Origin of the sequence: Acinetobacter sp. YH01005, from assembly GCF_013420465.1 — a bacterium.
GTDB lineage: Bacteria > Pseudomonadota > Gammaproteobacteria > Pseudomonadales > Moraxellaceae > Acinetobacter > Acinetobacter amyesii.
Genome location: NZ_VOYA01000005.1, coordinates 1 through 115,343, shown reverse-complemented (window position 1 = coordinate 115,343; position 115,343 = coordinate 1). Strand labels below are relative to the sequence as shown.

Below are 115,343 nucleotides of genomic sequence, written 5' to 3'. Positions count from 1 at the left end.
CGATATATCGTCATTTGTCGCATAACACATCCATGTCCGTCATTAAACTGCCCGCCCAACTGCCAGATTCATACTTGCTTCAAAAATAGTTGAAACATTTAATTTACAAATACACATTAACCCCATGCCATCAAAATAATCTGGCACGTGCTGCATAAAAAATTGAACATGTTCATCAGATTTTTTCCGTAGCCGAACCAATTGCTCAGGCGTCACCTTCGGTAAATCACAACGATGAACAAAAATATCCTCAGCCCGATGCTGCACATCATGCTGACGGATTTTATAACTATTTAAAACATCCATATACTCTGTGGGCATCGGGACACCATGTCTTGGATAAAACTTAACAGAGCGCGAGGCAAATAATGTATATACCTTTGGTTGTGCCAATGTAGCCACAAACCACATTGGAATCGCTGGAAAACGAATCTGATACTGCATTGCCACTTTAATCGCCGAGTTTAAGGTCAGGTTTTTCCGACGATAATCAACCAATACCCCTGCCCGTGAATTAAAAATAAAAATCGGCCGATTGTTATGCATAATTTTTAATATACGCACAATGTTTTGCCCAATCAGTTTTTCCTGTTCAAAATACTGAATGATTGGTAAGGCAACAATATCGGGGTCATGCATGTATTGATAGAGTTGCTCAATCCTAGAAGTTGGAAAAATACATTGATCAAACTCCCAGAGCCGTTGAAACAACTCATGTTTTTCTTCAGTCGTGAGTTTACTAAAATCAATGATATTCTCAGTGATCGCCATACCAACACCCATTTTCTTAATGGATTAACTTTGATGTTTTTTCAAAGTCCCTAGTTATAAAGTTTTCCGAAGCGGTATTTAAATGAAATAAAATTATTCATAGATCATCAATGATGATTAAAACCCCAAGTTAAAAATGAATCGCTATTTACCCTCATGCTTTTTTAAAATCAACCCTATCAATATTTTTTACTTTTGAACCGCTTTAACCCTCTAAAAGCTCAAAAGTTGCAGCGTTTTTTGACTGTTACATCATGTAAATATAATACGTTTTAACATCGTGAATTACAGCCCCCTTGGATAGGATTTCTTATACTTTCTAGTCATACAAAAAAGACAGCTTCGAAAAGCTGTCTTTGAGTTATTTTAAAATTTAAGCATTAAGCTTGGTAATAGATATCAACCGTTTTAATGCGGTTTTCATCCATTGCCGTAACTTTAAATTGGATGCCTTTAAAATCAACCACAGTCCCGACTTCTACATTGCCGTGGGTCTGATCTAAAATAAGACCTGAAACACTGATATAACCATCATCTTCTTCGATCAAATCCAGCATTTCCAATTCAAGTTCTAACTGATACAGATCGAGCATGCCTGAAGCTTTCCAATGTTCATCATCGATTTTAATCAAATCAAGTTGTTCATCTGCATCAGGGAATTCACCAGCAATCGCTTCAAACACATCGAGTGGTGAAATCAAACCTTGTACCGCACCAAATTCATCCGTAACCAGTACCAAAGAGCCTTTAGAGGTACGCAAGGTATTAATCGCATCAATCACCTTCATCTTTTGGAAAATAAAGATTGGACGATGACGTTTAATCAATGCTTTTAGATCATCTTCACTGTCTAGAACATCAATAAGTTCTTTCGCGCGGACAATACTAATCACTTTATCCAAGCTACCACGACACACAGGGAATAAACTGTGCGGCACTGAAAGGACTTGCTCACGAATTTGTTCAGGTGTGTCATTTAAATCCACCCAAGAAATTTGATTACGGGGAGTCATGATCGACGCAACTGAACGCTCTGCAAGCGTCAACACCCCCCCAATCATGTAACGCTCTTCGTCTGCAAAGGTTTCTTGCGCCTGATTACCGACTTGATCAGCTTCTAAGCGCCCACCCATCAGTTTTAAAATACTGTCTGCAGTACGATGGCGTAATGGAATTTTCGCTTCGTGTTTTTGAGCATTGCGTTGACTAAACTGGTTAAAGGCTTCGATGACAATCGCAACACCAATACCTGAGTAGATATAGCCTTTCGGAATATGGAAACCAAAACCTTCTGCTATCAAACTAATACCGATCAGTAATAAGAAGCTTAAACATAGGATCACGACGGTCGGATGTCGGTTTACAAAAGCCGTTAGCGGTTTAGATGCAAGTAACATCACTGCCATTGCCACAATCATTGCTGCCATCATGACATAAATGTTGTCGACCATACCGATCGCTGTAATGACAGAGTCTAAAGAGAAAACCGCATCTAAGACAACAATTTGCGCAACAACTGCTGTAAAGCTGGCATATGCCACTTTTGTTGTCACTTGAACTTCTGGTTTTCCTTCTAATTTCTCATGTAGCTCTGTGACTGCCTTATAAACTAAGAACAATCCACCGAACAATAATATGAGATCTCGACCAGAGAATGTCCAATCAAAAACGGTAATCAGGGGCTTTGTTAATGTGACCAACCAAGAGATTGCAAATAACAATCCTAATCGCATAAATAATGCGAGTGAAAGACCAAGTACGCGGGCTTTATCACGTTGTTCTGGAGGGAGTTTTTCTGCCAAAATGGCAATAAAGACTAGGTTATCAATCCCTAGTACAATTTCTAAAATAATTAATGTAAGTAAACCAACCCAGATTCCGGGATCTAACAAAAATTCCATTAGCTCTCTTCCTCATTCTGGATTGTAAGAATATCTTCAATCAGACCAACGCACGGCGACGGATCCATAAATTTAACCTGTGTAACTAGAGACCATTCCATTATGCATAATCTTGCGCATTTGTAATGTATTCAAGCATATTTTTTCGCAGCAACAATATGACAAAATGTTAAAAACGCTTAATGCGTTGCCGATTGAATGGGCTACATCAAATATAAATCTAGATCGTAATACTGACTTTTATAGATACATGCCAACGCTGTTAAAAAGATTGATTTCATCTAACTTTTTAATTAAATATTATTAAATACGTTGTATGAGATTGTATGACAAATCTAATGAATTATTTATTTCTACCTTGTATCTTAGTTTGTATAGTGATTAGCTATCACTATATGAAAATTGTAGAGCTTGTGTTCTACCTAAAACTTCTAAGTTTGTCCGAAAGAGTAAGTCTACAATTTTCCCCTAATTACTCCTTTCAACTCTGAACGGTAACTAAGCACTTTGATGCTGTATTCACAAGGTTAGATCGTGATTAGTGAGTAATTAAAACACTATATGGATTGTAGAGGTACACATGATTACATTGGGTATTGATGTCAGTAAAGCCAAAATTGATTGTTGTATTTTTCCTTCTGGTCTAACTGGAAAGAGAAAAACCAAAAGGTTTGATAATGCACAATCTGGTTTTGTTAAACTCGTAAAGTGGTTAACCGAACTAGATGTTAATTTATCAGACACTCGGGCTGTAATGGAAGCTACATCGGTATATCATGAGAATCTAGCTCATTTTTTATATGATATGGAATTAACAATATGTATCGCTAATCCTGCAAGAGTTCGAGCGTTTGCAAAAGGATTATCAATGCTAAATAAAACAGATAAAGCAGATAGCGAAGCTCTCGTCTATTATGCAAATACTGTTAAGTTAGCAACATGGCAACCTGAGAAAGAAAATGTAAGAATATTAAAAGCTTTAATAAATAGATATGCAGTTCTTGAAGAAGACTTGCAACGTGAAAAGAATCGTTTAGAAAAGGCTCAATCTACTCAAACATTTCCACAAGTATTACTCTCAATTAATATTCGTATTCAACAACTTGAACAAGAGATTATTAGATTGGATGAAATGATCTCTAGTCATGTAAATGGTGATTCAGAGCTAAAAAATGATCTTGCTTTACTAACTACTATTCCAGCAGTAGGAAGGAAAACTGGATTGCTCATGCTAGGGTTATTACGCTCTCATCACTTTGAAAAAGCAAGTCAGGTCGCAGCTTATGTTGGTCTAGTTCCTATACATTTCCAATCTGGCAGTTCGGTCAATAAACGAAGTCGTTTATCAAAAGCAGGTGATAGTAAAATACGCTCTAGCCTATTTATGCCATCTATAGTTGCACTTCAATATAATCCCCATATTAAGGCACTGTATCAGCGACTACGTGAAAAAGGAAAGCCTAAAATGCTGATTGTTGGTGCTGCAATGCGTAAGTTAGTACACCTATGCTATGGTGTATTAAAACATCAAACTGCTTATCAAATATAAGGTAAATAATTACTAAATTAGGTTGACAGCCAAGACGGTATCTTTTGGTAAAAAAATATTAATATTCAATTAAAATTAAAAACTTATTTATTTTCACTACACTATCTCTATACCTGACCTTAGTTTTAATTTCTTTTAAGCATTTAGACAGAATATCAATATAATCTATTTAGATAATCTAAAAATGAGATATCTTCTACTTTCTATTTTTTTATTGTGAACTCTTGCTATTACCCTCTATTTTTCAATAGAATGTTAAAACATTAAATAAAATTAAAACAAATATTCAGGGGACTCCTTTATGACAAAAAAGTATTCAAAATTTTTACCATCCACCGATGACTTTAGTTTAGAAAATTTTCCTTTCTACTGGGTTACTCAGGTTCATGCTCAATACGTTTTAAACGTCGACCATGCATTGAAAAAGTATGGCGTTGATAATTCACGTCGTCGTATCCTGCTCGCACTCAAGTCTAAACCTCATGCGAGTGTTTCGGATTTATCTGAAATGGTCGTATCTAAAATGTCGACCACAACCAAGATCGTTTATCGCTTAAAAGATGAAGGCTTGGTAGATACTTATTCTTGTGAAGATGATGCACGTATTACCCGGGTTGTATTAACTGATAAAGGCACTGCAATGACGCAGAAGATTAACGATCTAACGAATGTCGTTCTCGAGCAATCTTTTGAAGGCTTAACACCGCTACAAATTGAAAAAACCATGGAAAGCTTAAAGCATATCTTTAAAAACTTAGCTCGATAAGCATTTGCATCACCGAAATATCAATCGAAAAAGTTCAGTTGGGGACTGATTTTTTCGATTTTTATTTTGGGTGCGTGCGCACATTCAAACTCATCAACAGGAAAACCTTGTACAAAACTTTGGATGTTGGGTGATTTCCAACTCAGCCACTCTTCTAACCTCGCATGCGGAATTACAATCACCGAACGTTTTACATTGCCCGGCTCATGAAAATGCTTCATCATCTCATGCTGAATAGCATCCATCGTAATCATGGTACTTGAACGTACAATCTCATCACCTTGTCTACAAATGTCATATAAGGCAGCAATATAAAACGCTTCTCCATCTTTGCGCTTAACACTCCAACGCTGCGGCTTATTATCGATATACATTGACTCATAAAATTCAGACACGGGTATCACGCCAAACTTACATTTTGAAATCGCATTAATAAACGTAGGCTTTTGATACAAAGTTTCATTTCGGGCATTATAGGTTTTAAGTGCAATTGATTTGTCTTCGGCCCATTTAGGCACCATGCCAAAATTCACTTTTCGCCACTCTAGCCCTTGTTCAGACTTAAAGAGTAGCGGCAAATCATAATTTGGATAGACTTCCTCAGGATATTCAAAGCTGATTTCAGGCAAGTTTTGAGACTTTAATTGCGATAAGGTAATCGGTTTGAAATTAGCACACATATTTACCATAATCCGCAAAAATTCAATCTTTATAATAAATGAAAAATCTAGACCGAAGTCGCTTTATCGTCTTAATTCTAAGTATGTACCTGTATCCAACCGCACATGCCGCAAAAGTCTCTGTACATACCGTTTCATTTCTACCTTTTAGTCTCGACGCGCTCTATCTCAATGAATATCCATTTAAACAAGGCCTGATCAATGAAAGTGACATCCCTGCTGGCAAGTACCGTATTCAATATAAGCATTTTCGCAATCAGCAAATGATCAGTACACATCATTGGGTTACGGTCAAAAATCATCCCAATACTCAAGAACAACAATTTTCATTCGTCATCTTGCCTGATGGTGAAGTGATTGATGTCACTGACTTTAAAATTACATCTCCAGAAATGTTTCCTGATATCCGTTTTGCAAAACGTGCTCAAAATAGTTATCGCTTGATGCAAAATCTGCAAAGACAAAGAGATCAGTTTGGCGTGATTCTTCCTGACGCAGATGAAGCCCACACGACAGAATTAGAAGATCAATTTGGCTGGTTTACAGTGAACGCAGATGAAGGCCGTGTCAGGACAGATTGTACAGGCACTTTTAAGATCAATCCTCTGGATGCGCTCCCCTATTTCACCACTGCAAATTCAGCTATTCAGTTTAATGATTAACAAGGAAAATAAAAACATAATGCATATTTAGCGTTTAGTGATAACAATCCGCTTATTCCAATCGAAGATCGAACAATTCATGAGGCAACGGATTACAAAAATGGCTTGAAGTTTGATGTGTATATTAACAATATCCAAAAAATGAAAACCGAGACTATTTCTTCTAATTATTCAATCTACAATTATAAAGTGCAGGTAAAGCTGTATATAACGACCTTGCAACGTAAGCCTATGCTGTTGATGAATCAGCAAATGTACTATCAGAATAATTGTTCAAGTCAGGATATTGGCGCTTTTCTGTATTACAAAACACGTTGGAGTCGTTTTTGGGACTATATACTTCCTGATATTTCATGGAAATAAACTAGAGAAGTCCTGCTCCTGCGCAACAGAACCTGTTGTGAAATCTATTGCACAAGATAAAATAGACTTCATTTTGTGTATTTTAAGCGGGGAAAGTCTGCCAATGGGTGCGGGTAAATTCCTCAAATATCCACTCACCATTAAAACGGCCAAGGCCTGAATTACGTTCACCACCAAAGGGTGCATTAGAATGATCCGCCACACTGATGCCATTGATATGCGTCATGCCTATATCGAGTTTGGCAGCAAACTCTCCGCCGCGCGCTAAGTTTGACGTACATACCGCACTCGATAAACCAAATCGGGTTGAATTCGCCAATTCAAGTGCATGCGCTTCATCTCGCGCTTTTAATATTGGCAAGATTGGCCCAAAGCTTTCTTCTAATGCAATATCAGCGTGCGCTTCCACGTGGGTGAAAATATGCGGTGCAACCAATTGACCTTCAATACCACCTGCATAGGCTAAAATAGCATCTTGCTGAATAGCATTTTGAATAATGATTTTTAATTTATCGACCTGAGACTGGTTAATAATGGGACCAATTAAAGTTTCAGCATCGTTGGGATCACCAACTACAATGCTTTTCACTCGTTCAATCAATTTTTCAACATAAGCATCGTGCAAGGATTCATCTACAATCACCCGATTGGTACTCATGCAGATTTGCCCTTGATGCAAAAAACGACCCATCACGGTCAGTTCAACGGCTAAATCTAAATCTGCATCATCTAAAATCACCAAAGGCGCATTGCCGCCAAGTTCCAGCGCTAAACGCTTAATCCGTGAACTTGCCAAAGCTTTCACCCCCACCTGTTGACCCACTTCAGTTGAACCTGTAAATGAAATCATTTTAGGCACAGGATGCTCTACAAAATAGTCGCCAATTTCACTGCCACTGCCTGCAACGACATTTAACACGCCATGCGGCAAGCCCGCTTCTTCAAATAATTTTCCGAGCAACGTTCCACCTGTCACTGGCGTGTCACTTGCAGGCTTCAACACCACACTATTACCGCAGGCAATCGCAGTCACCACAGAACGCATCGATAAATGAAATGGAAAATTCCACGGGCTAATCACCGCAATGACACCCAAAGGTTTGCGCAATACAAAACTCTTTCGACTCGGGTCTTTACTCTCTAGCTGCGTAGTTTGCATTTTTTCAGGAAAACGCAACGATTCTTGGATAATGCCGAGCGCTGCATCAACTTCAATATTGGCTTTTAAACGTGTACTACCAGATTCATCTATCAGCCATTGAATAATTTCTTCTCTGCGCTGCTGAATGGTTTGAGTTAATTTAGTGATGACTTGCTGACGTACTTCAATGGGCTTGGTCACTTCTGATTTAAAGGCAGCTTCTGCCGCACTATAAGCACTGTCTACATCGACACTGCTGGCTGCCTGCAATTCAAAAATCTCTGCTTGGCTAAAGGGATTGATATTCTTGATGTGACGTGTTGAAGTCCCTGCTCGCCACTGCCCACCAATATATTGCAAATCTAATGCGGTATAAGCTGACATCGTTTCCATCCCATTTTTATCATTCATTCCAATGTAAAGGCTTCAGCATCGAAAAGCTATGAGAAAAACAGGATGAAGCTTATTCCATAATTTATTGTACAGCGCTATAACCTAAACAGGATGATGAATCTGCCGCATCGCTTTATAGATTCGCCAATAAATATAACAGCTAATGATGACTTCAAAACTTAGATCTTTAACTGTGGTGAGTTGCTCAAGCGCAGCCTCCTCCATGTTAACGGTCAACATGGGTAACAGCCCTTCGATGACAATGCCGATGGCAATAAAGAGGACTAAACTCTGAATCGTCACCGGCAGATACAATGCAATAAAGCGCTTTAAAAAATCTCGGCCTTGCTCGCCGCCATTGGCTTTAAATATGGCATTCACCCAGCTAATCAGCAGACCAACTTGTAAAACAAACGAAGCCCAAGCTTCTGTAGGTTTGGATTCTGGGGTTAACGTCAGTGCTAAGTAGCTAAAGAAAATCAATATTGAGCTGGCAATATAGTAGTTTTTATAATGGGTTTCAGAGACTTTATTCAGTCTTATATCATCCACCAACCGATTTACATTCCATAAATACATGGAGTTTCCTTTTCATTTTTTATGTCGACATTCTAACTTTCTCAAGCAATAAAAAAAGCCTCCGAAGAGGCTTTTTTTGATTTACAGATTAGTCACCTGTATAACCTTTTAATTTTAAACGGTAAGCATGAAGAAGCGGCTCTGTATAACCAGAAGGCTGCTCGCCACCTTTGAATACTAAGTCATAAGCAGCTTTGTATGCATAACCATCAAAGCTTGGTGCCATTGGCGTGTAAAGTGGATCGTTGGCATTTTGCTCATCCACAACTTTCGCCATGCGCTTAAATACTTCTTCAACCTGCTCAGCAGTTACGATACCGTGACGTAACCAGTTCGCAACGTGTTGAGAAGAAATACGTAAAGTTGCACGGTCTTCCATCAAACCAACATTGTTGATGTCTAGAACTTTTGAACAACCTACACCCAAATCAACCCAACGAACCACATAACCCAAGATACCTTGAAGGTTATTTTCGAGTTCTTTGGTTTTCTCTTCTTCAGACCAGTTTGTATCTGTCGCTAAAGGCGGCGTTAACAAGTCATCTAAAGATAGCGGTTGAGTATTCAACAACTCTTTTTGACGCTCAGAAACATTGCACTGATGGTAGTGAATCGCGTGAATAACAGCGCCAGATGGAGACGGAACCCATGCACAGCTTGCGCCAGCTTCTGGATGCTCAATTTTCGTTTTATACATATCAAGCAACATATCTGGTTTTGGCCACATACCTTTACCGATTTGCGCTTTACCACGTAAGCCTGCTTGTAGACCGATCATCACGTTACGGTTTTCATACGCTGGGAACCAGATTTGAGATTTCACTTCGCCTTTACGAACGAATGGGCCTGCTTCCATGAAAGTATGAATTTCATCACCCGTACGGTCCATGAAACCTGTATTAATGAAGATCGTACGATCTTTCGCTTGCGCGATACAGTTTTTCAAGTTCACAGAGGTACGACGTTCTTCGTCCATGATACCGATTTTCAAAGTCTTCGCAGGCAAACCAAGCGCTTGTTCAGCACGTTCAAATAATTCAACTGCAAATGCAACTTCTTCTGGACCGTGCATTTTTGGCTTCACGATGTACATAGAACCTTTACGAGAGTTCTTGTTTTCGTTTTCGCCTTTGATGTCTGCAAACGTCAATAACGGTGTGATCAATGCATCCATGATGCCTTCGTAGATTTCAGCACCATCTACAAGGATCGCAGGGTTTGTCATCAAATGACCTACGTTACGAAGCAACATCAATGAACGACCGTGAAGTGTAGTTTCACCACCGATTAAGTTTTTGTGCGTACGGTCTTTATTTAATGTACGAGTAACAGTTTTACCATTTTTCTCGATAGACTCAGAAAGCGTACCTTTCATTAAGCCTAACCAGTTACGGTAGCCTTCAACTTTCTCTTCAGCATCAACTGCTGCAATTGAGTCTTCCAAGTCTTGAATTGTCGTTACCGCAGCTTCAAGAACTAAGTCTTTCACGCCAGCAGCATCTGTTGAACCAATCGGGCTCGTCGCATCAACTTCAATGATTACATGTAAACCATTGTTTAAAAGTACGATTTCAGTTGGTGCAGTTTCGTCACCATTAAAACCAACAAACTGAGCTTCTTTCGCTAAAGTTGCAGTTGAACCATCTTTTAGGCTTACAACTAACTTTTTGCCATCTACCGCATATTTAGTTGCATCTGCATGCGAACCATTTGCTAGCGGGAAAGTTTCATTTAAGAAGTTTTTAGCAAATTCGATAACTTTTGCGCCACGAGCTGGGTTATAGCCCTTACCTTTTTCCGCGCCGTCTTCTTCAGAGATCACGTCAAAACCGTAAAGAGCATCGTAGAGTGAACCCCAACGTGCGTTCGCAGCGTTTAAGCAGTAACGTGCATTACGTACAGGCACTACTAATTGCGCACCAGCCAATAATGCGATTTCTTCGTCTACATTTTCTGTGCTGATTTGGAAATCTTCTACTTCTGGTAATAAGTAGCCAATTTCAGTAAGGAAAGCTTTGTAAGCTTCGAGTTCAAATTTGTTGTTGCGGTGCCATTCATCAATTTTAGCTTGAATGTCGTCACGCTTAGCCAATAGTGCTTTGTTCTTTGGGCTAAGATCGACAACGACTTGTTCAAAGTTTTTCCAGTAAGTTTCACTGTCTAAACCTGAACCCGGTAGTGCTTCATTTTCGATGAAATCGTAAAGTTCTTTAGCAATCGCTAACTTGCCTTTTTGAATACGTGCAGTCATTGTCTTTCCTGATATTGCTATTTTTTATAACAAGAGATTCTAGTATACCCATTTATACTTTGCTGAATAGTACTATCACATTCCTAAATAATGATCATTTTCTATGTAATGAAATACCCTCATCATTCAACATAATAAAGATCAGAAATACGACGTCATCATCAGCCTGAATACCTTTTTACAGTGTATAAAGTTTTTGAAATGTCGAAATTAGACTTAAGTGCAGAATTTTGTTCTAAAACTGAACAAATAGACCCAAGCGTCAAACAAACTCACTCGATTAAGCCATGAAATGCTGCCAATGTCGATGCTACAACTTCAACCAATCAGTTTAAATTTAACGCTTTTATCGATGAATTATTAAACAACCCTTCTTCTTATTAAATGATGCTTTTATCTTGAGACTTTGCTTTAATTTCTATTGTTCGTTCCACAGCGTTTCTTAATTTATACATGTTATCTAAAACTAAATATCAAAAAAAGAACGCCATCAAGACGTTCATTTCTCATTCCAACAAAAACGCTTAATTTTCTGCGGTAGATTCTGGTGCATTGATTTGACGGTGAGAGGTATGTAGATAATCATCAGATTGCATTTCCAATAAGCGCGAACGTGTACGCTCAATTTCAAATGCCAATTTTTCACCTTGATATAATTCAATAATCGTATCTTCTGAAGTAAGCAACAACTTCACCCCACGGTCATAAAATTCATCAACCAAGTAGATAAAACGACGTGTCCCTTCAGACAAATAATCGGTCATGTGCGGCACATTACTCACCAAGACTGTATTATAAATATTGGCAATTTCAATAAAGTCCGCTGGGCTACGTGGTTTTAGACAAAGCTCAGAATATTCACACCACAGCACATCTTCCGTATGACCAATGGTTTCCACAATACGCTGATTAATAATAATTGGCTCTTGTGAAACCGTTTGGGTTTGCGTTAATACTGTAAAACGCTGTGCCATCCACAACTTATGTTCATGTGTTAAAGGCGACTTAAACAACTGCGCTTGTTTCAATACACGTAAACGATAATCTACGCCTGAGTCTACGTTTAAAATCACACAGTTCTTTTTCACCATTTCAATGGTTGGAATAAAACGGTCACGATGGATCCCGTTTTTATACAAGCCATCTGGTGCAATGTTAGATGTTGCAACAAGGGTGATGCCACGTGTAAATAATTTTTGGAATAGATCGCTCAAAATCATCGCATCCGTGACATTGGATACAAAGAATTCATCAAAGCAGATCACGACCGCTTCTTTATAAATTTGGTCGGCCACAAGGTCGAGTGGATTACGCTGACCTGAAAGCTTATTTAATTCACGGTGTACGTACTGCATAAAGTGATGGAAATGCATACGAGTTTTGCGTCGAAATGGCACAGAATCATAAAACTGATCCATCAGCCACGTTTTACCACGTCCTACACCGCCCCACATATACACCCCTTTCGGTGCAGTTTGACGACGGAAACGACGAAACGCTTTTTTAGAAGCCTTAAAACGTTGGATTAATTCTTGCCAAACTCGATCCAACTCATGCACCGCTTGCGCCTGTTCCTGATCTGGTAAAAACTGACCAGATGCTAAGGCTTGAGCATAACGCTCAGCCGGTGAAATCGGAGTAAATGCGGTGTTGTGTGGTGACTGAAAATCTGACATATCATTAAATACTTTTTTGGGCTAAATGAATTATAACGAAGAATAAACTCGAAGATATAACACTTTGGCAGTAAAGCGCATTGGCTATTTATTATATTGTCTCGGACTATGCCCAAACCAACGTTTAAACGCATGATTAAACGCCGCAGGTTCTGAATAGCCGAGCAATTCTGCAATCATTTCAATTGAATATTCATTATATTCAATCATACGGAGTGCTTTATCTTTAATAATTTCTTCACGAATTTGCTTATAACTGGTATTTAACTGTTGCAGTTGATGACGCAACGTTCTTTCTGGCAAGTTCAACGCTTGAGCAGTTGCTGCCATACTTGGCATCGCACCACTTTGTAATTCCAAATAATCTTGCACACGTTGAACCAATGATGGCGCATCTTCATCGGCGCTTAAACGTTCTAACTCCGCAATACATTTCGACTCATATAATCGAAAAGTAATAATATCTGCGGAAGGGATCCGAATATCTAAAACATCTTCATCGAACCAAAATGCCGCAAATGGCGCACCAAATCGAACTTGAGAGCCATAATAATCAGTAAACATTTTTAATTTTTCAGGATCTTTGGGTTCAGCAAACGGCAAATCAATTTGAACTTGTGGTGTAGATAGACCCATCATTTTGTACAGATCACGGATGAATTTATACGTTCCTGAAATCTCTGACTGCGCCAATAATGCACCCAGTGGCGCATACACATCTTGCGGTTGGTAGCATAAAGCCACTTTATGCTGACTGATTTGCAAACTCAAACGCCCAGTTAGATGTGTCAATTGTTGAAAGCGAATTCCCTGATTTAAAGCTTGGCGTAAAGTATCACTGGTGACCAATAACATCAGCAACGGACCATAACCCGCCAACGTATAATGCTGACCAATAAATAACCCTTGCTCAGGTTCTACATCTTTACCAATGACTTTCAGTACATCCCACTCCAAACTCGGATGAATCACCGAAGTAGGATCGAGTGCATCGACACGCAGCCCAATGGTTTCCAAACGTTGATCGACATCTACGCCTGCTTTACGCATTCCTTGTACTAAATACATCAGGCTTAGAATAGATCGTTTCATAAATCGTAAAATGACATTAAATTTCTTCTTTTTTACTACAAATTTGCAATTATGAACATTGCCGTTTCGATCAATTTTTCTGTCACCTCAATCATATTGTTCTGGTTATGAACTCAAGTATGCTTAGTTTGTAATCTCGCTTGGAATTAAAAAAATGATGCAGGAAGCGCAAACAAAAACAGTGCAAACCCCAAAAGCCAATTCTGAAATACATACACAAATCGCCATCATCGGCGGTGTTTTTGGTGGTATTGCTATGGCGATCCGACTTTTACAACAAGGCAATCAAGATTTTCTGATCCTCGAAAAAGCCAATGATTTTGGTGGAACCTGGCGTGAAAACCGCTACCCTGGCGCTGCCTGCGATGTGCAATCACATATGTATTCGCTTTCTTTTGCACCCAAAACAGATTGGTCAAAACGTTATGCCGAAGCACCTGAAATATTTGATTATATCCAACACGTCACCCGTGAATATAATTTAAAACAATTCTGTCGCTTTAATAGTGAAGTGCTTTCAAGTCGATACAATGAATCAACCTGCGACTGGCATTTAGAACTCAAAGATGGTGTTAAAATTACCGCTCAATACGTGATTTTTGCATCTGGCCCGCTACATGTCCCGCAAATTCCACACATTCCGGGCATTGAAAAATTTAAGGGTAAAGTGTTTCATTCTTCGCAATGGGATCATCAATATCCATTAGAAGGTAAAAAAGTCGCATCGATTGGTACAGGCGGCAGTGCCATCCAATACATTCCAGAAATCGCACCACAAACACAGCAACTGTATGTTTTTCAGCGTACCGCGGCTTGGGTCATTCCACGAGATGAGCGTAGTTATCATGGTTTAGAAAAATCACTATTTAAAAAATATGATTGGTTTCGAAAAATTCACCGCGCTCGCCTGTATTGGACCAACGAATCACGTGTCGTACCAATTGTTAAACCAACCACCATGAAATATGCGCAAAAACTGGCAGAACTGTATATTAAATACCAAGTCAAAGATGCTGAACTTGCCAAGAAACTAACGCCAAACTACATCATGGGTTGTAAACGCATTTTAATTTCTAATAAATACTTTCCAACGTTTAATCGACCTAATGTGGAATTGGTCAGTGATGCAATACAAGAAATCACTGAAAATGCCATTATTACCAAAGATGGAAAATCCCGTGAAATCGATTGTCTGATCTATGGCACAGGCTTTATTACCGATCCAAGAATTTATTTAAAATCATTTAAATGTATTGGTGAAAATGCTCAAGAACTCAAACAAGTTTGGCAAGCTGGCGCAGAAAGTTTTTATGGCATTTGCACCAAAGGCTTTCCAAATCTATTCCAATTATTAGGCCCCAATACCGTACTTGCGCATAATTCAGTGGTATTTATGATTGAGGCACAAGTCGATTACATCTTACAAATGATGCAATTGGTTTCAAAATCTAATGTTCAAGCCATCGCTGTCAAAGATCAGGTGCAAGACCAATTTAACACGCATGTACAAGACATGCTTGATGGCACGGTATGGCAATCAGGCTGCGTAAGCTGGTATCAACAAAATGGCGGTAAAAATTTTGCACTGTGGCCAACTTATACATGGAAATATTGGCTGGCTACTCGAAAAATAAATCCAGCTGATTTTCGACTCCTAAGTAAAACAAAATCTAGTCATGCAGCTTAAGCAATAACAGGTCATAATAGGCAGGTATTCATTATCTGCCTATTTTTTATGCAATCTTTCTGGCTGATTTTCCAGCTCTTGACCTGTTTAGGGCTTGGTTTTATTCTTGCACGTCGCCTACCCACTTGGCTTGAAAAAATCGCCTTTAAACTCCTGCCGTACTTTACTTATATTTTGTTATTTGCGATTGCGATCGAATTTTCTGAAACATTACACACTATTCCAGCACCTCTGCAAATCCTCTCTTCATCAGTACTTATTGCACTATTGACCTCAATGGGTGCTTTTATTTGCTGCTATATTTTGTTTAAGCTTTTAGGCTATAAACCCAGTCATGGCAAAGTGTCCATGCAGTTAGTGACAAGCTCACTCATCAATATTAGCTATGCTTTTATTGCATTAGGTTTAGGTTATGCTTTTGCCGAAATTGCAGCACATTTTAGTCTTCAGCCACATATGAGTACTTGGGATCTACTTTTAGTCTTCATGTTTCTGATTGGGCTTGATCTCGCCTACTCACCGCTCGATCGTTCTTGGTTAAATTGGAAAATTCTACTTGTTCCACTCGGCTGTATCGTCGGTTCACTTTTGGGCGCTTTTGCTGCTGCCTATCTATTGCCACAAATCAGTTTGAAAGATTTGATTATGTTGTCACAAGGCTACGGTTTCTATTCGATGACAGGCATCGTCGTGACTGAATTAAAGAATGCGCATCTAGGCAGTATCGCGCTGATGAATGATTTATTCAGAGAAATTTTTGCGATTGTATTTATGTATATTATTGGCTGGCGCTACCCACGCTCTGCAATTTCATCTGCGGGTGCAACAGCTATGGATGTCACCCTACCCATGGTCAAACAAGCCTGTGGGAATGATTTTATTCCACATGCCATGGTCAGCGGCTTTATCCTTTCTGTACTTGCACCTATATTGGTAAGTATATTGGCGGCTATCTAACCCCCTCACCTCAATCCTCTCCCATAGGGAGAGGACTTCCTCTCTCCTTTTGGGAGAGAGTTAGAGAGAGGGTAAATATTAAAGTGTCGCCAAAATATCTTTTAAAGTCTGACGCATATTCTCCGATTTAGTAATTGGACGGCCAATCACCAAATGTGTAGAACCATCAAGCATGGCTTGTTTAGGTGTCACAATTCGTTTTTGATCATCAGCAGCAGAACCCGCAGGACGGATACCCGGTGTCACTAAAGCAAACTCTGCACCCAAAGTTTCACGTAACATTTTCGCTTCTTGCGCCGAACACACTACACCATCTAAACCACTTTCTTTCGTTAAAGTCGCAAGACGTTTCACATGTTCAAAGGGTTCAACATCTAAACCTAAATCAGCAAGATCTTCACGACCCATCGAGGTCAAAACAGTAACAGCAATCAGCTGAGTATTGTAATTGCCTGCTTTTAGGCGCTCTACACAGGTTTCCATCATTTTACGACCACCTGATGCATGAACGTTGACCATCCACACACCCATATCCGCAGCTGCACAAACTGCTTGCGCTGTGGTGTTTGGAATATCATGGAATTTTAGATCTAGAAATACTTCAAAACCTTTATCATGCAAGGCCTTAACGACACTTGGACCCTCATGGGTAAATAACTCTTTACCAACCTTAACTCGACATAATGCAGGATCTAACTGCTCTGCAATTGTAAGTGCGTCATATTGGCTTTTAGCATCTAGTGCAACGATGATACTCAAGAGACTTACCCTTCATTTTGACAAAATTAGTGCATTATAGATGTATTCAACTTGATCAGAAAGTCATAAAACTCATGTTATTTGAAATGATTAATTTGAATTGAGCTATCTCATTATTTTATTTGAGATAAGCGTATTATTTTTTCAGCCCATAAAAAAACACTCCGATGATCCACCAGAGTGTTAAATATAAAATTTAAATCTACTCATAAAAGTAGTTCATTTACTTCAAAAACCCAATTATAACGGGTTAGAAGGACGCTCATTTGCATCAATATCTAAAACTGTCTTTTCATGACGCGTATGTGCAGCCGCTTCAGCAGCAGCCAGTTGAGCAGTTTGAATTTGCTCTTTACGTAGGCGGTCAATATCTTTACGTAGACGTTTAATTTCCCAGTTATTTTGAAATACTCGAAATACTTGCACTGCCAATAAAAGACCTAACACCAAACCTAATGACAAGGTTAATAGCAATAAAAGCCCTAAACGCATTGCAGGCACTTGTGTAAACAACAAATCGACTGAAAGTTCAGTTCCGTTTTGCAGAACCAAAGCCAATGAGTATCCAAATAGGACCAGTAGAATTACGACCAATACGTAACGCATAAACACCCCTAACAATGTTTTGAATTAGTTTGCAGATTCGTTTACCGCATCACGTAATGCTTTACCAGGTTTAAAGTGTGGTACAGCTTTTGCTGCCACTTCAACTGATTTACCTGTTTTTGGGTTACGACCCACACGTGGTTCACGGTGATGTAATGCAAAACTACCAAAACCACGGATTTCAATTCGGTTGTCTGTAGACAAAGCTTCGATCATTTGATCGATCATTATCTTAACGGCCTCTTCCACTAAGGGTTCAGCTAAGTGTGGGTTTTTAAGAGAAATACGCTCTATTAAGTCAGACTTATTAAGTGCTTCAGTAGTCATCTGCGACCTCTTTAATTATCAAGCTACCTAGGATCAGTTTCCTGATAATAACCTGTTTAAATACAAAACGGTAGCGTAATAATCACTTACTACGCTACCGTTACAGTAATTGTGTAAAATATATTAATTAATTTACATTAACAATACAATTCAAACACTTACTTAGTGGTTCATTTGAGCTTTGATCAAATCACCAATAGTCTTAGGACCATTGTCTGAAGTTGCTGTAGCTGTCTTGTTCAAGTTAGCTACTGCTTCTTTTTCTTCAGCTTCGTCTTTCGCTTTGATAGACAAGTTGATAGAACGTGATTTGCGGTCTACGTTGATGATTTTAGCTTCAACTTCTTGACCAACTTCAAGGAACTTAGTTGCATCTTCAACGCGGTCGCGGTTGATTTCAGATGCTTTAAGAGTCGCTTCAACTTCGTCAGCTAACTTAACAGTAGCGCCTTTAGCGTCAACTGCAGTTACAGTACCTTTAACAAGCGCACCGCGTTCGTTAGCAGCTAAGAAATCGTTGAACGGATCGCTGTTCATTTGTTTGATGCCAAGGCTGATACGGTTGCCTTCAGCGTCTACTGAAAGGATAACCGCTTCAACTGTGTCACCTTTCTTGTAACGACGGATAGCTTCTTCGCCTTGTTCGTTCCAAGAAATGTCAGACAAGTGAACTAGACCATCGATACCGCCTGGTAAACCGATGAAGATACCGAAGTCAGTGATTGACTTGATAGTACCTGAAACTTTTTCACCTTTGTCGTGTTCTTTAGCAAACTCTTCCCATGGGTTAGCACGAGTTTGTTTGATACCAAGAGAAATACGACGACGCTCTTCATCAACTTCAAGAACCATAACGTCAACTTCGTCACCGATCTGAACAACTTTAGATGGGTGGATGTTTTTGTTAGTGTGGTCCATTTCTGAAACGTGTACTAAGCCTTCAACGCCTTCAGCGATTTCAGCGAAGCAACCGTAGTCAGTTAAGTTAGTTACACGAGCTTTAACGATAGAACCTTTAGGGTAACGGTTCATGATCGCTAACCATGGATCTTCGCCTAATTGTTTAAGGCCTAAAGATACGCGGTTACGTTCGCGGTCGAATTTAAGTACTTTAACAGTAACTTCTTGACCAACTTCAACAACTTCTGAAGGGTGCTTGATACGTTTCCAAGCCATGTCAGTGATGTGAAGAAGACCATCAATACCGCCAAGGTCAACGAACGCGCCGTAGTCAGTAAGATTTTTGATAGTACCAGTAACTGTTTGACCTTCTTCAAGCTGAGCAAGAAGAGCTTCACGGTCAGCTGAAGATTCAGCTTCCATAACAGCACGACGAGATACAACAACGTTGTTACGTTTAGCATCAAGTTTGATTACTTTAAATTCTAACTCTTTACCTTCTAAGTGAGTAGTATCACGAATAGGACGAGTATCAACTAAAGAACCTGGAAGGAACGCACGAACTGGACCGATGTCAACAGTGAAACCGCCTTTAACCTTACCAGAGATAACACCAGTAACGATTTCGCCGTCTTCAAAAATTTTTTCAAGTTTAGTCCAAGTTTCAGCACGTTTAGCTTTTTCACGTGATAAAACTGTTTGACCCATACCGTTGTCAAGAGCTTCAACAACTACGTCAACAGTGTCGCCAACTTGAACTTCAAGTTCACGTTGTTCATTTAAGAATTCAGCGCGGTCAACAATACCTTCTGATTTAAGGCCAGTGTCAACTGTTACCCAGTCAGAGTCGATATTTACTACAACGCCTTGGATGACAGCACCCTTTTCAACGTTGAGGTTTAATTCGCTTTCTTCAAAGAGGGCTGCAAAAGATTCGGTCATGATATACCTGATAAAGTCAGCGGTCTTGGATCAGACAAGGCCGGTTTAATTAAGCGTCTACATAGTCCATATAAGACTGATCAAGCTATGCTTCTGCTGAAAATTCTTTAGTTTGCTAATTGCTGATCGATGTAATTCGTCATCAGCGTGAATACTTCATCAATACTCAAAGTTGAACTATCAATGAAATAAGCATCTGGCGCAGGCTTGAGTGGAGCGACTGTGCGTTCCATATCTCGCTTATCACGCGCTTCGATATTAGCTAAAATGTCGTTTATTTTAACATCCACGCCCATAGCCTGCAACTGATTTAGACGGCGCTCTGCACGGGACTGAGCAGAAGCCGTTAAATAAATCTTGGCTTGAGCATTGGGAAAAATCGTAGTTGCCATGTCACGGCCATCTGCAACCAAACCAGGTGCTTGGGCAAAGGCATGCTGACGTTCTAAAAGCGCAGTTCTAAGTGCAGGAATTGCAGCAACTTTTGAGGCAAACTCTCCGACTCTCTCAGTACGGATAACTTTTGAGACATCTTCACCATCTAAAAGCACCGAAACACCTGCTTCATTTGTCACAAATTGTATGTCTAAATTTGTTGCAATTTTTACGCATTCATCGAGCTTTGAGTCTAATGCATCAATTAAGTCTTGCTTATGCAATGACAATCCCAACAGACGATATAACGCACCTGAGTCGAGTAAGTGGAACTGATAATGTGCCGCAATTTTTGCTGCCAATGTTCCTTTACCTGAGCCACTTGGGCCATCAATTGTAATGATTTGAACTGTCATTGCTCTTCCACTTTTGTTTATACGGTTTTTGCAAGTTTTGAAAAACCAATTTTAATCGCTGACTTCAGTTGCGCAAGGATTAATTGACTAACGAATGGCGCACGCGCCTGTAATTCAATCGTATAAGTGACTAAAGTACGCGCAGCATCAATCGCTTCGAATTGAATCACACCCAAATGATGTTTAACCAATGGGTTTTTAATAATTTTATATTCAATGCGTTGGTTTGGCTCAAGCAAGGTTATTTGCTCTTGTAACGGCTTCACTGGCCCAAAGCCCATACGACGTACAGAACCTACACCATCAGGACGTTCAGGATCTGCTGAATCTTTGACACGTACCACTTGAATCGGTGCAAAAGCCACGTTATAGGTCGAATGTTTTGAAAGTAAGTCAAAAACTTGCTCGACCGGTGCATTAAATTCTTTTTTTACTTGAATGTATTTCATGGTGTACCCTATTTTATTTGACAATATTAATTGTCAGTAGAGTTTACTTGATTTTTTAAATTAAGTTCAGTCAAAGTGGCTATTTCCTGTAACTTCATCAGTCGTTTTTGTTCACGACGCATTTTAAAAAAATTACTTAATTGTTGGGAGCATTGCTCTTGTAGGCAACCATGCTCAAACTCAAAGATATGGTTATAGTAGCCTGAATTTAATAATTGACGCGAACTGACCAAAGAACCTGCTTTAGGCTCAGTCGTCGCAAATACCACTCGTTTTATTCTTGAATGTACCAAAGCGCCCACACACATCGTGCATGGTTCCAAAGTTACATATAAGGTTGCATCGTCGGGTAAACGGTAATTATCGATATTTAAACAAGCTTGACGCAAAGCTTGTACTTCCGCATGTGCGGTGGGATCTTTCAGAGAAATCGGCGCATTAAACCCTGCACCTATGACTTGATTTTGACTCACAATGACTGCGCCTACAGGAATTTCTTGCAATTCTGCAGCTTGTGCAGCCTGCTCGAAAGCCAGCTGCATCCAGTGTTCATCACTATATAAGTTTGGTTCAGACATCAATTAATTAAATTACACCATACTGTCTTAACAGCGCATTCCAACTGTCAATATTGGTTACAGGAGGCTCATCAGCCAGAATTCCTTTGAGGGAAAGATCTGTACCTTTTTTCCATTCTGGAGACAGGTCTTTATCGACTAGGCGGGCGCGCACACCTTCAACAAAGTCCGCATGACGAATTTTCCAATCCGAAATTTGGGTTTCCAGTTCAAACACTTCATTCCAAGAATGCACTTGCTTGCCCCACTGCCACAACAACCATGTTAATGCTGCTGTTGCAGGTGAACCTTTTTGTAGATTTTCACTGGCTTGGCGTAACCAATCACTGCGTGCATCGCTTAAACCAATAATTGATTCATAGTCATGTTCAAAATTATGCCCACGGCACACACTTTGAATCACATCCAATGAATTTTGTAATGGTCCCGGCCCCACAGGACGATGCATACTATTTAAAGTGTCATCAATGGCACGAAAATCGCCCGCTGGATAATGATCCCAATCAATATTAATGACAGTTTCAAGTACATTATCACGCTGCGCATCACAAATATGCGTTGCCCAACCGATACCATAAGCACCTGCTGCGGTCATAATCGAGCCGGTTAACCCAGTAAACAAACCAATGGCGCCACGGTCAGCAAGGAAACGCGTCGCACCAACATCTGGATACAAACCAATATTAATCTCAGGCATTGCTAAACGTGAATAAGGTGTTACCAAGCGGAAAGGTGCAGCCATAAACAGACCTAAACCACCACCCATGACATAACCTTCGCCCCAAACCAAAATCGGCTTTGCATAGTTATGCAGCAGCAAATCTAGGGCATACTCTTGTTCAAAGAATTTATTCGCCGTTTCAACTTCATCATTGACCACCAATTGTCGCAATTTGCGTACGTCGCCACCTGCACAAAATGCTTTTGGCGTAGTGGAATCTAACCAAATCGCTTTTACAGCATCATCGTGTTGAAAGTCCTGAAAGACTTCAAGCAACGCTGTACAGATAGATTCATCTAATGCATGAAGCGATTTTGGGCGATTCAGGCGAACAATGCGCCAGCCCTTTTTCGCTTCTTCCACAATCAGATCTGGGTGATAATTTTTTGAAACGGGAGAATAAGTCATGCGTCCAGCTGCCAGTCTATTGGCTCAATGCCATTTTGTTTAAGATAATTATTACTTTTTGAGAACACCTTACAACCAAAAAAACCACCGCGGTTTGCAGCCAAAGGTGATGGATGCGCGGCTTTTAGCACCAAGTGCTTATTTTGGTCAATGCGTTGTCCCTTACGCTGTGCATATGCCCCCCATAAAATAAAGACAATATGCTCACGTTGTTCATTTAAAACATCAATCACATGGTCTGTAAAATCTTCCCAGCCACGTTTTTGATGTGAAGTTGGTTGCCCAGCCTCAACAGTCAGTACCGCATTTAAAAGCAAAACACCTTGTTCTGCCCAGCGTGTTAAGTCCCCATGTTTTGACACAGGTACCCCAAGGTCGGTATTTAACTCATGGAAAATATTACGTAAAGAAGGTGGTAATGCAACCCCCTTTTGTACCGAAAAACTCAAGCCATGTGCCTGATTTGGCCCATGATACGGGTCTTGGCCTAAAATCACCACCTTTACATTTGCCATAGGCGTCGTGTTTAAGGCATTAAAAATCAGCGGATTCGGTGGATAAATCACTTTATCCTGTTTGATTTGTTGTAGCAGAAAGTCTTTTAACTCATCCATGCGGGGGCTAAGCAAAAACTCACTTAGGGCATATTTCCAGCTAGGCTCAAGCTGCACTTTAGCGAGTTTTGCTTGTTGCTCTTCTGTTAAAGACATCACTGTTAACCAATCCTAATAAAACCAAATATTTACTTAAATTCTAATTTGTAAATCAACTGCAGGGTTTAAAAATTTTTGACCCTGTTTTAATTTTTCATACATCTGAGTATCGTTCCATTCCGACTGAACCTGTTCGGAGAAAACGATTTGATCTAACTGCAACAACCCCATTTGTGCGTTGTTGATATCTTCTAAGAAGCTTTGCGCATAGCCTGTGTCTGTCTCATGCACAATCACAGAATACACCTCAACATCACCCTCACCATTTTGAGTTTCTGTTGATTTTAGAACTTGTTGTGCTAAGTAAAAGAAGATTCGTGAAAATTGTTCCGCTGAGGGCGATACGGGTAGTTCGACCCAACGTGCACTGAACTGTTTGCAGGCACGAATGTACTCAGCATCATCGTGTTGCCAAAAACAAATCGCGTGATCAAAACTGTCAAATAAGTCTTTAATTACCCCTTTGAGCAAACCGAAATCGTAAACCATTTGTCCATGGTCAAGTTTCGACGCTTTAAGTAATAGTTCGACTTTATAACTGTGTCCATGAATGGAACGTTTGCAACGGTCTGACGTGCAATTACGCACGATATGCGCGTTTTCAAACTTAAATAACTTACGAATTAACATGTGTCGTAATGCAATCAAATAATCTATGGGTTCTTAGAGATTATAATGCAAAAGTCTAACAAGAGGCATTAATTTTGCTGTTCAGCACAATTGGGAAAAGGCATCATGAAAATTTAGCGATATTTAAGACCTAAAATGGCGCCATACTGCGAAAAGCCACATATACATCTTTATCTTTTCGCACTAACTCACTGGTAAATTGACGCTTTCTTTCATTTAAAATAATTTCAATTTGCGCTTTAAAATAGTTCGACTGCACACCCAATTGTGAGTTTAAAACTTCTCGATTTTCTGTGCTCACCTGTGCAAATGGCTCCATTGCCCATAAATCATTGATATTTTCAAAATGTTCAAATTTGGCAGCTTTTTGTTGCAAAGCTTGTTCGACTGCATTGACATCTAAACGATCATCCATGGTTGCCAACAAAAATGCAGGAGCGGTATTAATGTTTACCGTTGTTTCATGCGAAGGTAAGCTACTCACATAAGGCGCAATTAGTTTATATTTAGCACCGTCAAAACCACGCACTGATTTCAGCTCTTCCACACTATGAAATTTTGCATTTGGTGGTAGCGCCGCATTATTTAAACTACGATAGTACGCCAGCTCTGCGCCCATCGGACCAGAGGTCTCATCATCTTCATCTTGCCAATCAATCACGGCTTGACTTAATTCTGCGGGTAAACCAACACGCTGCAATATTTTCTCAAACCATAATTTTGCTTTGTCATTTACCACACCCTCTTCTGAAACCAAACTATTAAGGTTAAATTTTCCAGATTCGTCTTGGAGCACACCTGCAACAGTTCCACCTTCCACAGGAAAGGCTGGCATAGGCTGAGCCCAATTTTCTTGGAGGTGATCCACCTGCCCTGCATTTTCGGCATCATTTACCAAAAGTTCAGCAAAAAATGCTTCAGCACTTTTCGCATATAACATCGATTGATTTTGGCGCATCACGTAGGCGGTATTTTCAGAAGTATGGGCTTGTTGTTTTGCGATGCCTGCTGCAACTATGGTTGCCAAAGCTACCATCATCAGGATAGTTAACAAAGCGATGCCGCGTTGCTGCTTCATACGCAACTCCGAACTTCAAATGACTCTACTACCTGACCGCTAACCATTCTTATTTTTATCCAATAAAAAATCAGTATTTAACAAACTGAATAACCATTCGTAGTTTGTCCCATCAACTGTGAGCTGCATCCTGATACCCCGCGGTAACAGTTGAATGGTTTTTTCATTATTCAAATCAGCGGCAGCATCTGGCCAATTCTCTAACTCATTTGGATTGAGTACCGTGATTTTATATTGTTCAACATTATCCAGTAAAACACTCGAATCTGGCTGATCATGCCCCGTTTGGTTGAGATTTTTAAATTTTAGCCGATACAATTTTTTTTCATCAGCTTTGTATTGATATTCCACTCGCTCGTCAGGTGCAATACCCTGATTTAATGGGTCAGTGACACCAGTCTTACTGAAATTAAATCGGCCATTTTGCAACACCAGCGCTGGTTGAATATCTCCATTAATATTGGCAGTTAAAGGCACAGCTTGTACCGTGTCTCTGAGTATCTGCTGATGGGCATCTTGCAACTGACTGAGCCGTGCCTCATGGGTTGCGTTTCGTTCTTTCACTTTCGAGACATAATCAAAAACCTTCCAGCCCAATGCAGATAGTACTGCAAAAATGGCAATCGCAACCAAAAGTTCAACTAAGGTAAATCCTGCTTGATTCTTCATTCCTTGCTGCACAAGCACAGGCATATCTTGAGATGTACGTTTTTTTCTAGTTATTATTTTCATCCAACGGAGCCTTATAGTTAAAGAACACTAAACTACTAATCCCTGCTTCTACATCCCCAGTTTCAGCATTCATCAACCTCACTTGGATATCAATCCGTTGTACATTTGGACTAATGGTGGCTTGGGCTTTTTTGTCAATTTGCCATTGTTCGCCTTGTTCAGTGACTTGTTTTGATGCAGTACCCGTCATCCATTCACGATTGATTTCCATCTTAGCGATTTCATTCAGCGCAACGAATTGTGCTTTATTTCTTAAAATTGCGTGTGCTGTCGACTGTGTATATTGCATCGCAACATTAGACAAAGCCATTGTCGCAGTCGCAAAAATCGCCAATGCCACCATGACTTCAAGTAGCGTAAACCCTTTAGCCCGCATTGACTTTCCCTAAATGATCAATTTCGATTTCATTACCAATGGCACGTTCTTCAAAATAAAACTGTATACGTACAGGCTTTACTTCACCGTTGCCCAACCATATCAACTTGGGTGCATTGGTATTTAACAAATCATCATTATTGGCATTTTCATACTGCTGATCTAAAGGCTGAATCGTAAAAGAGACATTTTCAGGCAATACTCGGGTTTCAAAGTCTTTATAGTTTTGCCATTTATTATTCTGATTTAAAATACTATTTTCTACACGTTTTTGTTCTGGTAAATATTCTTGTACCGCATAGCTTTGCGTGTTGACATCTGTTCCAGCTTTTTGCTGTAAGGCCAATATCAAAGCTTGATCATTTGCATCACGTAATATTCGTTTCAGATCCATTACAAACACTTCACGTGCCTGCATGGCTTTGCGTTGATCTGTTCCACCGATATTTAAAAGCACCAATGAGGCCATAATGCCCATAATCACAATCACCACCATCAATTCTACGAGGGTGAATCCACGAACCGATGATGGTGATGCTATTTTCATAAACAGCCTTTAAGCGAATTGAGCAACCGCATGCACTTGTTTTGGTAAGGCCAAGGCTTGATCAATATAAGCAACCCGCAAGGTGTCTCTTGAACCCAAATAACGCTGATAAAAACTAGAGTTCAAAATTGCTGCGGCGCCATGTGTAAGTGACCAAATTGAAGCAAGATAATCACGTACTGGCATGCTACTTTGAATCGACTCCAAATAACGCTCAGTCATACGAATGATCAATCGTAGGCGTTGTTTGCGCACTTGATATAGTTCACTAAACAAGTGCTGAATACCCACACCCGTTGTCGATAAACGCTCTTCAATTTGGTGAAACAACACTGTACGTTCTGGGTGATGTAAGTGATGCAACATAAAGAAAGCAAGGTGTTCAGGAAAAGCTTTGTCGGTGTCTTTAATCATTTCCAATAACATGCGTTCATTACGAATAATGAGCAACATATATAGTTCATCTTTACTTTGGAAGTGTTTATATAACGTCCCTTTTGCCAAGTCGAGTTCTGCCGCTAGCGCATCTAGTGTCATCCCTGCTTCGCCATTTTCCAATAGCAGTTGCTCTGCCACTTGGAAAATTAATGCTTCTCTTGCTCTAAACTGAGCTTGACGATCCATCTTCACCCTATACTCTCTTACTCTTATATCAATTCAAATTATTTACTTAAGATTGAGGAGATTTTCAAAGTTTTGCATTGTAATGAAAGCCATCTCTTCAATTGACTTATCATATACATCACTTAAGGCTTTGGCTACATAGGGAACGTATTTTGGTTCATTAGACTTTCCTCTATAGGGCATCGGTGCAAGGTATGGACTATCAGTTTCAATCAGCACTCGATCCAATGGTACTTGCTTGGCCACATCACGCAAATCTTGTGCATTTTTAAAAGAAACAATGCCTGAAAATGACACGTAATATCCACAATCTAAGACAGCTTTTGCCGTTTCCCAATCTTCAGTAAAACAATGCAAAATACCGTGAGTAGATTTCTCTGCACGGATAATATCCACCGTATCATGCTTTGCAGAACGGGTATGTACAACCACCGGTTTTTTTACGGCTTGCGATGCGTGAATATGACGGGCAAAGCATTCTTTTTGCTCTGCAATAAAGTCTGTACTATGAAAATAGTCCAGCCCTGTTTCACCAATCGCCCAAACCTTTTCAGCTTGTGCTAATTCAATGAGATATTCTTCTGTTGCCCGAGCCATCGTTGCAGGATCTTCACATGGGTGTACCCCAACGGAATAACCTACATCGGCATGACGTGCAGCAATTTTTGAAAGTTCGATATGGTCATCTAGATCAACCGAGATACTCATAAATTTTGAGACCCCGGCTTGACGAGCCTGATCCAATGCAAGATCTAAATTACCCTCATAAGGGCTTAGGTCGAGCATGGTTAAATGGCAATGGGTATCTACAAACACAATATGTACCTACAAGTCTTCACAGTTGTAACTACATAGTGTAACTTCTACGCCCCTCAGATTTAAGCCCTGCAAGTAAACGTTCTGCTTCTGTTTTAAAATAAACGCCTTTTTCGCCGCTTAATTGAATCCCAAAGCCTTGTGGTTTAATACCATTTTGCTTTTGCGAAATCCAAATTACTTTTCCTGTCAAAGGAATTTTTATACTTTGTTCAGGCAAAGTCGCCAATAAGAAAACCTCATCACCCATTTTCACAGCTTGCTTTGATGGTACAAATAAACCGCCACCAACGACATAAGGCATGTAGCTCGCAAAAAGTGTTTCCACATCTGGAATATTAGCGTGAACGATCCCGCCCATACGTGGTTGCATGATGTTTCCCCTTAATTAAACATTCATCAGTTTGATGCAAAGCTCATCTACGACCAGATTCCCCTGTACGTTCTGCTCGATGAACCGCTTAGACTGCTGTAATTCTGTATAAATCCCAAAGAGTGTTTCGAGCGAATATTGCTCTGCCAACACCCCAAAATCCAAATCTATATTTTTTATGGATTGATTTAGCTTGACACAAATTATATCGGACAACAAGTATTCAAACATTTGACTAAAATCACTAAAACTCAGTGCTTTATTCCACTTGCTCGCAATTGCCATCGGCATGTTTTTTTGTGTCACAAGTTTTTGCCAATCTTGTAGAAACTCTTGGCGCATATTTAGCCATTCACTACTTGCCAATGAAATCGCTTGTAATGGCATTTGACTGGCTAAGTTCATGAGAACTTTGCGCTGGGTTTCACCACTATCGGGCAAATGCTGCTGTAAATATTGCTGTGATTGTTCGGGTTCAATACGATCCAAGGCATAGTGCTGCATTCGACTACGAATAGTTGCCGGCAATTTCAAATAATGCTCTGCCAACAACATAATCACAATCCGCTCGCCCGGCTCTTCCAGTGTTTTCAGCAATGCATTTGATGATGCAATGTTTAATGCTTCAGCAGGCTCAATCAACACAACTCGCCAACCGTCTACGGTTTGCTGTACAAAAGGCAATAAATCACGAATTTTTTCGATTTTAATTTTGGCATTTTGCTTTTTATTGTCTTCATCTGTACTGATATGAACAAAATTTGGATGTGTATCTGACTTTAACCACTGGCAACTCCCGCACTCACCACACGGCTCAGTTCGCTCATCACGTTTTTGACACAGCACCCATGCAAGAAATTGTTTTGCAAATGCCTCTTTACCACAGCCTTTTTTGCCATACAAAAGCACGCCATGTCCCAATTGTGGAAAACGGCTGGTTAATGTATTCCATGTATTTTTCTGCCAAGGGTACACTTGCGCCACAATTTCATTTTGCATAAATCGTTTAACCTTATTCGAAGTTCGAAACATCCATTTGGTTCAAACGATCAAGGTCAGCTTGAGTATCTACGCCCGGTGGAAGGTTCGCTTCTGCCACAGCAATGGCAATACGGTGACCATTTTCCAAAACGCGTAATTGTTCAAGGCTTTCTAATTTTTCCAGCACACCCATATCCCAAGTGACATATTCTTGTAGGAGTTTTACGCGGTATGCATATAGGCCTAAATGACGATAAGCCTGATCATGCAAGGTTTGTTCAGCTTGCTTTGCACCATCACGGTCATAAGGAATAGTCGCACGGCTAAAATACAGCGCTTGATTGTGCTTTGACATCACCACTTTGACGATACTGTCACGTTGAAACTCATCTAGACTATGAATCGGCTCACAGAGCGTCGACATCGAACATGTCGGTTGATCAACAAGTAATTGTGCAACTTGTTTTACCAATTGAGCGGGAAGCAAAGGTTCATCACCTTGCACATTGACAATAATATCATCACTCGCCCAACCTTTGATGCGTGCAACTTCACTTAAACGATCTGTACCAGATGGATGTTCTGCAGAGGTCAATACCACATCAACCCCTTCCGCACGACATACTGCTGCAATACGCTCATCATCTGTAGCGACACAAAGGTCATCGAATCCTGCAACTTTTTTGGCTTGATCGACCACACGTAAAATCATCGGACGGCCATGAATTTCAAGTAAAGGCTTACCCGGTAAACGTGAACTTGAAAAACGTGCAGGAATAACAATATGTTTCATAAATTAAATGCCTTCGGGAAGTTTCAGACCCAGTTGTTTCAACTGCGCATGCAAAGTTTCATAACACGCAGGTGACAACACTGCATCTACAGGAACAACCCATATTTCTCTTTTAAAATCTGGATTATTTTTGAGGATCACTAAAATTTTAACTGCATCTTTTTCAGTGGTAATGATGGGATTGGCATCTTCAAACTGCAAATCACTCAGTTCATATTCATAATGATCTGGGAATTCATGACATTGAAATTGATGAATCCCCATATTTTCTAAGGTTTTATAAAAGCGTTGCGGAAAGCCGATACCCACCACAGCATAAAAATCTTTATTTGCATCAAATGTCGTCACAAGATCTTTATTGAGCAAATAAGGTTGCGCCGCTTCAAGGTGCATATTCAGTGGAGAACTTGGATCTGCTGAATGTTCAATGACCGTCCCACTAGCAAGGCGCTTTTTCGGTTCACGCAAATAACCTTCAGGTAATAATTTTTCATTGCCTAAACCACGGTTGTTATCCAGTACGATCCACTCCAACTGACGTTGAAGCGCCCAATGCTGTAAACCATCATCGCAGATAATCAAATCCAATTCATGCTTAGACAGCAGCAATTCAATACTCTGCTGGCGGTTTGGACCAACCGCCATCGGCACGCCTGTAGACTGAACGATTAAGCTCGGTTCATCACCCACGATTTCAGCCGTCGAGTCTAAATCCACATAGGCCGGAAATGGTCCTTGACCACCATAGCCACGACTGATCACACCAACACGCAGGTTTAAGCTATTTAAATAACTGACCAAGTGAATGAGCAATGGGGTTTTGCCACTCCCACCCACTGTGATATTTCCAATGACCATGACTGGAATAGGCGCTTTATAGCTTTGCTTAATACCTGATTGATAGAGCTTTTTATTGAGTAAAAAGCCACCACGATAAAGCCATGACAAAGGTCTAAACACAACGAGCCACTTTGCCTGTTCATTCCAAGCATCCTGAATCAATTGTGCAAAAGACATGACTTAATTTTCCTCAAAATTACGCTGATGAAGTTGGTAATATGCACCACGTTGTGCCATCAATTCCGTATGAGAACCTTGTTCAATAATACGCCCTTTATCCATCACTACAATACAGTCTGCATTTTCAATGGTCGATAAACGATGCGCAATCACGATCGTGGTACGATCTTGCATCGCAGCGTCAAATGCTTGCTGAATAAAAAATTCAGATTCGTTATCTAGTGCACTGGTCGCTTCATCTAAAATTAAAATCGGTGCATTTTTCAAAATCGCACGCGCAATTGCAATCCGTTGACGTTGACCACCAGACAGATTTAAACCTTGGGCACCCAATGGTGTGTCATAACCTTGCGGTAAATCCATAATAAAATCATGTGCAAATGCAGCTTTGGCAGCAGCAATGACTTGTTCATCTGTTGCATGCTCGAGCTGTCCATAAGCAATATTTTCACGCACAGTACGGTTAAACAAAACCACTTGCTGATTGACCATCGAAATCTGAGTACGCAAGCTATTGAGTTCTATGTCGTGAATATCATGCTGATCAAGCAACAACTGTCCTGACGACACCTCTTGGTAACGAACCAACAGATTGACCAGTGAGGTTTTACCTGCACCTGAACGCCCAACCAATGCAACGGTTTGCCCTGCATTGATTTTTAAATTGAAGTCATGAATCGCATGGTGACCATCAGCATAGATCAAATTAACATTTTTAAATTCGACATCACCTTTTAAAGCAGGCTTCAGCGTGCCGTTATTTACTTCTTCAGGCATATCAAGCAATTCAAAAACTGAATAAGCTGCTGCCATGCCTCGTTGTAGTTTTTCGTTGACATCCGTCAAGGTTTTAATTGGCTTACTCAGCATACCTGCGGCAGTGATATACGCTACAAACTCACCCGCTGTTGTATCTTGTAAAATCTCAGGGCGTAGCGCGATATACATCACGATACTGAGCGCGATCGACATAATCAGCTGAACAATTGGGCTATTGAGTTGCTGCACCACAACCATTTTTAAGCCGCGGCGTAAGTTCTCCATTGAGCTTTCATAAAAACGTTTTTGTTCATAATCTTGCCCTGCAAAGCCCTTCACTACCAAGTTGCCTTGTACTGTCTCTTGCACCACATGGTTAACATCACCCATGGTACTTTGTACTTGCATGGATAATTTACGCATGCGCTTGGATGCTTTACGGATAATCAGCCCAATAATTGGGCCAAAAATCAAAATACATAGAGTTAAACGCCAGTTGGTATAGAGCAAATAACCCAATAGTGCGATGGTAATCAGACCCTGTTGTACGATCGTTTTCAGTGACTCAGACGATGCCGCCGTCAACTGTTCAACGTTATACATAATTTTTGCAGTGATATGACCGCTCGAATTATCTAAATAATATTGCGAAGGCAAACGCATGAGTTTTGCGAACACTTGCTGACGAATATTAAAGATTAAGTTTCGAGAAATCACTGCGGTAAAATATCCCCCCATGAACAAACCGAGTCCACGGAAGAACATCAATAAAACCACCAAGAGTGGAAATAAGGTTGTAAAGCTTTGATCTTTGTTTTGAATGGCTTCAATAATGCGTTCCAATAATTTTGCGACAGAAACTTCTGTCGCAGCATTAATACCGAAACCAAGCAAAACCAGCAGGCCGATTCCCCAAAAAGGTTTTAAATAACTTAATAGGCGTAAATAGACCTTAAAATCGTGCTTCACTAATAACCTCGAGTTGGAACTTTAGTACTGATGTTGACATTCACAAATCCAAGTTGACCTGCAACATCCATCACCCGAATCACATCTTGATGTGTTGCTTTTGCATCTGCGGCAATCACAAACATTAAATCACGACGATCATTGGCTGTCTGTTTAATTGCAGTATTCAAATCAGAAACTTCTTTACTGGCCAATGACTGACCATTGACAGAATAATGTCCTGTTGAATCCACCACAACTTCAATTTTTTGATCATAGTTTTTAGGTGGAACACCTTGTGCATCTGGCAAAGTGAGGTTCATTCGACTCATCTGATTAAAGGTAGTCGAGAGCAACAAGAACACCAAAATAAACATCAAACAGTCAATCATCGGTGTAAGGTTGATATGAATATCTTCAACCTGACGACGTTTAAATTTCATGCGCAGTCTCCACTCAGCTGGCTTTCTGAATGTCCTGACTTTCTACTTCAGGTGTTTTTTTATAAAACAAAGCGGCATGAAACAATGTCGACTGCTGTTCTAACTCAGCCACATATTCCTGAACCAAACGTTGGAAATAGCGATGCGCAAATAATGCAGGCACAGCAATTAACATACCAGCCGCAGTGGTGATCAATGCTTTAGAAATACCCGGCATCATCAACACTGGATCACTATTGGTACCAATATCAATCATTAAGAATGCTTCAATGATACCGATCACCGTACCCAACAAACCTAGTAACGGTGCAACAGCGCTTAAGGTGCCCAAAAAGTTGATATTTTTTTCTAAATAACCAATTTCTTGTGACGCTGTGACTTCCATTTGCGCACGTGCATATTGCTCGTTTTGATCTTTACTAGCGTAACCTGCGCCCAATACACGACCCAATGTACTTTGCTGTAAAGTTGGACTTTGCTTTAGCTGCTGCACCACATCTTTCACTGATGTGTTCACATTCATCATCAAGTCTTTTGGCAACACCATTGATTTTTTTAAACGAATAAAACGCTCAATGGTAATGGCTACCGTAAAGATCGAACAAATGACGAGCGGGATCATTAACCACCCGCCCGCTTTGACTAATTCCCACATTTGATTTTCCCCAATAAATCGAATTTAAAAATTATTCAGCTAGACAAATATTTAAAATGCCATCTAGCTCTTCAAGAGTATGGTAGCTAATCACCAGCTTGCCTTTCCCTTGTTTATTATGATCAATTTTCACATCTGCACTGAAACGATCAGAGAGACGTTGTGTCAGTTGCTGAATGTCTGATGAAACACTTGGTTTCGCTTTTTGTTGTTTTGGTGCATTCAAATCACGAACAAATTGTTCGGTTTGACGTACAGACATACTTTTTTCAATCACTATTTCAGCAACTTTAAGCTGATCTTTGGCTTTTAACGTCAAGATCGCACGTGCATGCCCCATATCGAGCAAACCTTGCTGCATAAAGTCTTTGACTTGATCCGCTAAAGACAACAGGCGTAGCAAGTTACTAATCGTGGTACGTGCTTTACCGACCGTATCGGCAATCTCTTGATGACTTAAACCAAACTCGTCATGGAAGCGTTGTAAAGCCATAGCTTGATCGATTGGGTTCAGATCTTGACGTTGAATGTTTTCAATCAATGCCAAGGCAATTGCCACTTGGTCACTCAAGTCACGAACAATGGCTGGAACTTCGGTTAAACCTGCAAGCTGAGCCGCACGCCAACGACGCTCACCTGCAATAATTTCGTAGGGATGCTTTTCATCTTCGACAGGACGAATGACGATTGGCTGCATGACACCATGCTTTTCAATCGATGCAGCAAGTTCTTGTAAATCTTGTTCTTTAATGAAACGACGCGGTTGATACTCGCCGCGTTTCAATAAATGCACATCAATTTGTTTTAACTGTCCATGATCTAAAGCTTTTGCTTCGAGCTGTAGTTTTTCTTTTTGGATTGAGCCGAGTAAGGCATCCAGACCACGACCTTTAGCCAGTCCGCGTTTTTTTACGGTCATGCTTTAGTTCCTTTTTTTACTTTGGTTTTTTTTAACATCTCAGCTGCCAAGTTCAAATAAGCAACTGCACCCTTCGAGCTTTTTTCAAAATAAATCACTGGTAAACCGTGCGCAGGCGCTTCAGCCAAACGAATATTACGCGGAATGACCGTGTCATAAAGTTTCTGACCGAAGTATTGTTCAAGCTCAGCAGACACATCACGTGTTAAGGCATTACGCGCATCGTACATGGTACGAAGCACACCCACGATCTCTAGATCAGGGTTTAAAGCTTGCTGAATACGGTCAATGGTTTGGGTTAGGTCAGCCAAACCTTCTAGGGCATAATATTCACACTGCATTGGAATAAGCACAGCACGTACCGCTGCAAGTGCATTGACAGTGATCAAACTTAAACTTGGTGCACAATCGACAATAATATAGTCGAAGTCTTTTTCGACGCTTGCCAATGCTTCACGTAAAATAAACTCACGACCGTCTTGATCTGCAATTGCAAGCTCAACGCCAGCTAAGTCACGGTTTGCACCTAAAACTTTATAGCCCACTTCTGCTTTATAAATAGCGGTTTCAATTGGCACTTCACCAAGTAAGACATCCGTGACTGAATACAACAAATCATTTTTTTGAATGCCCGAACCCATCGTGGCATTGCCTTGTGAATCCATGTCCACAAGTAAAACTCGTTTTTTTAATATGGCTAAAGATGCAGCCAAGTTCACAGCAGTTGTGGTTTTACCTACGCCACCCTTTTGGTTTGCAATCGCAATAATTTGAGCCATGGTAACCCCAGTCCTTTGAAAATTTTAAATACGTTTAAGAAAAATTAAATGACGCTGCTCATCAAGTCGTGGAACTTTTAATGCAACGATATCAATTTTGAAATCACTTTTCAGTGTTTCAACTTCTTCTTCAGGAATTAAGCCTTTCATCGACGCGATAATACTTTGCGCATGCATATACGGTTTAGACGCGTCCACAAAATCCGTTAACGATGCAAAAGCACGACTGGTGATCACATCAAACTGCCCCAGTTCATTAATGCTGTCTTCATTTTCGACACGTGTTTGTACCGCAATGACATTTTTTAGTTTTAAGTCAGCAATAAATTGTTTTAAGAATCGAATTTTTTTACCGTTGGCATCTAAAAGCACACATTCACGTTCAGGCTGACACAGTGCAATGATCATGCCCGGCATGCCACCACCCGTACCGATATCCAATAAACGACCTGCAGGCAAATCATTTAGGATACTTAAGCTATCCAATAAATGCTTAACCAACATTTCTTTAGGATCACGAATAGCAGTCAAGTTATACGCTTTGTTCCACAGCACTAGGGCATCTTGGTATTTCAGCAATAGATTTAATGCTTCTTCACTCAAATCTAAGCCAAGCTTTTGACTACCTTGCTTTAAGTCTTGAAAAAAAGGATGCATAAAGAAGACATCTCAATAAAAATTAACTGAAGTATACCGATTTCTAAGCCGTGGAACAGTAGCTAACGCTTAGCGAATATGCACTTAATCGTACATGCCTTGGCGAATCTGTAGATCTAGATCACTTAAACGCTCAGGTGTGCCAACATCAACCCACGCAGTTTGCATTTTCTCTGCAGAAATTTTTCCATCCAACATAGCTTGTTTCAATAAAGGTGCGAGCGGACGCTTGCCAGCTTCCAATCCATTAAACATGTTTGGATGTATAACTGCGATTCCGCTATAGGTGAGTGCCTCGCCTGCATGTTCTTGCTCAAAGGTATAACTACGCCCAGCATCCAAGATAAAATCACCCTTTGGATGTTGCGTTGGGTTAGTCACATAGACCAAGTGTGCCAAGTCATCTTTTAGCTCAATATTGAGCAAAGCTGAAAAATCGTAGGTCGTCCAAACGTCACCATTCACCAAAATAAACGGTTCTGTCCCAAGCAAAGGTAAAGCATTAATAATGCCACCGGCTGTTTCCAGACCTTCCGCTTCACGTGTCCAACGAATATCTACACCAAACTGCGAACCATCACCCAAAGTACCAATCAGGATATCTGCAAGCCATGCAGAATTGATGATGATTTCAGTTACGCCAATTTTTTTTAACTTTTCTATATGCCAAACAATCAGTGGTTTTCCACCCACTTCAAGCAAAGGCTTTGGCTTATACAATGTTAAAGGGCGCATCCGATTTCCGAGACCCGCCGCTAAAATCATGGCTTTCATTATGCAACAACCTCATAAGTGCCGTATTTGGCTTCAAATTTCGGCAATACTTTAGCCTGAATAAATTGCATAAAAGGTTGTAATTCTGCATACGGTTTACTTTCTTCAAGTAAATACCACATCACACGCGGCAAATCTTTGAGATAACCCGATTTACCATCACGCTCAAATAAGCGCACAAAAATACCTAAAATTTTGATATGACGTTGAATCGCCATCAGGTCGGCGTCTTGTTTGAATTGCTCAAAGCTACGACCATCTTTAGCCGATGCAGGTAGCAAATCATAGAACGTTTTAAACCATGCATAAACGCGATCTACATTCCACTGCACATAAGCATCACGTGTGATTGAGATTAAGTCATAAGTATCTGCACCAATCACAGCATCTTGGAAGTCAATCACACCCTGATCTTGCTCATCATCAAGTACCATCAAATTACGGCTATGAAAATCACGATGCACAATCACTTGAGGCTGAGCCAATGCAGCATTGGCTAAGATAGCAAAGGTACGTTTAATCAGTGCCGATTCTTCTTCAGTAGGCTGCACTTGTAGAGATGGCAATAACCAATCGGTTAACAGCTCCATTTCAGAAATCAGCTTTTCATAGGTATATGCAGGAAAATGAGCAGTACCATCAATTGACTGTAATTGAATCAACTGTTTAAAACTTTGAGCATAATGTGCGTCTACTGTTTGATCATTCAACAACGTGGACAATAAAACATCACCAAAATCTTCTAACAATAAGAAGCCTTGATCGAGGTCTTTGGCCATGATATGTGGTACACGCACGCCATGTGCATCAAAAAATTCATCAATCGACACAAAAGGACCACAATCTTCTTTTTCTGGTGGTGCATCCATGAGCATAAATGTTTTATTATTCAATTTGATTCGTGCATAACGACGGAAGCTTGCATCGCCTGCTAAGAAGTTAATTTCAAATTGATCTGAACCGAGTACAGATGAAATCCATGTTTGTATCAATTGTTCACGTTGTGTATTCATTTGCGATAAATTCTAATACAGGCTGAGTTTTTAAAGTGCTAAGTGTAGCTACTTATCAACTTTTTCTCTATGATGCGACAATAATTAATTGCGATTAAGCATACCTGGTTAATGAGACAAATGAAGCATCAGTTTAAATTTAATCCTTTAGCGACTGCGATCTTAACCCTTCTATGTGGTAGCTCGTTACCAAGCTATGCAGCACCTGTTTCAAACCCGTCCACGGATGACGATACAGAACAACTCAAACAAAGCATTTCAGAAGCTTATCCTGGGCAGCAGTTCTTCGAACAATATTATGTCGATAAGTCTGCACCTGAAGCACAGATTCGCAACACCAATCAATTAAGTTCTGCATTTTGTACTGGCACGTGGATTACCCCTGTTGCGCCAACGACAAAAGCGGTCGCACCTGAAGATGCAACCTCTACCATTACCGCTGACTATGGTCATTTTGACCCGAATGGCGACTCCATTCTTGAAGGTAATGTTCTGATTGACCAAGAAGGTCGTCAAATTCGTGCCGATCAAATCAAAATTGATAAAACCCAAACCTACGCCAATGCTTCTGGCCGCGTGCAAATGGCGCAGTCTGGGCTAATTTCTCAAAGCGATTCAATTGATTACAATTTAAAAACCCAACAAGGTGATTTAAATAACAGTTTCTTTATTGCTGAACAGCAGCATGCGCATGGTCGTGCTGAAAAAATTTCGCGCACTTCAACAGAAACCCTAGAATTAGAAAATGCGGTTTATACCACTTGTCCACCCGATGAAAAACCAACGTGGAAAATTCAAGCAGACAAAATTAAGCTGAATCAAGAAACTGGCCGCGGTGAAACCAAAGGTACAACATTATATGTAAAAAACGTACCTGTGATGGCTGTGCCCTATTTCAACTTCCCGATTGATGACCGTCGTACCACTGGTATTTTGACCCCGAGCTTTGGTTTTACCAATGACGGTGGTATTGAGCTTGCAGTACCTGTATATTTAAACCTTGCGCCAAACTATGATGCTACGGTAACACCACGTTATATTGCAGACCGTGGCGCAATGATGGAAGGTGAATTCCGTTATTTGACCAAAAACTTTGGTTCAGGGATGGTGTGGGGTGGTTATTTACCATCCGACCAAAAGTATGACGATCAAGATCGTAAAGACTTACATTTCCTCCATAACTGGAAAATTAACGATCAATTCACGACAAATTTAGAATATAACTATGCATCTGATAAAGACTATTTCTCAGATCTCAATAATAATCCAAACTCAAAAACTGACCTGAACTTACGCCGTGCATGGGAACTCAATTATAAAAATGGTATCCCCGGCCTAAAAGCACAGCTTAAAGTTGAAGACTTCCAAACACTGGATAAAACTGTCAGTGATGAAGACCGTCCGTATGCGCGCTTGCCGCAATTCCTACTGAACTACAAGACTGGTAATCCGCTCGGCTTACAGTACGAATTTAACAACGATACAGCATATTTTAAAAAGAATCTGCGTGGCGATAATATTCCGCAAAACAATAGTGATGCGACAATGTATGAGCCAAGTGGTGCACGTATTTATAACGACTTTAGTGTGCGTTATAACTATCGTAACCCATGGTCTTTTGTAATTCCAGAAGTGTCTATTCGTAACGTAAACACGATTTACGATCAAGATACTGTTGATCGTGCCAATACAAATAACAATCACTCTAGTAGTGAAAGTAAATCGGTCATTGTACCGCAATTTACTTTAGATGCGGGTCTTGTGATGGAGCGCGAAGGTCGTTATCTACAAACTTTAACGCCACGTTTCTTCTACGCGTATTCTCCATACAAAAACCAAGACACTAACCCAAACTTTGACTCAACCACAGCATCAATTAACTATGACCAGTTGTTTAGCCCGCGTCGTTTCTACGGTAATGACCGTTTAGAAGACAACAACTTCGCATCTCTAGGTTTAAGCTATAGTTTATTTGATGATGTAGGTCTTGAGCGTTTAAAAGCTAGCGTTGGTCAAAGTTTCTATTTTGAAGACCGCCGCGTCACGCTAAACAACGTCTCTGATAAATTTGATACCGAACGCCATACTGGCCCTGTCGTGAGCATTTCTAGCCAGCTATCTGACAGCATCAGTGTCAATGCCAATTCTGCATGGATGGCGAATGGTGATAATGCTCAGCGCGATATTCAAATGTATTACACAGGAAATAAAGGCAATTTATACAATGTCGGTTATTTCTATCGTAAAGACATTCCGAACCGCCAAGACAGCTATGACCAAGCAGTAGCATCGTTTATTCAACCTATTCACAATAACTGGCGTATTATCGGTCATGCACAATATGACCTCGACAACAGTATTGCGCGTGAATATTTACTTGGTGTGAACTACGAGTCATGCTGCTGGGGTGTTTCAGTTTATGGTCGTTCGTACTATAACGATTTAGATGATGTAACATCTTCAGATGTTAAACCAAAACGTGCCATTATGGCGGAGTTCACCCTAAAAGGTTTAGGTGGCTTCAACAATAAATTAACCTCTTTGCTTGAAAACCGAGTGTTGGGTTTTAACAATATTAATCAATCTTGGACAGAACGTTAATGAAGACAAAACAGTTAAAACAAATTTTTAAAGCGTCAGCTTTGGCACTTTGCCTATCGACTTCTGTATCTGTATTTGCTGCTGCGCAACCTAAAGATGAAATTGTAGCTGTCGTTGACAATAGCGTGATTCTACGTAGTGATCTTGATCAAAGCATTGCCGAAATTACTCACCAACTTCAAGCAAAAAAACAAACCGTCCCACCGACCGAATACTTGCAGCAACAAGCTTTAGAACAGCTGATTACGCGCCAAGCACAGCTTGAACAAGTGAAACGCTATAACGTCAAAGCGGATGAAAAATCGCTCAATGAAGCCGTACTTAAAGTTGCAAAAGACGCAGGTTCTCCAAGCTTAGAAGCGTTTCAGCAAAAATTAGATGCTGTTGCACCAAATACCTATGCTGGTTTACGTGCACGTATCGCTGAAGACATCGCGTTACAACGCCTACGCCAACAGTTAGTCACTTCTCGCATTCAAATCAGTGACCAAGATGTGAAAAACTTCTTAAGCTCACCACAAGGTCAAGCAGCACTAGGTAATCAAGTTCATGTCTTACATGTACGCGTTGCTAGCAGTGATAATGCCGTTAAAATCGCGGAAGACATTCGTAAAGAACTGGCAGCAAGTAACGATGTTAAAGCAATTACCAGCAAATACAGCACTAAAGACATTAAAGTTGACGGTGCAGATATGGGCTTCCGCAACTTATCTGATATTCCAGATGAGCTTGCTGCACGTGTAGCACCTTTACAAGTCGGTCAAACCACTGAACTGATTTCAGTACGTGATGGCGTTCATGTTTTAAAATTAGTCGACCGTAAAGGTGGCGAACAAAAAGCCATTGTTCCTCAATACCAAACTCGCCATATCTTGATTCAACCATCTGAAGTGGTGAGTCCTGAAAACGCAAAACAAATGATCGACAGCTTGTATAACCGCCTGCAAAAAGGTGAAGATTTTGCAGTCTTGGCTTCAACATTCTCGAATGACACAGGTTCTGCTGCCAATGGTGGTAGTTTAGGTTGGGTTAGCCCAGGTGTTATGGTTCCAGAATTTGAAGCGATGATGAAATCAACTGCGAAAGGTGAAATCAGCAAACCCTTCCAATCTCAGTTTGGTTGGCATATCCTGCAAGTGACCGATACACGTCAACAAGACATGACACATGAAGTACAAGAACGTATGGCACGTCAGATTTTAGGTGAGCGTCAATTTGACACTGAACTGGACAGCTGGTTACGTGAAATTCGCAACAATGCCTATGTTGAAATTAAAGACCCTGCTCTAGATCGTAAAAAGAAATAAGTGAATAAACAAAAAACCAGCTTCGGCTGGTTTTTTATGTCGATTCTTATCATTATTCAGCGTTGTAGTAATTATTAGTTGTAGTAATTATTAAAAAACCAGTATTTAAACCATCTACTCTTTTTATAGGCAAAAAAAACCTCCCATTTGGGAGGTTTTTTTAACTCAATTAACGATTGTTGTTTTCGTCGTCTTGAGCATCTTCAAATTTAGTTTCGCCATCAAAACCAGCATTTTGACCGCCGAAGCCACTTTGACCGCCGAAGCCACCTTGACCACCAAAGCCACCTTGACCACCGAAGCCACCTTGACCACCGAAGCCACCTTGACCACCAAAGCCACTTTGACCACCGAAGCCACCTTGACCACCGAAGCCACCTTGACCACCGAAGCCGCCTTGTTGACCACCGCCGAAGCCGCCTTGTTGACCACCGAAGCCAGCAGCGCCTTGAGCACCAGCAGGAGCACCAGCAGGACGTGGGTTACGTGCTGGAACAACAGTTGAAATAGCGTGTTTGTAAACCATTTGGCTTACAGTATTTTTTAATAAAACAACGTATTGGTCGAAAGATTCAATATGACCTTGCAATTTAATACCGTTTACAAGGAAGATCGACACTGGAATACGTTCTTTACGGAGAGAATTTAAGAACGGATCTTGTAAAGTTTGACCTTTAGACATGTTATAACTCCAAAAAATAATAAAAATCAGCGCAAAAGCTACCTTTACTTTTCAATTAAAAATTATCAAAAAGGTAGTCTGTAAATTTTGCTTTATCCGTAGCACTTTCGCAAGTCTTCTTGAGCCTGCTGCGCAGTTAAATATGTAGTAAATTTATGCGTTTCTTGCAAAGATCTTAACCAAGTATATTGACGTTTTGCAAGTTGTCGTGTTGCAAAAAGTGCCTTATCCTCCATTTCACGCTGTTTTTCGCTACTTTGATCACTATTTTTCAAAAAATCTAAAGCTTGACGATATCCAACTGAGCGCATAGAGGGTAAATTTTCATCTAAATCGTATTTTTCAATGAGAGCTTTCACTTCATTTAAAAATCCAATTTCCCACATTATTTTTAGACGTCGAGCTATACGCTCATGTAATTCTAATCGGTCGGGCAATAATGCGTAATTATGAAAATTGTATCGGTATGGTACGTTTTTAGGTTGCTCAGCTTGTAACTGCGTAATGGGTTTACCGGTTAACTTAAAAACTTCGAGCGCACGGATAATTCGTTGCTTATCACTCGGTTTAAATTTTTCACCTGCCAATGGGTCGACATGGCACAATTCTGCATATACAGCATCCCAACCTTGCGACTCAGCTTTGGCTTCAATTTCAGCACGTACAGCATAGTCTGCACTTGGTAAATTTGAAGACAACCCTTCCAATAAAGCCTTGTAATACAACATCGTACCACCGACTAATATCGGTGTTTTACCTCGTGCATGCATATCATCAATCAGCACACAGGCATCTTCCACAAAGTTCGCTGCCGAATACACTTCTAGCGGACTGATAATATCAATCAAATGATGTGGATATTTCTCCAACTCAGCTTTACTCGGCTTGGCCGTACCAATATCCATATCCTGAAAAACCAAAGCAGAATCGACTGAAATTAATTCGAATCCACCTTGCTCGTATAACTCACATGCCAAGGCGGTTTTACCGCTTGCAGTTGGTCCCATTAAGTTGATGACCGGCAATTGATTTGACATGTAAAACTACTCTCCCCGAGCAAAAAGTTTATCTAGCTGTGCCAATGGAAACGCACGCCACGTCGGACGTCCATGGTTACATTGGCTGGCAAATTCAGTTTGTTCCATCTGACGCAGTAATGCATTCATTTCAGATAGACTTAAAATACGGTGTGCGCGTACAGCGCCGTGACAGGCCATGCCTGCCAATATTTGATCGCGCTTTTGTAGTAACCCTGCAACCTGATCACTTGGGTCTAAATCATTTAATAAATCTGGGATCAACGCATCAAAGTCTGCTTTATGCAAAATGGCAGGAACACCTCGGACAATAACTTGCTCATCGCCATATTGATCTATTTCTAAACCTAGGTGTGCCAATTGTTCTTTGAGCTCATCGACGCGCATCGCTTGCATCCGACTGATACTGACGACTTTAGGAATCAGCAATTGCTGTGATGTCCAAAACTCAGGTTTATCCCAAGCCGTTTTCATTTGTTGTAAAACGATGCGCTCATGCGCAGCATGCATATCAACAATGATTAAACCTTCGGTGTTTTGGGCCAAAATATAAATACCATGCAATTGCGCAATGGCAATCCCCAAAGGATGCTCATCGACTTTCTGCTGAATATGTTCAGCCAAAGAAGTATCAGGATCATTTGTAGACTCAGTTTGACGTAAAGGCGCTAAATAACTTTGCAATGCATTATTGAGCTGTCTGGAACCCCCTATATTTGACTGATATCCGGCGCTATTGTTCGATGCATTTGAATTTTGCTGTGTATACCCTTCTTGCCCTGTTGACGCATGATTTGAAGCATATTGCACAGCAGCCGGCGAACTAAAATCAGTAAGCCCGCCCGCGATCTCTGGACTGACAAAATTTGTGCCTTGCTCTGCAACTGGCTGAGGTTGATGTAATGAAAATTGTTCCTGATGACGCGGCTGCGGAATAATATTTTCGTGTGCCTGCCCATCAAGTTTCATTGCAGATGACAATTCGGCGGTCGCGGTTTGAAATTGCGCTAATGTCGATTTGGCAAAATGGCGGACAAACTCATGTACTTCACGTTGATTTAGAAACCGAATTTCATGCTTGGTCGGATGCACATTCACATCGATATTTTCTGGATCAACTTCCATAAACAACAAATAAGCGGCATGTTGATGCCCATGCAAAATACCGTCATAAGCCATGCGAAGTGCATGTGAAACGGTCTTGTCTTTTACGATACGTCCATTCACATAGACATATTGCATATCGGCCTGCGCACGTGCATCTGAAGGATGGCCTAACCAACCACTGAGACGCATATTGACGCTATCAGCATCTATCCAGTACGCATTTTCAGTAAATTGACGGCCTAATAATTGTTGTACCCGCTGAAAACGCAGCGTACCACTGTCTGCAATAGGCAAGTTCAGCTTAATACTATTGTTATGCTCAAGGACAAAACGTATATCAAAATGGGTCAGTGCCAAACGACGGACAATTTCTTCGATATGTCCAAACTCAGTCCCCGGTTTTTTGAGGAACTTACGCCGTGCAGGCACATTAAAAAATAAATCTTGCACACGGATGGTGGTGCCTTGCGTCGCTGCCACAGGCTGAATTTCTTGCGAATCAAATGCGGTGCCATTTACTTCGACCTGATAGCCTACACCGTCATCATTTTGGCTACTGGTCAATGTCAAACGAGACACCGCAGCGATCGAAGCCAAGGCTTCCCCACGAAAACCTAGACTTACAATGGCATGCAAATCTTCAGCAGTTTGGATTTTACTTGTGGCATGGCGCATGACCGCCAAAGGTAGATCTTCAGGGTGAATACCCCGACCATTGTCTATTATTTCAATCAGTGTACTGCCGCCTTGTTCAATACGAACAATCAGCTCAGTCGCCCCTGCATCAATGGCATTTTCCAGTAATTCTTTGACCACAGAAGCAGGACGTTCAATCACTTCCCCTGCGGCAATTTGGTTGGCTAAGGCAGGATCAAGCGTTCGAATGCGGCGGGCACTGATTTCATTCAGCATGGTTAAATTTTTGCTCCAAAGCGTTTTGCAAAGTTTCTGAAGAAGAGCTTAAAGTCGCTGTACGGGTGGTTTCATCCGCAGACTTTTCAATATTAATAATTAAATCAGCCTCAGGGATTTCGTCGCCCCCTTTAGATGGCCATTCAAATAAAAATAGGGCGTTCGGCGTTTCTAAATAATCACGGATACCCATAAGTTCAAGCTCATAAGGGTCATTCAGACGATATAAATCAAAATGAAAAATATCTTGTCCTTGAATATTGTAAGGTTCAACTAATGTATAGGTTGGACTTTTTACCGCACCTTGATGACCCAAGTGTTGTAAAAAATAACGTGTTAACGTGGTCTTTCCTGCACCCAAGTCACCAATTAAATACGCTACACCCGTCGTAAAATGCGTCGCCAGTACGGTAGCTAAGTTTTGGGTATCGACTTCACTATTAAGTTCCAGACTGAATGAATACTGCATATTACTCACAACATGTACATAAGAATTAAATATGATAGCATCGCACTGGCTAAAATGGATATGTTCACACTACAGATTGAGCATTTTTCATGATGTGTTCTCTGCTTTATTTGCTCAGTTTTTAGATCTTTCTTCATGCACAGTTTTGAATTTACTCCCCCAATGATCAATGGTGTTAGTGCCAGCAAAGTCTTCCTTGACGGTCAACACACGCAAGCCTCTACCGTCTATGCATATTTGTGTGAACAATTTCCTCATATCCAAGCAGCAGAGTGGCAACAACGATTTAAGGATGGATTGGTCTATGCCGCAAATGGTGACGTTTTAACGATAGACAGTCCTTTTGAAGCCAATCGTCATGTTTATTATTATCGATTCTTAGCGCATGAAATCCATGTTCCTTTTGAGCATCAGATTTTGTTTGAAAATGATCATTTCATTGTGGTCGATAAACCACATTTTCTCACCATGAGTCCAACCGGTCAGTATGTACAAGAAACCTTATTGGTTCGACTCAAAAAACAAACGCAGCTTGAACAGCTAACGCCGATTCATCGTTTAGACCGTGAAACTGCAGGTGTGGTGCTGTTTTCCAAATGTGTCGAAAGCCGTGGGCTGTATCAACAAATGTTTGCCACTCGAAACGTTCAAAAAACCTATCATGCCATTGCAGCTTATCGAGATGAATTAAATTTCCCAATCACAACTCGCTATCGCATGGAAAAAGGTCAACCTTTTTATACAATGCAAATAGTAGATGGTGAACCTAACAGCGAAACCTTCATTCAGCTGATCCAGCAGCATGGAAACCGCGCTAAGTATGAATTAAATCCCCATACCGGCAAGCAACACCAACTTCGTGTACATTTAAATGCTTTGGGCATTCCAATTCAAAATGACCCCTTTTATCCAGTAGTACAACATAAGGCAGATGACGATTTCAGCCAACCTTTACAACTACTTGCGAAACATCTTGAGTTTATCGATCCTGTGACAGAGCAGGCTTTTCAATTCAGTTCTGCCTATGAATTGACACTGTAAATCGATTGTCATTACATTAAATTGATAAAATACTGCCAAACTTTCTTGAATTTAAAACAGTTTTGATTAGAATAAATGCGAAAAGTTAAGTATTTTAAAGCTTTCTAAGAATATGAGAAAAACTGAAGTCTACCAAATCCGCCTCGATTCACAGGAAAAGAAACAGGCCTTTGCCGTGTTTAAACAATTAGGCATTACACCTGCACAGGCTGTACGTCTATTCTTTAAACAAGTTGTTTTAACCAAATCAATCCCCTTCTCTATTGAAAACCAAAATATCAATATTGAACAATTGATTAAGTTACGCAAATTAAAACAACAAGAAGCCCAAGCCATTTCAACCACTGAAATTAGCCCTGCGGAATTAGAAATTTTAAATAATGATCCATTATTAGATGATGATCATCTCGACTTGTTTGAAGAGCTCAATGCAATTTTGGGTGAAGGTGACAAAACTTAACACTGTCGCATTTATAAACAATTTATAAATCAACCAATTTCGAAAATTCGATATGCTTCATGCAAGACTGATAAAAATAGCATGGAGTATAGAAAAAAATGATCGTTCGACGCGCAACAGAAGCAGACCTTCATCCACTTGCTGTTTTATTTGATGAATATCGCCAATTTTATGGCACCTCTTCTAATCTTGATATCTCATATAAATTTCTAAGACAACGTTTTGAAAATAATGAAAGCGTAATTTTTATTTGCTTAAAAGATGATGTGATTACTGGGTTTATCTTACTGTATTTGGGCTTTTCATCTGTGGCTTGTTCAACCTACTATATTTTAGATGATGTCTATGTCAGCCCTGTATATCGTCGTCAGGGTTCAGCCAAACAATTGATCGATACCGCGGTTCTCTTTGCTCAACATGAAGGTGCGCTTCGAATCAGCCTCGAAACTCAAAAAAATAACTATCACTCACATCAGCTCTATGAATCGATGGGCTTCATTAAAGATGATGAATTTCAAACTTATCATTACTTTATTCGCTAATGCCTTGCTCGACGTTAAATACACAATCAACGCATATTAGAAACGCATCTTTAAATAATTAGCAGACATATTTATGGGCTTTAATACCGCACATTCATCCTTCAAATGATGACGTATCAAAGCCCTGTACCTATTACTGTGAATTTAGATTTTCACGAAATTTCGATTGTTCAATTTGCGCTGCATTCAAATAGATCCATTCACCCTCAGCAATATCTTCAAGCTTTAATTGTCCTATTTGAGCACGATGTAATGTTTCAACTTTATTGCCGACAGCCGCCAACATCCGCTTCACTTGATGATATACCCCTTGATGGACAGTCATTTGCAATTGATGTGAAGCCAATAGCTGTACATCGGTTGCAGCGAAAATGCCTTTTTCGTTTCGAAGCTCCACGCCTTGTTCTAATTGTTGTATTTGCTCAGGTGTCACAGGATCTGCGGTATGCATCGAATACACTTTGGCAACATGCTTTTTAGGGTGTGTAAGCGCTTGTAGATATTGACCATCATCCGTGAGCAGCAACAGTCCAGTGGTGTCTTGATCCAGTCGCCCGACGCATTGCAGACCACGATTTAACAGCACATCATCAAATAATTCAAAAACACTAAAATGATGGGTTGCCTGATGCGAACATTCATAACCTTGAGGTTTATTTAACGCGATATAAACATGCTCACGATAGGTATAGTCCTGTCCATGCACACTGTAAGTTAAATCATTCAAGTCCAGCTTTTGCTTTGGATTATCTACAATCTCACCGTGTATTTCGACCGCACCATTTTTAATCAACTGTTGGCAATATTTACGCGAACCAAAACCTTGTGATTGCAGCATTTTTTCCAAAAACATAGAACAACCTAATAAACACCATATATTGCTATTTTATACTGAACCACGAGCCAACTTGCAGGAAAAATAGCGGAAATAATCTTGAACGCCAGTTTTTAATGTTTCTGCGCTACACTATTGATTATTTATTGAAGTTTCTCACGAATATCCTATGTCTCAGTTGGATTTAAATCTGATCGTGTTATTGGTGTTATTGGCTTGTGGCATCTTTAGCCACAATACAGCGATCACCATAGCAGCAGGTGTCTTGATTATTTTCCGCATCACGCCTTTAAGTGAATTTTTCCCCTATCTGCAACAATATGGCTTAAACATTGGCATTATTATTTTAACCATTGGCGTACTCACGCCGATCGCTAGCGGAAAAATACCCGGTGATTCGATTTTAAAATCCTTTTTAAGTTGGAAATCCCTCGTCGCAATCGCCATTGGCATCTTTGTCGCATGGCTAGGCGGACGTGGTGTCAAACTGATGTCCAATCAGCCAGATGTGGTTGCCGGACTATTGATTGGGACAGTCGCAGGTGTTGCCATGCTGCGTGGTGTACCTGTCGGCCCACTCATTGCAGCAGGCATCTTGTCGCTACTGATTGGGATTAAACAATAAGGCCGTTGCTGACATAGCGGTTTAACAAAATTTTAATTTGAGCCATGCTGCATTTGAAATAAACGTCGACTAAGCATGATTCCAACGAATGATAATGCTGACATCAAGATCCCCGCCCAAAACCACGCGCCAGTTTGTGAAACCACAGTGGCAATCACAGGTGGCAGAACAAATTGTGATATGGCAGAGCATTGTAAAATCATGCCGACCGTCGTACTAATTGCCGCAGGATAAGGTGCAAAATGCAGTGCTTGCGCAAAGACCGTCGCAGCAACCAAGCCTCCAAAAAGCGAAAAACTAAACACCGTTAAATATTGCAGTAAAAAAGGTAACGCATCTTTAGAGAGATAAAACCCTAAGGCGCAAATGATCAAAACAGCAAAACCCAGTTGGACTAAAGTTTTAGCTTGAAAACCACGCTGTAATAGCAGTCCACACCCCCATGTGCCCACAGCATTCGCAACGGCAACACTGGCTGTTAAAGCACCCGCCAGTTCTGCTGAAATTTGGTTTTGGGCATAAATCATCGGTAAGAAGCCCACCAATGCAAACCACTGCCCTGCATATGTCCCAAAAATGAGCGCCAAAAGCCATGCTGCAGGATGTTTCAGAGTATCCCGAATGAGACCAATAATAGGTGTTGTATTCAGCGCCACATTAGGCTGAGGAATAAACATAGCGATACAGAGTAGTAATGCTGCAGTAATCATAGCGAAACTGAGCCAAACCACACTCCAACCATATTGAGCAATTAGAAATGGCGCAACCAATAAGGCAATGCCCATACCTCCACCCATATAGGCACTCCACAGCCCCATCTTTGCGCTGATGTGCTGTAGCGGTACAAGCTGACGGATAAATGCAGGCCCTGTGAGTGTCACCAATAAGAAGCCAAATCCTTCTATGACACGCAGTAGCAACAAGACATCAAAGCTTTGTGCAAAGCTCCCCCATGCACTTGCTATCGTCAATAGACTTAAGCCCAATAAGATACACAGTTTAAATCCAATTTTTTGGATATAACTACCAATCAACAATGCAAAGCACATTCCTGCACCCTGTACTAGTGAGAGCAATAAACCAGACTGAATAAAGCTAATACCAAGTTGCTGTTGTAATACAGGTATTGCGGGCGGTAATTTCCCGATATGCATTGCAGCAACAAAACCTGCCGCAATAATGAATAAATCTTTTGACATCCCTTTCATTGAATTGTCATGCTCTTTTCGCCATGCAATAGTGCACAGCTTAACAATTCAAAATATTATTTTGAGTCAAAAAACAAATGACCTTAGATGATTTTTCAATTATTTAATCATCTTGCACCGTCACATGCTAAGCGCACTTTGATTTAAATTAAACAATGATATTCCGTGATGTCATCTGCAATTGTTTGAGACAACACGTATTCCCATCAAAAATGTTTTTTCTGATACTTTCAATAATTTGGCGGTAGTGAAGGAATTCACCTGCATAACAATTAGTGAATTATTTAAGCAGTGAGTTATTCAATATTTACTTGTTTCCGTTCACGCTTATTGGCGTACATTTTCAAGTCTGCCATTTCGACCAATTGATCGATGGATTCGGCATCCTCTGGAAATAAAGCCATGCCAATACTGGCACCAATTTTCAAGCTCATTTGCTCGAATGCAAATGGCAGTCCGCAACTTTCTGCGATTCGATTCATCGCCGTTTGCGCACGCTCTAAGTTGGCAATATTGGTTAAAATCACAGCAAATTCATCACCGCCCAAGCGTGCAACCAAGTCATCTTGACGTGTTTCACGCAAAATGCGCTGTGCAATTTCTTTCAGTGCAGCATCCCCAATGCGATGTCCAAACTGATCATTAATCGGCTTCAGACCATCCATATCAATCATCAAGATACCCAGTACTTTTTTCTGCGCGCGAGCTTTTTCTATACCTTGGCGTAAAAAGTCGACAAACAAAGCCCGATTGGCTAAGCCGGTTAAGCTATCTTGAGTCGCCAATTTATATAACTCTGTCGCACCGAAACGTGTTGCATGGTACATCGCCGCAGCGATCAACTCAGACATCAAACTCAATATATGTAAATCAGCTTCCTGAAAGGCATCGACTTGGTCAGAGTAAATCTTTAAAACACCAACACCTTCATCACAGTGAATCAATGGCACCACAGCCATCGAACGCAACCCGACACGTCGACATGCCACGCGATCTACCCGTGCATCTGTTTCCGAATCTTGGCAATACAATGTTTGTTTTTGCGCAATACATAGACCTGATAAGCTATTTTCAATATGTAGTCTTAAACCCAGTAAATGACTCGCCCCACCAGACACTGCACGATAGACCATATCACCATCTTCAGCCAACTCTACAACTGCACCTTTAGCATGTGTAATCTGCTGCGCCTGTTCTGCCACTACGGTCATCACTGCATTTAGATCTAAACCCAGTTTGGCAATAGCTGTCTGAGTTTGAATCACAGACATGAGTTGAGTTGGTGAGGGTTCTATAGAATTGGGCATGATTGAGTTCAAACAGGGTTCAATGTGAGATACAGCTCAATTCTAAAAATTATTCATCCACTTGTATAGCAATCTTAAAGTAATTTCTGCGCATTCAAGCACTTTAGATACAACTCTTTCAAATACTGCTCTTCGAAAGAAAATGCACTCAAGGAAACAACAGAGCAAGCAGAATCATCGATACATATTTCGAAGGTTGGGGAAGTCATGATGTATGGATGCCCCACGTAATGTATGGATGACCCACGTATTTTACGACTCTCCCCTCAATATTATTTCAAAGCGTAAATTTCACTCTGCATCCATTCTCCGCCTTCCAATTGTACATCTACAGCCACACGTTGGTATTCAGCCCCTTCAAATTCATCTAAAGCTGCCCAATGTGCTGCTAAGTTTTCAGAGATAAAAACATAGCCTTCAATCGCTAGACCTGCCTTTGATAAACGAATGCCAGGACTGCCCACCACCCCAGCCTTTATGTTCTAACTCACCCCATACCACACCTTTCTTCCACTCGCCACCAATACGCTCCATCACATGAACATTGGGCTGACCTAGACGTAATGTCCCGTATACAAAAAGACTCTGAGTCATAGATCCTCCTTAGTTGGCATAATATTGATTGCGCTTTTGTGAGAATTTCGCCAACTGTTTTAGGAAGCCTTCAAAATAGCTTTTTTCAGCCTCTTCGGTACGATAACCGGCGTACAATGTCCGTCTTAAACCTTCAGGTGAAACACAATCTAAACGTCGAGAGGTCACCCAACCTTTTTGTTCATATTCATTTACCACCCAATCTGGTAATGCCGCAATACCACGACCACTTGCAACCAACTGAATCAGCATCTGAGTCAAATCTGTCGTACGGACGTGTTTAGGCTGAATATTGGCCGGTAAAAATAATTTCGCCATGATATCTAAACGATGTTTATCGACCGGATAGGTAATCAGCGTTTCTTCTGCTAATTCTTGAACAGTCACATTGGTCGCACGAACCAATGGATGTGTATTTGACAATACCAAACGAGACTCATATTCAAAGATAGGGAAATATTCCACGCCTTTTAAATTAATCGGATCTGCCGTAATCAGAAGATCAAACTCGCCCGTTTGTAATAGTTCATGCGGATTGGCTTCAAAGCCAGAGGCAAAGTCCAAATCTACATCGGGGTATTGCTGACGGTAGACATTCAATAACGGCATCAGCCAGTCAAAGCAACTATGACATTCTGAAGAAAAAATAATTCGGCCAGTTTGACCATGCACAATACGTGTAATGTCCGATTGCGCAATTTGAACTTGCGGCAAAATGTCATCGGCAAGGCGTAGTAAACGTTGCCCAACATTCGAAAAGGTCACAGGACGTGTCCGTCGGTTCACCACCTCTACCCCATACCAATGATCAAGCTCTTTCAACTGATGTGAAAGCGCAGAAGGCGTTAAACACAGATCATTAGATGCAGCGACCAAAGAACCATGTTCTCTGAGTGCCAATAATGTTTTGAGATGGCGTAATTCCAACATAATGAGTTCCACAAACGACATACTGAATGAGCTGAAAATCAGTATTTTTAAATTATATTTATCATATCATGATATTTATGAATCATATTCATCATAAATTTTATTTAACTATTTTTTATTCACATGAATATACTTCATCAAGTTTTACTGAATCATCTTTAGCTAATGTGTTTTTTTCACATTACAAATCAGGTAATTTTTTTCCACAATGCGGGCAATATGCATACTGCTCACGCTCCTGCTTTAATGATTCCTCTTTTTGCTCACGTAACAATTGCCAAATAATATCCTGTGTTTGCTCACGGGTTAAACCCACTGTTTTTCGGATTTCTTCGATTTTTTCAGGCTCAAGTACAAAATCAATTTCACGATTTTGAATCAACTCACGAAAACTGAGTTCTAATTGTTGTTTGCGTTGCTCCAATTCATGTGCCAAACCATTGGCTAAAATACCTGCTGGCAATGCTGCCAAGCCAACCCCTAATATCGTAATCATTGCACCTAATATCCGCCCAACAGGGGTTATCGGTGTTACATCGCCATAACCGACCGTCGTTAAAGTAACAACAGCCCACCACATGGACGCAGGAATAGAACTAAAGACCTCTGGCTGTGCTTTACTCTCAACTAAATACACCCCAGCTGCGGCCATAATAATCATAATAAATAAAATAAAAACAACAGCTTGAAATGAACCTTTTTCACGTTCAATGACACGTAACAAAATTTGCAACGACACAAAATATCGAGTTAATTTTAATAAACGCAGTAATCGTAAAATACGTAAAAAACGCAAATCAAAATGGACAAAGAAATTTAGATATGCAGGTAAAATTGCCAATAAATCAATAATTGCGCCACCACTTTTTACCCAATTCAAACGATTACGCCAAGCGGAGTAAAATGGGTCTTTATCTGCAATCGACCAAAGCCTCAATACGTATTCAACACTAAATACAATGATTGAAAAATTTTCAAAAAAATCAAAGTAAACTTGATAAGACAAATAAATATCATTGACCGATTCGAGTAAAACCGCAGCAGCATTACCTAAAATCAGCAATATCAAAGCATAGTTGAGAAAATGACTAAATTTAGTTTCATAATCATCATTATGTAAATTGTTATAGACAAATTTACGCAGTGAATACCATGCACTAAAAGTCATAATTCAAATCGTTAGCAAATTAACTTGCTACAGTGTAAACCATCGCTTAGGAAAAATACGAATCCTTTAGACAGTCTACTGTTAAATCTATTGAACGATATTAACCACACTTTATTCATCAGTATTTTTCGTATGCACCATATATCCATTATTCCACAAATAATAAAGCCAAACGAACTTGGTCATATCCCATGCGTGGACTGGTTAACTCCACAATTGGACGCAACTTAACCGTGCCGTCATCATTATAATGTGCTGGGTCTTGTCGCTTCGCCAAGCGTTTATAGATTTTACGCACCTGCTCAACCACATCTTCTCCCGGATGTGCCACCGAGATATCTAAACCTTGCTCTTTTTGCAGACGAGCCAAATGGTTAATAATGGTGGCTGGTGTTAAGCCACGCTCCACTGCAATATCTTGAATTTCATAACCTTCTTCAAACAATTCACGAGTTTGATCTAAAGTCGCTGTGGCAAAACTTTGTTTCGCACCAGTTTTGGCAATTTTCTTTTCATTGCGCTCGATTTCCACTTCATTCAGTGTTCCGCCACAATGGCGAATAAAGGCTTTGTGTTGTACTGTTAAATCAGCCTCTGCAAAATTGGTTTCCGCTTCATCAGAGAGTTCCTGAAAGCGACGATCGGCTTTAATCGCCAAACTGTCGAGTTCTAAGGCTTGTTCATTAAAGCCAAGTAAACGCAGACCATCTAATGTTTTTAAACGAGACAATGCCACATACCCCTGACCCTTTTCAAAAGTATGCGTCAAGTTAATTTCAGCCGCTGCAAGAGTCATCCCTTGAGATTTATGAATGGTGATCGCCCAGGCCAAACGCAGTGGAATTTGTTGGAAACTGGCAATGGTTTTACCATCATCATTATCGACAGACCATGTTTCAGGTTCGACCACCAAGGTCGTGCCGTCCGTAAGTTTTACTTTAGGCAAGATGCCATATTCATCATCTTCTTCAAAACCTATCACTTCACCGAGGCTGCCATTGATATAGCCCACGTCAAAGTTGTTTTTTACAAACATCACTTTGGCATTTTTCTTTAAGGTCAAAGTTTCCGGCGCACGCACTGAAGATTTTAAGGTTTCGATCAGTTTATCATTACCATCACATTGGGCATCAAACTGGCGAGATTCTTGCTCAATTTCATTTAGATGTTTATAGTTAATACTATCTACATCCATATTATGGGTATACAAGCGCGTAAAGGTTTCACCTATATTTTGTGAACTTGTCTGCCTTAAAGCATGCAAATGATCGCCCGTAATTTGCTGAGCACGAATCGCATTTAGAATATCATTGAGATAGTCATTACCCTGACGATGTTGTTCGGTCAAATAACACACGCGAAACTTCGCTTCTACCCATGCCTCAGACATAAAGCAAAACTTGTCACGGTTTAATTCACCTTTGCGTCCCACAGGGGGTAACTGGAAGAAGTCACCTGCAACAATGACTTGAATCCCCCCAAAAGCATCTTCACTGTCTTTAAAAAATTTTAAAACTTTATTCACCAAGTTTAATTGCTTGGCATGCAACATCGAAATTTCATCGATGATTAAAACTTGGGCATTTTCCAAATGCTCTTTTAAATATTTACGTTCTTTTAAGCGCTTTAACTCATCTTCGGAAATCGCATCTTTAATCCCAATCCCTGCCCATGTATGAATTGTCATGCCATTCATATGGGTTGCAGCAATCCCTGTAGAAGCCGTAATTGCCACCGGCACTTTGCGCGCTTTTAGATAATTGATGTACTGATTTAAAGTATAAGTTTTCCCTGCACCAGCCGAACCTGTTAAAAACACATTTTCGCCTGCTTTGAGCAGCTTGAGTGCAGTTTCTTGTTTCATAAGACCTATACCGTAAAAGAACGGCTATAGCCTAACGATTTTTGACTCAAAAGTTAAGCGCACAACACAGTTTCCTAAATCCGTATTTCGCCAATCTTACTTTAAGCTATTGAACCTATTTAAAAATTCTTTGGCGATATTTACTTTTTCTATTTCTGCTTGGGTATTATTTGAATACTCAAGTTGATCAAAAACCAAAATGTGGTTTTGCACATGACAGCCCAAAGTCATCGATACATGCAAAATGGGATGGTACATATGAAAAGCTACATATACTCTTGCAATGATACTGGCGCTATAACTTGATGCCAAACAATGTTTAAAGTGAATAGATTCATCAATAATTCGATCGATGGTTTTTAATTCTTCAAAGACCCAATCTTGAAAATATATTTTGTCTTCTGTTGTAAATGGCTGCCAGACTGTTGTCGCAAATTTACGCTTTAATTGAGTTAACATTTCTTGCTTTTGTTGCTTAGCATGCCAATGCACCGCCTGATGAAAGACCCCATTCCAGGTAATATTTTTAGGGACTGTATGACCTGTAGAATAAGTCGCACTAACATAGTCACGCACATATGCATCAAATACAGATACTCTTAAATTAGCATGCTTTAAATAAAATAAATTTCGAAAATCCTGCAGTTGAATTTTATGCTGTCGTAACATACTTAAAAACTGGCGATTTTCTTGGGTTTCTGGACGGATATAATCCATCAAAGCCTGCGGTAATTGCTGCGTACAACGTACTAAATGTTGCAGATAGGCCTGCATAATACGGCTCAAAGGTAGATAGACTTTTTTTATGGCCTGATCCTCTGCGCCTAACACCTGTCGCATTAAGATCAACCACTCATCTAAATACAAAATCGATGGGCTGATCACTATACGATGGTCATCATGCTGCTGATATTTTCGCTGTAAAACAAACTGTAGATTTTTTTCATGATTAAACCAATCATGTTCATGCGCAATCGTATGACAATTTTGAATAAATAAGCGCGCTGCAATAAATTGAAAATGTTGTAAGGTTGTAAGAATCAATGCGGGATGAATATGCTGCGTATCGACAAAACTTAATGCCGTCACAGCCACTCGTACATTACTGTGTTGAAAATTACGACTCAGCCAATCCAACACTTCGACTGACTGCTTGAACATCCATCGCACTGCACGGTTGTTATCGAGTAAAGGGAGTTTTCCACATTTTTTTTGCCAAATTGCTGTAGCTTGCACAAAATTACTGTGGCTTAATATGTCCTGCTCTGCCCAAACATCCCGATGCATCAAACGAATAAAACCCAACAAATTGGGACGCTCATATGCATGGTCGAGCAACAAAATAATATCTTCTATATGTTCATTTAATTCTTGTAAATTGAACCGATCTTCATAACTCAAACTCATGATCCGGTAAATCGTTGGATCTAAAAATTGTGCTGTAGCAAAACAAATCTCGTCCAAACTATCCATCAAGAGCTGTATCGGCAATATTTCAGCTTCTGTAAGTGAATGAAGCGCAAACATCTGCTCAATCTTTTGCATCAACCAATGTGGTAGACAGATTTGGCATTCGATATACGTTTGTAATAGCGGTGTCTGATAAATCTGCTGCTCTTGCATCAGCTGATCAAAAATTTGCGCTTCAACTGCTGTCATCTGTGCTAAAAACTGCTGAACACGCGCTGGCCCATTTAGATGTTGAAAAATCGACTGTAAGATCAATTGTCTAAATTGCTGTGCTTTTTCTCTGAGCAAGAGTGAATGTTGCGGCTTTAGGTCGCCAGTAAAAAAATACAATTCATGAAATAAGAAATCTTCTACTACTTCAATACATGGCACTGTCGTATGCAATTCAGCAATTTTGATGGGTCTAAATGGACTTCTAGGAAACTGATAGCCAATCGATTCACGACTTTGTAGCTGTAAGGTCCACAGTCCATTACACAGTTGAATGCGGTGCTGCTCTTGTTCAATTTTAAAGATATTTTGTGAATTGAGTGCTGTAGCAAGATCCATTTGCTCTTGATACAACTGCTTTAAACTTGGAGATATTCGAATAAGTTGCCGAGCAATATGCTCAAGCTGCGGGGTCAAGCTTTTCTTTTCCATCTTCCGCCCTAACGATCGTTGATTATTTTTCAACCTTCACTATAGTCAAAGTTTAATGCTCCGACTACTGCCATTAATCAGCCGAATAGCTGTACAAAAGGTCAATACAAAGGCGTTCAATAAAAAAATCTAAAAGCTATTGTTGTGACAAAATTCACCATAATTTTGAGCTGTGACGAATAAAAATGAATGAAGTTGAAGAGTAGTCACTATTATTGATCTGTAGAATATTGTTCTGAACGGATTTTCTTAAGCTGTTCTATCGCATTGTAAATATCTTGTTGTAGTGCCTCTCGATAGAGCTTTAAATCCTCCACACTCTGAATATGACTCAAACTTTGACGGGGTAAAAATTGAAAATAGAATGGAATGCGCTTGGGGATAATACGCTTGGGTAAAGACGGAATCACATCACCATGACGTAATAATTTATCGATTTTTTGTATTTTTAATAGTTGTTTAAACCAACGATGTTCAACAATCACACTGGCATCAAAACCCAGTTCAAAGACTTCATCTCCACCTAAAGCGGCAAAAGGCACGATATCATAATTAAATTCTTGCGCCAGTTTTAAAAAGCCATAACGTTGCTTCCAAATCAGTTGATAGGCTTCGCCTTTTCGCTTCAAAACCTCTCGACCACCACCGGGAAAAACTAAAATGGAATAACCTTGTTGCATCACTGTTCTGACATAGTCCTGAATGCCTTGGACTGCACCGAACTTTTTGACCATGCCACGCCAACCGGGCAAATAAAAATGGCTATGATCAGCGATACTGACCACAGCCACTTTATGTTCATTGTAGAGATAATCAATAATCAACGGTGAATCGAGTACACCGTAAATTGTATGATTCCCTACATACATTGCAGGTTTTGATGCATCAATATATTCAGCGCCAAAAAAGGTCGGCGTGAAATACATGCGGGATAAAGCGCTTAAACGCTTTATCCATTTTGCATCATGTTCAACCTGCAAATGTGCTGACCTTAGGCAGCATCATGTTTTTGAACAAGTACAGAACCTACTGAGTAGCCTGCACCAAATGAGCAAAGCACACCGTATTCGCCATGGTTTACTTCATTTGCTGTACGGTGCAACGCAATAATGACACCTGCTGATGAAGTATTGGCAAATTCATCAAGAATGATTGGTACAAGGTCTGGCTGAGCATGTTCTTTACCCACAACCAGTTTCAGAATCAATTCATTCATGCTGGCATTTGCTTGGTGTAACCAGAAGCGTTTTACATCTGTTGCCGCAATTTTATTGTCATCCAATTGCTTGGTGATCATTTTCGCCACTAATGGACACACTTCTTTAAATACTTTACGACCGTCTTGACGGAAACGGTTGTTGTCGATGTCAGCATCGACTTCACTCATATTTAAGTAACCGAAGTTGTTACGAATATTGTTTGAGAACTGTGTAAACAGGTCAATATCCAACACTTCAAAACCAGCTTTGGTTTCAGTTTCTTCAATGATCGAAGCCGTTGCAACGTCACCAAAGATGAAGTGACAGTCACGCATACGGAAATCTGTATGCCCAGATGTAATCTCAACGTTTACCAATAACACGCGACGAGCGCCTGATTTGATCGCGTCATAGGCTTGCTTGATACCAAAAGTTGCAGCTGAACATGCAACGTTCATGTCATAGGCATAACCCTGAATACCCAACGCAGTTTGAATTTCAATTGAAACGGCTGGATATGCACGTTGAATGTTAGAGCATGACAAGATCACAACATCGATGTCTTCAGCAGTCACACCCGCATTTTCCATCGCTTGCTTTGCAGCAGCTACGCCCCATTCCGCTTGTAGCGAAATTTCATCATTTGGACGCTCATGTAACACTGGGCGTAAACGTTTTGGATCTAAAATACCGCTTTTTTCAGCAACATAACGTGCTTTCACGCCAGACGCTTTTTCGATAAATTCTGCACTTGAACCACGGCGCGCTTCTAGCTCACCGGCTTCAATTTTTTCAGCATTGTCGCTGTTGTACTGTTCCACATAAGCATTTAAAGCTTCAACTAACTCTTCGTTAGTAATTACGTCTTCTGGATGATAAAGACCTGTACCCGTAATGCGGATGCCCATGTAAAACTCCTTTTAGAAATTACCTATATCTTAACTGATTCCGAGCTTATCCCATACTTTTTGCAAGCGGGATGGAGAAATTGGCATCTTGGTCTTCATTGGTTGAGAGAAAATAGAGATGCGTAACTCCTCAACCATGAAATACAATTCTTTAAGGCGAGTGTCATTTTTAAACTTAAATAATTTTTCCATCCATGGGTCAACTTGATCAATGGCAGAATTGTCCCTTTGTAGGTTATTTGGCAAGCGGTCTAAACGCAAGACTAATGCCTTCAAATATCTTGGAAATTCGAGCCACACATCGGAAGTTTTGCCATAAACAAAATCTGAAAGTTGCATCAAATCGAGTTGATCTTCAATGTCATCAATGTTCTTTCCAAACACAGAATCATCTAAAACCAACAATTTCCGACGTATATCCTGCCATTGAATATAGGTTTCAGTTAAAACGGCTAACGCTTGCTGCCCATGGGTTAAGAAAGATTTCTTTACATTTAAAATTAGGTTTTGGTACTCCTGCACATTGACAGGTAGCTCATTTATTGCAAGCTGAAGTGTGGCATAAACTAACATTTGCTCTAGTTTTGCTTTGTCACCTAGCGGTGAATAAGCCAATGCCAAGGGTTTAGAAATCTGTTTTTTCAACTGACGAACTAAGTCCCCCAGCTGCATATGAACCAAACGAATGATCCCTTCGCGGTGTTGTTTGACTGCTTCAAATTGGTCATTGAAGGTCTGAATCACCACACCCGATTCATCTTTGGCATCCAACTCCGCAAAGCTTTTGACTGGAACAAGCGCTTGATATTGTTTCACCACCACACCCGTGACTTTTTGTGATGCTTCGAACACAAAATTATCAGGGAAGGTTTTAAACTCACCTTTTAACTGTTTGACTGGGCTATGAGTTTCCGTACGACAGCGTGCTTTGAGTTCATCTAGATCACGACCTTGCTCAATCACACGGCCTTTTTCATCAATGACTTTGATTAAAGGCAGCAGATATTGCTCAACACGTTCCCAAGAAAAGTCCTTATCTGTGATTTGCTCACCACGCAGTTGGAACGCCAAGAAACTAAAAATATGCTCGCACAAATGCACGGCATCGACACGATCCATTAATTTACGAGCCGTATCTGGTATTGGCACCAAGTGACGGCGTTTATCCTTAGGCAGTGCTTTAAGCAAGGCTTCAATCAGGTCTTGTCGCCAACCGGGTATGCCCCATGACCAAATATTTTCATCCACTTGCGGCAAAGCTTGAACTGGAATTTTGACCGTTGCACCATCTTCATCATGACTTGGGTCAAAACGATAACTTGTAGCCAAACGCAGTTCACCATTTCGTAGGTAGTCTGGAAATTGCTGGGTCGTTGGACGGTCATTCATCCAAAGCGCATCATCATCGATAAATAAATGCCGTGGATTTTTCGGTTCTACAGTTCCACGCCAGTCTTCAAAACTACGACGACTTGCCACCTCTTCAGGCACTTTTGCAGCATAAAATTGGTAGATGGTTTCTTCATCCACCACCAAATCACGACGACGCAGTTTATCTTCAACACGCTCAACTTCTTCGAGTTTTAATAAATTGTGTTTTAAGAACGGCGGCGTAATACCCAAATGTCCCGTCGTCAACGCATCGCGTAGGAAAATTTCATGCGCCGCCGGATGATCCACTTTTTCATAATTAATCTGACGACGTGACTCAATAATCAAACCAAACAAAGAAATTTGATCATAGGCATTGACTACACCAGATTTTTTGGACCAATGAGGTTCAAAATAATGATGCTTCAATAAATCGCCAGCAGCCAATAAAATCCATTCAGGTTCAATTTTCGCCAATGTACGAAGATATACCTGAGAGGTTTCCACCATCTCAAAAGCCATGACCCAAGGTGTATTGGTTTTATGCAAAGTTGATGCAGGGAAAATGCGTGCCTTTTGCTGACGCACCGCCATGAATACATTGCGTTCATCGGTTTTGTTGGCAATAAATGAAAGTAAACCCGTTAATAGCGCACGGTGCAGATTTTCATAATTGGCTTTCTTTTCATTAAAGGACAGTTTTAAGCCCTGAGCCAAATCCACCAATTGCTCATGGGTTTTTTTCCACTCACGGAGGCGTAACCAACTGAGGAAATGGGTGCGTGCAAAGGTTCGACGCTTATTTTCACTCATGTCACGATTTGCGACTAGAGCTTCCCATAATTTAATATAGAACAAGAAATCCGAGTCAGCTTCACGGAACAAAGCATGTTTCTGATCGGCCTGCATTTGTTTATCCGCAGGACGTTCACGTGGATCTTGTACCGCTAAAGCAGCGACAATAATCAAGACTTCATTTAATACGCCAAAATGCGCTCCACCCAAAATCATCCGTGCAAGACGTGGGTCAATCGGCATTTTTGCCATTTGCTGACCAATTTTGGTTAAACCACCACCCTTCGCCGGAGGAAGTCCCCCTTTTGTAAAGGGGGATTTAGGGGGATTACTTTCAATAGAATCTCCCCCAACCCCTCTTTGCGAAAGAGGGGCTTTCCCTTTCTCAACCATCGCCCCAAGCTCAATCAAAAGCTTACGACCATCATTCACCAAACGATGATCTGGCGGCTCAATAAAATCGAAGTCTTCTAATTCACCAAAACCCAAACTTTGCATTTGCAAAATAACCGAGGCCAAGTTGGTTCGTTTAATCTCCGGTTCGGTAAATTCAGGACGACTCATAAAGTCTTCTTCTGAATACAGTCGAATACACACGCCCGGTGCAATACGACCACAACGACCTTTACGCTGATTTGCTGCCGCCTGTGATACAGCCTCAATTGGTAGACGCTGTACACGTGAGCGATAGTTATAACGGGATATCCGTGCAAAGCCACTATCAATTACATAGCGAATATTTGGCACAGTTAAGGCAGTTTCTGCCACGTTGGTGGCAATAATAATCCGTCGCCCACCGCCTGATGGATTGAAAATCTTTTGCTGTTCTGCCAAAGCCAATCGAGCATATAAAGGTAAAACTTCGGTATGTCGTGGCCCAAACTTTTGCAGTGTTTCCTGTAACTCACGAATTTCTTGTTCAGTGCTGGCAAAAATCAAAATGTCGGCATGTTCAGGATGACCTTTTTCCTGCGCATCTTGAAAACATTCTTCTACAGCTGAAACCACGGCACGAGGTAAATTTTCTTCAAAATCGTCAAATTCATCATCATCACTACCGACAATGCTCAGCTCTGAAATTGGACGATAACGCAATTCTACAGGGAAGCTTCGACCTTCCACTTCAAAAATAGGTGCCCCATTAAAGTAATTCGAGAAGCGATTTACGTCTAATGTCGCGGAGGTAATAATAACTTTGAGATCTTTACGACGTGGCAAGAGCTGTTTGAGATAGCCCATGATGAAGTCAATATTTAGCGAACGCTCATGCGCTTCATCGATAATAATCGTGTCGTATTTATTTAAGAATCGGTCATTGGCCAGTTCTGCCAATAAAATACCGTCAGTCATTAAACGAACGATGGAATCTTGTGAACCTTGTTCATTGAAACGAACTTTAAAGGAGATCGACTCCCCCAGCTTTTCGCCCACTTCTTCTGCAATACGTTGCGAAACACTACGCGCTGCTAGTCGACGGGGTTGAGTATGGCCAATCAAACCCGTTAAACCACGACCTGCAAGCATGGCAATTTGAGGCAACTGTGTGGTTTTACCCGAACCCGTTTCACCTGCCACAATAATCACTTGATGCTTTTGAATAGCTTCAATTAGTTTGTCCGCATACTGCGTAACAGGTAAGTCTTGATTTAATTTAATATTTGGAATGCGGGCAATCCGTTCGCGCACTTTCGCATTCGACTTTTCAAACAAATCTTGAAATTTTTCAGGATTGGCTTCTTTGCCTTTTTTCAGCCGACTTAAGCGATGGCGATCACGAACCATGACCAATTGATCGACATTTAACTGACTTGGCACAGATACACTTTCCTAAAAATAAAAGATTGAATTTCGCATTTTACGCTGAGCGCTTTGATAATTAAAGGTGATTCAGAGCGAATCCTTTTCACATTGCAAAAGATAATAAATCCATACACCTAAATATCAATTGAAACTGATGATCATTGACAATAAAGCATTATTTTGACAAAGATAAATGCTGTCGTAAATCACTTGATAAAATGGTGCTGTACAAAAACATCGCCATTAGTGTCACTAAAATAAAAATTAAAGCCAAACCTGAAATAAGACATGAATTTCTTCTTTTTATGAAACACATGAACAAAGAAAAAAAACACAAGATGACATTTACAATTAAATCAGTAAAAGTTCATCAGAAGTAAAACCGTTCATTTCTGTATGTCGCGTAATACCGTCAATCCCATAACCCACATACAAAAAACATCACTTAGGAAGGCTAAGATCCTGAATCCACCTGTAAAAAACAGACAATTCCTCATTACAATGCGACAATTTCTAAGCTTTAATTTCTGGTACATGGGTTATCAAACTTAAAGTAGCAAATAGAAAAACCGATATACAAAAATTTAAAAACTAAGAAAGCGATAATCCAATTGTTGCCACAAAACTGGATACTATCCTTAATAATTTCATTGATTGGAAAGTTTACCATTAGTAAAGTTAAAAACTGCAAAATGCACTGTAGGCTAAACAATCCAATTAACCAGTCTCTTCTTAGATTTAAAAACCAAATTGGGGCAAAAAGAAAACCTAGCACTGCTGCATCTTCAAAAACCAAACTATCTTCACTTGCACCACCTTGTATATTACTAAAGTAGATGACACTGCCCTTTTGGTAAAATCCTAAAACACAAAGATTTGTAGCATCGATGTGCATGGCACAAAAGCTAGCGATTAAAAGAAATATTAAAATGATCGTTTTTAAAATACTTATTTTAAAAATTTTATTTATTAAACTCATGAAATATAAAAATTAAACTAAAAACAGTAAAAAAGCAGTTCGCCAATCAACCAAGCCAACAGCCCATAATTGTGACAATAGACAATGCTGTCATAAATCAAACCAACAACTGAAGGGGATAAAATGGCATGGCTCAAAAAAACGAATTGCATGAGATTGAACAATACAAAAAATAAAATATACCAACCCCATCTATATGACAATAACAATGGAATACAAAATAACAAGCCAATACCTGCATTTATAGCAAGCATTGCATGATCATCACTGATCCCCCGTATGAAATGTATCAGTTTGCCAAATCGTACCGCCGCCTGCATATTAATATAAGCAGAATGCGCCATTGTTGCTGATCAAGCACCATGCGGAAATCAGCAAGCAGATTAAAGCAATAGATCTTATGGCTTAATTAATCATCTTAAAGTGCAATTTTTTCATAGAAATGTTCATCTTATAAATTAAAAATTTAACTTTCGAAATATTTTAAAATTTTTTTAACTTTCACCCTTGAATTTTAAGGGGTGTGACTTCATGTCTGTGTAGGACGTTTAGGGTAGTTCCTGTCATTTAATCCTCACACAACTGCGGTTAAATGAGATGAAATACTGGTCTATTGGGAAATGAGTAAATCACTATTAATTCGGATTTTCCGATATTAGTTATGTAAAAATACTATTTCAGCAATAAGAAAAATTTCTGTACCCTATTGGAAATCAAAAACAAACCTCAATCATGGAGACAATGATGAGCTTAATTAATACTGAAGTTAAACCGTTTAAAGCACAAGCATTCCAAAATGGTCAATTCATCGAAGTAACTGAAGCTGATCTTAAAGGTAAATGGTCTGTTGTATTCTTCTACCCAGCTGACTTCACTTTCGTTTGCCCAACTGAACTTGGTGACCTTGCTGACAACTATGCAGAATTCCAAAAACTAGGTGTTGAAATCTACTCAGTTTCTACTGACACTCATTTCACTCACAAAGCTTGGCACGATTCTTCAGAAGAAATCAAAAAAATCCAATACGTAATGGTTGGTGATGCGAACTGGACTCTTGCTAAAAACTTTGACGTATTAATCGAAGCTGACGGTCTTGCTGATCGTGGTACTTTCGTTATCGATCCAGAAGGTAAAATCCAAATCGTTGAAATCAACGCTGGTGGTATCGGTCGTGATGCTCAAGAACTTCTTCGTAAAGTTAAAGCAGCTCAATACGTACACGCTCACCCAGGCGAAGTTTGCCCAGCTAAATGGAAAGAAGGCGACGCAACTCTTGCTCCTTCAATCGACCTAGTTGGTAAAATCTAATCTGTATTAGATTGAACTGATTCAAAAACCACGCTTTTAGCGTGGTTTTTTTATGCCTATTATCTGCGAGTATATACATCTATACACCCTACGCAGTTCACACTTTATTCATACAACTTTAACGTACTAGCACTTTCCACATATCTGTAGATATTCATCAAGTTAGAGCTTACACAAATATAATAAAAATGCGCCGCAAACCTGATGGTCTAGACTTACATCTTTGTCGGTATTTCAGTATTTTTAACTTGAATTTTAGGTCAATTGCTTATTTCAGGAAGATGTAAGCCCATGAAAAAATATTTCGTCTCGATCAGTTTAATTTTATGTTCGTTTACGACTTTTGCCGCCGTGAACTGCGAAGGTGAAATTAAAAACCAAAGTATTCGTGAGGATATTAAAGTCAAAAAAAATTGTCAGCTTGAAGGTTTAATTGTTCATGGCAATGTGATTTTAGAAAATGGCGCTAGTGTTGAACTGCATGACAATCATATAAAAGGCAATATTGAGTCTAATAAAAATTTTACCAAGATCATTGCCAATCATAACAATATCAGTGGCAATGTCGATTTTACGACAGGGAAAAACATCCAACTCCTCAATAACCAAATTTCAGGCGACCTGAAATTAAAGAAAAATAACGGCAATATTGTTCTAAATAATAATGAAATCGCAGGTAATTTGATTTGTCTTGAAAATGCTTTTTCAATTAATGGCAGCAACAACCAAGTCAAAGGCAATAAATCAGAACAATGCCGTAGTTTTTAACTCCCCCGACACCAACAAGTGAGAATGACGCTTATGGCATTTCTTTGAACTGGCATTATTTTTATCAAATTAGTTGATAAAGAAATGAAAAAAATGTGAGATAAAACATTATTTTTTAACAATTCTGCAATACTCCACGCCCTAAATTTGTCTTAATTTCAAATGAGATAAACCTTTAACTGCAGTATGACTATAACAACGCAATAAGGGGGTGGCTTATGACAACAACTGTTGTAACTTCTTGGAAATACAGTTCTTCTTCACGTTACTTAAAAATATTTTATGCGAATGGTTCTGGGGATCTCTTTTATCCAGTTTCACCTTTTATTTATGATAATTTACTTCGATGTAGTGATAAAACGGCATTTGTCCACAAATATTTAGAATATGATCTACATTTTTCACGAGTAAGCTTACAGGGTTAAACCGCTACAAGCTCAGCGCTATAGCAACAGTATTTTTACTAATTAAAAAAAATTCGATCAAATCAGGGCTGAATGCCCTGATTTTTAGTTGCGCCAAGTCACCATAAAGAGCCCTGCGCCCACATTTAAGGTCATACTGATAAAACGATCATCCGCTTCAATGCGTTGGATAAATTCAGCGACCTCATCGGCATGTGACAGCACATTGTCCACGATCAACACGCCATTTTGAACTTGTATCAATTCAGCTAAATATGGCCAATACGCCACATACGCATCACGTTCTGCATCCAATAAAATGAAATCATAACGCTGATTTGACTGCTGTAAAAAATGCAGCGCATCGCCATGATGAAATTCAATGTATTCGGATAAAGCTAAATTTTCAGCATGCTGTTTGGCTTGTTCGATACGCGCTGCATCAATTTCAATGGTTTCGACCCGCCCTTGTGTAGACTGTGCAGCATCTGCTAACCACAGCGTGGAATAGCCTGTAGATGTTCCAATTTCCAATATCTGTTTGGCTTGTTTCAAGCGAATTTGCATAGCTAAAAAAAGTGCAGACTCAGGCTCAATATTTCGGTAACGCGCAAGTCGGTGATTTTGCGCAGCATCGTGAGCACTAAAGTCTGCATAGAGTTGTTGCATATAGTTTTTAAAATTTGCATCCATGCTCATGATTCTGTCCTTTTGTTATTTCTTTCATATTTATAAATTGAAGGGCTAAATATCTGCTCAGTGGGTTTCTTGGATCAGCTTAAAACGTGGAATTACTTCACCATCAATTTCAACGGTTTCCATAAACATCTCTAAGGGTCTGACCCACATTGAATAGTCGTCATACAAGCACTGATAGACCACAACTTTTTCACGCGTTTCACTATGTGTTGCAACATGAAAGACTTGATACAACTGACCTTTATAATGCTGATAAATCCCTTTCTTAACCTGCATGTCATTTCCTTAAAAAGTTCTCAATACAATTGCGTTGACTCTAGCATTCTCTCGCTTAAAGCGCGATGAATTCGTTTATTTTTCCACTATTTAACTTGTATTTCTCGATAGTGGCCCAATATTGACTGCATTCACATCGGTATATTCTTATGATTTAGAAAGAAATTTAATCACTTGATTTGTAAAACCGATTAATTTTATAAAAACAAACCGTTTCACCTATTTAATGGTTTGTTCTATCATTCTCTCATCAAATAAATTTACTCCTCTGGAGACGTTAGCAATGTTAGATCAAAATACTTCTGCTCAATTAAAAACCTTACTTGAACGCCTTGAAGGCCCGATTGAAATCGTCGCAACTTTAAACGGCACGGACAAATCAGACAAAATTAAAGAATTGGTGACTGAAGTTGCTGCTTTATCTGATTTAGTGACTGCACGTTTTGACGGTAACAACAGCCGTGCGCCAAGCTTTGGTATTGCAAAAGCAGGTGAAACACCACGCGTATTCTTCGCAGGTCTACCGATGGGCCACGAGTTCACGTCTTTGATTCTAGCTTTGCTACAAACTTCAGGTTATGCACCGAAAGTTTCTGACGAAGTACTGAATACCATTAAAGGTTTAGGTCTTAAAGCTGATTTTGATGTATTTGTATCACTCAGCTGCCATAACTGTCCTGACGTAGTTCAAGCACTAAACTTGATCGCAATTTACAACCCTGGCACAACTGCAACCATGATTGATGGTGCATTCTTCCAAGAAGAAGTGGAAGAACGCAAAATCATGGCTGTACCGATGGTATTCCAAGACGGCAATCACATCGGTCAAGGTCGTATGACCTTGGAAGAAATCATTGCCAAATTAGACACCAACTCTGCTGCAAAAGATGCTGAAAAGCTAAATGCCAAAGAAGCATTTGATGTCCTTGTGATTGGTGGTGGCCCTGCAGGTAATACTTCTGCAATCTATGCAGCACGTAAAGGTATTAAAACCGGTATCGTGGCTGAACGCATGGGCGGTCAGGTCATGGATACTATGGACATTGAGAACTTCACGTCGATTCAAAAGACCCAAGGTCCTAAGTTTGCTGCTGAAATGGAAGCACATGTACGTGAGTACGGTGTGGACATCATGAACTTGCAACGTGTATCAGACATCAAAGGTGCAGATCAAACAGCCAATGGTCTAGTTGAAGTAACTTTAGAGAATGGTGCAAAACTTGAATCTAAAACAGTGATTCTTTCAACAGGTGCACGCTGGAGAGAGATGAATGTTCCAGGTGAGCAAGAATACCGTACTCGTGGTGTTGCATACTGCCCACACTGTGACGGTCCATTGTTTAAAGGTAAACGTGTTGCAGTCATAGGTGGTGGTAACTCAGGTGTCGAAGCGGCGATTGACCTTGCTGGTATTGTAGAACATGTAACACTTGTTGAGTTTGATACTAAGCTTCGCGCTGACCAAGTGCTTCAAGACAAGTTAAACAGCTTACCGAATACCACTGTGATCATGAATGCATTGTCTACAGAAGTGGTTGGTGATGGTTCACAAGTGACTGCATTGAACTACAAAGACCGTGCAACTGATGAAATCAAAACGATTGAATTGGCTGGTATCTTTGTACAAATCGGTTTGTTACCAAACACTGATTTCTTAAAAGAAACAGCAGTTGAACTTTCAAACCGTGGTGAGATCGTAATTAACGAGCGCAACGAAACCAATGTAAAAGGTGTATTTGCTGCAGGTGACTGTACAACAGTACCGTACAAACAAATCATCATTGCGACAGGTGAAGGCGCGAAAGCATCATTGTCTGCTTTTGATTACATCATCCGTTCTGGTCAATAATTCAGTTTAGACAGAACAGCAAAAGCCAGTTTTCGAACTGGCTTTTTTATGACTAAAAATTCATGTCTTGTTTCATTTATAAATTAGCAATAAAACAAATATTTAACTCTCTGACGCTTTTTACTTACACAATAATGAGCAAAACAAACCGTTTAAAACTTGTACAGCAGCTTATTTGCACATTAAGATAAAACAATCATCACGGATTGGTGGTTGACAATAACAACAAGAATGTTGGTCAAATTCGACTAAATGGAGAAAAGCAATGCACTATCAATATCACTGTGCTTGTTGCAATAAAGTATTGGCTTCAAGCGATAAAGAATGTTCCGAATGTGGCTCGCATAATATCCGTAGCCCATATGGCTTTTGGATATTTTGCATACTCAGTTGTTTGGCTGTTGCCATTCTATTTAAGAGTGTCCAAGTGTATTTGCAACAGCATGATACTGAAGCTTCGACCCAACTCAACATCTTTGAAGTACTCAAGCAAGATGGTAAAAATTAAGCTTTTTTACAACAGCCAAATACAGCCGTATGAACAGGCTGGCAATGTGTAAAATTTAGCCAAGCTAAATCTAAGCACTATTATCCAGTTGCTTTAAAGTCATTCAAAGAGATAAATTAAAATGATGAAAGCCTGAATGATTTCAGGCTTTTTTATGCGCTAGCATCGCCCTGCTCACTTATCTTCACGAGGAAAATTCTTTAAACTATGGCAATAGCAATGAGGTTCTAGACGATGGTGCAGTTAATCAAAAAAGGCGGTTTACGTGAACGCGCCAATCGTAGCCGATTATACAAGGGCTCTGAAAATACCGAAACCACCCTCAAACCGAACCGTTATCGTGATCATGCTGAAACTACCGATGTTGCACAAGATCCATCAAATACAGCACCATCTAAAGACCAAGATCAAACCAATCCAGAGCAATAGAACTTGGACATAAAAAAAGCCAAGTTTTAATACTTGGCTTTCGCTTTGCTGACAGCAATATGTTTGCAGCTATTGAAGATTGAACATTCTAATTGCGTCGAACCACAGCCAAATCGCAAAAATTAAAAATAACGCCCCTGAAACCACATCAATATAACTACCCGAACGTTGGTAGAGTGCTTTAATTTTAGGCAAAGACATAATCATCATAAACAAACTAAACACAATAAAGGTTTGAATCGGAATGATGACAGCAAGCTGTGCTTTTAGGTTACTACTGGCTGATGAACTCAACGCCAGTGAGAACACACTACTAAAATAAATCAATGTTTTCGGATTGGCTAAATTTGTAAATAAACCTAATAAGAAATAATTTTCAGTTTTCTGCTGACTTAAGGCCTGCCCATCTTCTAAATTGGCTGTTTGATTTAAACTTTTAAGCCCGCCACTAAACATTGCCCAACCCATTTTCGCTAAGAAAAATCCACCAACAGCCATTAAAACTTGTTGTATCCATGGAAATTGCTCAACCAGAACCGTAAAGCCCAATAAGGTTAAAACGACCCACACCACAATCCCGACAGAGATCCCCGCAATAATTTTTAAGGTATTTGCACGCGTTGTTGATGCTGCACTTTTAGCAATTAATAATACATCTGGACCGGGACTCAACTGCGCAACAAAATGAAGCGCACAGATGGTGAATAACAGTGACATGCAAGCTGATTCATTTGAATTAAAACGTGAAGATTATATCGCTTGTTCAATTTTTTTGTTGGCAACACAAGGTTTATTTTTAGGCCGTATCAAAATTTACGCAAAAAAAAAGCCGAATACACATTCGGCCTTTCATACTGAGTTAATTATTTTTTATTGACATCTTTCAGTTCAATTTGTTTCGCATCTGGCGTCACTTCACGAGCTTCACCATCAATAACGGATGAATCACGACCTGATTGCTGATTTTGCATATCTTGCATTTGACGCATCATATCTGCAAATGGGTTCTGACCTTGAGCACCGCCCATGCCTCCCATATCGCCCATCATGCCACCCATCATTTTTTCCATCATGGCTTGCTGACGCTTCATCATTGTTTTCATCATGACTGCTTTCATGGCATTTTGTACAGGTGGAATCAAAATAAGTAATGCCATAATATCTGAGATTAGACCCGGTAACAGCAATAAGAAACCAGCCAAAATTTTTGGTAAATTTCCAGTTAAAGCTGGATCATTACTCATTTGACCTGCTTGCATTTGCTGCATTTGAGGCATCAGACCTGATGAATATTTACGGATAATATTCATCCCTATAAAGAAGGCCGCCACGAACCAGAAAAAGACATACCACATGCTGCCGACGAGGTCGCCCACACCGATCCAGACAAACACTTCCAGGATCAAGCCTGCTAAAATCAGAAGAAATAATTTCATGAAAATTAAACAAATCTAAGTAAATTAATTTAAGGTGTTGCGTTCAACTGCTCAATCACTATCAAGCTTTTTTGACACGCTTATGTAACAATATGGGCATATTTTTATTTTTAAAGGGCAAATAGGCAAACATGTCATTAATTATCGGTATTGACCCTGGGTCGCGCTTAACTGGTTACGGCATCATCGAAAAGGATGGTTCTAAACTACGTTTTGTCGATGCTGGCACCATTCGTACCGAAACGACAGAAATGCCTGAACGCTTAAAACGTATCTTTGCTGGTATTGATCGTATCGTAAAGTTTCACGGACCTACTGAAGCCGCGGTTGAGCAAGTCTTTATGGCTCAAAACCCTGACTCTGCCTTAAAACTGGGTCAAGCACGCGGTGCTGCCATTGCCGCTTTAACCAATTTAGATTTACAAGTCGCTGAATATACAGCACGTCAAATCAAACAATCAGTGGTCGGCTATGGTGCGGCAGACAAAGAACAAGTCCAAATGATGGTTATGCGCATTCTGAACCTAAGCATCAAACCACAGCAGGATGCAGCCGATGCTTTGGCTGCCGCAATTTGTCATGCGCATGCGTCTGGTAGTATGAGTAAAATGGCTGTACTGAATGCCTTAGGTGGTATGGCTCGTGGTCGAAGTCGTGTAAGCACTCGACGTCGATAAATAATCGTCAAAACATATAGCTCAGTAATTCAGATTGTTTTCAAAAGCCCACTCAATCTAGTGATCAAATTTAGCGGATCATTTTAAAATTGCTATAGTCTAATTCATGCATTGGAATTTCTTGCTGATCGATTTTAGTTACGTCTGCTCGTAAAGGCCCCACCAGACTGTGTTTCAGTATTTTATGAATGGCGTCTTCAGTTCCAATAATCAGTGCTTCAACTTCGCCCGTCGCTAGATTTTTCACATAGCCATTTAAACCAAGTGCAATCGCTTGCTGTTCAAACCAACGACGATAGCCAACGCCCTGCACTTTACCTTGAATTCGCAATTTAACTGCATGCATTTTAGTCTTCAACTCCTGAATGATTGACCACATAATAAACCGCTTGGGCCATATCCTGCGCTTGCAAACCACGCATCCCCGGCTTCGCCAATACATCACCTGCTAAAGCATGCAGGCTTACGATTTCGTGCAGATGAATTTGCTGATGGAATTGTGCTTTTAAACTTGCAATCATCCCTGCAAGCACATCGCCCATACCGCCTGTACCCATTCCTGCATTACCTGCGGTGCAAATCCAAAGCTGATCTTCAAGTATTAAGCTGCCTGCCCCTTTAAGCACCCATTGACCTTGAAATTTTTCTTTTAAATACTGAATTGCTTGTACACGATCCGCTTCAACTTCTGCAGTAGATAGACCCAATAATTTTGCAGCCTCACCCGGATGTGGCGTTGCATAGGTGCGTGTATTCAATTTTTCAGGTGTTTCAGCTAGAAACCACAAGGCATCTGCATCCAAAACAATTTCCAAGGTTGACTGCTGAATCAATGGAAACCATGACTGAAACTGCTGTTGTGCCCAATTGTCACGACCAAGCCCCATGCCAAAGCTAATCGCATCGACATGATCGATCAGTTGCCGAATCGCTTCTGTATTTAAAGCATTGATATCGCGTAGCATAATATTCGGTGCGCGCGCCAAAATTGCGGTGTGATGTCGTGCATCACAAACAACCGTGACCTTACCTGCACCTGCATGGAATGCAGCCTCAGCAGCCATAATCACCGCCCCACCCATTTCAGCATGTCCACCAACAACTAAAACATGTCCATAACTGCCTTTATGACCAAAAGCTTGTCGCTCAGGTAAAGTGATTTTCTGCGGTGACAAATACGCAAGTGGCTCAAGCTTAATATCAGTCGGTATGCATGCTATCACCGAAACTTCACCTGCATATTCCTTCGCTTGGCCTGTAAATAACCCTGCTTTTAAACCCAATGCCGTAAAGGTATAATCGGCTTGAAATGCGATGGGTAAAGGCTGTCCTGTATTGGCATGTAAACCGCTTGGAATATCAATCGCAACTTTGAGTCCCGTGCATGCATTCAATCGTTGAATAATGGCTTGCCACTCGTGAGAAAGTTCACGATTGAGCCCTATACCAAATAATGCGTCGATATAGACGTCATAGTCACGCTGAAAATCAAAATGTGTATAGATCTTGAGCTTGTGATCTATCGTTTCCTGTACCGCAGAATGCAAATCTTTCGATGCCCCTATTTCAGCGGCATAGATATCGACTTGAAAGCCTGCTTGCTGTAGGTATTGCGCTGTAAGATAGCCATCTCCTGCGTTATTGCCCTGTCCACAACATACAGCGATATTTTTTAAATTTTGCTGCTTTAACCTTGGAATGAGTTGCTGAGCAATCGACCATGCGACCTGCTGCATCAGACCATAACTGCTATTGTGCTGAGCAAACCAACGCTGCTCCCAAGCTTGAATACTTTGGCTAAGATAAACAGGGCTATGGTAAACTTGCAGACGCATTGTTTTTCCTTGTTATGATTATGGCCGCTTCAACTCCTGCACAAAAAATTCCTGTCGATCAATATGATCCAGAAACCCTAAAAGCATGGATTAAAGCGCAAGCCTTAAATTTAGGTTTTTCTGATTGTGTCATCGCAAAGCCAGATGCTCAAGAGGAACTCCCTCGTTTTAAAGAATATTTAGAACGTGGTTATCATGGCGATATGAAATTCCTAGAGGAAAACCTTGAAAAACGTGCCAATCCTGCACTTTTAGTCCCCGGCACCCGCAGTATCATTTGTGTCCGCATGGATTATTTGGTCGAACCCCCAAAACCACGTTATGTTCCTGATGAGCCAAATGCAGCCATCATTGCACGCTATGCACGAGGTCGTGACTACCACAAAGTCATGCGTGGTCGTTTAAAAACCTTGTCGAATATCATCCGTGAAAAAATCGGAGATTTTGAATCTAGACCCTTTGCCGACTCTGCACCAGTGTTTGAAAAATCCTTAGCTGAAAATGCAGGCATGGGCTGGACAGGCAAACACACCTTACTGATCCATAAAAAATCAGGCTCATTTTTTGTATTAGGTGAGCTGTTTACATCACTCGAATTACCTTTTGATTCGCCGGCAACCAAACATTGTGGTTCATGCACAGCCTGTATTGATATCTGTCCAACTCAGGCCATCGTTGAGCCCTATATGTTAGATGCACGTAAATGCATTGCCTACTTAACCATCGAATACAAAGGCATCATTCCTGAAGAATTACGTCGTGGCATCGGTAACCGTGTGTTTGGTTGTGATGACTGTCAGCTCATCTGTCCATGGAATAGTTTTGCGCATAAAACTCAAATTGAGGACTTTTATCCACGTCATGGTCTCGACCAAGTGAGTTTATTAGATCTGTGGCAATGGGATGAAGCCACCTTTTTAAGCTGTACTGAAGGCAGTCCTATCCGACGAACAGGCTATCAAAGCTTTATGCGAAATATCGCCATTGGCTTAGGCAATGCACCATACAGTTCAAATATTGTTCAATCATTAAAAAATTCTCGCGAAAAACATGACGCGATTGTGCAAGTTCATATTGATTGGGCAATTGCAGAACAAAACTCAAAAATGCTTTAAGGACTTTTATTCTCTATTTTCCAGATCCTTACAAAGTTTTCATTTAAGCTAGAACTTAATGACGTAATCCAAGAAAATTAATTTTTTAGCTCAAAATAAACATTGCAGCGATTGTGCTGACATTTAACATAACTTTGTAAGTATCTTAAATATCAAAAGTTCTTTAAAAAAGCCATTTCAATGCACTTTAGCTAAATTTCAATGTTACAAAATAGTCTTGGAAGTCTGCAAATTTTACGTATGATGATCTGCATTAGGCAGAAAATATGGATCATTTATGAGCTACCGAAATGACTGGACACATCCAGAAATACAAGAGTTGTATCAACAACCATTGATGGATTTATTATTCCAAGCACAGACCATTCACCGTGAATATTTCCAAGCCAATCATATTCAAGTCAGCACCTTACTTTCGATTAAAACCGGTAAGTGCCCTGAAGACTGTAAATATTGCTCTCAGTCTGCACATTATGACTCTGGATTAGAAGCTGAAAAACGTCTGGCTGTGGAAAAAGTCATCAATGAAGCGAAAGCTGCGCTTGCCTCAGGTTCTTCGCGTTTTTGTATGGGCGCTGCATGGCGTAATCCACATGAACGGGACATGCCCTATGTGCTAGAAATGGTGCGTGAAGTCAAAGCGCTGGGACTTGAAACCTGTATGACCCTTGGCATGCTAAATCAATCTCAGGCAGAGCGCCTACATGAGGCAGGCTTAGATTATTACAACCATAACCTCGATACTTCTCGTGAGTATTATCCCAATGTCATTAGCACACGTAGCTATGATGACCGTTTAACGACGCTAGACTATGTTCGCCAATCTGGAATGAAAATCTGTAGCGGCGGAATTGTGGGCTTAGGTGAAAGCCGTGATGACCGTATCGCCTTTTTGATGGAGTTGGCAACGCTGCCGATTCATCCTGAATCCGTGCCGATCAATCTCCTTGTCCCTATTCAAGGTACCCCACTTGCAGAGGTTGAAAAACTTGATGTGATCGAATGGATTCGCACCATTGCAGTCGCACGGATCATTATGCCAAAAAGCTATATTCGACTCTCTGCAGGTCGTGAATCCCTGAGTGATTCAGAACAAGCTTTGGCATTTATGGCAGGTGCAAATTCACTCTTTTCTGGTGAAAAACTACTGACCACGCCAAATGCAGGCGAAGGCAAAGATCAGCTTTTATTTAGCAAACTCGGTTTAATCGCGGAACAGCCCAAACCAACTGCTGCACAGCTTTCAACTGATGCCATGCAAATGGCTTAAAACCCAAGCCCCGAACATCGGGGCTTAGTTTTATTGAATGATCAGTGGTAGGTTTCAATGTGCAATGCAAGAGATGGTGCGAATAAATGAATGGTTGAATCACCATGAGTATGGAAAATATATCGATTACTTCGCAAAGTTATGTGCTGTTATTAAAATTCCATAGCCTGCATTTAAATAATCCCCTTCACGAATAATGTCTTGACCATTAGCATGTTGAACCACCAATTGCTGCTGAATCACATCATAATGAAAAGATTCAAAGCAATCCTGATGTTGTAATAACCATGCAATGGTATCTGCCATATTGGCATCGACGGTATAACGCTCGGCTTGAAAATCTTTACTCATATCTGCATGAAAACTGTGAATGTATTTCTATTTTAATGATTTCAATATTGACCGGCATTAAAAAAGTGAGCTTTCGCTCACTTTTTTTTCGGCTGAGACTCTGCATTACTTTGTCACACCGCACTTACGACATTCCTTGTGCGAACCGATTTCTTCCATTTGCTCGTATTCGTAAATATGCATGCAAAATAGTTTTCTGAATAATTGAAGCATGTTGTTAAAACTCCCGTTTATTTATTAATGTGCTTCTGAATATTTCGTCCTGAAATATTATGATCATGCCTAAACACGCCATAGCTAATTTATTAGCATATTTTTCCAATGAGTCAAATATCTTTACTTTAAAATGACACAATTTCGGATAATCGGTTATTTTTAAGCCTTCCTTATATTCACCTGAGTTATAAGGATTTTTATTAATATCAACATCACAGATATAGATTAATTTTCAGCAAATTTCGCACAAAAAAACTCCCCCTTAGGAGAGTTTTTTCAAATAGATGATCACATGAGTAACGTTATTCACAAGCCCAGATTTAAACGTTCTGACTGGCAAACTTCGCACGTGCAGCATGCAATTTTTTATAGCTATCAATCAGACGTAAATGACGATCTAAACCTTCAAGTTGCATATTGGTTTCAGTTAAACCGTAGAAGCGAAGACTGCCATCCATTGAACCAATCACTGCATCCATACGTTCGTCACCAAACATACGACGGAAATTATGTTCATAGTCATTGAGATCTAAGTCATCGTCCAATTCAACTTCTAAAACCACATTCATACATTGATAGAACAAACCACGTTCGACCGTATTGGTGTTGTATTGAAGGAAGGTTTCGACCAACTCTTTTGCTTCTTCAAACTCTTGTAGCGCAATATAGATCAGTAGTTTGAGCTCAAGAACCGTTAATTGACCCCATACGGTATTGTCATCAAACTCAATCCCGATGAGCGTCACAATATCCGTGTAGTCATCCACTTCAAGCTCTTCTAAGCGCTCAACCAGTGACACTAACTCGTCTTCATCTAGACGATGAATGTTTAAAATATCTTCACGGAAGTCCAAAGCTTTGTTGGTGTTATCCCAAACCAAGTCTTCAACCAAATACACTTCAGAATAACCCGGAACTAAAATACGACATGCCGTAGCACCAAGATGCTGGTAGACCGCCATATACACTTCTTTGCCCATGTCTTCTAGAATCGCAAACATCGCTGCAGCTTCTTCCGCATTGGCATTTTCACCTTCAGATGTGAAATCCCACTCTACAAAATCATAGTCTGATTGTGCGCTAAAGAATTTCCAAGATACCAAACCACTTGAGTCAATAAAGTGTTCTACAAAGTTATTTGGCTCAGTGACTGCATTCAAGCTAAACGTTGGTTTTGGTAGATCGTTTAGACCTTCAAAGCTTCGGCCTTGTAGAAGCTCGGTTAAGCTACGCTCTAAAGCCACTTCGAGTTTAGGGTGCGCACCAAAAGATGCAAAAACCCCACCAGTACGTGGGTTCATTAAGGTTACACACATCACAGGGTACCGACCACCAAGTGAAGCATCTTTTACCAATACAGGAAAACCTTGTTCTTCAAGCCCTTTAATACCTGCAACAATACTTGGATATTTGGCTAAAACCTCTTCTGGTACATCTGGTAGAGCCAATTCACCTTCTAAAATCTCACGTTTGACCGCACGCTCAAAGATTTCCGATAAACATTGCACTTGAGCCTCAGCCAAGGTATTCCCTGCACTCATCCCGTTTGACAAGTATAAATTTTCAATCAAGTTTGATGGGAAATACACTGTTTCACCATCTGACTGACGGACAAAAGGAAGAGAGCAAATACCGCGTGCTGTATTTCCTGAATTGGTGTCATATAGATGTGTGCCTAACAACTCATCTTCTGGGTTATAAATTACACGTGTGTAGTCATCCAAAATTTCGACAGGTAACTCGCCTTCTGGGCCGGGTTGGAACCATTTTTCATCTGGATAGTGCACAAAGTCCGCATTGGCAATCTCTTCACCCCAGAACTGATCGTTATAGAAGAAGTTGCAATTGAGACGTTCAATAAATTCACCCAAAGCCGAAGCTAATGCGCTTTCTTTGGTTGAGCCTTTACCATTGGTAAAACACATTGGCGATTGTGCATCACGAATATGTAGTGACCAAACATTCGGTACGATATTACGCCATGATGCAATTTCAATCTTCATGCCTAAACCAGCCAAAATACCTGACATATTGGCAATGGTTTCTTCTAGTGGCAGATCTTTACCCGGTATAAACGTGGTACTTTCTGACGCTAAATTTGGCATAAGTAAAGCTTGTGCATCTGCATCAATGCTTTCTACTTCTTCAATGACAAACTCAGGACCAGTCTGAATCACTTTTTTAACCGTACAGCGGTCAATTGAACGCAAAATGCCTTGACGGTCTTTTTCTGAAATATCCGCAGGAAGTTCGACTTGGATTTTGAAAATTTGCTTGTAGCGGTTTTCAGGATCAACAATATTATTTTGAGATAAACGAATATTGTCTGTCGGAATGTCTCGCGCTACACAATACACTTTTACAAAATACGCTGCACATAATGCTGATGACGCTAAAAAGTAGTCGAATGGTCCGGGAGCAGAGCCATCGCCTTTATAGCGAATAGGTTGGTCGGCAATTACCGTGAAGTCATCAAATTTGGCTTCTTGTCGAAGGTTATCGAGATAATTAACCTTAATTTCCATGTGGGCACCTAAATATTCTTATGTGTCAGTGCAACACATAAAAATGAAAACATAAGCCGAATAAATGTAGGACATTGACTTAAAAATGTGAGGCCAGTACCAATCTATGCGCTGTTGAGCACGGTACTGACAAGAATGGGCATTATTATAAGGTTATTTTGACTGTTTGATAACTTTTGTCGTGATTTACATCACGATAGGATTCGGCACTTTGTGCATTTTGGTCTAATCCAAGCTCAACTGCTGCAACTACAGCCAATTTGTTGTGTTAGTGTGCAGCCGTGAAGAAAAAGGCTTGTCTTTTAAAAAAATCTTCGCTAGTATGCTTTGCGTCTGAACTTGTTGATAAATAACACATTCAGAATATAGGGCCTATAGCTCAGTTGGTTAGAGCAGCGGACTCATAATCCGTTGGTCCACAGTTCAAGTCTGTGTGGGCCCACCATATAAAACAACCCCTTACGTGCATTAATCGTGAGGGGTTTTTTAATGTTAAAAGCTAAGTAAAGTTTGTCTAAGCCTTTAAAAGATATGGCAGATAACATATAGATACGTACAAAACTTCAAGTCAACTTGAGTAAGCTACGATTGGTTAATACAAGAAGTAGGTTATAAAGAAATACATTCAAGAAAAATTTAAAAGCTTAAGTTCTAGATACCCTTAAATAAAGTCACGATTTGTTATACTTAAAAGGTATTATTTTATTCATTATAAGCAAATGTTTTTTGATTCATGACATTTAGAAATACTATATATTTCACACTTTAAAAGCACAAATATTAAGACTCAACCTGTTCAGGCTTTCTTAAGTCCAAATAAAACTCAACAATTGACCAAATAACAATCAAAGCAAACATAGCAACAGCGAATAACACAGCAGTTAAATAAATCATGCTTGAGTTCTCCGTTAGAAAACGAGTTAAGACCAACAGGTTAAAAATTTTAACCTACGACAAAAGTCTAATAAGAATTTCTGACGGTGCCTAGCCATATTTAGCAAATTTTTAAGAGTATTTTTATCTATGATGATAGCTTTGCTATATAAAATTTAACCGATTTATTGCTAAAAAGTATAATTCTTCAATCCCCCCTTCTTATTCCGATTTGAAATATATGCACAATTCAGATCAAAGCTCACTTAAATCCTCTTGACTCATGATCCAAACAAGCAGAAATTACACCTTTTTAAAATCACCGTATCACCGACTATGTTGAAAAAGTTTATTGGCGAATCTGCATTTAAATTGGCAGGCTGGAAATACCACGTAGAACCTGATGTTTTAGAAAATAAACAAGTGATCGTCGGCTTTGAACACACCTCAATGATGGATGCTGTTCTTTCACTGGCCCTTTGCCAAATTTACGACATTAAAATTCACACGCTGATTAAAAAAGAACTCTTTAAAGGTCCATTTAAACCTGTTCTTGAATTGATTGGCGGTATTCCTGTAGACCGTAAAGCCAATAAAGACATCGTGACTCAAATGGTTGAGCATTTTGAAGCCAATGAAAAATTTAATTTAGTCATTGCTCCAGAAGCGACCCGTGCAGAACGTGGTGAAGCACGAAAACCGATTCGCACAGGCTTTTGGTATATCGCTAAAGCTGCAGGTGTGCCAATTGTATTAATGTATGCCAACTCAAAAACCAAACAAGGCGGTATTTTCGGTAAGATTTACCCAACTGACCTCGATCACGATTTAGCTTTAATTAAGCAGCTCTATAAAGATAAAGTAGGTTTAGACATCGTGATCCCTGAACCTAAAAATAAAGACTAAGCGCCATTCACGTTTTAACGAAATACGTATTTAAAGATATAAATGTCACGTGCTCCATGCATTGTACATTTATATCTTCCTTTTATAACAAGATCGAACTTCCCCTTTCAGCCCGATTCTCATCATAAGAAAAATTACAGTACGAGCGTTTTGACATTTCTTATTATTTTCTCAAATTTGGATATTTTTTTTCAACTACTCAATTCCTGAAATCCAGTACTTTCACACAAAAAAGCCATTATGGTAGAATTTGCTCAATTTGATAGGCATAAGGCCAATCTACAAGGAGCATATTTCGCATGGCGGGTCATTCCAAGTGGGCTAATACTAAGCATCGTAAAGCAAAACAAGATGCGAGCCGCGCTAAAGTATTCACAAAATTTATCCGTGAAATCGTGACAGCTGCACGTTTAGGCGGCGGTGATGTAGCGTCTAACCCACGTTTACGTGCTGTTGTTGAAAAAGCATTAGTTGCAAACATGACACGTGACACCATTAACCGTGCAATCCAACGTGGTGTCGGCGGTGAAGAAAATGCTGATCTAAAAGAAGTCACTTACGAAGGTTATGGCGTTGGTGGTGTTGCTGTCATCATTGAAACAATGACTGACAACTTGAACCGTACTGTTCCTGACGTTCGTCACTGCTTCTCTAAAACTGATGGTAATTTAGGTACTGCAGGTTCAGTGGCTTATATGTTTACCAAACGTGGTGAGATTACTTTTGAAGATGTTTCTTTAGAAGATCAAATCATGGATATCGCTTTAGAAGCGGGTGCTGAAGACATCGAAGTGGACGAAGAAGAAATTCTAGTTATCACCACACCAGAAACTTTCGGTGAAGTTCAAGATGCACTTGCAGCAGCAGGTTTAAAATCTGATAACGCCGAAGTAGTCATGAACCCTTCAACTAAAGCGTTAATTTCAGATATCGAACAAGCGAAAAAAATCATCAAAATGATTGATATGTTTGAAGATCTTGACGACGTTCAAAACGTATATACCAACGTTGAATTCACCGATGAAGTGATGGCTGAGTTAGAAGCTCTATAATTCAATCGAGTGATGTATAAAACGCACCCTTCGGTGCGTTTTTTAATACCAAACTTTCAACTGTTTGAGTCTATCTTTGAGAGCTACATTTAAACCTTATTTAACAAACCATTACAGTTAAAGACATTATATTGTTTAATTACAAAGCTCGAATGTAATGCGACCACATGTTCAATTTTACCAATGCGCTTGAGTAAAATTTCACTATAGTTTTCCATATCTCGTGCAACGACTTCTACAATAAAATCGGCAGACTGCCCTGTCACTAAAAATGCATTAATGACTTCTGGAATACTTTCTAATTCTTCTAAAAATTTAGCAAAGGTATCTGTATCGTGTTTGCTTAATGACACCTGCAGCAACACATGCAAACTAAAGCCCAATTTTTGATAATTAATTTCGCGTTTCAGACCACTGATAATATTGTGATCAATCAATTGTTTGATCCGTCGATGAACTGAACTGACCGATAAATTCACCCGCTCTGACAGTTCATTTAAATTGACATCTTCATGAGTCAAAATTTCTAAAATTTGTTTATCAAAACGGTCTAGTTCCATCAGTCTACTCCAGCCATTTTTGAAAACAGTGTTGATGATCCTGATTCATCAAACGTCTGTTGTCATTTTCAATGTTATTTTAAATTTTAAAATCAGCATTTATGTGCAATTTTTCTCATGTATAGCATGATTTATTAAAAATAATAAAGCTCATACGCATTATGAACATAATAATTTGCATTAATTCGACGATTAAATGAATGTTTTTTCATCAAAGTTTAGTTTTTATATTCTAAATGACGTCTTTAGACAACCTACCAATAAAGCTTCTCGATGCATTCCATTGATCTGAATAAATCAATTTCAGATAAAAGGAAAAGATATTTTATGTATATTTTTCAATTTTTTATTTTTACTATATTTTTCAATGTGCGCTCTATTTCACATTTTGCTTTTTTTCACTTATTTACTAGATTTGGTAATTACATTAAAAAATAGCGGCGGTTCATAAATATACAAAAAAACAAAAACGGAAGAATAAACATGGCAATTAAATCACTGAGCTCACTCAGCTCAAAATTAAGTTCTGTACTAAGTCCATCCCTACAACTCAGTACAATTAGCAGCACGGTCAGTAACCTACTTAGCCCGCTTAAACCTACAACCAATATCACGGATACGCTGACAGGATTATTGGGTAATTTAGGTGGCACAAAGTCTTTTGATTTTAGCGCTCTGACTAAATCGCTTCCTCAAGTGATTAGCACGATTCAAAGTCTAACATCCAATAACGGTTCAAATTCGGATGCACTCAAGACATTGATGACAACTCTGCAACCACTCCTACAAAACTTAGGTAGCAACGCTGGCTCAACAGAGATGAATCAGTTGGTTCAATCCTTACCTACCATTGTCAACAGCTTGCAAAGTTTACTGAGTAGCACCAATAATCAAGGCAATCTTCCTGACAATATCAGCAGCGCTGTAAATGCCATCAAACCACTGCTCGCTATGCTTGGAAGTGCAACAGGGTCAACGGATTCAACGCAAATTATCAATACACTCAGTCAAGTTTTAGAATATGCGCAACCCATTATTCAGATGATTGGGAGCTCGTATTCTGGAAACATTGACTTTGGGCAAATTGCACAAGGTGCAACGAGTGCCCTCCTACCTTTATTAGCCTCAATCAATAAAGATAACTCAACTATTGATATGGAACAGTTGAGCCATGCTTTACCGACTGTGATTGGAAGTGTGACCAATCTAGTGACCGCCATTTCATCAGCCAACCAAGGCAATATCCCTGAGACCATTTCAGGGGTGATCAAAGGACTTAATCCGCTGTTAGATTTACTGGCAAAAAGCGATGTCATCGATACGGATCAGGCTCAAACCGTCAAAGCGATTTATGATGTATTAAATAGCGTGAGCACCATTTTGGATGTGGTCAACAATCCATCCTTACTGACGCTTTCAACTGATTTAAATCAAGTGATTGATTCATTGAAACCAGTCATTGCACTGATGGACAGCAATGGTGAAGCGACTCAGTTCCTCGATCAACTGACCATTCCAAATCTTGGCGATTTACTTGGCAATCTTGCTCCTGAAAAAATTGATCTGGGTTCTATCTCGGATCAGTTCAACCAATTGACTGAAAACCTCACGGGGCAAATACCAAATATTAATGACCTATTGGAAAATTTAGGTTCTGCTCAAGGTGATTTTGATATCTCCACCATCATCCCAAGTATTAAAGATGCTATAGGAAATATCTTTTACCCGGTTATGCCGCTGAATACTTTACAAGCTGATAGTATCAGTCCAGTGTTGAATATTATGGATATTCAACAACAAAGCTATATTTAAGGATTGAAAGTCTTATAAAAAAAAGCGCGCCATTAGGCGCGCTTTTTTTAAGCAGTATGACGCAAAGTTTCATATAAAGGGCTTATACACCACGCCAATCTACCCGTGCATTCCGTTCTGTTTGGTATATGCGTTGTACATATTGACCTAAAGGCAAATCGCTCAAATAGGCTTTATAAGCTTTGAACTCTTCTGACAAGGTTTCGCCATGCTCTTTTTCCCACGGCGTTCCGACAACCTCTAATAACGGCGCTAACATTGAACACACCGCAATATCGGCTAAACCTAATCGGTCGCCCACAAAATAACGCCCACCTTGTTCAATCAGACGTTGATTTAAATCAACCACAATTTCATCCAGTCGCTCACGTGAAGCCGCAACCTTATCTGTATCTAATTGATAACCCTTAGAAACCAGTGCCTTTATAATCGGTTTTGAATATTTTTCAAACTGACGTAAATAGCCTTTTTCACCAATTAAAATATCAAGTGATTCTTCACTTTCATTTAATACATGTGCCAACCCCCAACGGCGCACATGTTGCCCTAACTCAATGGAGAGTTCATTAATTTCTAAAGCGTCTTCACGCAGTTTGACATCTGGACGGATCAGACTATGTTCGGGGTAGGTCGCATCCAAGTAAAAGGCGATTTGAGTTGAATCTGCAACCCAATGATCTTGATCACGTAAAATCGGTAATTTGTTTTGCCCTGTTTTAAGCTGTGCAAATGCACGATGTACACCCGGCATTAAATTATGAGCCACATAATCCAACTCTTTATGATCGAGTAACCAGCGCGCCTTTTCACAAAAATGTGAGAGTGGAAACTGGTAGAGAGTTCGCATAAATGCTCCAAGTTTTTGTTGTAACTGTAGTTTATAAAACCCAGTAATTTTATAGGGATACTTTAGTCACTGTGTTATTGAAACACAATGTCATTTTTGCACCTATTCTGCATCTGTAGTGCAACTCAAGCATTATTCAGACGTGAATTCATCTCTATCTCTGCGCGATTCAATAAGATATACATTCTCCTGCCCATATCACCTGACTTTATTATGGCTTTCATGTAAAATCATCCACAATTTTTTTATAATACTTTGTGAGTTATTTCATGGGTTTTAACTGTGGTATTGTCGGCCTGCCGAACGTTGGTAAATCAACGCTTTTCAACGCATTAACCAAAGCTGCGATTGCTGCTGAAAACTTCCCATTCTGTACAATTGAGCCAAATACTGGGATTGTACCTGTACCTGACCCACGTATGGATAAACTTGCTGAAATTGTAAACCCACAACGTGTTGTCCCAACCACGATGGAATTTGTGGATATCGCAGGTCTCGTTGCTGGTGCATCTAAAGGTGAAGGCCTTGGTAACCAATTCTTAGCCAACATTCGTGAAACGGATGCTATTGCACATGTTGTACGTTGTTTTGAAGACGAGAATGTCATTCACGTAAATGGCAAAATTGACCCACTTGACGATATCGCAACAATCAACACTGAACTTGCACTTGCTGACTTAGAAGCTGTTTCTAAAGCAATTACACGTCTAGCAAAATCTGCAAAAGGTGGCGATAAAGAAGCGATTGCGACCAAAGCTGTTTTAGACAAAATCTTACCTTTACTGGATGAAGGTAAACCTGCGCGTGCAGCTGACCTTGATGAAGATGAACGTAAATTGGTGCGTGGTTATGGCTTCTTAACCCTTAAACCAACCATGTATATTGCCAACGTTGCAGAAGATGGTTTCGAAAATAACCCTCACTTAGAAGCAGTACAAAAATTAGCTGCTGAAGAAAATGCGATTGTGGTTCCACTTTGCAACCAAATCGAAGCAGAAATTTCATTACTTGAAGATGAAGATCGTGCTGAATTCCTTGAAGCTTTAGGCATGGAAGAACCTGGTCTAAACGTAGTTATTCGTGCAGGTTATGGCTTACTTGGTCTTCAAACATACTTCACAGCTGGTGTACAAGAAGTTCGCGCTTGGACAGTAAAAATTGGTGCAACTGCACCTCAAGCTGCAGGTGTGATTCACACTGACTTCGAAAAAGGCTTTATTCGTGCTGAATGTGTTGCCTACAACGACTTCGTTCAATACAACGGTGAAGCCGGCGCTAAAGAAGCAGGTAAATGGCGTTTAGAAGGTAAAACATACATCGTTCAAGATGGCGATGTTTTACACTTCCGTTTTAACGTATAAGACAGTACTCATAAGAAGCCAGCAATTTGCTGGCTTTTTTAATTTCAGGCAAAAGCTCAAGCCAAAAAATAAGCATATTTAAAAACTTAAAAACAAAATTATATCGACACGAATACATGATTTGGTTGCCGAGTCACCACAGTGCAACGACTTAAATCGCTACCGTTCTGCTATAAATTTACTCATAGGCACTAATGCCTATTTTCATAGAACAATAGCAATGAAAAAAATCAGCACAATTCTAACAGCAGGTATCTTTACAATGCTTAGTGCAACTGCGTTTGCATGTCCACAAGGCACCACACTTACAGGTGGTACAGGTGCAAACCATAAAGGTGGTACTTGTGTTTCTATTGCTAAAGATGCAAAACATCAGGAACGTACTGCTACACATGCAGCACAAGTTGCGCAGCATGATGCAAAAGTCGCTCGACACGATGCAAAACAAGCCAGCCAATTGGCTCAGAGCAAAGTGAAACATAATCAAAAATTAGCAAAACATGATGCAGCTCAAGCACAGCATCTTGCAACACAAGCAAAATCAGAAGCTAAAACTTCAACCCATGCTGCCAAAGCTGCAAATACTGACGCAAAAGCAAAAATCGCTGCACAAAAGGTCGCAGCGGAACAACATAAAGCAGCTGTTAAATCCTAAACAGTTGAGAATCAATACATCGCGCAAAAAAAGCCGGAATTATCCGGCTTTTTTATTCAAATCATTTATGGGTGAGCAGTATGTAATGCTTTTGCATCCATCTCTGCGCGCTGTCTTCTTGCTTCTGTCAGCATGCGTTGTTCAAGCTCTTTACGAAAGCCTAGTAGAAACACAAACTCAGCTAGAACAAATAAAGGCCCTATTGCCAAGCCAATGACATCATCCATAAACGCAGGCTTTTTCTTTTCATAATAATGACCGATAAACTGGATGATCCAACCCACTACAAAGATCCCCACACTCCAGATCAACCATGACATAAGGCTCATTTTTGCGATCATTAAGGCTAAGGGATATGTGACGGCAAACACCAAAAGCATGATCAAACCGAAAATTTTATCTAAACTCAGGTAATAAATGACACTGGCAATAATCAACAATAATGCAAGGGTTAGTTCAAAACCTGAAATCATCAGCCCTGCTCGTGCTGTTAGACACATAATCGAAAATACAATGAGCGGGATACCCACAAAATGCGTCAGTACATTTTTTCGATCTAAATGATATGCTGCATATTGGCTTAGCAGTCTTTCAAGTTTGCTCATTAACTTACTCCTTGTTCATTCACTCATTTCACTATATAAAAAAATGCATCAATAAAGTTGTCAGCTAATAGACAAATTGGACCAAAAAATAAGGATATGCTGTGCTGGACGCTCAATATGTGCATCAACTCAATAAAAATGTGTGGTATTCAGGCTTAAATCTTTCCTTCCAAGACTTTATCTGCCGCCATGCCCTGACCTTAACTTTCGAAAAAGACGCACGTGTTTTTTTATCAGGACAGCGTTTTAATGGTATGTATGCGGTCTTAGAAGGCGCAGTTCGCTTAGGCTATATTGATATTCATGGCAAAGAAGCGATTGCCGCCATTGCTGAGCCGATTATGTGGTTTGGCGAAATATCCTTGGTTGACCAATTACCACGTTCTCACGATGCCATCTGTACCAAAAAGTCCACCTTATTACACTTACCGGCTCAAGCAATTCAGCAATTATTACAACAACACCCTGAGTTTTGGTTTCATATTGCCCAGCTCACCAGTCAAAAACTTCGCTATGCCTTTATGGAACTCATAGCCTTACAAACGCAAAGTTTAAGTCAACGTCTCGCACAGCGTCTGCTGTTTATTTTAAATGGATATGGAAATCATTTGGAAATTGAGCAACACACCATATATATCTCGCAGGAACAACTCGCGCAACTGATGAATTGCTCAAGACAATCAGTCAATCAGGAGCTTCAGCAGTTGGAAAAAATACAGGTGCTTCGTGTTGCGTTTAAACAAATTGAAGTTTTAGATCTAGCGCAGTTACATCAGATTGCTCATGCACTTCCTGTGCATGATGTCTGACATTTGTGATTTAAATAAGTGCATTTAATTGCACCAGAATGATTCTTTATAGTTATTTTGCTTTTATTTGTGGCACTTCACTTTATCGAGTTTTGATCAAGACAATAATTGGCAAACATTTACACTGTCAAAACCATTTGTACATGCTGCAACTTCTTGAGTTGATGCTTCTGATTTGTCTTCAGTCGCTGCTTGTACATTGACTGCTGTAGTCAAAACAGCCAAAACCGACAACATCATTAATGTTTTTTTCATCTTAATCACCTATTCAACGTCTTTAATTTAATTTACATACTTCATCTTTTACGCAGTTATTTTTACACACTTTATCAAATAATGATAATTTTAATTTTTTATCACATTATCCATACTTTGTATTATTAATATTTTAAAAATATTAATTAAAGAGAAAGTCAGACGACTAGCGTTCTAAAATGGGGAGTTTTTAACAATAAATTTTTCTCAAAAGATATTTTTACAATTCATTATCAATGCTTTATCTATTTAAATTCAAAAAATAAACATGCAAATTTGAAACTAAGCTCAACGCAAAGACAGCGGTCTGATTTATTTTTTATATGAAATAGCGATACTTTTAGGAGAAATTTCCAATCCTCTCTTATAGATTTATTCTTGTTTTTTGATATTTTCCAAAAAAAAACAGTGAATCTTCACTGCTTTGATCGGGTTAAACGCCTACTTTTTTCGGATCGGTATTTCCGAGTTCAGGGTTTTCAATCGCACCTTTGCATTGATTTTTATCACGCTCATAATCTGCTTGCTTTTGTGCAACAGTCGAACTCTGATCAATACTTTCACGTGCCCAAATTTCCAGACTTGTTAAAGCTTTACGACACAGTGCATATTTACCTTCAGTCACAGAATCGGTCATTTTGACATTGATACGCCATTCGGTACTCAATTTACGCGCTGGAATACGAACTTTCTCTTCCATCTGATCGACTTGCTTTGCATAAACAATCGGATCGACTTCATTGATAAACGCCCAAGCTTTGGCAGCATACTCCGTTGCATCATTGGTTAATTTAGGTGCTGCTTTAATTTCGACTTGAGCTTGTTCAGCTCCATCATTACCACAGGCCTGCAACAACACCGTGCTGCTCAATAATGAAACAATCAGTATCCCACGCATCTTTAACCTCTGCATATCCGGCTCATTTCAGCAAACATATTCGGCAATATGCTAGTGAATTCGAGTACAATACTCAATCATCATTTGACCTGTTGTTCAACTCTTTCAAAGGTGTGTCGTGTCTGAGCACAAACTTCCTACAGTTCAGCCTGCGGGTTTTTGGCAAGGTGCTAAAGATAGTCAAGCCATTATCTTTACCTATCTTCCTGTTTCTTTTGCATTTGGGGTTTCTGCGACTCAATTTGGTTTCACTGCGTGGGAAGCCTTATTTTTATCATGCTCCATGTATGCAGGTGCCAGTCAGTTTCTCGTCGTTGCTTTACTTGGAAGTGGAACATCTATTTGGATGACTGCTCTTACTGTAATTGCTCTCGATATACGCCATTTGCTCTACGGTCCTGCTTTACAAAACCTGATTCAAGACCGACTCAATTTAAAGAAAACGGCAGTTTGGGCTTGGGGTTTAACCGACGAAGTTTTTGCATCAGGTATGATTAAACTGTCGCAACGTCGTCAAGAATGGTCAGAATCTTGGATGTTAGGACTCAGCTTATTTAGTTGGCTGTCATGGGCAACAGGCTCATTTTTAGGCGGTTTATTTGCCGATCAAGTCAGCAACCTTCCACAATTTTTACAAGCCGCACTCGACTTCCTGCTGCCTGCATTGTTTTTAAGCTTTTTACTTGCCGCATTTGAGAAAAAACATACATTTGTGGTCACGGTTACAATTATTGTTTCTGCGATTGCCTGCTACTTTATCGACTTGTCTGCTGCGATTTTTATCGGTATTTCTTCTGGTATTTTTGCCGGTTTATTCAAACATTATGTCTTAAAAAAACCTGATCCTGAACATATGGGTGAAGCATCATGAATCTAGAAATTATCCTGGTCGGGATCTTGGTCGGGATTGCGAATTTTGCATCACGGTTTGGGCCATTCTTTGTAATTCAGAAATTTCAGCAAGGTTCACAGCAGCGTGGTTCTTTATGGCTCAAAATCGCTTTGGGCTCGATTGGTATTGCCGCAATTAGTTCAATGTTGGTGGTTGCAACCTTACCGCCGCTGCTTGAAACTCCAAATAAAAGCTTTGCCATGTTAGTTGGATTTGCTGTGCTTGCAGGCTTGTATTTCAAGTTTAAAAAAATTGTCCCTGCTACACTGACTGCGGCACTGACTTACGGCTTAGTCTATACCTATATACCTTTTCATCTCTAAAGCTGAGTCAGCGACAATCCAAATAAAAACCTCAAGCACAAGCTTCTTCAGCCTGTGCCTTTTAATTAGCAATATTTATGAGATAGTCAACGTATAACATAAAAATCTAGCGAAACCCCATAGATGGCAAAGTACCATTGTATTCAAGGCAAAATTTATATTCATTCTAGACAACCATCTGAATTGAGTTGGGGACTGCAAAAGCCCATCGAAAGCGTATATTTGAATGCTTCATTCAAAGCCAGCTATTCAGTGCTAATTTCTGCGCTGTACATTGCCAATCTACAGATCAGATCCGCGCCATCTATATAGAGAAAAATCAACAAAAAATGATTGTGGGTTTATATAACTGCACACAGCAGATTCTGCACTTACATCCACGTCGCCTGATGTTTTCACACATATCGATGCCTCGTCTGTTCAGCAATTTTCTGCAGCTGATCGGCTTCTTATTGGTTTTTCTATTGTGCATTTTCAGCCTCAGTTCATGGCTCAATTCATCATTTCACCTTCTGTCGGTGGCTACAGACGCGCTTCATTTCACTGCCGTTTTAGTTGGAATGATATTTATTTTATGCATATGCGTCGCACCACTGCTCGGATTGCTGTACTGGCCCAATTTCCGCCAAACATCTATACAGCTTTGTGCGCTTCAATGTGCAAATTTGGATATTGAGCCATTCCCTGCATCTGTAAAAAATGCAGGTATATTTAAAGTGAATTTAAATAAAAAACAACTAAATACCACTTTTTAAAGATTTTCACAGGTAAATAATTACACGAACGCACCCCATAAAGATATAAAAAAAATTGTTGGACAATATCATTTATTTATGTGAACACTCGCTTATCTCTCGAACAAGTTCTGCTATGCTTAAATTCCCATAAAATCAAGCATGGATGATTTACATGAGCGTCACTATTGGTACTCCACTTCAGTCTTCAGCGTATAAAGTCTTACTGTTAGGTTCTGGTGAACTCGGTAAAGAAGTTGTGATTTCATTGCAACGTTTGGGTGTAGAAGTTCATGCTGCCGATCGTTATGACCATGCTCCTGCCATGCAAGTTGCACATTTTTCTCATACTTTAAATATGGCAGATCCTGAGGCACTTAAAGCCTTAATTTCTCAAGTTAAGCCTCATTTGATTGTCCCTGAAATTGAAGCCATTGCGACTCAAGTTTTGGTCGAGATTGAAGAACAAAAGATTGCCACTGTCATTCCTTCTGCAAAAGCTGTCAACCTGACGATGAATCGTGAAGGGATTCGCCGTCTAGCTGCCGAAGAGCTTGGACTCCCAACTTCAGCCTACCGATTTGCCAATACCCTTGAAGCGTTCCGTGCTGCATGCGATGACATTGGCTATCCAAATTTTGTTAAGCCTGTCATGTCGTCTTCGGGTAAAGGACAGTCACGTGTAAAAAGCTTTGATGAAGTCGATGCTGCTTGGGAATATGCACAAACAGGTGGACGTGTAAATCAAGGCACCGTGATCGTGGAATCACAAATTGACTTTGACTTTGAAATCACCCTGCTGACTGTTCGTGCTAAAAATGCAGAAACAGGTGAAATTGAAACATCATTTTGCGACCCGATTGGCCACCGCCAAGACGCTGGTGACTATGTAGAAAGTTGGCAGCCACAACTTATGACTGCTCTTGCATTAGAGGAAGCCAAGCGTATTGCCAATAAAGTAACCATTGCATTAGGTGGATGTGGCATTTTTGGGGTGGAACTGTTTGTCAAAGGCGATAAAGTATGGTTTAGTGAGGTATCACCTCGTCCACACGATACAGGCCTTGTCACTCTTGCATCGCAATTCCAAAGCGAATTCGAACTGCATGCACGTGCCATTCTTGGTCTGCCTGTGAATACTGCTCGACACAGTACTGCTGCGAGCGCAGTCATCTATGCAGGCGTGGATGATACCAATTTATCATTTACTGGCTTAAATCTTGCTTTGGCTAATCCAGACACCGATTTACGCCTCTTTGGTAAACCAGAAGGCTTTAAACGTCGCCGTATGGGCGTAGCAACAGCACGCGCTGAAACCACAGATCACGCGCGTGAACTTGCTCAACATGCTGTACAACAAGTCAGTGTTCAACAAAACTAAGTTTGTAACACCTTAACGGACCACTGTTCATGATCAATACGCTTCCTCTGCTGAATTACATTAAAAGTAACCACGACATTCAGGCGATTAACCAATGGCGCTCAGATGTTGAAAATCAGCTACAGGAATGCTTTGAAAATGGACAGTCGATTCGTGATGTGATTTTGGCGCGATCGAATCTAATCGATGAAGCTTTAAAGTTCTTATGGACACATGCTGAACTCGACCAAACCGATCTCGGTTTGTTTGCTGTAGGTGGCTATGGTCGCCGTGAAATGCTGCCATACTCCGACGTCGATATCATGATTTTGTCTGAGGATGAAATCAGCCCAGAACAAGAAAAACTCATCTCCAGCTTTATTTCAACACTTTGGGATGTTGGTAATTTCAAACCGGGCATCAGTGTACGTACTATTAACGATTGTGTTGCTCAAGCCACCAATGATTTAACCGTGGCAACAGCGCTGATCGAAGCACGTTTGATTGTGGGCAATGAACACCTAGCCAAATGGCCACGCCGTATCGTGTCACAGACATGGACGGATAAAACCTTCTATGATGCCAAAATGCAAGAGCAAGCCAAACGCTATGCTCAACATAACAATACCGAAAGCAACTTAGAACCCGATATTAAAAATGCGCCCGGTGGTATCCGCGACATCAACCAAATCGGTTGGATTGCAAAGCGTCATTTCCGTGTCAATCGCATCTATGACCTTGTACATCTAGGTTTTATTTCAGAGTTTGAACTTGGCGTTCTTGAAGAAACAGAAAGCTTTCTTTGGGAAATCCGTCATCATTTACATCGCTTAACCAAGCGCGACGAAAACCGATTATTGTTTGATTATCAACGTGACATTGCCGCTAAATTTGGCTATCAGCGCGAAGAAGGTAAATCACCGAATTATCCAATCGAACAGTTCATGAAACGTTACTATCGTAGCGCTCAGCAAGTGACGACGTTAAATGAAATGCTCTTGGCTTATTTTAATGAATCTGTCATTACGCCACGCTTACCTGACTATGAACGTAAAATTGAAGAGATCAATGCCAATTTCAAATTAGTTGATGGTAAATTGGCTGTGCAGCATCATAAAATTTTCTCTGAAAATCCAAGTGCTATTCTAGAAATTTTCTACCTCTTGGCGAATCGTCCAGAAATTGAAGGCATTCGTGCCCGAACTTTACGTTTATTGTCACTTGCGGCAAAACGTATTGATCAAAACTTCCGTGACAATCCTGCACATCAAGCCTTATTTATGGCAATCATTCGCTCACCCTACCGTTTATATGACACCATGGTGGCGATGAAACGGTATGGTGTGCTCGGCAACTATATTCCTGCCTTTGGGCAAATCATGGGACTCATGCAATACGACTTGTTCCATATTTATACTGTCGATGCCCATACCCTATTATTATTACGTAATTTAAACCGTTTTAAAGAGCCTGAATTTGCTAAGGACTTCCCTGTCGTTAGCTCTGTATTCCAACGACTGGCGCGCCGTGACATCGTATATTTAGCGGCAATTTTCCATGATATCGCCAAAGGTCGTGGTGGTGACCACAGTGAACTTGGTGCAGCGGATGCAATTGATTTCTGCCGTACCCATGGGTTTACTGAACGTGAGTGCAACCTTGTCGCATGGTTGATTCAAAACCATCTATTGATGTCCGTTACTTCTCAGAAAAAAGACATTTCCGATCCAGATGTGGTGAAAGAATTTGCTGAGAAAATGGGCGATATGGAGCATCTCGACTATCTCTACACCTTAACAGTTGCCGATATCAACGCAACCAATCCGACGCTTTGGAATACATGGCGTGCATCACTCATGCGTCAACTGTATACACAAGCACGTGATGTGATTCGTTCAGGTTTAGGTCGTCCTGTAGACTATCCAATGCTGATTGAAGACACTAAATTTGCGGCCAGCGAACTATTAGTCAATGATTTTGCGCTCTACGATGTAGAAACTGTTTGGCAAGAACTCGGTGATGAATATTTCCTAAAAGAATCTGCCGATGAAATCGCATGGCATACACGCGCCATTTTAAAACATGGCAATAATGCAGAACCATTGGTGATGATGCGAGCACATCGTAAATTTGCACAAGATGCGGTACAGATCTTTATTTACACTCAAGATCAGCCTAACTTGTTTGCAACCACAGTGGCAATTATGGACAGAATGAATCTAGACGTTCAAGATGCTCGGATTATCACAGCATCCACTGCATTTAGTTTGGACACCTATGTTGTACTTGACCGTTTTGGCACCTTATTAACAGATCCTGAACGTGAACAAACCGTTATTGAAGCGCTCAAAAAAGCCTTGAGCCAATCTGACAAGTACCCAGGCCTGATGCAACGTCGTATTCCACGTCAACTGCGTCATTTTGATATTGAAAATACCGTGAGTATTTCTTTTAATGAAGCGCTTCAACAAAATATGGTTGAAATTGCGACACTTGACCATCCGGGCTTACTTGCTAAAGTCGGTGGTTTATTTATGATGCAAGGCCTAGATATTCACTCTGCGAAAATTGCGACGCTCGGTGAACGTGCTGAAGATATTTTCTATGTCACTAAAAAAGATGGCTCACCTATGAGCGATTCAGAAGCAGAAACGTTTGCTGCACAATTAAAGTCAGCACTTGATGAAGCTTCGAATCAGGTTTGTAGTCATCATTAACTTAAATTGATCGGTATCCATTCCATGAACTCCAGTTTGTCATTATTGCACCCTTATCCATTTGAAAAGCTAAATAAGCTATTTCAGGATGTGAAACCCGCAGATTTGCCTTTGATTCCCCTATCGATTGGTGAACCAAAGCATCCTGCACCGGAGTTTGTGAAACAGGCTATTATTGATAATTTTCAGCACTTATCCACTTACCCAAACAGCAAGGGTTTACCTGAGCTCCGCACAAGTATTGCAAATTGGTTAACTCGTCGCTTTAAACTCAATAGCATCAATGCAGACACCAACGTCCTACCTGTGTCAGGTACGCGTGAAGCGATCTTCTCGTTTGTACAAGCTTTGGTTAAACGTGAAGATGCCCCTTATGTGGTGATGCCAAATCCGTTCTACCAAATCTATGAAGGTGCAACTTTACTTGCGGGTGCAGAACCTTACTTCATCAACTGTACAGAAGAAAATAACTACCTTGGCGACTTTGACGCTGTGCCAGCTGAAGTTTGGGAAAAAACCGCTTTATTGTTTGTCTGCACACCGGGTAATCCTACAGGTGCGGTACTTTCTAAAGAACAGTTTAAAAAACTGATTGCTCTGTCTGACCAATATAATTTTGTGATTGCGTCGGATGAATGCTACTCAGAGCTTTGGTTTGATGAAGCACCTATTGGTCTGCTTGAAGTCTGTGCTGAAATGGGCCGTGATGACTATAAAAACTGCGTGGTATTCCACTCACTGTCTAAACGTTCTAACCTACCGGGTATGCGCTCTGGCTTTGTGGCAGGTGATGCTGCGCTTTTAAAACCTTATTTACAATACCGTACTTATCATGGCGCTGCGATGCCTGTTCAACACCAGTTGGCTTCAATTGCAGCTTGGGATGACGAAGCACACGTCGAAGAAAACCGCGTACAGTACCGTGCAAAATTCGAATTATTCCAACGCGAATTGGGTCACTTACTGCCATTACAAAAACCTGATGCAGGGTTCTACTACTGGTTAAAAGTGGATAATGATGAAACTTTTGCCAAAATGCTGATGGAAAAAGCACACGTTAAAGTGCTTCCAGGCCGTTATTTATCACGTGATACAGCACAAGGTAATCCGGGTGAAAACCATGTCCGCTTAGCTCTGGTTGCTGATATTGCCCAATGTGAAGAAGTAATTCGTCGCTTAAAAGCAGTACTTTAATTGATTTAAAGCGATTTGCTTAAAATAAAAATGCCCCAAATCTGGGGCATTTTTATTTGAGTCATTTCTTAACACTTATTCAGAGCTAATCATCTAGCAATAATTACTTATAAACAATTATTGAGAAATCACTGAAAACCATTAGAAATCAAATGTACCACCCAATTTAAATGTTCGAGGTTCGCTCAGTGTTAAACGCTGTATGAAAAATAAGTATGATCATAACGGATTGTTGTAAAGCGAATAGATAAGCAGACATCTGAAAGGTTTTAGCTAGTTGCAAAGTAATATCTTTCATTATCAATTAGATGCACCAGTAATAACAGATCATTTATGGAACTCAAAATTTGCCTTCTGCTATAAGCTTATTGAGGTGGATGAATAGCAAATTCATGTTCAACGGTATAACTGAGATTTTTATCGACCATCGGAATGGGTTCAAGTCGCGCAACCAATAGGGATTTTTGTACTTTTTGATCAAAGCTTTTAGAGCCTGAACTTGCAATGAGTTTTGAGCTACCAATATAGCCTGTTGTAGCAATCACAGTGAGCTGTAGTTTGACAGGATGCTTATACGCTTTCATCTCAGACGTAGACAGCACATATTGCGGTGCATTTACCCAAGAGACTTCATACATTTTCGGTTTGACATGTGGATCAATTACATCGGCAACACGCGTAGGTTGGTATTCTTCTACAGGTGTTTTTAATAATTGCAATAATGCATTGACCTGAGCATCTGTCGTGCGGTCTAGATTGCTGACATCAACAGAAGTTTCTGCAGATTCAGAAGCGTTCAAATTGCTATCTGCCCAAGCTGTACCCACACATATAGGTAAAAAAACCGTTAAAACACAAATTCGACGTTTAACCATCTGCTTAAACAATGTTATGACCTTCAAATAAAGAGCCGTCAGTATAAAACATCCAAAAAAATAAAGACGCTTTCGCGCCTTTATATCAACCTCAGTTCCACCAATGATTCACATCATTTAGACTGAGCCAAAGCTTTTTCAATATCTTCATTCAAGGTTTCAGGCTTTGTCGTGGGTGCATAGCGGTTCAAGACCTGACCATTTTTCCCTATTAAAAACTTCGTAAAATTCCACTTAATGCCATTTCCCAATACGCCTTTCGAGTTATTGGTTAAGTAACGGAAAATCACATGCGCTTCAGGGCCTTTTACATTCACTTTGGCAAACATCGGGAAAGATACGCCATAGTTTTTTTGACAAAACGCGCCAATTTGATCATTCGAACCCGGATCTTGTCCGCCAAATTGGTTGCATGGAAAGCCTAAAACTTCCAAACCTTGATCTTTATATTGTTCGTAAATTTTCTCCAAACCTGCAAATTGCGGAGTAAACCCACATTTGCTGGCTGTATTTACAATTAATAAAACCTTGCCTTCATAATCTGCAAAGGATTTATTACTTCCGTCCAGTAATTCTGCTTCAAACTGGTGAATGGTGGTCATGGATAAGTTTCCTCATCATTTTTTTCTTTTGTTTCTAATTCTAAGGATGCCGAATTAATACAATAACGTAATCCAGTCGGCTGTGGGCCATCAGCAAAAACATGCCCTAAGTGAGCGTCACAATGATGACAAACAATTTCTGTTCTGACCATACCGTGTGTCGTATCTACATTTTCTTCCACCGCAGCAGGTTCAATTGGCTTATAAAAGCTTGGCCAACCACAACCGCTATCGTATTTTGTTTCAGAAGAAAAAAGCGGTTCCCCGCAACAACGACATACATACGTGCCAGCTTGTTTCGTATTCCAATATTTTCCAGTGAAAGCTTGCTCCGTGCCTTTCTGACGCGTTATGCGAAACTCTTCTGGTGACAATTCTCTTTGCCATTCTCTTTCTGTTTTATTGAGTTTTCCCATGATGACGTCCCTTTATATCGTGGTATTTAAAATAGGATAATCCTATATTTACGTCATTCATTCTTAAATTTCTAGTCTTTATTCAACAATTTACAAAATCTATATAATGACCAAAAAAGCAAAAGGTAAGCAAATATAAAATCATGGTAAGCAAAATGCCAAATTAAATGCTTTTTTGTGAGCAACTTTAGTGATAATCTTAGCGCTACTCTTGCTCAGGATTAAAAAATGTCGCAGAAAAAGAGCGTAATTTTTAAAAATCTGCTGCCCGTGATCAAACAATATCAACAGGCAGGGTTTACGCATGAAAAAATAGTTGCTTTACTCAGAGACGAACATCATCTCGATTTAGTAACGACCGAGACATTTAAAAGCTATTTATACCGTTATGCAAAAGTGACCTCCACTCTTTCCGAGAATATAAAAATGCCGAATACGTTTAACACCCCACGCGAAATTAAGAAATCGTCTAAGCTCGAGCATGTTTGCTACGACATTCGCGGACCAGTGTTGCGAGCGGCCAATGAGATGGAGGAGGCAGGCCATAAAATTATTAAATTAAATATTGGTAACCCCGCACCTTTTGGTTTTGAAGCGCCTCAAGAAATTATTAACGACGTGGCACTCAACCTGCCAAACGCAATTGGTTATACCGACTCAAAAGGCATCTTCCCTGCGCGTAAAGCGATTTGTCAGTATTATCAACAAAAAGGTATCTTAAATATGCACGTCAATGACGTGTATGTCGGCAATGGCGTATCTGAACTGATCGTGATGGCGATGCAAGGTTTGCTCGATGATGGCGACGAAATGCTGGTGCCAATGCCGGATTATCCGCTTTGGACAGCGGCAGTTAACCTTTCTGGCGGTACAGCTATTCACTATAAATGTGATGAAGAGAATTTCTGGTATCCAGATATTGCTGATATGGAAAGTAAAATCACACCGAATACTCGCGGTATCGTGGTGATTAACCCGAACAACCCAACAGGTGCGGTTTACCCACGTCATGTGCTCGAGCAAATTGTGGCTCTTGCGAAGAAATACGACTTAATTTTATTTGCTGATGAGATTTACGACAAGATCGTTTATGACGGCATTGAGCATGTCTCTGTTGCTTCATTGGCAGGTGATCAGTTGTGTATTTCTTTCAATGGCTTATCGAAAGCATACCGAATTGCAGGTTACCGTTCGGGCTGGATGGCAATTACAGGCGATAAATCACGTGCGCTCGACTACATTGAAGGTTTAGACATGTTGGCTTCAATGCGTCTATGTGCCAACCACCAAGCGCAATATGCGATTCAAACAGCTTTAGGCGGTTATCAATCGATTAATGATTTAATCCGTCCGGGCGGCCGTTTATATGAACAACGGAACATTGCTTGGGAAATGTTGAATGATATTCCGGGTGTGTCTTGTGTGAAACCAGAGGGTGCTATGTACTGCTTCCCTAAACTGGATCCTGAAATTTACCCAATTCAAGACGATGAGAAATTCATGTTGGATTTCCTCCGTGCTGAAAAAGTACTTTTGGTTCAAGGTACGGGCTTTAACTGGCCAACACCAGATCACTTCCGTGTGGTGTTCTTGCCTGCTGAAAATGAACTACGTGAAGCACTGACTCGTTTAGGTCGTTTCTTGGCGAAAATGCGTTAATTCATAAGTGCTTTAAAAATAAAAAAACCGTACGTGCTGTACGGTTTTTTTATTACTGTATGCTTAAATTTGATTTCTATACTGTACTCACACCGTAGCTATCTTTTTGAATAGTTAAGTTTTTAATAATTTATTTTGAGCTTAGACCTTAGTCAAAACTTTAAGATCTGTTGATTTTTCTACAGCATATTCATGTTATTTTTTAACCAATCATAAAAACACATGAGTACAGGATGTTCTCAAACAAAATTAAACTGAGCCTATTTCTCTGTCTAAGCATGTGCCTCGGCATAGGGATCTTACGTTTTTCCTATACCGCACTACTCCCTTCAACCCGCGAAGCATTTGGTTGGAGCCTAAGTTTTGCCAGCATCTTAGGTAGTGCCAATTTGCTCGGCTACTTAATCGGCGCATTTTGGGCCATGAAATTACCCCAAAATAAAAGCATGGTGAGCTACATCCAACTCGCGGCTATTGCAGGGACACTCAGTTTACTCAGTTGTGCATTTTCAGGTTTTTCAGAAATTTGGTACAGCACTTGGCGCGTAATTTCAGGGATCAGTGGCGGCTTACTAATGATCCTCTCCCCAAGTGTCGTGGCCCAATGTTCACAGCTTCAAGACCGCTTTAAAATCAACTTTATTGGTTTTAGCGGTATTGGCTTGGGGGTCTTAATGGCAACGCTATTTTTGCCTTACATCCAAGATATTTCCACAATGTGGGCTTGGTTGATTTTGTTTTCTTTTTCAGCCCTGATTTGTATGTTACTCAGCGTGCTTTTAAAGGGTTTTAAATCACAGCTTACAACACTCACTGCAATTTCAGCTGCAGAACATAAAGTCGATGGAATTTTCTATTGTCTCTTAATTGTGTATAGCACCAGTGCATTTGCTTACGTGCCCCATTCATTATTTTGGATTGACTATTTAACTCACACCCTACACCTCAGCCCGATCGGGATCAATTTCAATTGGATTTTATATGGTCTAGGAAGTGCTTTAGGAGCCTTTGCTGCTTACTGCTTAGCACAAAAACTGGGAAATATTAGTGCTCTTAAAATTTTATATAGCAGCTATGTCTTCGCGATTTTTATAGCGATTATTAATATCCATCCACTTTTTACTTTTTTATCTTCTTTTGCGACAGGCTTGCTCAATCCAGCAGTGGTTTTTCTCACCTCTTATACCATTTTGCAAATCTATGGTAGCGCCTATAAAAAGCTCTGGAGTATTGCAACCCTGTGCTTTGCATCTATTCAATTGATCGGTGGTTTAAGCTTTAGTTTTTTACAGCGAATTGGTATTGATTATTCACAGCAATTTATTTTGGCCGCATGCGTACTCGGCATTGGAACAATGCAACTCTTTTGGTTCACTCGCACAGCAAAATTGAGCAAAAATCCCGTCTAGGTAGATCACAAGACATTCAACTGCATCACCATTCACACATACAAAAGTCATGCATACAAAGAAAAGACCTATATAAATAGGTCTTTTCATTTTGATAAAGAGTGAATGGGCTAAGCTTTTTTCAGCTTTTTCTTTAATTTTTTCAGAGCAGAATTATGCTTTGAAATTTTGTTCAACCTCGCTTTAATTTCCTTTTTAAGTGATTTGGTTTTCTTAGACAAATTCATCTCCTTCTCGTCTACGTATAAAACTTAAATTTAGTTCAATTAGAAAATCGTTTGACCAAATGAACTTTGACTCACAAAGTCTTTAGCCTATTAATGATGTTGTTGACGCTGATTTCGTTGATGTGGCTGTTGTTTCTGTTTCTTCTGGTCTTGTTGCTGTTGCTGTTGCTGTTGCTGTTGCTGATCATTTTGCTGCTGTTGATCAGTTTGTTGGTTTTGTTGATGCTGTTTACGAGACATTTCATTTCTCCTTATCATCATAAGTGTCACAATGTACTGTTACTAGATGTACATCTACTAAAGGACAACAACCAATGTACCGCTAATTTTCATGGAACCAACCCGATAAATGTTTCGAATTACGTCATTGTAAAATTTCTGGAGAATAATTAATTTGAAATCAATCCCCCTCTATTTTCTGCATTACTTAAGTTCACTCGAATAGTGTGGTTTTAAACTTTTAGTAACATGACAAGCATGCCAGACCATCTGATTGATTGCGTGAAGTCACCTTTTGAGTGTTGTTTTTTGAATGGTATTGAGAAGCTATGATTCTGTGTTTTTAATTATTCCCCATAAAAAAGACTGAATCATTCAGTCCTTTTTACCTAGCCTTTTTATACACCTAGCTTTTTTACACCTAGATTAGCAAATAAACTTAGTCCATATGCTCAATGATGGCTTGTCCAAACTCCGAACAACGCAAGAGTTTTGCACCTTGCATGAGTCGTTCAAAATCATAGGTCACTGTTTTGGCTTCAATCGCCCCTGCAATACCTTTAATAATTAGATCTGCAGCTTCTGTCCAGCCCATATTTCGCAGCAACATTTCTGCAGACAGAATAATAGAACCTGGGTTTACTTTATCTTGACCCGCATATTTAGGCGCTGTGCCATGTGTCGCTTCATATACTTGCACAGCGCCACCAATATTGGCACCTGGTGCAATACCAATGCCGCCAACTTCAGCCGCCAAAGCATCTGAAATATAGTCACCATTTAAATTTAGGGTAGCAATGACTGAATAATCGGTCGGACGCATTAGAATTTGTTGTAAAAATGCGTCTGCGATCGCATCTTTAATCACGATCTCTTTGCCAGTTTTCGGATTTTTTATTTTGACCCAAGGACCGCCATCTAGCAATTCACCACCAAAGCGCTCAACTGCGACTTCATAGCCCCACTCCTTAAACGCTCCTTCGGTATATTTCATGATATTGCCTTTGTGCACCAAAGTGACATTCGGCTTATCGTTATCAATGGCGAATTGAATGGCTTTACGCACTAGACGTTGAGAACCTTCTTTAGATACAGGCTTAATCCCGATACCGCAATTTTCCTCAAAGCGAATCTTGGTGACGCCCATTTCCTCTTTAAGAAATTTGATCATTTTCTTGGCTTCAGGCGAATCTGCTTTCCATTCGATCCCTGCATAAATATCTTCTGAGTTCTCTCGGAAGATCACCATGTCTGTACGTTCAGGATGCTGAACAGGTGAAGGAACGCCCTTAAACCAACGTACTGGGCGCACACAGACGTAGAGATCTAATTCTTGACGTAGTGCAACATTTAGCGAACGAATGCCACCACCGACAGGCGTCGTTAATGGCCCTTTAATTGAAACCACAAATTCGCGTAAAGCCTCAAAGGTTTCTTCGGGCATATAGGTACCATAAATTTTATTGGCTTTTTCACCACAATAAACTTCCATCCATTCTATGGCACGTTTTCCACCATAAGCTTTTTGTACTGCGGCATTCACCACGGTTTTCATCACTGGAGTGATATCAACACCAATACCATCGCCTTCAATAAATGGAATAATTGGATTATTGGGAACATTGAATGATAAGTCTGAATTTACTGTAATTTTTGTCCCATCCACTGGAACGACGATCTTCTGATAACCCATTTTTATGATCCTCCCTGAGAAGCGAGTGAAAAAATAATTGCTGTTTGATAAGACTTTTAATTGCGCTTCACGCATAATACTCTAAAGCAAATCTACCTTTTTTGAGATTTAGATGGGAAATAGCTGCATTTCCCTATTGAATAAATCTTAACCAATTTGAATTATTGTATTTAATAGAAGTTATTTCCTATGAAAATCGTCATCTTAAACAAGCCATATGACGTGCTCTCCCAATTCCGTAAAGACGAAGCGCATATGACCATATCTGACTTCGTGGACGATCCTAGTCTACGTATTGCAGGTCGTTTAGATATGGACTCTGAAGGTTTGGTATTTTTAACTGATCATGGTGGTTTAAATCAGTACATTACCAACCCTGAAAATAAAAAGTTCAAAACCTACTTAGTGCAAGTCGATGGTGACATCACAGAAGAAGCACTTGAGCAATTACGTAAAGGCGTTGAGCTGAAAGATGGTATGACTTTGCCAGCCAAAGCCCTCAAAGTACAACAACCAGAATGGTTATGGGAACGTGATCCTCCTGTACGTTTCCGTGCAAACATTCCAACCTCTTGGGTTGAAATCCAAATTTGTGAAGGCCGTAACCGCCAAGTTCGTCGTATGACTTCAGCAGTGGGTTTCCCAACTTTACGTTTAATTCGTACACGTATTGGTGCAATTGATTTAGTTCAATTGGCTTTAGAGCCAGGTGAAACCAAAGAAATTGAACCTTTACTTTACCCTGACTTTCAAAATGTACCTGCTGAAGAACCTTACCGTTCACGCTCTTATGTGAAAAAACCAGGCGGTACAGGTGGTAAGCCAATGGTTCGTAAGAATAAAGATGGCTCAGTGAAAAAGTCTGGTACAAAACGTATCTGGCAAATGGATGAGAGCGAAAAACCTAAACGCCGTACCAATGGTACAACTCGTCCGAATACCAAAGCTCCACGTGGCCGCGGTCGTAATGGGCGTTGATATTATTTCTTAAAAATCAGTTTGAAAAAAAGCTTACGCCAGTGAGCTTTTTTTTCAATAAATATGTATCTTTGAAGCATAATTTATACAACTTTACTTGCTACTAACGAATCTCTCAGTGATGGCTTTAATACTTGAACCTCACCTGTTTCATGTCTTAATATTCTATATGAATAAATATTTTCAGTTTCTAATCCATAAATATTCTGAAATCTCATCTTAAATTTAAAATCCAAATCATTGATTTTTGCTGATAAAAAATCATTAGTATAAGTGTCATTCAAACAATCTAGCCTTAATTTAAATTCAATAGACTCATCAACTAATATTTTCATTTCACGCTGATAAATTGTGTCATCCAAAGTCATTAATAAAACAATTCTTGATTCATTAATTCTCGAATAAACACTAAAAATTAATGAGCATAACTTTTCAGGCTTATTAGTTAATAGATCTCTAATATCAACAATTTCTAATTTTGGAGTGCATAATTCTAAGTAAGGTTGGCATGAATTATGATTCATTCTCAATTGTTCTGACTGTAGCTGAGCAAGATACCCTTGCTGTTTAACGCTCTCCTTCATCTCATCAATTTGCAATTGAAGCGCTCTTTCTTGCTGTTCCAAAGCTTTGGTATTTTGATCCAACTGTTTACCTTGTTGTATATACCCCATAATCAGCCAAAAGAATGCAATTGGCGCAAAAATGCCTGCAAGAGCATCTCCTAATTCATTTAAAGATGATGGAGATTCTAAACCTCCAAAAAACCAAACAATAATAATTACAGTCAACCAAATGCCTGTAATAGCAATACCCCAATTTAAACTTTTTTGATTCATCTTTTACTAATAAAAAACCCATACCTAAGTATGGGTTTTACATGAAAATTAAATACTTATCAAATTAAGCTTTTAACCACTTCTCAGCTTTAGCCTGATCTTCCACTTTAAGTTCAACTTCCGTCAATTCTGAACCTGCCGCTTCTACTTCAAAGCTCATCAACTCATCACGGCGGAATGCCAGTACGGTATAAGTTCCATCTTGCTTGGCATATTTTTCTGCCAATTTAACTGTCGCTTTTAGACCATCAATTGCAATAATCACATCATTTGCAGACAAGCCAGTTTTTGTCGCCGCACCGTCACGACGAGCAGACTGAACCAACACACCTTCAGGCTTATCAGCCAGTTTTAAACCAAATGGCAATGATTTGTCATTTTTGAGTGTATAGCTTAAGCCAAACTCAGGGAACAACTGATCTAACGGCAATTCATCTGTAGTATTAATCAAATGATTGATTTGTTCTAACCAATCATCACCTGTTAATTCATTACATAAATTGAAAATAGTCCGTTCATTGACTTGAATGCCATTTTGCGCATTTTCATATAGCTTACGCATTAAGGCATCAAGGCTAGAACCGCGCAGGCGTAAGCCTAGATCTAAACACAATGCAACGAGGCAACCTTTGTTGTAGTAACTTGTACCTGCGTTATTTGAGTTTTCATCCTGACGGTAGAATTTCACCCATGCATCAAAGCTTGATTCAGCCACAGTTTGAATCTCACGACCCGGATTTTGCAAATAGCGATCTATTTGTGCTTTTAAAAGCTTGATATAAGAATCCTGATTGATCACACCGCTACGCAGCAAGATCAAATCATCATAATACGATGTAAAACCTTCAAAAATCCAAAGCAAAGAGGTATAGCCTTCTTTGTTGAGGTCATAATTCACAAAGTTTTCTGGACGGATAAATTTTACCAACCATGAGTGGAAATATTCATGGCTGCATAACCCTAAGAAACGTTGATAATCTGCCGATGGTTCTACAGGTTCATTGGCTTTTGGTAAATCATCACGCGGGCTAATTAAACTCGTACTGTTTGGATGCTCTAAACCACCATAGCTATTGGCCGTTGCCATAGTCATAAAGGTATAGTCCTTAAAGGGCGCCGAACCAAACATTGAAATTTCAGTTGAACAAATTTTTTCAATGTCTTGCCGCATACGCTGCGCGTTCATGGCATGTTTGCCCGACACCACAAATTCATGTGGAATGCCGTTGGCTTCAAAACTGAAACGGGTTTGTTCCGCCAATTCAAACGGTGCATCAATTAACTGAGCATAGTTATCAGCATACAAGGTATAACGACCTTTCACTAAACTTTTTGACTTTAATCCAGTCGCAAGTTGGAAATGCTTTAACTCTGGTGGCAAGAATACTTCAACCTCAATAGCTGTATCTTCTTGGTCAACTAAACCTAAACATGCACAAGCTGGATTGACATATAAACGGCTTTGATCGACATAAGCACCACGGACCGACAAGTCAAAGGCATAAACATCATATTCAACGGTGATCAACTCATGATCAGTATTAAATAAACGCCATTTATTTTTTTCAAATTTCTCTATTTGTAACAAACGCCCATCTTCATCATAAGCTCGAACAGCTTCGATATGCTTCGAAAATTCTCGGATTAAGTAACTTCCGGGAATCCAAGTTGGCAAAGAAAGCACCTGTGTTGGATTTGCCAAGAAACGTGCAGTGACATGGACTAGATGCTGACGATAATCGTCAAATTCGATTTGATAATGCAACATAATGGGCGATATAAAATTAGTAAAAGATAACTTATCAATTAGATTAACATTTTTTACAACTGAATGCGGAACTGTCGCAATTGTCTACAATTATGACTAGTCAGCAGAAAAAAAAAGGCATAGCATGCCTAAAAATTTTTTCGTTTTACCACCAACGGAATGGTTGGTTAAGGAACCTCATTGAAACACGTGATCTACCTCATCGCGCTGCTTAGTTTTCTATGCTCCACGATAGCAAATGCTGCCCTTTTAAATATTGTCCCTGAAACTGTTGAAGCTGAAGCTTGGACCATTTTAGACCCTCAGTCGGGTCAGGTGATTGCAGAACATAATAGCCATGTTCAGCGTGCCCCTGCTTCACTTACCAAAATGATGGTGGCTTATATTGCTTTAAAGGAAATTAAAGCAGGTCATTTAAAGAAAAATGAAATCCTAACCGCAACCCCAGTTGTACAAGTGGTTCAATGGGATGAATCACAAATGTATCTCAAAGCTGGTGAACAAATTTCAGTTGATCAGCTTTTAGCAGGTCTTGTGGTCATGTCAGCCAATGATGCCGCAGTGACTTTAGCTGAACGTATTTCTGGTGATATTCCAAAATTTATTGAACGCATGAACAAAGAAGCTAAAGCTTTGGGCATGAATGATACCAATTTTCAAAATCCAGCCGGTATTACCATGCCAGAACATTATTCATCGGCGGCTGACCTTGCACGTTTAGGGCAAGCACTGGTGACTGAAACACCTGACTATTTGTATTATTCAAAACAACAAAGTTTTAGTTATAACCAACGCTTCCACCGTGCAACCAATATCTTATTAAAACAAGATCCCACCGTTGATGGCTTAAAAACAGGTTTTACTAAAGCTGCAGGTTATAACTTAGCTTTAACAGCCAACCGTTTGATCGCGAATCCTGACGCGCCAGAACGTCGTTTGATTGTTGTAGTATTAGGGGCAAAAAGTGGATTAAAACGTGCTGAAGTGGCTCACAACCTCATGAACTTGGCTTATACCTATACACGTAATGAAGTTGCAATCAAAGATAAGCAATTAATTGCAGAATTACCTGTGGTTAAATCAACCTTGAAAATGTTTAAGGTGGAAACTCAACAACCTAAACTGATTACAACTTCACTTTATGATCAAGCTTATGCCATCGATTTAAAAGCTTTTGATCCTACACAGCAACGTATTCTTTTAAATACTGGCAATGGCCAAATTCAAGCCATTGAACCACTTCATGAAACACAGACCAAACTGAGTGTTGAAGTAAATGAAAAAGAACTCACTGCGCCTTTGGCTGAAGTAATGAAATTAGCCACCGTTACTGTTTATCAAAATAATCAGCTGATCAATACCTTTGATATCGAAGATGACGTGCAAATTGAAGAAGCCAATATTTTTGAGCGTTTCATGATGTGGATCAAAGGCCTTTTTAGCATCTTTAATACGGATGCAGCAGAAGTTAAAACCTACCCTTTAGGTCAATGATGTGATTATGTAACTTGTAAGACAATTCGTTATTCGTGCAAAAAAGAAGATGGCATACTCGTGCCATCTTCTTTTTTTCAACAATAATAAAATAGGTAATTCAATGAATAACGCTGATGACTCCAAGTTACACCATATTGTCATTGTCGGTGGTGGTGCCGGTGGTTTAGAACTGGTCACACAACTCGGTGATTTACTCGGTAAAAAAAAGAAAGCGCGCATTACCCTCGTAGATATGAAACTCACGCATGTTTGGAAGCCCCTCTTGCATGAAATTGCCGCAGGGACGATGTCAGTCAGCGAAGAAGAAATCAACTACTATGCGCATGCTGCGAAGCATCATTATGAATTTGTCTTGGCTAAGTTTGAAAATGTTCAGCCTGCTGAAAAAACAATTCAGCTCAGCAAAGTCCAACAAGGTAAATATGAATCCATTCAAGAACAACTGCAACTGAGTTATGACACCCTTGTTCTTGCTTTAGGCTCAGTTTCCAACGATTTCAATACACCGGGCGTGTATGAACATTGCCACTATTTAGACAGTCTGCAACAAGCTGAAATCTTCCAACAAGATCTCTTACAGTTGTATTTGGATGCGCAAAATAGCAATACAGCACGTGAGTTGAAAATTGCCATTATTGGCGCAGGTGCAACGGGGGTTGAACTTTCAGCAGAATTGGTTGAAGCCAAAAATAATTTTTATAAATATGGTTTAAATAAAATTCATCCTCAAAGCGTACAGATCAATTTAATTGAAGGTGCTGATCGGATTCTACCTGCACTCCCTGAAAAAATGGCCGAGCATGCACAGCAGCAATTACAACGCATGAAAATTGAGGTCTTAACCTCTAAACGTGTGGAAAAAGTCGATGCTGAACATGTTTATTTTAATGATGGCAGTAAAATTAAAGCTGAACTGAAAGTTTGGGCGGCAGGTATTAAAACACCAGAAGTGATTTCGAAGCTTGAAGGTTTTGAAAAAGACCGTATGGGGCGTTTAAGTGTGTATGCAACACTACAAACCAAAGCCTACCCTGACATTTTCGCTTTTGGTGATTGTGCTCATTGTCAACCGCGCGCAGATGAGCCTGTCCTCGGCCCACGCGCTCAAGTGGCCAGCCAACAAGCGTCATTTCTCGTGGATTGCTTAAAGGCACGCATCCGTGGTCAGCAACTCCCAATGTTCGTATTTTCAGACAAAGGCTCCCTAGTCTCATTAAGCAAGCATAAAGCGGTTGGTGAACTTTTAGGTCAGGTCAATGTTCAAGGCTTTGTTGCCAAATCAATGTATGTTTCATTGTATCGAATGCATCAAGCCACAATTTACGGCTATGCACATGCAGGACTATTAACGGCTAAAGATTTTGTTACACGAAAAATCGCGCCTAAAATTAAATTGCATTGAAATTTACAGATTTGCCCCGATTAATGAAAAAAGCATCATAAGCATTTAAAAATTGCATTTTTTTGATAAATTTAGTCTACAAAAGTGCAATTTCACTTTATGATGTAACCCTTAAAAAATTGAATGGATCAATAACATGACTGCTATTGCAAATAACTCTGTGGTTTCTTTCCACTACACATTGACTAATGCAGAGGGTGAAACTCTCGACCAATCTCAAGGTGAGCCACTAGCATATTTGCACGGCGCTGGTAACATCATTCCAGGTCTTGAAAAAGCACTTTTAGGCAAAACTGTTGGTGAAAAATTCACTGTAACTGTTCCTGCTGCTGAAGGTTATGGCGAATACAACCCTGACCTAGTTCAAGAAGTTCCTGCTCAAATGTTCCAAGGCGTGGACAACATCCAACCTGGTATGCAATTCCAAGCTCAAACTGATGACGGCGTTCAAATCGTGACAGTTAAAGCGGTTGAAGGCGACAACGTTCTTGTTGATGCAAACTTCCCACTTGCTGGTCAAGATTTAACTTTCGAAGTTGAAATCGTTGAAATCCGTGAAGCTTCTGCTGAAGAACTTGAACACGGTCACGTACACGGTGCAGGCGGTCACCACCACTAAGATCCTCTGATCTCAAGTGCAAAAAGGCAAAGTTTTTACTTTGCCTTTTTTTATTTGCTATATTTCATGTAAAGCAAATAATTTATTGAATAAGAATGAAAACTCATACCCTTCTATTAAGTCTATGTCTCATAAATATGTCTTTTCCAGCATACGGATCTAGCGATACTTGTCGCAGTTTCGAATTAAAAAGCGCAAAGCAACTCAATCGCGTCTATCAAAAAGATGAATTCTATATTTTTTATTCGGATAAACAGAAAAGTAGAGACCGCATCCAAAATCTGAACGATACAAACAATAATGCAATTCCTGACTATATCGAAGATATTGCCATCCAAGCAGTCGCATCAAGAGATATCTTTAAACTAGCAGGATTTAGACATCCTCTAAAAAGCCCAAGATATAAGAATGTAAAGGCTATTGCCATATATGTACACGAACTAAAAGGAAATGGGCTCGCCTATGAAAACTCATCTCGAGCGCCAAGTGCCACGAATCTTAAAAATAATCTTTGCTTTATCAGCATTTCTATTTCAAATCAATTAAAAGACTTTCCTGGAAATTATTGGACTACGATCACTCACGAATTATTTCATTTATACCAATATAGCTATGCACAATTTAAAAACGCATGGTACTTGGAAAGTATGGCTAATTGGGCTGAACGTGCACTTAGACGTGATATTACACCGCAAACAACTCAATTACGTGCATTACCCCAAAATGCATTACAAGTTAATGAGCAATTCTTTAATAAAAACTATAATCACATGTGGCGGCGTTTGTTTTTCAAACAACAAAAAGATGCATTCTTAGTCCCCGATGAGCTTCTAAAGAGAACTTATATTGATGGTTCACTGGTATTTAAAGATAATGTTTGGTATGGAACTAAATTTGCAAAACATTTTTTAACCGACCTAGAAAATTCATCCATTAAAATAAGTAACGAAAAAAAATGGAACCCAGAGGTGGTCCCACATGTTTGAACAACTAAAAGCTTATTTATAAGTGATACTCTGCTCTAGTTAAGCTACCTTATTTTGTTGTGGTAGCTGGTCATAGTAAAACTCATCTGGAGTCATTTTGTCCAGACTCGAATGAGGTCGTTTCAAATTATAAAATTCAAAATATGCGTTTAATTGCTTCTTCGCATCCAAAACATTGCTGTAGGCTTTGAGATACACCTCTT

Annotated in this window: 111 protein-coding genes, 1 tRNA gene and 1 pseudogene (1 of these 113 running past the window's edge); 39 read left to right on the top strand and 74 right to left on the bottom strand. The window is 39.9% G+C overall.

What is annotated here, in order from left to right:
- From FTT72_RS04550 to FTT72_RS04540, 3 genes are all read right to left on the bottom strand, one after another.
- Nucleotides 1–23, bottom strand: the 5' end (the start) of a protein-coding gene (locus FTT72_RS04550) for a hypothetical protein (RefSeq protein ID WP_180146469.1). It extends 529 nt beyond the left edge of the window; the window shows 23 of its 552 coding nt (coding positions 1–23); its start codon is at nucleotides 21–23; its stop codon lies off the left edge, out of view.
- Between the two features lie 19 nt (nucleotides 24–42).
- Entirely contained in the window at nucleotides 43–771 is a 729-nt protein-coding gene (locus tag FTT72_RS04545; protein WP_180177936.1) for a hypothetical protein, read from the bottom strand.
- Between the two features lie 380 nt (nucleotides 772–1,151).
- Nucleotides 1,152–2,672 carry a transporter associated domain-containing protein gene (locus FTT72_RS04540; protein ID WP_078193645.1) on the bottom strand — a complete coding sequence of 507 codons (1,521 nt, stop codon included), beginning with the start codon at nucleotides 2,670–2,672 and terminating at the stop codon, nucleotides 1,152–1,154.
- A 580-nt stretch (nucleotides 2,673–3,252) separates the two neighbouring features.
- Here FTT72_RS04540 and FTT72_RS04535 point away from each other — a divergent pair.
- Entirely contained in the window at nucleotides 3,253–4,221 is a 969-nt protein-coding gene (locus tag FTT72_RS04535) for an IS110 family transposase (RefSeq protein ID WP_180059010.1), read from the top strand.
- Nucleotides 4,222–4,522: 301 nt separating this feature from the next.
- Nucleotides 4,523–4,987, top strand: coding sequence for a MarR family winged helix-turn-helix transcriptional regulator (locus FTT72_RS04530; RefSeq protein WP_180003047.1), 465 nt, complete (start codon nucleotides 4,523–4,525; stop codon nucleotides 4,985–4,987).
- 20 nt (nucleotides 4,988–5,007) lie between these two features.
- Here the strand turns inward: FTT72_RS04530 and FTT72_RS04525 are convergent, their stop codons facing one another.
- Nucleotides 5,008–5,667: an SOS response-associated peptidase family protein gene (locus FTT72_RS04525; RefSeq protein WP_180003049.1), complete on the bottom strand. Its 660-nt coding sequence runs from the start codon at nucleotides 5,665–5,667 to the stop codon at nucleotides 5,008–5,010.
- Nucleotides 5,668–5,705: 38 nt separating this feature from the next.
- On the opposite strand from FTT72_RS04525, the gene FTT72_RS04520 reads away from it, so the two are divergent.
- Entirely contained in the window at nucleotides 5,706–6,329 is a 624-nt protein-coding gene (locus FTT72_RS04520) for a hypothetical protein (protein ID WP_180177935.1), read from the top strand.
- Nucleotides 6,330–6,774: 445 nt separating this feature from the next.
- Here FTT72_RS04520 and FTT72_RS04515 read toward each other — a convergent pair whose 3' ends face one another.
- The 5 genes from FTT72_RS04515 to FTT72_RS04495 form a co-directional block, all read right to left on the bottom strand.
- Nucleotides 6,775–8,217, bottom strand: coding sequence for an aldehyde dehydrogenase family protein (locus FTT72_RS04515; RefSeq protein WP_180177934.1), 1,443 nt, complete (start codon nucleotides 8,215–8,217; stop codon nucleotides 6,775–6,777).
- Nucleotides 8,218–8,328: 111 nt separating this feature from the next.
- The gene (locus tag FTT72_RS04510) at nucleotides 8,329–8,805 is read right to left on the bottom strand and encodes a hypothetical protein (RefSeq protein ID WP_180022538.1); all 477 of its coding nucleotides are present in this window, start codon (nucleotides 8,803–8,805) and stop codon (nucleotides 8,329–8,331) included.
- An 88-nt stretch (nucleotides 8,806–8,893) separates the two neighbouring features.
- Nucleotides 8,894–11,056, bottom strand: coding sequence for a malate synthase G (locus tag FTT72_RS04505; protein ID WP_180160047.1), 2,163 nt, complete (start codon nucleotides 11,054–11,056; stop codon nucleotides 8,894–8,896).
- A gap of 524 nt (nucleotides 11,057–11,580) precedes the next feature.
- Entirely contained in the window at nucleotides 11,581–12,732 is a 1,152-nt protein-coding gene (gene zapE, locus FTT72_RS04500) for a cell division protein ZapE (RefSeq protein WP_180177933.1), read from the bottom strand.
- Between the two features lie 84 nt (nucleotides 12,733–12,816).
- The gene (locus tag FTT72_RS04495) at nucleotides 12,817–13,824 is read right to left on the bottom strand and encodes an AraC family transcriptional regulator (protein WP_180177932.1); all 1,008 of its coding nucleotides are present in this window, start codon (nucleotides 13,822–13,824) and stop codon (nucleotides 12,817–12,819) included.
- Between the two features lie 157 nt (nucleotides 13,825–13,981).
- Between FTT72_RS04495 and FTT72_RS04490 the strand changes: the two genes are divergently transcribed.
- Nucleotides 13,982–15,511, top strand: coding sequence for an NAD(P)/FAD-dependent oxidoreductase (locus FTT72_RS04490; RefSeq protein ID WP_180177972.1), 1,530 nt, complete (start codon nucleotides 13,982–13,984; stop codon nucleotides 15,509–15,511).
- Between the two features lie 48 nt (nucleotides 15,512–15,559).
- Complete coding sequence (locus FTT72_RS04485; protein ID WP_180059033.1) at nucleotides 15,560–16,468, top strand: lysine exporter LysO family protein; 909 nt, start codon at nucleotides 15,560–15,562, stop codon at nucleotides 16,466–16,468.
- A gap of 78 nt (nucleotides 16,469–16,546) precedes the next feature.
- On the opposite strand, the gene pyrF is transcribed toward FTT72_RS04485, so the two are convergent.
- From pyrF to FTT72_RS04345, 28 genes are all read right to left on the bottom strand, one after another.
- On the bottom strand, nucleotides 16,547–17,227 hold the full coding sequence (gene pyrF, locus FTT72_RS04480) for an orotidine-5'-phosphate decarboxylase (RefSeq protein ID WP_180010309.1): 681 nt from the start codon (nucleotides 17,225–17,227) through the stop codon (nucleotides 16,547–16,549).
- A gap of 240 nt (nucleotides 17,228–17,467) precedes the next feature.
- Complete coding sequence (locus FTT72_RS04475) at nucleotides 17,468–17,833, bottom strand: lipopolysaccharide assembly protein LapA domain-containing protein (RefSeq protein ID WP_078188931.1); 366 nt, start codon at nucleotides 17,831–17,833, stop codon at nucleotides 17,468–17,470.
- 24 nt (nucleotides 17,834–17,857) lie between these two features.
- On the bottom strand, nucleotides 17,858–18,160 hold the full coding sequence (locus FTT72_RS04470; RefSeq protein WP_067767464.1) for an integration host factor subunit beta: 303 nt from the start codon (nucleotides 18,158–18,160) through the stop codon (nucleotides 17,858–17,860).
- Between the two features lie 162 nt (nucleotides 18,161–18,322).
- Nucleotides 18,323–20,002, bottom strand: coding sequence for a 30S ribosomal protein S1 (gene rpsA, locus FTT72_RS04465; RefSeq protein WP_078188933.1), 1,680 nt, complete (start codon nucleotides 20,000–20,002; stop codon nucleotides 18,323–18,325).
- A 107-nt stretch (nucleotides 20,003–20,109) separates the two neighbouring features.
- Nucleotides 20,110–20,793: a (d)CMP kinase gene (gene cmk / locus FTT72_RS04460; protein ID WP_180026947.1), complete on the bottom strand. Its 684-nt coding sequence runs from the start codon at nucleotides 20,791–20,793 to the stop codon at nucleotides 20,110–20,112.
- A 17-nt stretch (nucleotides 20,794–20,810) separates the two neighbouring features.
- Nucleotides 20,811–21,242, bottom strand: a complete 432-nt coding sequence (locus FTT72_RS04455) for an SRPBCC family protein (protein WP_180177931.1) — start codon at nucleotides 21,240–21,242, stop codon at nucleotides 20,811–20,813.
- Nucleotides 21,243–21,268: 26 nt separating this feature from the next.
- Complete coding sequence (gene tadA, locus FTT72_RS04450) at nucleotides 21,269–21,820, bottom strand: tRNA adenosine(34) deaminase TadA (protein WP_180177930.1); 552 nt, start codon at nucleotides 21,818–21,820, stop codon at nucleotides 21,269–21,271.
- A gap of 7 nt (nucleotides 21,821–21,827) precedes the next feature.
- Nucleotides 21,828–22,949, bottom strand: coding sequence for an enoyl-CoA hydratase/isomerase family protein (locus FTT72_RS04445; protein ID WP_078188941.1), 1,122 nt, complete (start codon nucleotides 22,947–22,949; stop codon nucleotides 21,828–21,830).
- The gene (gene ung / locus FTT72_RS04440) at nucleotides 22,946–23,659 is read right to left on the bottom strand and encodes a uracil-DNA glycosylase (protein ID WP_078193660.1); all 714 of its coding nucleotides are present in this window, start codon (nucleotides 23,657–23,659) and stop codon (nucleotides 22,946–22,948) included. Before ung ends, FTT72_RS04445 begins: the two co-directional genes overlap by 4 nt.
- A 36-nt stretch (nucleotides 23,660–23,695) precedes the next feature.
- Nucleotides 23,696–24,292 carry a 6-carboxytetrahydropterin synthase gene (locus tag FTT72_RS04435; protein ID WP_180022532.1) on the bottom strand — a complete coding sequence of 199 codons (597 nt, stop codon included), beginning with the start codon at nucleotides 24,290–24,292 and terminating at the stop codon, nucleotides 23,696–23,698.
- Between the two features lie 130 nt (nucleotides 24,293–24,422).
- Nucleotides 24,423–25,370: a type II secretion system minor pseudopilin GspK gene (gene gspK / locus FTT72_RS04430; RefSeq protein ID WP_180177929.1), complete on the bottom strand. Its 948-nt coding sequence runs from the start codon at nucleotides 25,368–25,370 to the stop codon at nucleotides 24,423–24,425.
- A 39-nt stretch (nucleotides 25,371–25,409) separates the two neighbouring features.
- Nucleotides 25,410–26,039, bottom strand: a complete 630-nt coding sequence (gene gspJ / locus FTT72_RS04425; protein WP_111885090.1) for a type II secretion system minor pseudopilin GspJ — start codon at nucleotides 26,037–26,039, stop codon at nucleotides 25,410–25,412.
- 46 nt (nucleotides 26,040–26,085) lie between these two features.
- Nucleotides 26,086–26,478, bottom strand: coding sequence for a type II secretion system minor pseudopilin GspI (gene gspI / locus FTT72_RS04420; RefSeq protein WP_180177928.1), 393 nt, complete (start codon nucleotides 26,476–26,478; stop codon nucleotides 26,086–26,088).
- Nucleotides 26,468–27,025 carry a type II secretion system protein gene (locus FTT72_RS04415; protein ID WP_180003068.1) on the bottom strand — a complete coding sequence of 186 codons (558 nt, stop codon included), beginning with the start codon at nucleotides 27,023–27,025 and terminating at the stop codon, nucleotides 26,468–26,470. Before FTT72_RS04415 ends, gspI begins: the two co-directional genes overlap by 11 nt.
- 9 nt (nucleotides 27,026–27,034) lie before the next feature.
- A complete protein-coding gene (locus FTT72_RS04410) occupies nucleotides 27,035–27,649 on the bottom strand; it encodes a TetR/AcrR family transcriptional regulator (RefSeq protein ID WP_168378896.1) in 615 nt (204 codons plus the stop codon).
- Nucleotides 27,650–27,691: 42 nt separating this feature from the next.
- Nucleotides 27,692–28,465 carry a TatD family hydrolase gene (locus FTT72_RS04405; RefSeq protein ID WP_180054571.1) on the bottom strand — a complete coding sequence of 258 codons (774 nt, stop codon included), beginning with the start codon at nucleotides 28,463–28,465 and terminating at the stop codon, nucleotides 27,692–27,694.
- Between the two features lie 31 nt (nucleotides 28,466–28,496).
- A complete protein-coding gene (locus FTT72_RS04400) occupies nucleotides 28,497–28,838 on the bottom strand; it encodes a PilZ domain-containing protein (protein WP_111885061.1) in 342 nt (113 codons plus the stop codon).
- 15 nt (nucleotides 28,839–28,853) lie between these two features.
- Entirely contained in the window at nucleotides 28,854–29,837 is a 984-nt protein-coding gene (locus FTT72_RS04395; protein WP_180063136.1) for a DNA polymerase III subunit delta', read from the bottom strand.
- A 13-nt stretch (nucleotides 29,838–29,850) separates the two neighbouring features.
- Entirely contained in the window at nucleotides 29,851–30,612 is a 762-nt protein-coding gene (gene kdsB / locus FTT72_RS04390; protein WP_180022526.1) for a 3-deoxy-manno-octulosonate cytidylyltransferase, read from the bottom strand.
- Between the two features lie 3 nt (nucleotides 30,613–30,615).
- Complete coding sequence (gene lpxK, locus FTT72_RS04385) at nucleotides 30,616–31,629, bottom strand: tetraacyldisaccharide 4'-kinase (RefSeq protein ID WP_180022525.1); 1,014 nt, start codon at nucleotides 31,627–31,629, stop codon at nucleotides 30,616–30,618.
- A 3-nt stretch (nucleotides 31,630–31,632) separates the two neighbouring features.
- Entirely contained in the window at nucleotides 31,633–33,360 is a 1,728-nt protein-coding gene (gene msbA / locus FTT72_RS04380; RefSeq protein ID WP_168378891.1) for a lipid A export permease/ATP-binding protein MsbA, read from the bottom strand.
- Complete coding sequence (locus FTT72_RS04375) at nucleotides 33,360–33,782, bottom strand: biopolymer transporter ExbD (RefSeq protein ID WP_168378890.1); 423 nt, start codon at nucleotides 33,780–33,782, stop codon at nucleotides 33,360–33,362. The genes msbA and FTT72_RS04375 overlap by 1 nt, the downstream gene beginning before the upstream one ends.
- Before the next feature lie 13 nt (nucleotides 33,783–33,795).
- Complete coding sequence (locus tag FTT72_RS04370; RefSeq protein WP_078188956.1) at nucleotides 33,796–34,437, bottom strand: MotA/TolQ/ExbB proton channel family protein; 642 nt, start codon at nucleotides 34,435–34,437, stop codon at nucleotides 33,796–33,798.
- 31 nt (nucleotides 34,438–34,468) lie between these two features.
- On the bottom strand, nucleotides 34,469–35,356 hold the full coding sequence (locus FTT72_RS04365) for a ParB/RepB/Spo0J family partition protein (RefSeq protein ID WP_180177927.1): 888 nt from the start codon (nucleotides 35,354–35,356) through the stop codon (nucleotides 34,469–34,471).
- Nucleotides 35,353–36,135, bottom strand: a complete 783-nt coding sequence (locus FTT72_RS04360; protein ID WP_078188958.1) for a ParA family protein — start codon at nucleotides 36,133–36,135, stop codon at nucleotides 35,353–35,355. The genes FTT72_RS04365 and FTT72_RS04360 overlap by 4 nt, the downstream gene beginning before the upstream one ends.
- A 24-nt stretch (nucleotides 36,136–36,159) precedes the next feature.
- Nucleotides 36,160–36,792, bottom strand: coding sequence for a 16S rRNA (guanine(527)-N(7))-methyltransferase RsmG (gene rsmG, locus FTT72_RS04355; protein WP_180003083.1), 633 nt, complete (start codon nucleotides 36,790–36,792; stop codon nucleotides 36,160–36,162).
- 84 nt (nucleotides 36,793–36,876) lie between these two features.
- Nucleotides 36,877–37,566, bottom strand: coding sequence for an N-acetylmuramate alpha-1-phosphate uridylyltransferase MurU (gene murU, locus FTT72_RS04350; RefSeq protein ID WP_180010300.1), 690 nt, complete (start codon nucleotides 37,564–37,566; stop codon nucleotides 36,877–36,879).
- Nucleotides 37,566–38,579 (bottom strand): aminoglycoside phosphotransferase family protein, encoded by a 1,014-nt coding sequence (locus tag FTT72_RS04345; RefSeq protein ID WP_180177926.1) that lies wholly within the window; start codon nucleotides 38,577–38,579, stop codon nucleotides 37,566–37,568. The genes murU and FTT72_RS04345 overlap by 1 nt, the downstream gene beginning before the upstream one ends.
- 120 nt (nucleotides 38,580–38,699) lie before the next feature.
- Here FTT72_RS04345 and FTT72_RS04340 point away from each other — a divergent pair, with 120 nt between their 5' ends.
- Together FTT72_RS04340 and FTT72_RS04335 are read left to right on the top strand one after the other, a co-directional pair.
- Complete coding sequence (locus FTT72_RS04340) at nucleotides 38,700–41,180, top strand: LPS-assembly protein LptD (RefSeq protein ID WP_168378884.1); 2,481 nt, start codon at nucleotides 38,700–38,702, stop codon at nucleotides 41,178–41,180.
- The gene (locus tag FTT72_RS04335) at nucleotides 41,180–42,487 is read left to right on the top strand and encodes a peptidylprolyl isomerase (protein WP_180163942.1); all 1,308 of its coding nucleotides are present in this window, start codon (nucleotides 41,180–41,182) and stop codon (nucleotides 42,485–42,487) included. The genes FTT72_RS04340 and FTT72_RS04335 overlap by 1 nt, the downstream gene beginning before the upstream one ends.
- A 169-nt stretch (nucleotides 42,488–42,656) precedes the next feature.
- Here the strand turns inward: FTT72_RS04335 and hfq are convergent, their stop codons facing one another.
- From hfq to tsaE, 4 genes are all read right to left on the bottom strand, one after another.
- Nucleotides 42,657–43,169, bottom strand: a complete 513-nt coding sequence (gene hfq / locus FTT72_RS04330; protein WP_180007345.1) for an RNA chaperone Hfq — start codon at nucleotides 43,167–43,169, stop codon at nucleotides 42,657–42,659.
- 92 nt (nucleotides 43,170–43,261) lie between these two features.
- Entirely contained in the window at nucleotides 43,262–44,206 is a 945-nt protein-coding gene (miaA, locus tag FTT72_RS04325) for a tRNA (adenosine(37)-N6)-dimethylallyltransferase MiaA (RefSeq protein ID WP_180163938.1), read from the bottom strand.
- Nucleotides 44,207–44,212: 6 nt separating this feature from the next.
- Entirely contained in the window at nucleotides 44,213–46,225 is a 2,013-nt protein-coding gene (mutL, locus tag FTT72_RS04320; protein ID WP_180177925.1) for a DNA mismatch repair endonuclease MutL, read from the bottom strand.
- Nucleotides 46,215–46,694, bottom strand: coding sequence for a tRNA (adenosine(37)-N6)-threonylcarbamoyltransferase complex ATPase subunit type 1 TsaE (tsaE, locus tag FTT72_RS04315; protein WP_180007348.1), 480 nt, complete (start codon nucleotides 46,692–46,694; stop codon nucleotides 46,215–46,217). The genes mutL and tsaE overlap by 11 nt, the downstream gene beginning before the upstream one ends.
- 135 nt (nucleotides 46,695–46,829) lie before the next feature.
- On the opposite strand from tsaE, the gene FTT72_RS04310 reads away from it, so the two are divergent.
- The 3 genes from FTT72_RS04310 (at nucleotide 46,830) to FTT72_RS04300 (ending at nucleotide 48,737) form a co-directional block, all read left to right on the top strand.
- Nucleotides 46,830–47,735, top strand: a complete 906-nt coding sequence (locus FTT72_RS04310; protein ID WP_180007349.1) for a pseudouridine synthase — start codon at nucleotides 46,830–46,832, stop codon at nucleotides 47,733–47,735.
- A gap of 112 nt (nucleotides 47,736–47,847) precedes the next feature.
- Nucleotides 47,848–48,195, top strand: coding sequence for a type II toxin-antitoxin system RelB/DinJ family antitoxin (locus FTT72_RS04305; protein WP_078189014.1), 348 nt, complete (start codon nucleotides 47,848–47,850; stop codon nucleotides 48,193–48,195).
- A 98-nt stretch (nucleotides 48,196–48,293) separates the two neighbouring features.
- A complete protein-coding gene (locus tag FTT72_RS04300) occupies nucleotides 48,294–48,737 on the top strand; it encodes a GNAT family N-acetyltransferase (RefSeq protein ID WP_168378877.1) in 444 nt (147 codons plus the stop codon).
- 133 nt (nucleotides 48,738–48,870) lie between these two features.
- Here FTT72_RS04300 and FTT72_RS04295 read toward each other — a convergent pair whose 3' ends face one another.
- Nucleotides 48,871–49,590, bottom strand: coding sequence for a pseudouridine synthase (locus tag FTT72_RS04295; protein WP_180007350.1), 720 nt, complete (start codon nucleotides 49,588–49,590; stop codon nucleotides 48,871–48,873).
- 151 nt (nucleotides 49,591–49,741) lie between these two features.
- On the opposite strand from FTT72_RS04295, the gene FTT72_RS04290 reads away from it, so the two are divergent.
- Nucleotides 49,742–50,197, top strand: coding sequence for a DUF441 domain-containing protein (locus FTT72_RS04290; RefSeq protein ID WP_180003104.1), 456 nt, complete (start codon nucleotides 49,742–49,744; stop codon nucleotides 50,195–50,197).
- Between the two features lie 32 nt (nucleotides 50,198–50,229).
- Here FTT72_RS04290 and FTT72_RS04285 read toward each other — a convergent pair whose 3' ends face one another.
- From FTT72_RS04285 to FTT72_RS04235, 11 genes and pseudogenes are all read right to left on the bottom strand, one after another.
- Complete coding sequence (locus tag FTT72_RS04285; RefSeq protein WP_257233397.1) at nucleotides 50,230–51,396, bottom strand: CynX/NimT family MFS transporter; 1,167 nt, start codon at nucleotides 51,394–51,396, stop codon at nucleotides 50,230–50,232.
- Nucleotides 51,397–51,701: 305 nt separating this feature from the next.
- Nucleotides 51,702–52,712, bottom strand: coding sequence for a sensor domain-containing diguanylate cyclase (locus tag FTT72_RS04280; protein WP_180007352.1), 1,011 nt, complete (start codon nucleotides 52,710–52,712; stop codon nucleotides 51,702–51,704).
- A gap of 272 nt (nucleotides 52,713–52,984) precedes the next feature.
- Nucleotides 52,985–53,306: pseudogene (locus FTT72_RS04275) on the bottom strand (gamma-glutamylcyclotransferase family protein).
- A 9-nt stretch (nucleotides 53,307–53,315) separates the two neighbouring features.
- The gene (locus FTT72_RS04270) at nucleotides 53,316–54,236 is read right to left on the bottom strand and encodes a LysR family transcriptional regulator (protein WP_180116596.1); all 921 of its coding nucleotides are present in this window, start codon (nucleotides 54,234–54,236) and stop codon (nucleotides 53,316–53,318) included.
- Between the two features lie 181 nt (nucleotides 54,237–54,417).
- Nucleotides 54,418–55,404, bottom strand: a complete 987-nt coding sequence (locus FTT72_RS04265) for an ion transporter (RefSeq protein ID WP_180007353.1) — start codon at nucleotides 55,402–55,404, stop codon at nucleotides 54,418–54,420.
- A 148-nt stretch (nucleotides 55,405–55,552) separates the two neighbouring features.
- Entirely contained in the window at nucleotides 55,553–57,268 is a 1,716-nt protein-coding gene (locus FTT72_RS04260; protein ID WP_180003112.1) for an AAA family ATPase, read from the bottom strand.
- Nucleotides 57,269–57,364: 96 nt separating this feature from the next.
- Nucleotides 57,365–59,380: a hypothetical protein gene (locus tag FTT72_RS04255; RefSeq protein ID WP_180177923.1), complete on the bottom strand. Its 2,016-nt coding sequence runs from the start codon at nucleotides 59,378–59,380 to the stop codon at nucleotides 57,365–57,367.
- 212 nt (nucleotides 59,381–59,592) lie between these two features.
- Nucleotides 59,593–60,360, bottom strand: a complete 768-nt coding sequence (locus FTT72_RS04250) for a 1-acyl-sn-glycerol-3-phosphate acyltransferase (protein ID WP_180108750.1) — start codon at nucleotides 60,358–60,360, stop codon at nucleotides 59,593–59,595.
- An 11-nt stretch (nucleotides 60,361–60,371) separates the two neighbouring features.
- Nucleotides 60,372–61,487 carry a beta-ketoacyl-ACP synthase III gene (locus tag FTT72_RS04245; protein ID WP_180026928.1) on the bottom strand — a complete coding sequence of 372 codons (1,116 nt, stop codon included), beginning with the start codon at nucleotides 61,485–61,487 and terminating at the stop codon, nucleotides 60,372–60,374.
- A gap of 30 nt (nucleotides 61,488–61,517) precedes the next feature.
- Nucleotides 61,518–65,435, bottom strand: a complete 3,918-nt coding sequence (locus tag FTT72_RS04240; protein ID WP_218953469.1) for a DUF3418 domain-containing protein — start codon at nucleotides 65,433–65,435, stop codon at nucleotides 61,518–61,520.
- Nucleotides 65,436–65,973: 538 nt separating this feature from the next.
- Nucleotides 65,974–66,432 (bottom strand): hypothetical protein, encoded by a 459-nt coding sequence (locus FTT72_RS04235; protein WP_180106210.1) that lies wholly within the window; start codon nucleotides 66,430–66,432, stop codon nucleotides 65,974–65,976.
- Between the two features lie 744 nt (nucleotides 66,433–67,176).
- Between FTT72_RS04235 and ahpC the strand changes: the two genes are divergently transcribed.
- From ahpC to FTT72_RS04220, 3 genes are all read left to right on the top strand, one after another.
- On the top strand, nucleotides 67,177–67,740 hold the full coding sequence (ahpC, locus tag FTT72_RS04230; protein WP_078193727.1) for an alkyl hydroperoxide reductase subunit C: 564 nt from the start codon (nucleotides 67,177–67,179) through the stop codon (nucleotides 67,738–67,740).
- Nucleotides 67,741–68,031: 291 nt separating this feature from the next.
- Nucleotides 68,032–68,508, top strand: a complete 477-nt coding sequence (locus FTT72_RS04225) for a hypothetical protein (protein WP_180034674.1) — start codon at nucleotides 68,032–68,034, stop codon at nucleotides 68,506–68,508.
- Nucleotides 68,509–68,726: 218 nt separating this feature from the next.
- Complete coding sequence (locus FTT72_RS04220; protein ID WP_078189026.1) at nucleotides 68,727–68,933, top strand: KTSC domain-containing protein; 207 nt, start codon at nucleotides 68,727–68,729, stop codon at nucleotides 68,931–68,933.
- A gap of 84 nt (nucleotides 68,934–69,017) precedes the next feature.
- Here the strand turns inward: FTT72_RS04220 and FTT72_RS04215 are convergent, their stop codons facing one another.
- Nucleotides 69,018–69,611 (bottom strand): O-methyltransferase, encoded by a 594-nt coding sequence (locus tag FTT72_RS04215; RefSeq protein ID WP_180177921.1) that lies wholly within the window; start codon nucleotides 69,609–69,611, stop codon nucleotides 69,018–69,020.
- Between the two features lie 57 nt (nucleotides 69,612–69,668).
- Complete coding sequence (locus tag FTT72_RS04210; protein WP_180010283.1) at nucleotides 69,669–69,887, bottom strand: DUF1653 domain-containing protein; 219 nt, start codon at nucleotides 69,885–69,887, stop codon at nucleotides 69,669–69,671.
- A 283-nt stretch (nucleotides 69,888–70,170) separates the two neighbouring features.
- Here FTT72_RS04210 and ahpF point away from each other — a divergent pair, with 283 nt between their 5' ends.
- From ahpF to FTT72_RS04195, 3 genes are all read left to right on the top strand, one after another.
- Nucleotides 70,171–71,736, top strand: coding sequence for an alkyl hydroperoxide reductase subunit F (gene ahpF, locus FTT72_RS04205; protein ID WP_180108753.1), 1,566 nt, complete (start codon nucleotides 70,171–70,173; stop codon nucleotides 71,734–71,736).
- A 265-nt stretch (nucleotides 71,737–72,001) separates the two neighbouring features.
- Nucleotides 72,002–72,244: a hypothetical protein gene (locus tag FTT72_RS04200; protein ID WP_180010281.1), complete on the top strand. Its 243-nt coding sequence runs from the start codon at nucleotides 72,002–72,004 to the stop codon at nucleotides 72,242–72,244.
- Nucleotides 72,245–72,478: 234 nt separating this feature from the next.
- The gene (locus FTT72_RS04195) at nucleotides 72,479–72,673 is read left to right on the top strand and encodes a hypothetical protein (protein WP_078192892.1); all 195 of its coding nucleotides are present in this window, start codon (nucleotides 72,479–72,481) and stop codon (nucleotides 72,671–72,673) included.
- 69 nt (nucleotides 72,674–72,742) lie between these two features.
- Here the strand turns inward: FTT72_RS04195 and FTT72_RS04190 are convergent, their stop codons facing one another.
- A complete protein-coding gene (locus FTT72_RS04190; protein ID WP_180007363.1) occupies nucleotides 72,743–73,390 on the bottom strand; it encodes a LysE family transporter in 648 nt (215 codons plus the stop codon).
- A 146-nt stretch (nucleotides 73,391–73,536) separates the two neighbouring features.
- Nucleotides 73,537–74,109, bottom strand: a complete 573-nt coding sequence (locus FTT72_RS04185) for an FxsA family protein (RefSeq protein ID WP_078192890.1) — start codon at nucleotides 74,107–74,109, stop codon at nucleotides 73,537–73,539.
- A 131-nt stretch (nucleotides 74,110–74,240) separates the two neighbouring features.
- Between FTT72_RS04185 and ruvC the strand changes: the two genes are divergently transcribed.
- A complete protein-coding gene (gene ruvC / locus FTT72_RS04180; RefSeq protein ID WP_078189034.1) occupies nucleotides 74,241–74,786 on the top strand; it encodes a crossover junction endodeoxyribonuclease RuvC in 546 nt (181 codons plus the stop codon).
- Between the two features lie 70 nt (nucleotides 74,787–74,856).
- On the opposite strand, the gene FTT72_RS04175 is transcribed toward ruvC, so the two are convergent.
- Together FTT72_RS04175 and FTT72_RS04170 are read right to left on the bottom strand one after the other, a co-directional pair.
- Nucleotides 74,857–75,132 (bottom strand): acylphosphatase, encoded by a 276-nt coding sequence (locus FTT72_RS04175; RefSeq protein WP_180012138.1) that lies wholly within the window; start codon nucleotides 75,130–75,132, stop codon nucleotides 74,857–74,859.
- A gap of 1 nt (nucleotide 75,133) precedes the next feature.
- The gene (locus tag FTT72_RS04170; RefSeq protein WP_180177920.1) at nucleotides 75,134–76,621 is read right to left on the bottom strand and encodes an NAD(P)H-hydrate dehydratase; all 1,488 of its coding nucleotides are present in this window, start codon (nucleotides 76,619–76,621) and stop codon (nucleotides 75,134–75,136) included.
- 20 nt (nucleotides 76,622–76,641) lie between these two features.
- Here FTT72_RS04170 and queG point away from each other — a divergent pair, with 20 nt between their 5' ends.
- Nucleotides 76,642–77,736, top strand: a complete 1,095-nt coding sequence (queG, locus tag FTT72_RS04165; protein ID WP_180063153.1) for a tRNA epoxyqueuosine(34) reductase QueG — start codon at nucleotides 76,642–76,644, stop codon at nucleotides 77,734–77,736.
- 277 nt (nucleotides 77,737–78,013) lie between these two features.
- On the top strand, nucleotides 78,014–79,006 hold the full coding sequence (bioB, locus tag FTT72_RS04160; protein ID WP_180027230.1) for a biotin synthase BioB: 993 nt from the start codon (nucleotides 78,014–78,016) through the stop codon (nucleotides 79,004–79,006).
- Nucleotides 79,007–79,132: 126 nt separating this feature from the next.
- Here bioB and FTT72_RS04155 read toward each other — a convergent pair whose 3' ends face one another.
- Together FTT72_RS04155 and FTT72_RS04150 are read right to left on the bottom strand one after the other, a co-directional pair.
- The gene (locus FTT72_RS04155; RefSeq protein ID WP_111885746.1) at nucleotides 79,133–79,357 is read right to left on the bottom strand and encodes a hypothetical protein; all 225 of its coding nucleotides are present in this window, start codon (nucleotides 79,355–79,357) and stop codon (nucleotides 79,133–79,135) included.
- Nucleotides 79,358–79,893: 536 nt separating this feature from the next.
- Nucleotides 79,894–82,098 (bottom strand): OsmC domain/YcaO domain-containing protein, encoded by a 2,205-nt coding sequence (locus tag FTT72_RS04150; RefSeq protein WP_180177919.1) that lies wholly within the window; start codon nucleotides 82,096–82,098, stop codon nucleotides 79,894–79,896.
- A 368-nt stretch (nucleotides 82,099–82,466) separates the two neighbouring features.
- Between FTT72_RS04150 and FTT72_RS04145 the strand changes: the two genes are divergently transcribed.
- The 3 genes from FTT72_RS04145 (at nucleotide 82,467) to FTT72_RS04135 (ending at nucleotide 84,929) form a co-directional block, all read left to right on the top strand.
- Nucleotides 82,467–82,543: transfer RNA gene (locus tag FTT72_RS04145), tRNA-Ile, on the top strand.
- Nucleotides 82,544–83,307: 764 nt separating this feature from the next.
- On the top strand, nucleotides 83,308–83,877 hold the full coding sequence (locus FTT72_RS04140) for a 1-acyl-sn-glycerol-3-phosphate acyltransferase (protein WP_180177918.1): 570 nt from the start codon (nucleotides 83,308–83,310) through the stop codon (nucleotides 83,875–83,877).
- 299 nt (nucleotides 83,878–84,176) lie between these two features.
- Nucleotides 84,177–84,929, top strand: coding sequence for a YebC/PmpR family DNA-binding transcriptional regulator (locus FTT72_RS04135; protein WP_078189042.1), 753 nt, complete (start codon nucleotides 84,177–84,179; stop codon nucleotides 84,927–84,929).
- Between the two features lie 89 nt (nucleotides 84,930–85,018).
- Here the strand turns inward: FTT72_RS04135 and FTT72_RS04130 are convergent, their stop codons facing one another.
- Nucleotides 85,019–85,489 (bottom strand): Lrp/AsnC family transcriptional regulator, encoded by a 471-nt coding sequence (locus tag FTT72_RS04130; RefSeq protein WP_067763303.1) that lies wholly within the window; start codon nucleotides 85,487–85,489, stop codon nucleotides 85,019–85,021.
- A 483-nt stretch (nucleotides 85,490–85,972) separates the two neighbouring features.
- Here FTT72_RS04130 and FTT72_RS04125 point away from each other — a divergent pair, with 483 nt between their 5' ends.
- On the top strand, nucleotides 85,973–87,301 hold the full coding sequence (locus FTT72_RS04125) for a hypothetical protein (RefSeq protein WP_180177917.1): 1,329 nt from the start codon (nucleotides 85,973–85,975) through the stop codon (nucleotides 87,299–87,301).
- 82 nt (nucleotides 87,302–87,383) lie between these two features.
- Here FTT72_RS04125 and FTT72_RS04120 read toward each other — a convergent pair whose 3' ends face one another.
- Nucleotides 87,384–88,148 carry a glutathione S-transferase family protein gene (locus FTT72_RS04120; RefSeq protein WP_168379640.1) on the bottom strand — a complete coding sequence of 255 codons (765 nt, stop codon included), beginning with the start codon at nucleotides 88,146–88,148 and terminating at the stop codon, nucleotides 87,384–87,386.
- A gap of 269 nt (nucleotides 88,149–88,417) precedes the next feature.
- Here FTT72_RS04120 and ychF point away from each other — a divergent pair, with 269 nt between their 5' ends.
- Nucleotides 88,418–89,509: a redox-regulated ATPase YchF gene (gene ychF, locus FTT72_RS04115; protein ID WP_078189045.1), complete on the top strand. Its 1,092-nt coding sequence runs from the start codon at nucleotides 88,418–88,420 to the stop codon at nucleotides 89,507–89,509.
- 262 nt (nucleotides 89,510–89,771) lie between these two features.
- Nucleotides 89,772–90,164 carry a hypothetical protein gene (locus tag FTT72_RS04110; protein ID WP_257220777.1) on the top strand — a complete coding sequence of 131 codons (393 nt, stop codon included), beginning with the start codon at nucleotides 89,772–89,774 and terminating at the stop codon, nucleotides 90,162–90,164.
- A 65-nt stretch (nucleotides 90,165–90,229) separates the two neighbouring features.
- On the opposite strand, the gene FTT72_RS04105 is transcribed toward FTT72_RS04110, so the two are convergent.
- The gene (locus FTT72_RS04105) at nucleotides 90,230–90,769 is read right to left on the bottom strand and encodes a DUF962 domain-containing protein (protein ID WP_078189046.1); all 540 of its coding nucleotides are present in this window, start codon (nucleotides 90,767–90,769) and stop codon (nucleotides 90,230–90,232) included.
- Nucleotides 90,770–90,870: 101 nt separating this feature from the next.
- On the opposite strand from FTT72_RS04105, the gene FTT72_RS04100 reads away from it, so the two are divergent.
- Entirely contained in the window at nucleotides 90,871–91,578 is a 708-nt protein-coding gene (locus FTT72_RS04100) for a Crp/Fnr family transcriptional regulator (protein WP_180177916.1), read from the top strand.
- Nucleotides 91,579–91,674: 96 nt separating this feature from the next.
- Here FTT72_RS04100 and FTT72_RS04095 read toward each other — a convergent pair whose 3' ends face one another.
- Nucleotides 91,675–91,833 carry a hypothetical protein gene (locus FTT72_RS04095; RefSeq protein ID WP_180133541.1) on the bottom strand — a complete coding sequence of 53 codons (159 nt, stop codon included), beginning with the start codon at nucleotides 91,831–91,833 and terminating at the stop codon, nucleotides 91,675–91,677.
- A gap of 433 nt (nucleotides 91,834–92,266) precedes the next feature.
- Nucleotides 92,267–92,746, bottom strand: a complete 480-nt coding sequence (locus FTT72_RS04090; protein ID WP_180004110.1) for a hypothetical protein — start codon at nucleotides 92,744–92,746, stop codon at nucleotides 92,267–92,269.
- A 103-nt stretch (nucleotides 92,747–92,849) separates the two neighbouring features.
- On the opposite strand from FTT72_RS04090, the gene FTT72_RS04085 reads away from it, so the two are divergent.
- From FTT72_RS04085 to dapC, 5 genes are all read left to right on the top strand, one after another.
- Nucleotides 92,850–93,602 carry an AzlC family ABC transporter permease gene (locus FTT72_RS04085; protein WP_078194362.1) on the top strand — a complete coding sequence of 251 codons (753 nt, stop codon included), beginning with the start codon at nucleotides 92,850–92,852 and terminating at the stop codon, nucleotides 93,600–93,602.
- Entirely contained in the window at nucleotides 93,599–93,946 is a 348-nt protein-coding gene (ygaH, locus tag FTT72_RS04080; protein WP_078189050.1) for an L-valine transporter subunit YgaH, read from the top strand. The genes FTT72_RS04085 and ygaH overlap by 4 nt, the downstream gene beginning before the upstream one ends.
- Before the next feature lie 900 nt (nucleotides 93,947–94,846).
- Entirely contained in the window at nucleotides 94,847–96,061 is a 1,215-nt protein-coding gene (gene purT, locus FTT72_RS04075) for a formate-dependent phosphoribosylglycinamide formyltransferase (protein ID WP_180177915.1), read from the top strand.
- Between the two features lie 29 nt (nucleotides 96,062–96,090).
- A complete protein-coding gene (gene glnD / locus FTT72_RS04070) occupies nucleotides 96,091–98,757 on the top strand; it encodes a [protein-PII] uridylyltransferase (RefSeq protein WP_180027234.1) in 2,667 nt (888 codons plus the stop codon).
- A gap of 24 nt (nucleotides 98,758–98,781) precedes the next feature.
- Entirely contained in the window at nucleotides 98,782–99,951 is a 1,170-nt protein-coding gene (gene dapC, locus FTT72_RS04065) for a succinyldiaminopimelate transaminase (RefSeq protein WP_180134679.1), read from the top strand.
- A 365-nt stretch (nucleotides 99,952–100,316) separates the two neighbouring features.
- On the opposite strand, the gene FTT72_RS04060 is transcribed toward dapC, so the two are convergent.
- The 3 genes from FTT72_RS04060 to msrB all read right to left on the bottom strand — a co-directional run bounded on the left by FTT72_RS04060 (nucleotide 100,317) and on the right by msrB (nucleotide 101,844).
- A complete protein-coding gene (locus FTT72_RS04060) occupies nucleotides 100,317–100,826 on the bottom strand; it encodes an energy transducer TonB (RefSeq protein ID WP_180165347.1) in 510 nt (169 codons plus the stop codon).
- A 113-nt stretch (nucleotides 100,827–100,939) separates the two neighbouring features.
- Nucleotides 100,940–101,428 (bottom strand): glutathione peroxidase, encoded by a 489-nt coding sequence (locus FTT72_RS04055; protein ID WP_078189057.1) that lies wholly within the window; start codon nucleotides 101,426–101,428, stop codon nucleotides 100,940–100,942.
- Nucleotides 101,425–101,844, bottom strand: coding sequence for a peptide-methionine (R)-S-oxide reductase MsrB (gene msrB, locus FTT72_RS04050; protein WP_078189058.1), 420 nt, complete (start codon nucleotides 101,842–101,844; stop codon nucleotides 101,425–101,427). The genes FTT72_RS04055 and msrB overlap by 4 nt, the downstream gene beginning before the upstream one ends.
- A 228-nt stretch (nucleotides 101,845–102,072) precedes the next feature.
- On the opposite strand from msrB, the gene FTT72_RS04045 reads away from it, so the two are divergent.
- Both FTT72_RS04045 and FTT72_RS04040 read left to right on the top strand, forming a co-directional pair.
- Entirely contained in the window at nucleotides 102,073–103,503 is a 1,431-nt protein-coding gene (locus tag FTT72_RS04045) for a pyridoxal phosphate-dependent aminotransferase (RefSeq protein ID WP_078189059.1), read from the top strand.
- A gap of 233 nt (nucleotides 103,504–103,736) precedes the next feature.
- Nucleotides 103,737–104,912, top strand: a complete 1,176-nt coding sequence (locus FTT72_RS04040; RefSeq protein ID WP_180163377.1) for a YbfB/YjiJ family MFS transporter — start codon at nucleotides 103,737–103,739, stop codon at nucleotides 104,910–104,912.
- A gap of 317 nt (nucleotides 104,913–105,229) precedes the next feature.
- Here FTT72_RS04040 and FTT72_RS04035 read toward each other — a convergent pair whose 3' ends face one another.
- Complete coding sequence (locus tag FTT72_RS04035; RefSeq protein ID WP_171319314.1) at nucleotides 105,230–105,379, bottom strand: hypothetical protein; 150 nt, start codon at nucleotides 105,377–105,379, stop codon at nucleotides 105,230–105,232.
- Between the two features lie 418 nt (nucleotides 105,380–105,797).
- Nucleotides 105,798–107,051, bottom strand: coding sequence for an NADP-dependent isocitrate dehydrogenase (gene icd, locus FTT72_RS04030; protein WP_180111051.1), 1,254 nt, complete (start codon nucleotides 107,049–107,051; stop codon nucleotides 105,798–105,800).
- 189 nt (nucleotides 107,052–107,240) lie between these two features.
- Here icd and FTT72_RS04025 point away from each other — a divergent pair, with 189 nt between their 5' ends.
- Nucleotides 107,241–108,029 (top strand): rRNA large subunit pseudouridine synthase E, encoded by a 789-nt coding sequence (locus tag FTT72_RS04025; RefSeq protein ID WP_180123971.1) that lies wholly within the window; start codon nucleotides 107,241–107,243, stop codon nucleotides 108,027–108,029.
- Nucleotides 108,030–108,112: 83 nt separating this feature from the next.
- Here the strand turns inward: FTT72_RS04025 and FTT72_RS16240 are convergent, their stop codons facing one another.
- Together FTT72_RS16240 and FTT72_RS04015 are read right to left on the bottom strand one after the other, a co-directional pair.
- Nucleotides 108,113–108,868 carry a hypothetical protein gene (locus FTT72_RS16240; RefSeq protein ID WP_257228620.1) on the bottom strand — a complete coding sequence of 252 codons (756 nt, stop codon included), beginning with the start codon at nucleotides 108,866–108,868 and terminating at the stop codon, nucleotides 108,113–108,115.
- Nucleotides 108,869–108,932: 64 nt separating this feature from the next.
- Complete coding sequence (locus FTT72_RS04015) at nucleotides 108,933–110,636, bottom strand: M61 family metallopeptidase (RefSeq protein ID WP_180177914.1); 1,704 nt, start codon at nucleotides 110,634–110,636, stop codon at nucleotides 108,933–108,935.
- Between the two features lie 180 nt (nucleotides 110,637–110,816).
- Between FTT72_RS04015 and FTT72_RS04010 the strand changes: the two genes are divergently transcribed.
- The 4 genes from FTT72_RS04010 (at nucleotide 110,817) to FTT72_RS03995 (ending at nucleotide 115,140) form a co-directional block, all read left to right on the top strand.
- Entirely contained in the window at nucleotides 110,817–112,130 is a 1,314-nt protein-coding gene (locus tag FTT72_RS04010; RefSeq protein ID WP_180177913.1) for a D-alanyl-D-alanine carboxypeptidase PBP6B, read from the top strand.
- Between the two features lie 103 nt (nucleotides 112,131–112,233).
- Nucleotides 112,234–113,535, top strand: coding sequence for an NAD(P)/FAD-dependent oxidoreductase (locus FTT72_RS04005; RefSeq protein WP_180163612.1), 1,302 nt, complete (start codon nucleotides 112,234–112,236; stop codon nucleotides 113,533–113,535).
- A 136-nt stretch (nucleotides 113,536–113,671) separates the two neighbouring features.
- On the top strand, nucleotides 113,672–114,154 hold the full coding sequence (locus FTT72_RS04000) for a peptidylprolyl isomerase (RefSeq protein WP_078189067.1): 483 nt from the start codon (nucleotides 113,672–113,674) through the stop codon (nucleotides 114,152–114,154).
- A gap of 137 nt (nucleotides 114,155–114,291) precedes the next feature.
- Nucleotides 114,292–115,140 carry a hypothetical protein gene (locus FTT72_RS03995; protein WP_180177912.1) on the top strand — a complete coding sequence of 283 codons (849 nt, stop codon included), beginning with the start codon at nucleotides 114,292–114,294 and terminating at the stop codon, nucleotides 115,138–115,140.
- Nucleotides 115,141–115,179: 39 nt separating this feature from the next.
- Here FTT72_RS03995 and FTT72_RS03990 read toward each other — a convergent pair.
- Nucleotides 115,180–115,343 (bottom strand): integrase core domain-containing protein (locus FTT72_RS03990; RefSeq protein WP_005004295.1); only part of this gene is annotated, 164 nt, incomplete at its 5' end.

Excerpts from the sequence above, each read along its gene's own strand:
- FTT72_RS04130 (WP_067763303.1), bottom strand. The coding sequence starts at position 85,489 with ATGGAACTAGACCGTTTTGATAAACAAATTTTAGAAATTTTGACTCAT.
- cmk (WP_180026947.1), bottom strand. The coding sequence starts at position 20,793 with ATGACAGTTCAAATCATTACAATTGATGGCCCAAGTGGCTCAGGTAAA.
- rsmG (WP_180003083.1), bottom strand. The coding sequence starts at position 36,792 with ATGCATCCTTTTTTTCAAGACTTAAAGCAAGGTAGTCAAAAGCTTGGC.
- gspJ (WP_111885090.1), bottom strand. The coding sequence starts at position 26,039 with ATGAAGAATCAAGCAGGATTTACCTTAGTTGAACTTTTGGTTGCGATT.
- FTT72_RS04515 (WP_180177934.1), bottom strand. The coding sequence starts at position 8,217 with ATGTCAGCTTATACCGCATTAGATTTGCAATATATTGGTGGGCAGTGG.
- FTT72_RS04170 (WP_180177920.1), bottom strand. The coding sequence starts at position 76,621 with ATGCGTCTGCAAGTTTACCATAGCCCTGTTTATCTTAGCCAAAGTATT.
- tadA (WP_180177930.1), bottom strand. The coding sequence starts at position 21,820 with ATGTCTGAACCAAACTTATATAGTGATGAACACTGGATGCAGCTGGCT.
- rpsA (WP_078188933.1), bottom strand. The coding sequence starts at position 20,002 with ATGACCGAATCTTTTGCAGCCCTCTTTGAAGAAAGCGAATTAAACCTC.
- FTT72_RS04015 (WP_180177914.1), bottom strand. The coding sequence starts at position 110,636 with ATGTTGCATTATCAAATCGAATTTGACGATTATCGTCAGCATCTAGTC.
- FTT72_RS04035 (WP_171319314.1), bottom strand. The coding sequence starts at position 105,379 with ATGTCTCGTAAACAGCATCAACAAAACCAACAAACTGATCAACAGCAG.
- FTT72_RS04200 (WP_180010281.1), top strand. The coding sequence starts at position 72,002 with ATGCACTATCAATATCACTGTGCTTGTTGCAATAAAGTATTGGCTTCA.
- icd (WP_180111051.1), bottom strand. The coding sequence starts at position 107,051 with ATGGGTTATCAGAAGATCGTCGTTCCAGTGGATGGGACAAAAATTACA.
- ung (WP_078193660.1), bottom strand. The coding sequence starts at position 23,659 with ATGTCTTTAACAGAAGAGCAACAAGCAAAACTCGCTAAAGTGCAGCTT.
- FTT72_RS04300 (WP_168378877.1), top strand. The coding sequence starts at position 48,294 with ATGATCGTTCGACGCGCAACAGAAGCAGACCTTCATCCACTTGCTGTT.
- FTT72_RS04190 (WP_180007363.1), bottom strand. The coding sequence starts at position 73,390 with ATGTCACTGTTATTCACCATCTGTGCGCTTCATTTTGTTGCGCAGTTG.
- FTT72_RS04280 (WP_180007352.1), bottom strand. The coding sequence starts at position 52,712 with ATGCCCAATTCTATAGAACCCTCACCAACTCAACTCATGTCTGTGATT.
- FTT72_RS04435 (WP_180022532.1), bottom strand. The coding sequence starts at position 24,292 with ATGTTAATTCGTAAGTTATTTAAGTTTGAAAACGCGCATATCGTGCGT.
- FTT72_RS04270 (WP_180116596.1), bottom strand. The coding sequence starts at position 54,236 with ATGTTGGAATTACGCCATCTCAAAACATTATTGGCACTCAGAGAACAT.
- FTT72_RS04455 (WP_180177931.1), bottom strand. The coding sequence starts at position 21,242 with ATGAAATACATTCAAGTAAAAAAAGAATTTAATGCACCGGTCGAGCAA.
- gspK (WP_180177929.1), bottom strand. The coding sequence starts at position 25,370 with ATGAAGCAGCAACGCGGCATCGCTTTGTTAACTATCCTGATGATGGTA.
- FTT72_RS04415 (WP_180003068.1), bottom strand. The coding sequence starts at position 27,025 with ATGAAAATAGCATCACCATCATCGGTTCGTGGATTCACCCTCGTAGAA.
- FTT72_RS04525 (WP_180003049.1), bottom strand. The coding sequence starts at position 5,667 with ATGTGTGCTAATTTCAAACCGATTACCTTATCGCAATTAAAGTCTCAA.
- FTT72_RS04345 (WP_180177926.1), bottom strand. The coding sequence starts at position 38,579 with ATGAATACACAACGTGAACAATTGATACAAACATGGATTTCATCTGTA.
- FTT72_RS04195 (WP_078192892.1), top strand. The coding sequence starts at position 72,479 with ATGGTGCAGTTAATCAAAAAAGGCGGTTTACGTGAACGCGCCAATCGT.
- purT (WP_180177915.1), top strand. The coding sequence starts at position 94,847 with ATGATTTACATGAGCGTCACTATTGGTACTCCACTTCAGTCTTCAGCG.
- queG (WP_180063153.1), top strand. The coding sequence starts at position 76,642 with ATGGCCGCTTCAACTCCTGCACAAAAAATTCCTGTCGATCAATATGAT.
- kdsB (WP_180022526.1), bottom strand. The coding sequence starts at position 30,612 with ATGAAACATATTGTTATTCCTGCACGTTTTTCAAGTTCACGTTTACCG.
- miaA (WP_180163938.1), bottom strand. The coding sequence starts at position 44,206 with ATGTCAAATCAATTGCCGGTCATCAACTTAATGGGACCAACTGCAAGC.
- dapC (WP_180134679.1), top strand. The coding sequence starts at position 98,782 with ATGAACTCCAGTTTGTCATTATTGCACCCTTATCCATTTGAAAAGCTA.
- FTT72_RS04260 (WP_180003112.1), bottom strand. The coding sequence starts at position 57,268 with ATGAAACAAGAAACTGCACTCAAGCTGCTCAAAGCAGGCGAAAATGTG.
- ygaH (WP_078189050.1), top strand. The coding sequence starts at position 93,599 with ATGAATCTAGAAATTATCCTGGTCGGGATCTTGGTCGGGATTGCGAAT.
- FTT72_RS04215 (WP_180177921.1), bottom strand. The coding sequence starts at position 69,611 with ATGAGCATGGATGCAAATTTTAAAAACTATATGCAACAACTCTATGCA.
- FTT72_RS04290 (WP_180003104.1), top strand. The coding sequence starts at position 49,742 with ATGTCTCAGTTGGATTTAAATCTGATCGTGTTATTGGTGTTATTGGCT.
- FTT72_RS04510 (WP_180022538.1), bottom strand. The coding sequence starts at position 8,805 with ATGTATTTATGGAATGTAAATCGGTTGGTGGATGATATAAGACTGAAT.
- FTT72_RS03995 (WP_180177912.1), top strand. The coding sequence starts at position 114,292 with ATGTCTTTTCCAGCATACGGATCTAGCGATACTTGTCGCAGTTTCGAA.
- FTT72_RS04235 (WP_180106210.1), bottom strand. The coding sequence starts at position 66,432 with ATGAGTTTAATAAATAAAATTTTTAAAATAAGTATTTTAAAAACGATC.
- FTT72_RS04025 (WP_180123971.1), top strand. The coding sequence starts at position 107,241 with ATGAAAATCGTCATCTTAAACAAGCCATATGACGTGCTCTCCCAATTC.
- FTT72_RS04110 (WP_257220777.1), top strand. The coding sequence starts at position 89,772 with ATGCTTAGTGCAACTGCGTTTGCATGTCCACAAGGCACCACACTTACA.
- FTT72_RS04060 (WP_180165347.1), bottom strand. The coding sequence starts at position 100,826 with ATGGTTAAACGTCGAATTTGTGTTTTAACGGTTTTTTTACCTATATGT.
- tsaE (WP_180007348.1), bottom strand. The coding sequence starts at position 46,694 with ATGCAGTATTCATTCAGTCTGGAACTTAATAGTGAAGTCGATACCCAA.
- bioB (WP_180027230.1), top strand. The coding sequence starts at position 78,014 with ATGAGCTACCGAAATGACTGGACACATCCAGAAATACAAGAGTTGTAT.
- FTT72_RS04285 (WP_257233397.1), bottom strand. The coding sequence starts at position 51,396 with ATGTCAAAAGATTTATTCATTATTGCGGCAGGTTTTGTTGCTGCAATG.
- FTT72_RS04255 (WP_180177923.1), bottom strand. The coding sequence starts at position 59,380 with ATGGAAAAGAAAAGCTTGACCCCGCAGCTTGAGCATATTGCTCGGCAA.
- FTT72_RS04310 (WP_180007349.1), top strand. The coding sequence starts at position 46,830 with ATGCACAGTTTTGAATTTACTCCCCCAATGATCAATGGTGTTAGTGCC.
- FTT72_RS04360 (WP_078188958.1), bottom strand. The coding sequence starts at position 36,135 with ATGGCTCAAATTATTGCGATTGCAAACCAAAAGGGTGGCGTAGGTAAA.
- FTT72_RS04470 (WP_067767464.1), bottom strand. The coding sequence starts at position 18,160 with ATGACTACTGAAGCACTTAATAAGTCTGACTTAATAGAGCGTATTTCT.
- FTT72_RS04490 (WP_180177972.1), top strand. The coding sequence starts at position 13,982 with ATGCAGGAAGCGCAAACAAAAACAGTGCAAACCCCAAAAGCCAATTCT.
- FTT72_RS04400 (WP_111885061.1), bottom strand. The coding sequence starts at position 28,838 with ATGCAACCACGTATGGGCGGGATCGTTCACGCTAATATTCCAGATGTG.
- FTT72_RS04005 (WP_180163612.1), top strand. The coding sequence starts at position 112,234 with ATGAATAACGCTGATGACTCCAAGTTACACCATATTGTCATTGTCGGT.
- FTT72_RS04045 (WP_078189059.1), top strand. The coding sequence starts at position 102,073 with ATGTCGCAGAAAAAGAGCGTAATTTTTAAAAATCTGCTGCCCGTGATC.
- FTT72_RS04340 (WP_168378884.1), top strand. The coding sequence starts at position 38,700 with ATGAAGCATCAGTTTAAATTTAATCCTTTAGCGACTGCGATCTTAACC.
- FTT72_RS04125 (WP_180177917.1), top strand. The coding sequence starts at position 85,973 with ATGGCAATTAAATCACTGAGCTCACTCAGCTCAAAATTAAGTTCTGTA.
- FTT72_RS04485 (WP_180059033.1), top strand. The coding sequence starts at position 15,560 with ATGCAATCTTTCTGGCTGATTTTCCAGCTCTTGACCTGTTTAGGGCTT.
- FTT72_RS04545 (WP_180177936.1), bottom strand. The coding sequence starts at position 771 with ATGGCGATCACTGAGAATATCATTGATTTTAGTAAACTCACGACTGAA.
- FTT72_RS04225 (WP_180034674.1), top strand. The coding sequence starts at position 68,032 with ATGAAAAAATATTTCGTCTCGATCAGTTTAATTTTATGTTCGTTTACG.
- ahpF (WP_180108753.1), top strand. The coding sequence starts at position 70,171 with ATGTTAGATCAAAATACTTCTGCTCAATTAAAAACCTTACTTGAACGC.
- zapE (WP_180177933.1), bottom strand. The coding sequence starts at position 12,732 with ATGTCAGATTTTCAGTCACCACACAACACCGCATTTACTCCGATTTCA.
- FTT72_RS04265 (WP_180007353.1), bottom strand. The coding sequence starts at position 55,404 with ATGACTTTTAGTGCATGGTATTCACTGCGTAAATTTGTCTATAACAAT.
- FTT72_RS04365 (WP_180177927.1), bottom strand. The coding sequence starts at position 35,356 with ATGACCGTAAAAAAACGCGGACTGGCTAAAGGTCGTGGTCTGGATGCC.
- FTT72_RS04520 (WP_180177935.1), top strand. The coding sequence starts at position 5,706 with ATGAAAAATCTAGACCGAAGTCGCTTTATCGTCTTAATTCTAAGTATG.
- FTT72_RS16240 (WP_257228620.1), bottom strand. The coding sequence starts at position 108,868 with ATGAATCAAAAAAGTTTAAATTGGGGTATTGCTATTACAGGCATTTGG.
- gspI (WP_180177928.1), bottom strand. The coding sequence starts at position 26,478 with ATGCGGGCTAAAGGGTTTACGCTACTTGAAGTCATGGTGGCATTGGCG.
- FTT72_RS04090 (WP_180004110.1), bottom strand. The coding sequence starts at position 92,746 with ATGCAGAGGTTAAAGATGCGTGGGATACTGATTGTTTCATTATTGAGC.
- FTT72_RS04220 (WP_078189026.1), top strand. The coding sequence starts at position 68,727 with ATGACAACAACTGTTGTAACTTCTTGGAAATACAGTTCTTCTTCACGT.
- ychF (WP_078189045.1), top strand. The coding sequence starts at position 88,418 with ATGGGTTTTAACTGTGGTATTGTCGGCCTGCCGAACGTTGGTAAATCA.
- FTT72_RS04055 (WP_078189057.1), bottom strand. The coding sequence starts at position 101,428 with ATGACCACCATTCACCAGTTTGAAGCAGAATTACTGGACGGAAGTAAT.
- FTT72_RS04155 (WP_111885746.1), bottom strand. The coding sequence starts at position 79,357 with ATGAGTAAAGATTTTCAAGCCGAGCGTTATACCGTCGATGCCAATATG.
- FTT72_RS04105 (WP_078189046.1), bottom strand. The coding sequence starts at position 90,769 with ATGAGCAAACTTGAAAGACTGCTAAGCCAATATGCAGCATATCATTTA.
- FTT72_RS04410 (WP_168378896.1), bottom strand. The coding sequence starts at position 27,649 with ATGGATCGTCAAGCTCAGTTTAGAGCAAGAGAAGCATTAATTTTCCAA.
- FTT72_RS04150 (WP_180177919.1), bottom strand. The coding sequence starts at position 82,098 with ATGGAAATTAAGGTTAATTATCTCGATAACCTTCGACAAGAAGCCAAA.
- FTT72_RS04175 (WP_180012138.1), bottom strand. The coding sequence starts at position 75,132 with ATGCATGCAGTTAAATTGCGAATTCAAGGTAAAGTGCAGGGCGTTGGC.
- FTT72_RS04000 (WP_078189067.1), top strand. The coding sequence starts at position 113,672 with ATGACTGCTATTGCAAATAACTCTGTGGTTTCTTTCCACTACACATTG.
- hfq (WP_180007345.1), bottom strand. The coding sequence starts at position 43,169 with ATGTCTAAAGGTCAAACTTTACAAGATCCGTTCTTAAATTCTCTCCGT.
- FTT72_RS04370 (WP_078188956.1), bottom strand. The coding sequence starts at position 34,437 with ATGTGGGAATTAGTCAAAGCGGGCGGGTGGTTAATGATCCCGCTCGTC.
- FTT72_RS04395 (WP_180063136.1), bottom strand. The coding sequence starts at position 29,837 with ATGCAAAATGAAATTGTGGCGCAAGTGTACCCTTGGCAGAAAAATACA.
- FTT72_RS04140 (WP_180177918.1), top strand. The coding sequence starts at position 83,308 with ATGTTGAAAAAGTTTATTGGCGAATCTGCATTTAAATTGGCAGGCTGG.
- FTT72_RS04475 (WP_078188931.1), bottom strand. The coding sequence starts at position 17,833 with ATGCGTTACGTATTGGTCGTAATTCTACTGGTCCTATTTGGATACTCA.
- FTT72_RS04495 (WP_180177932.1), bottom strand. The coding sequence starts at position 13,824 with ATGAAACGATCTATTCTAAGCCTGATGTATTTAGTACAAGGAATGCGT.
- FTT72_RS04305 (WP_078189014.1), top strand. The coding sequence starts at position 47,848 with ATGAGAAAAACTGAAGTCTACCAAATCCGCCTCGATTCACAGGAAAAG.
- FTT72_RS04120 (WP_168379640.1), bottom strand. The coding sequence starts at position 88,148 with ATGCGAACTCTCTACCAGTTTCCACTCTCACATTTTTGTGAAAAGGCG.
- glnD (WP_180027234.1), top strand. The coding sequence starts at position 96,091 with ATGATCAATACGCTTCCTCTGCTGAATTACATTAAAAGTAACCACGAC.
- FTT72_RS04095 (WP_180133541.1), bottom strand. The coding sequence starts at position 91,833 with ATGAAAAAAACATTAATGATGTTGTCGGTTTTGGCTGTTTTGACTACA.
- FTT72_RS04505 (WP_180160047.1), bottom strand. The coding sequence starts at position 11,056 with ATGACTGCACGTATTCAAAAAGGCAAGTTAGCGATTGCTAAAGAACTT.
- msrB (WP_078189058.1), bottom strand. The coding sequence starts at position 101,844 with ATGGGAAAACTCAATAAAACAGAAAGAGAATGGCAAAGAGAATTGTCA.
- FTT72_RS04335 (WP_180163942.1), top strand. The coding sequence starts at position 41,180 with ATGAAGACAAAACAGTTAAAACAAATTTTTAAAGCGTCAGCTTTGGCA.
- FTT72_RS04040 (WP_180163377.1), top strand. The coding sequence starts at position 103,737 with ATGTTCTCAAACAAAATTAAACTGAGCCTATTTCTCTGTCTAAGCATG.
- FTT72_RS04540 (WP_078193645.1), bottom strand. The coding sequence starts at position 2,672 with ATGGAATTTTTGTTAGATCCCGGAATCTGGGTTGGTTTACTTACATTA.
- FTT72_RS04445 (WP_078188941.1), bottom strand. The coding sequence starts at position 22,949 with ATGACTTATTCTCCCGTTTCAAAAAATTATCACCCAGATCTGATTGTG.
- FTT72_RS04295 (WP_180007350.1), bottom strand. The coding sequence starts at position 49,590 with ATGTTTTTGGAAAAAATGCTGCAATCACAAGGTTTTGGTTCGCGTAAA.
- FTT72_RS04240 (WP_218953469.1), bottom strand. The coding sequence starts at position 65,435 with ATGGTTCGTGATCGCCATCGCTTAAGTCGGCTGAAAAAAGGCAAAGAA.
- FTT72_RS04185 (WP_078192890.1), bottom strand. The coding sequence starts at position 74,109 with ATGAAATTATTTCTTCTGATTTTAGCAGGCTTGATCCTGGAAGTGTTT.
- FTT72_RS04135 (WP_078189042.1), top strand. The coding sequence starts at position 84,177 with ATGGCGGGTCATTCCAAGTGGGCTAATACTAAGCATCGTAAAGCAAAA.
- murU (WP_180010300.1), bottom strand. The coding sequence starts at position 37,566 with ATGAAAGCCATGATTTTAGCGGCGGGTCTCGGAAATCGGATGCGCCCT.
- FTT72_RS04210 (WP_180010283.1), bottom strand. The coding sequence starts at position 69,887 with ATGCAGGTTAAGAAAGGGATTTATCAGCATTATAAAGGTCAGTTGTAT.
- FTT72_RS04245 (WP_180026928.1), bottom strand. The coding sequence starts at position 61,487 with ATGGGCATCCGCATTACGGGTACAGGTCTTTATCATCCAGAAGACGTA.
- FTT72_RS04535 (WP_180059010.1), top strand. The coding sequence starts at position 3,253 with ATGATTACATTGGGTATTGATGTCAGTAAAGCCAAAATTGATTGTTGT.
- mutL (WP_180177925.1), bottom strand. The coding sequence starts at position 46,225 with ATGCTGAATGAAATCAGTGCCCGCCGCATTCGAACGCTTGATCCTGCC.
- FTT72_RS04530 (WP_180003047.1), top strand. The coding sequence starts at position 4,523 with ATGACAAAAAAGTATTCAAAATTTTTACCATCCACCGATGACTTTAGT.
- lpxK (WP_180022525.1), bottom strand. The coding sequence starts at position 31,629 with ATGTCTTTTGCACAATTGATTCAGGATGCTTGGAATGAACAGGCAAAG.
- FTT72_RS04375 (WP_168378890.1), bottom strand. The coding sequence starts at position 33,782 with ATGAAATTTAAACGTCGTCAGGTTGAAGATATTCATATCAACCTTACA.
- ruvC (WP_078189034.1), top strand. The coding sequence starts at position 74,241 with ATGTCATTAATTATCGGTATTGACCCTGGGTCGCGCTTAACTGGTTAC.
- ahpC (WP_078193727.1), top strand. The coding sequence starts at position 67,177 with ATGAGCTTAATTAATACTGAAGTTAAACCGTTTAAAGCACAAGCATTC.